The sequence below is a fragment of the Cognatishimia sp. MH4019 genome, assembly GCF_020177595.1.
In the GTDB taxonomy this organism is placed as follows: Bacteria; Pseudomonadota; Alphaproteobacteria; order Rhodobacterales; family Rhodobacteraceae; genus JAHTBL01.
The window spans coordinates 111,543-221,450 of the sequence record NZ_JAHTBL010000003.1 but is presented as its reverse complement, the minus strand read 5'-3'; the positions used below and the strand labels follow the sequence as shown (position 1 = coordinate 221,450).

Here is a 109,908-nt window from a genome sequence, read left to right as displayed (position 1 = left end):
ACGATATCTTTGTCGTCTATGCGGATTGCGGGACGGGTGGACAGTTGCAGGCCGTCTGTGACCGGCTGGGGGTCAGCATGATTGAAGGGCCGCATTGCTATTCCTTCTTCGAAGGAAATAATGCGTTCGCAGACCGTGCAGAGCACGAATTCACCGCCTTCTACCTGACAGATTTTCTGGTCCGGCAATTCGATGCGTTTGTGTGGAAACCTTTGGGTCTGGACCGCCACCCCGAATTGCGGGATACGTATTTCGGCCATTATGAAACGCTGGTCTATCAGGCCCAGACCGATGATCCGGCCCTGACCCAAAAGGCGCAAGACTGCGCCGCCCGGCTTGGTCTGGCCTTTGAGCGACGCTTCACCGGCTACGGTGATCTGGAGACGGCACTGGCCGCGAAATCCTAGCTGGCGGCAGCCTCGGCCGCGACTGTGCGAATACGTTCGACCATGGCACGCACCCCGTTGGAGCGTTGCGCGGACAGATGATCGTTCAGCCCCAGACGGCCCAGTTCGGCCACGGCATCCACTTTGCCAACCTCGCCCACGCGCACACCGCTATAAAGCGCATGCAGCACGGCAATCAGACCGCGCACGATCATCGCGTCGCTTTCGCCTTTGAAGTCAAAACGCGCGTCAGGCCCCTGCCCGTCAATCTGCGGCATGATCCAGACCTGCGACGCGCAGCCATCGACCTTGGTTGCAGGCACCTGAAGGGCTTCGTCCAGACCGTCCATCGCGCGGCCCATGTCGATCACATGGCGGTAGCGATCTTCCCAATCGTCCAGAAATTCAAATGTCTCTGCCAGCTCTTCAAAGCTCTCGGTTGCCATTATGTGCTCCTTGATTTGACCTTGAGGTAAGTTGCCTGCCCCGAAAGGTCCAGTCTTGCTTGTCGGGGCGCGCGGATTGGGCTACCGATCATGCAAAGGGAGCTTAAGTTATGTCCTCACGCCTGATCGCAACTGTTTTGATCGCTACGCTTTTGGCCGGATGCGGCACCGTGCGCGAGTCGCGCCTGAACCCGTTCAACTGGTTTGGCGGTTCACAAGAAGAGGTTGGCTTTGCCCCCGGTGATATCGTCGAGCGGTTGGACAACCGCCCGCTGATTGACCAAGTCACATCGCTGCGGATCGAGCGTGTTCAAGGCGGTGCAGTTGTTCATGCGGTGGGTCTGCCCCCGACCCAAGGCCATTGGGAGGCCGATCTCGTTCTCGAGAACCGCGGTCGCGTGGATGAAAACGGCGCGCTGGTGTTGCAGTTCAAGGCGTTTCCGTCACCGATCCGGACACGTCAAGGCACTCAGGCCTCGCGCGAGGTTGTGGCGGGCACGTTCCTGTCGGATCAGACCTTGGCCCCTGCCCGCCAGATCACCGTGCGCGGACAGCGCAACGCACTTACGAGCCGTCGCTAAGCCTTAAAGCTCAATGATTTTAATGTGATGGCCTTTGGCTGTCAGGGCAATCTCGCCCTCGCAAAGGCGCAATGCATCTGCGCCAAAGACCTCGTGCCGCCAACCGTTTAGCGCCAGCAAATCGCGCATCCCTGCAGAGATCGCGTCGAGATCGGCGGCAGAGGCCACCAGCTTTTGCGCAACGCCCGCCGTCTCTGCCTTGGCTTTGAGCAGGACGCGCAGCAAGTCTGCCAAAGCCGGGTTCACTTGCAGCTTTTCGCGGGATGTGTCGGGCTTCGGGCACTCCTCAGGCGGGCAGTTAAGCCCCACCTCGATCGCCTTCAGAATACCTTCGGCAATCTCACCCTTGCGGGCATCGCGCAGCAGCAAACGCGACCGGCCCAGATCCTTGAGGGATTTGGGTTTGTTGGAGGCCAGTTCCATCAGCGCGTCGTCTTTATAGACCCGGCTGCGCGGCACATTATTGCGCTGCGCATAAGATTCGCGAAACCGCGCCAACTCGCGTGCGATTGCAAGGAATCGACCCGAATTCGTCCGGGTTTTCAGGCGCTTCCACGCATCTTCAGGCTTCACGACATAGGTGCCGGGCGCGGTCAGAACCTGCATTTCTTCCTGCACCCATTGGATGCGCTTATTCTGGGCCAGCTTGGCAGCCAAAAACTCGTAGATACCGCGCAAATGGGTCACATCGGCCAGCGCATAGGTTTTCTGCGCGTCCGACAACGGACGGCGCGACCAGTCGGTAAAACGCGACGACTTATCAAGCGGCTGTTTGACGATCTTGCGCACCAGCGTTTCATAGCCCACCTGCTCCCCGAACCCGCAGACCATGGCGGCCACTTGGGTGTCAAAAAGCGGTGTCGGGATGATCCCGCCATCTGTGTAGAAAATCTCCAGATCCTGCCGCGCGGCGTGAAAGACTTTCACGACGCTTTCGTCTTTGAAAAGCGTGTAAAGCGGATCAAGTGACAGGCCATCGGATAGCGGATCGACCAGCACCGCGTCGTCTTCCCCCTCGCCGGGAACGGCGAGTTGGACCAGACAAAGCTGGGAGTAATACGTACGTTCGCGCAGGAATTCAGTGTCGACCGTGACATAGTCAAATTGCGCGGCATGGGCGCAAAACGCGGCCAGTTCGGAAGTTTTCGTCAGTGTTTTCATTGGGTCTTATCGTTGTTCAAAAGGCGACCCCCGCTCAGGGAGGATGACCGATTTGACGCTATCTGGGAAGAAAATTCGTCTCTTTTTTCTGACAGTTGGCCGTTAATCGACGTTGACATTACGTAAACTTAGCAGGGTTTTCTCGCCCGCGACAAAGCGTTCAAGAACACGCGGATAGAGCGTGTGTTCCAGCGGCAAAACCCGTGCCGCAAGGGTTTCAGGTGTATCGTCAGGGGCCACATCAAGCATGGCCTGCCCTAAGATGGGACCGTCATCCAGTTCCGGCGTGACCTCGTGCACAGTGCATCCATGCTGCAAATCGCCTGCTTCAAGTGCCCGCAAGTGAGTATGTAAGCCTTTGTATTTGGGCAATAAAGACGGATGGATATTCAACATCCGGCCTTCCCACTTGGTTACGAAATCCGCGGTGAGAACACGCATGAAGCCTGCAAGGCAAAGGATATCGGGCTTGGCGGTGGCAAGTGTATCGCCTAGCGCTTTCTCAAACGCGCCGCGGTCGCCCTTGAAGGCCCTGTGATCAACAACAGCGGTCTGAACACCCATTGCGCGCGCTTTCTGCAGGCCGCCCGCGTCAGGGTCATTGGCGAGAACCAGCACCGGCTCGGCCCATCCGCCTGATTGCATCGCGCGCACCAGCGCCACCATGTTCGAGCCGCCGCCCGAAATCAGCACCGCGATTCGTGTCACGAAAGCGTCCCGGAATAGCGCACGCCGTCGCCCGCCGTGACGGTGCCAAGACGGGTCACCGCCTCTCCTTCGGCGACAAGTGCGCTTTGCACCGCGTCGATCTGTGCAGCGTCCACGACCAGCACCATCCCGATACCCGCATTGAAGGTCTTGAGCATCTCAGGCGTCTCGATGCCGCCGACTTCGCCCAGCCAACCAAAGACCGGGGGCAGCGCCCATGCGCTGAGGTCGATATCCGCACCCAAGCCCTCGGGCATGACGCGCGGCAGGTTCTCTGTCAGGCCACCGCCAGTGATATGGGCCAGCCCATGCACGCCACCTGCCCGGATCGCGGCCAAAGCCGCGGTCACATACAGTCTTGTCGGTGCGAGAAGTGCATTGCCAAGCGTGCTGTCGGCAAAAGGCGATGCGTCATCCCAGCCAAGACCTGAAAGCTCAACGATCTTGCGCACCAGCGAGTAGCCGTTCGAATGCACACCATCAGAGGCGAGGCCCAGCAGAACGTCGCCCTCGCGCACGCCCGCAGGCAAGGCCGTACCGCGCTGCATGGCGCCCACAGCGAAGCCCGCCAGATCAAAATCACCTGCGTCATACATGCCCGGCATTTCCGCCGTCTCACCACCGATCAGCGCGCAGCCAGAGCGCGCGCAGCCCTCGGCGATGCCCTCGATGATCCGGGCAGCCTGATCCAGTTCCAACTTACCGGTGGCGAAATAATCCAGGAAAAACAAAGGCTCCGCGCCTTGGCAGACCAAGTCATTGACGCACATCGCAACCAGATCAATACCGATTGTGTCGACATTGCCGGTATCAATCGCGATGCGTAGCTTGGTGCCGACACCATCTGTGGCTGCCACCAGAACCGGGTCGTCATACCCTGCCGCTTTCAGATCAAAGAGCCCACCAAAGCCGCCCAGACCGGCCATCACGCCGCTGCGGTTCGTGCGTTTGGCCGCAGGCTTGATCCGGTCGATCAGCGCGTTCCCTGCGTCGATATCCACACCCGCATCCGCGTAGGTCAGGCCGTTCTTTTTCGTGCTCATGGTTGTCCTCGCATCTGTTGGCGGCCCACTAGCACCCAAGCGCGCGCGAGTCCACGCGGCTTGACGCCAAACCACCTTGACGGTCTGCATCCTTCTGCTACTCAGCTTTGCACGATTGGGGGCCTGTAGCTCAATTGGTTAGAGCAGAGCGCTCATAACGCTTTGGTTGCGGGTTCAAGTCCTGCCGGGCCTACCATTTCCCTACCGTGCCAGCACCAGATCCGCCTGCAGCCCGCCCATCTGCTTGCTTTCGCCAAGGCGCAACAGGCCCCCGTGGGCGCGCGCGACATCTGCCGCAATCGACAGGCCAAGCCCCACGCCGGTGCCCTTGTTCTGATTGCGTGCAGGCTCCAATCGGCTGAAGGGTTTGAGTGCCTCTTCCCGACGCTCTTGCGGGATACCCGGCCCATCATCCTCTACATGAAGCACAATGCTGCGCGGGGTAATCGTGACGCCCACACGCGCGGTCTTGCCGTAACGCACCGCGTTGCCGATCAGATTGTCCACCGCACGGCGCACAGCGATGGGACGCAAAAGCTGCTGCCCCTCGCCTTCGATCTTGCCCAGGCTGACAGAATGCCCGATGCGCTGCGCATCTTCCACCGCTTGGGTCGCAAGCGCGACAGGATCGGTGAGGGCCAGTTCTTCGGCCGCATCTCCGCGGGCGAACGCGAGAAACTCGTTCAACATCCGCTCCATATCCTCGACATCGCGGCGCAGCGGCGCGGCCTCTGCATCATCCATCAGCGACAGGCCCAGTTTGAGCCGGGTCAGCGGGGTGCGCAGGTCATGACTGACCCCGGACAACATCATCGTGCGTTGCTCGATCTGCCTCTCGATCCGGTTGCGCATATCCAGAAACGCACTGCCGGCCGAGCGCACTTCGCTTGCGCCCGAAGGCCGGTAGGGCACCATGCGGCCCTTTCCAAAAGCCTCTGCTGCGCGCGCGAGCCGCTTGATGGGCCGTAGCTGATTGCGCAGAAAAACAAAGGCGATAATCGTCATCAGCCCCCCGGTGAAGACCATCAGAACCAACAGCTGATGCGGATTGGACGCCGAGACGCGACGCCGGTCGAACATGATCTCAAGCGGCCCGTGGGCCGTCATCATCTGCACGCGCACATCCCGGTCATCGCTGGCCAGATCAATCGCCGTAATTCCCTCCAGCCGCTCATTCAGCACCCGCATCACCACGCGGCCCGTGAAGTCGTAAAAGACGCGAGAATCAAAACGGCGCTCTGCCACGGGGAAGACCGCCTCGAAGAAAAGCGGCTGGACGAGTTGATCCAGTGCCGCCTGTGCGCCCCGCGCGTTAGGGGCGTTGTTCACCTGATCGAGCAGGTATTCCAGCTCAAGCGCCACGTTGCGCGTCATCTGCTCGGTCACGTCCTCGAAATGGCGTTGGATGAAGACCACCGACACCACAAGCTGGAGCGTCAGGATCGGCACCAGCAGGATCAGCGCCGCCCGCCCGTAAAGCGAGCGCGGCATGTAGCGTTTGAGCCATGAGAACAACATAGGCTATGTCTATCGGGGCAGATACGGGCGCGAAAGGGCGAAGATGGAACAGCTGGAACCAGGGGTGCGTCTTGTGCGGGCCAACAACCCCTCGCCCATGACATATACCGGGACGAATACGTATCTTCTGGGCCGTCACCATATCGCGGTGATCGACCCCGGCCCCAATGATACCGCGCATCTTGAGGCGATTCTCGCAGCAGTGCCGGAGGGCGCGAAAATCACCCATATTCTGGTGACCCACGCGCATCTGGACCATTCCCCCTTGGCGCGGGTTTTGGCGAAGCAGACCGGCGCACCGGTCTACGCGATGGGCGACAGCCGCACCGGCCGCAGCGCGATCATGGAGCAATTGGCGGCAAGTGGCCTGATGGGTGGCGGTGAAGGTGTCGATCCGGGTTTTATTCCTGACGAGGTGCTCCAAGATGGGACCATTCTAGAGAGCCCGGATTGGCAGATCGAAGCGATCCACACGCCCGGCCATTTCGGAAATCACATGAGCTTTGCCTTGCAGGGCATTGTTTTTACGGGTGATCACGTGATGGGTTGGGCCAGCTCTCTGGTATCGCCCCCCGATGGCGACCTTACACAGTTCATGGCCTCTTGCGCAGTCCTGAAAGCCCGTCCCGCCCGCGTGTTCTACGCCGGTCACGGCGATCCGATTACCGATCCGCAAGCAAGACTGGACTGGCTGATCGCCCATCGCAAAACCCGTGAAGCGCAGATCATTGAGGCTTTGCGGCCCACCCCTGCCACGACGGCGATCCTGACCAAAGCGATCTATACAGATGTCGACCCACGCCTTCTGCCAGCGGCTGAGCGCAACGTGCTTGCACATCTCATTGACCTGACACAGCGCGGTATCGCCGCCCCTCAGGGCGCGTTATCCGCTGACGTCCCATTCGCGCTGCAAAAACCGTGACGTTTTGCACGAAACCCTCTGGACGCGCGGAATCGTCATTGCTATAGGGGCGCTCAGTTCCGGCGTAGCTCAGCGGTAGAGCAGTTGACTGTTAATCAATTGGTCGTAGGTTCGATCCCTACCGCCGGAGCCAATTTCCTCACATCGACGCAAATGCCACAATTGCGCCACATTTGTGCCTTTTTCAGGCCCGGTTTGCGTTGCAGCCTTTCCGAGTACCTCCGAAAAACCCAATAAAAACGGGGGACAGTGAAGGCAGATCGTAACGCAAGCAATGGGACACAGGCAGATGTCACACCCCCAATCACAGCAGCCGCAACCGGCCCCCGCTCCGACGAAAGAAGCGCAAGCGCCGCAACCGGTTTATACCGACTACGCAAGCATCTAGGCATCGCGTCCGGCCCTTTTGATTTGGTGCGGATCGGACGTGTCAGAGGCCCCCTTGACCTCCCCTGGGGATGTGCCTCGTTTTTCAGCGCGGTGCGTGACGGTATCTCCTCCCTGACCCGTTACGACCGCGTTTTCTTTTTCTGAAATCAGGATAAGCTGTCGGCCATGAGCCCTGTCAGCAGCATCCGAAACCTTGGCCCCGCGATGGAAGCCGCTTTTGCAGAGGTCGGTGTGACATCGGCAGAGCAATTGCATGAAATCGGGGCAGATGCGGCCTACGCGATGCTGCTGGAAAACGGCAGCCGCCCCCACTTCATCGCCTATTACGTCTTGGTCATGGGGCTGCAGGGACGTCCCTGGAACGACTGTAAGGGCAAGGAAAAAGCCGCCCTGCGTGTCAAATTCGACGCGTTGAAAGCGTCCAAGCATGACAAGGGCCGCTCCGAATTGGAAGCGGCCCTTGATGCGTTGGGTGTGATTGAGCGGAAGCCTTAGCCGACCAGTTCCAGACCCGAGAAGAAATATGCGATCTCTTCGGCGGCGGTCTCAGGCGCGTCAGAGCCGTGCACAGAATTCTCACCAACCGATTCCGCAAATTCAGCGCGGATCGTGCCGGGTGCGGCATCGGCAGGGTTCGTGGCGCCCATGACTTCGCGATTCTTGGCAATCGCGCCCTCGCCTTCCAGCACCTGCACGACGACCGGCTCAGAAGCCATAAACTCGCACAATTCGCCGTAAAACGGGCGCTCTGCGTGAACAGCATAGAACTTGCCGGCTTGCGCCATGGTCAGGTGGATGCGCTTTTGTGCGACGATGCGCAGGCCAGCGTCTTCGAACTTGGCATTGATCTTGCCGGTCAGGTTGCGCTTGGTGGCATCGGGTTTGATGATGGACAGGGTGCGTTCGACAGCCATTTTGAGCCTCATATAAGTCAGGGCGGACAGCCCGCCGTTTCAAATCGCCGCCCGCCTAACATGCCGCGCACCCCTTGAAAAGCTGCGATTGACGGCGCGCGTCGCATGCGGCAGGAGGTGCGGCATGCTCAAACTGCACGACATCAGCTATTCCATCGAAGGCCGCCCCTTGTTTGAGGGCGCTTCGGCCACGATCCCGACCGGCCACAAGGTGGGTCTGGTGGGGCCAAACGGGGCTGGCAAAACGACGCTGTTCAAGCTGATCCGTGGCGATCTGGTGCTTGAAGGCGGCTCGATAGAGCTGCCGTCGCGCGCACGGATCGGGGGCGTCAGTCAGGAGGTTCCGGCCTCTGGCACTTCGCTGCTGGACACGGTGCTCGAGGCCGATACAGAGCGCGCGACCCTGTTGGCCGAAGCTGAAACCGCGACCGATCCGACGCGCATTGCAGACATCCAGACCCGGCTTGCCGATATTGACGCCTGGTCCGCCGAAGGGCGCGCCGCGTCGATCCTGAAAGGGCTTGGCTTTGACGATGCCGAACAGCAGATGCCCTGCTCCGATTTCTCGGGCGGTTGGCGGATGCGCGTGGCCTTGGCTGCCGTGCTCTTTTCGCAGCCCGATTTGCTGCTACTGGACGAGCCGACCAATTATCTGGATCTCGAAGGGGCCGTCTGGCTGGAGACATATCTCGCCCGCTATCCCCATACGGTCATCATTATCTCGCACGATCGCGGCCTGCTGAACCGGGCCGTCGGCGCGATCCTGCATCTGGACAATCGCAAGCTGACCCTGTGGCAAGGCCCCTACGATCAATTCGCGCGCCAACGAGCCGAACAACGGGCCGTGCAGGCCGCCGCCGCCAAGAAACAAGCCGCCCACCGCGAGCATCTGGAAGCGTTTGTCGCGCGCTTCAAAGCCAAAGCCTCAAAGGCCAAGCAGGCGCAAAGCCGCGTCAAAATGCTCGAGAAGATGGAGACGATCACCGCCCCCGAAGACATTGCCAAGCGCGTCTTCACCTTCCCCTCGCCCGAGGAAATGTCGCCGCCGATTATCAATGTCGAGAACGGCGTCGCCGGCTACGGCGACACGACCGTGCTGAAAAAGCTCGACCTGCGCATTGACCAAGACGACCGGATCGCGCTGCTGGGCAAAAACGGGCAAGGCAAATCAACGCTGGCCAAGCTGCTGTCGGATCGGCTTGATCCACTGGCGGGCCGCGTTGTGAAATCGTCCAAGCTGCGGATCGGCTATTTCGCCCAGCATCAGGTCGATGAGCTGCATATTGACGAAACCCCGTTGCAACATCTGGCCCGTGAGTTGCCCGATGTGATGCCGCCAAAACTGCGCGCGAAACTAGCCGGATTCGGCCTTGGTGCAGATCAGGCGGAAACAGTTGTCGGGCGGCTCTCGGGCGGGCAAAAAGCACGCCTTTCATTGCTGCTGGCGACGCTGGATGCCCCCCATCTGCTGATCCTCGACGAGCCGACGAACCATCTGGATATGGAGAGCCGCGAAGCCCTGGTCGAGGCGCTGACCGCCTATACCGGCGCGGTCATTCTAGTGAGCCACGATATGCATTTGCTCAGCCTTGTGGCCGACCGGCTATGGCTGGTGAAAGACGGCGCGGTCGTACCCTATAACGACGATCTTGAGGCGTACCGCAAGCTGCTGCTGCAAAGCGACAAGCCCGCGAAACCAGTCGAGAAACCCAAGCCCAAACGCGCCTCGCGGGATGAGGTTCTGGCGCTGCGATCTGAGGTGCGCAAGAATGAAGAGCGTGTCGAAAAGCTCAACGAAAGGCGCGACAAGCTGGCCAAGAAACTTGCCGATCCGGCCCTCTACGAGCCCGGAAAAGGCGGCGAGGTTGAGGTCTGGCAGAAGAAATATGCCGAGGTGATGAACGGTCTGGACCGGGCAGAAACGCTCTGGATAGGATCGCTTGAAAAGCTTGAGAAAGCAACATCCTAGGGATGGAAGCTCAACTCATCATCACGGCCTTCGCGACCCTCTTCGTAATCATCGACCCGATCGGCCTGACACCGCTTTTCGTCGCCTTGACCCAAGGCATGTCCGATCAGGCCCGGCGCGCGATTGCCTTGCGGGCTTGCGTGATATCGGTGGTGATCCTTCTTCTCTTCGCCGTCTTCGGAGAGGCCGTCTTGGGCTTTGTCGGAATTTCGCTGCCAGCATTTCGGATTGCGGGCGGCATCCTGCTGTTTCTCACAGCACTTGAGATGCTCTTCGAGAAGCGGTCCAAGCGGCGCGAAGATCAGGCCGAGGATGACCGCCCCGACCCGTCTGTCTTTCCGCTGGCGATCCCCTTGATCGCCGGACCCGGTGCAATTGCCTCGATGATTCTGCTGACCGGTGACGGTGATGTGATCCAGCTTGCGACCGTCTCTGGCGTGATGTTGAGCGTGATCATGGTGGTTTTTGTCCTGTTTCTGCTGGCCGGAAAAATTGAACGCCTGTTGGGTAAAACGGGCATCAACGTGGTCTCCCGCTTGCTGGGCATGATGCTGGCAGCCCTCTCGGTGCAGTTTGTCCTCGACGGTTTGCGCGACTTTGGCCTCGCCGGGGGCTGAAATGCGCGCGGGCGCGCCCTATCTCTAGGGGCGAAACCGAAGAGGGTGTCATGAGTTCTGATCAAATCGCACAAATGATCTATCTGGGCCTGCTGGTCACCGTGATCGCTGGCTATTTCTTGATGCAAAACCGGCTGAGACTGGGCAAAACCCTTCAAATGGCGGGTATCTGGGTGCTCATCTTCATCGGGGCCATCGCCGGAATTGGCCTGTGGGACGACATTCGCGGAACCGTCCTGCCGCAACAATCGGCCTATCTGGAAAATGGTGAGGTCGTCGTCCCCCGCGCGCGTGACGGCCATTACTATCTCAACATTAACATCAATGGGGAAACTGTTGATTTTGTTGTAGATACCGGAGCAACCGATATTGTCCTGACTCGCGAAGACGCGACGCGCGTCGGGCTTGATCCAGAGGATTTGAACTTTCTCGGACGTGCGATGACCGCGAATGGTGTCGTCGAAACGGCAATGGTTCGGCTTGATGAAGTGGCGCTTGGCCCATTCACGGACCGTGCCGTGCGCGCATCTGTCAACGGGGGGGAAATGTCACAATCGCTACTCGGGATGAGTTATCTGCAACGGTTCGATAGTATCCAGATCGCGGATAATCAGCTGATCCTGACCCGCTAACGCTCGGCTTTCTTTTCCCAGCGACCACTCTCTTGTGACCAGTATTGCGCCGTGCATCCATCATCAGTCAGCGCCTTCCACTGAACACGCGCTGCTTGCAGCGCCGCCTCATCATTGCCATCGAAAAGGATGCAGACCCGGTCAAGGGCGGTGACCTCGTCCTTTGATATCTGGGCACCGTCGATACACATCACGCAGGCAGGACCGTTTGGTGCTTCGACCTGATCGGTCAGCAAGATCGGCTGATCCGCGTCATGTGGGCCGCCTGCCCGACCATGGGGCAAGAAAGAGCCATCACCCGCCAGCCACAACTTCGCATCCAGCCAATCCAGCCGCGCCGCGTCCGTGCCGCGCACCGCAACGCGCCAGCCCGCGCCACGGCATTTTTCCAGCAGCGTGGGTAAGGTTTGCTCCAACGGGGTCTGGGTCAGATGATAGAAATAGGCGGCGCCCATCAGTTCTCCAACGTGTCACGCACCAAGCGGTCCAGCGCGCGCACGCCCCATCCCGTGGAGCCTTTCGGCGCAAAAGAAGTCTCGGATTTGACCGAGGCCACGCCCGCGATATCAAGATGAATCCAAGGCGTATCATCCAGAACGAAGCGCTGCAGAAACTGTGCTGCGGTGATCGAGCCCGCAGGCCGCCCGCCAACATTTTTCATATCGGCGATCTGCGATTTGAGCTGTTTGTCATAAGCAGGATCAAGCGGCAGACGCCACGCCCCCTCTTCCTCGGCTTTGGCCGCAGACAGAAACTGGCCAGCCAGATCGTCATTATTCGAGAAAACACCCGCCATCTCATGGCCCAGACCGATGATGACTGCGCCCGTCAGGGTTGCCAGATCAATCACGCCGCGCGGCTCGAACTTTTCTTGCGCATACCAAAGCACGTCCGCCAGAACGAGGCGGCCCTCGGCGTCGGTGTTGATGATTTCAACTGTATCGCCTTTCATCGAGGTCACGACATCGCCGGGGCGGGTTGCATTGCCCGACGGCATATTCTCGACCAGTCCCACAAGGCCCACGACATTGGCTTTGGCCTTGCGCATCGCCAAAGTGCGCATGACGCCGGCAACAACACCTGCACCGCCCATGTCCATGGTCATGTCTTCCATGCCGCCGGCCGGTTTCAGGCTGATCCCGCCGGTATCGAACACAACGCCTTTGCCGACCAACGCCAAAGGCGCGTCGCCGACGGTGCCGCCATTCCATTCCATCACAACGACTTTTGAAGGGCTGTCAGACCCTTGTCCAACCGACAACAAGGTGCGCATGCCCAGTGTCTCAAGCTGGTCTTCGTCAAGAACGGTGACTTTCAGCCCCAGATCAGACATCGCCTCAAGCCGATTGGCAAATTCAGTCGTCGTCAGCACATTAGCAGGCTCAGATGTCAGATCGCGTGTCATGAAGACACCTTCTGCGACTGCGGTAATCGCTTGAGCTTCGCCTTCCAGGGCTTTGTAATCATTGACGTAGACGGTCACGCCTTCGGGCGCGTCACGCTCGGCAGTCTTGTGATCGTCGAAACTATAGGCCCGCAGCAGAGCGCCCAGAGCCACATCACCCACTTGCTTGAGATTGCCCGCAAGCACATGGAGTTCCTTCGTGCCTTTGGCTTTGCCGAGGTTTGCACCGGCTTTACGGGCCTCGCTGACCTTGGGTTTGCGGTCCAGCTTCACAACGCTCAACCATTCAGCCATCATTCCTGTCGGATAGGCCAGCTCTTTGCTGTCACCGACCGCCATATCATTGAAAGACGCACTATCGGTAAAGCGTTCAAGCGCACCCTTGGTCAGGCGATTTACCCGGCGTGCGGTCTGATCCAGTTTGCCACTTTCAGAGACAAAAACGGCGACGCGGCCAGTCAGATTGCCAATCTTGTCCAGATCGACATCAGTGAAACGCAACGCGGCGGGGGTAGTCATAGGGCAGCCTCCAACTGGGCGAAAAAGATCGAATTCTCCTACACCTAATGCGCCCTTTGCGGCTTGACCAGAGTGCGGCGCAGATTGCAGTTTCACGGCTCTCGCGATTGGGTTAGGTTGGCAAAAATGCAGGCGGCCCAAGGGGGGCATTGATGTTCGCGAGATTCGACAGATATCTGCTGTCGCAGCTCATGGTTCTATTCGGGTTTTTCTCGCTGATTCTGGTGCTGGTCTACTGGTTGAACCGGGCCGTGATCCTGTTTGATCAGTTGATCTCTGACGGCCAATCCGCCGCAGTCGTGTTGGAATTTACCGCTCTCACCCTCCCCAATGTCATTCGTCTGGTCCTGCCGGTCTCGGCCTTCGCCGCGACGATCTACGTCACTAACCGGCTGAGTTCGGAAAGCGAGCTGGTGGTGATGCAGTCAACCGGCTTCAGCGCTTTCCGAATGGCGCGTCCGGTCCTTGTTTTTGGGGTGATCGTGGCGCTGCTGGTGTCAATCCTGACGCATTTTCTTGTGCCGTTGTCGGAAAAGCGGCTGGCCGAACGGGAGGCCGAGATCTCTCAAAACCTGATCTCAAGCCTGCTGAACGAAGGGGCGTTTGTGCATCCTTCCGAGAATGTGACGTTCTATTCGCGTATGATCGACGCAGAGGGCGTTCTGCATGATGTCTTCATGTCGGATGCGCGCAATGTCGGGCAGCGCACAACGTATGTCGCCCAACGGGCCTTGCTTGTGCGTAGCGAGACCGGACCGCGGATCGTCATGTTCGACGGCAGCACGCAGACATTTGACGCGGCAACACAGCGCCTCTCAAAAACTGATTTTGAAGAATCGACCTATGACATCGGGGGCTTGTTGGAGCCGCCCAGCATCGGGCGCCCGTCCCCGTCAATCATGCCAACCTCCATGTTGCTCTTCCCATCACCAGAAGTGCGCGAGGCCGTGAACCGCAGTACGGCGCGCCTGGCGCAGGAAGGTCACCACCGGTTTGCCCAAGCGTTCCTGTGTATCGCGGCAGCCTTGATCGGGTTCAGCACCTTGCTGCTGGGCGGGTACAGCCGCTTCGGCGTCTGGAAACAAATCATCGGAGCGATTGGCGTGCTGATCCTGCTAAAGCTCGTGGAAGGTTCCGTTACCGAGATTGTAAAGAACGAGGTCTCTGCTTGGCCATTGGCTTATCTGCCCGCGGCTCTTGGCATCGCAATCGCGCTTGTCATGCTGACACTCGCGAGCAGACCTGCCCTTTTTGCACGGCGGAGGGCGCTGGCATGATTCTGCACGGCTATTTCGCCCGTCGCTTCCTGCGCTCGTTCTTTTCAGTGCTGGCTGTGTTCTCGGTGATGTTGCTGCTGCTTGATCTGATCGAACAGGTCCGCCGCTTTGACGCGGATGAAGCCACATTCAGCCAGGTCGTCGAGCTGTCGCTGCTGAACTTGCCACAAGGTGTTTATCGCATCCTCCCGCTGATCACGATCCTCGCGACCATTGCGCTATTTTTGAACCTCGCCCGCACAAGCGAACTTGTCGTGACGCGCGCCAGTGGACGGTCTGCCCTGCGCAGTCTGATCGCGCCCTTGGCAATGACGTTTCTGCTGGGAATGCTTGCCTTGGCCGCGTTGAATCCAATCGTTGCGGCCACGATCACTCAGTATGAAGCCAAGTCAGAGCGGTATTCGCATGGCTCTGAAAGCGTGTTGTCATTGTCAGAGGACGGCTTGTGGCTGCGCCAAGGCAACGCAGAGGGTCAAACCGTGATCCACGCGTTGCGCGCCAATGAGACGGCCACGCAATTGCGCGGCGTCAGCTTTTTCACGTTCGCGCCCGATGGCACCCCCACCCAGCGGCTCGAGGCCAACAGCGCGACACTGACCGATGGCGAATGGCGCTTGGGTGGTGTCAAAAAATGGGAGCTCTCGGATCCGAACCCGGAACGCACTGCCGAGACACATTTGACCTACGCGCTGCCCACCGATTTAACGGTCGAGCAGATCCGCGACGGTTTCGCCGCCCCGATCTCGATCCCGATCTGGGAGCTGTCGGCCTTTATCGAAGATCTGGATACGGCCGGATTTTCCTCCCGCGCCCACCGCGTCTGGCTGCAGACCGAACTTGCGATGCCGCTTTTGATGGTGGCCATGGTGCTCTTGGGTGCGGGTTTCACAATGCGCCACACCCGGCTGGGCAAGACCGGCATCATGGTCCTGGCCGCCGTTCTTGTCGGTTTTGGCTTTTATTTTGTGCGTAATTTTGCGCAAGTGCTGGGGGAAAGCGGGCAATTGCCGGTCAGCCTTGCGGCATGGGCGCCCCCTTTCGCTGCCGTATGCCTTGCCCTGGGCTTATTACTACACTTGGAGGACGGCTGATGCGGTTTCTCATCATCCTTCTTCTGGCCCTACTTCCGGGCCTTGCCAGCGCTCAAGGGATCGCCACCCTGATTGCCGATGACGTGCAGGTCTTTCCTGACAATACGCTGGTCGCAGAGGGCAATGTCGAAGCGCTCTATGAGGGCCAACGCCTGCGGGCCAGCCGGATCACCTATAGTCAGGCTGATGATCTTCTGACCATCGAAGGCCCCATTACCTTCCAACAGGATGAAGACTTGCTGGTGCTGGCCGATCAAGGCGAGATGGACCCGCGCTTTGAAAACGGCATCCTGCGCGGCGCGCGGATGGTGTTGGACCAACAGCTGCAAATTTCCTCTAACCAGATCAACCGGGCGGAAGGGCGCTATACGCAAAGCTATCAAACGACAGTGTCCTCGTGTCAGGTCTGCGCGCACCGCCCTGTTCCGCTTTGGAGCATCCGGTCCACGCGAGTGACCCATGACGAGTTGGAAAAACAGATCTATTTCGATAATGCGAGGCTGCGCGTCATGGACGTGCCGATCTTCTACCTGCCACGTTTGCGGGTCCCCGACCCCACTTTGGAGCGCGCACGCGGCTTCCTGACACCGTCAATCCGCTCCACCTCGAAAGTCGGCACAGGTTTGCGGCTGCCGTACTTTATTCCGCTCGGTGACAGCGCTGACATCACATTGACACCCTTTATTACCGAAAAGAGCCGGACCGCGGAATTCAGGTATCGTCAGGCTTTCCGCAAGGGAAGCATCTCTGCCGTGGGTGCGATCAGCTCGGATAGTCTCAAATCCGATGCAGATGGGCTGCGAGGCTATTTTTTTGGGCGCGGGTCTTTTGTGATGCCAGCAAACTTCCGGCTGACCTTCGATATCGAAGCGGTGAGCGATGATAATTACCTGCGGGATTACTCCTATACGGGCAAAGACCGGCTCGACAGCCATATTGGCTTGTCTCGCTATCGCAGGGACGATCTGGCCACTGCGCGGATCACCAACTTCGAAACGCTGCGCAATGATGAGCGCAATGAAACCCAGCCAACCGTTCTGACCGAGATTGACTACGAGCGGCGCCTGTTTCCGGCGGTGATCGGCGGCGAGTTGACCCTGCGCTTCGACGCGATGGGCTTCTACCGCGAGTCCGAGCAGATCAGCGTCGGACGGGACGTGAACCGCCTCAGCGGGCGGCTGGAATATGAGCGCGACTGGATCAGCCGTTTTGGATTGCTGACCGAGGCCGCAGTCGCGCTAAATTACGACGTCTACCGCATCGAAGGCGAGGATGACGCGAATTTCGACGATCAGGTAACGCAGCTGACACCCTATGCCGGTCTCGAGTTCCGCCTGCCCATGGCGCGCAGCGGTGCCTCCGGCGCACGCCATGTGATCGAACCTATCGCTCAATTTGTCTGGAGCGATAATGACAGCGAACCTGTCCCGAACGAAGACAGCACCCGGTCCGAATTGGATGAGGGAAATCTACTGTCGTTCAACCGCTTTTCAGGCACCGATCAGTATGAGCGTGGGGCCCGAGCCACCCTTGCCATGGGCTATACCCGCTTTGATCCGGACGGATGGTCTCTGGGACTGACAGTGGGGCGCAGCTTTCGGGAAGAGGACCTTGGCCAATTTACCGAAACAAGCGGCCTTAACGGACTGCAATCGGATTGGCTCACCTCGATCCGTTATGACAGCGGCGACCGATTGAGCCTGATCGCGCGTGGTTTGATGGACGATGATTTCGACTTCAATCGCGCAGAGTTCCGCGCCGACTGGGATGGACCACGCTTCAACCTTGGCACCTCCTATATCTGGCAGGCCAAAGATGCCGAAGAGGACCGCGACGAAGCCGTTTCGGAATGGACCGTGGATACGCGCTATAGACTTGCGCGGCACTGGATCACCGATGTGGATTGGCGCTACGATTTTGCCGCCGATCAGGCCTCGCGCGCGCGGATCGGTCTGACCTATCGCAACGAATGCGTGACACTTGGAGTTGCGGCCTCGCGCCGTTTTGCTTACTCGGATAGTGGTAACGACGAGACGACCTATGATTTCTCTGTGGCGCTGAACGGCTTTGGCACCAGCAGAGGCCAGCGCAGCTACGCAAGAAGCTGCATAAAATAAAAAGAGGAAAGAGCTGAGACATGACCCTGTCGCGCCTGTTCATCTGCCTGTGCCTGACCTTTGGTCTGGCCTTGTCTGCCGCAGCCCAAAGCGCTTTTGCGCCGATCATCAAGGTCAATGACCGCGCCATCACGCAATACGAGCTGGATCAGCGGATCCTGTTTCTGACGCTGCTGCGTTCGCCCGGGAACCTTGAAGAACTGGCCGAAGAGCAACTGATTGACGACCGTCTGCGCCTGGACGCGATGGCGGCAGCAGGCATCCAGTTGACGGATGAACAGATCGAAGGCGGGATGGCCGAGTTTGCAGGCCGCGCCAATCTGGAACTGGAGCAGTTCGTTCAAGCAATTGCGCAAGGCGGCATTGACCGCTCAACCTTCCGGGATTTCGTGCGCGCCGGTCTGGGGTGGCGCGAGTTGTCGCGCGCGCGCTTTGCACCGCGCGCCCAAGTCACCGATGCCGAGATTGATCGTGCGATCAAAGCGGCTTCTTCGGATGGCGGCATTCGCGTTCTGCTCAATGAAATTATCTTGCCCAACACACCGCAAACCGCAGCCCAAACGCAACGTCGGACAGAAGAGATCCAGCGCATCGAAGGAATCCCTGCGTTTCAATCTGCTGCACGCCGCTATTCAGTCTCCGGCTCTCGCAGCCGGTCGGGCCAGCTTGATTGGTTGCCATTGGGCAACCTGCCCCCGCAAATCCGTCAGATTGTTCTGGGTCTGCGACCCGGCGAGGTCAGCGCGCCGATCCCGATCCCCAACGCCGTGATTTTCTTCCAGCTGCGCGATATCGAAGAAACCGAAGCCGCACCCGTTGAATACGCCGCAATTGAATATGCCGCCTATTACATCGCCGGTGGCCGCTCCGCTGCGGGTCTCGCCGCTGCTGACCGCGTGCGCGCCGAGGTCGACACCTGCGATGACCTTTACGGCGTAGCCCAAGGCCAGCCTGAAGAGGTGCTTGAGCGCGGCGCCCTGCCCCCTGCTGAAATTCCGCAAGATATCGCTATGGAATTGGCCAAGCTCGATGAAGGCGAGGTCTCGACCGCGCTAACCCGTGCCGGTGGCGAGACGCTGGTCTTTCTGATGATGTGCGGGCGCACCCCGACGCTGGGGGAAGAAGTGGATCGCGAAAGCATTCGCTCTGCGCTTTTCAATCGTCGGGTCGAAAGCTTTGCCAACAACTATCTGGCCGAACTGCGCGCAGATGCGGTGATCGAATACCAATGAGCCCCGCCTTGCCCATCGCGCTCAGCTGCGGTGAGCCTGCGGGCATCGGTCCCGAAATTGCGATGAAAGCCTGGGCCGCGCTGAAGGACAGTGTCCCGTTCTTCTACATCGGCGATCCGGCGCATCTGGACGGCCCGGTCAGCGTGATCTCGGACCCGTCCGAGGCGATATCGGTCGCCGCCGGGTCTTTGTCGGTGCTGCCCTTGCCGTTTGAAGGCACACGCAGCCCTGGCCTGCCTCAGCCAGCCCAGGCGCAAAGCGTGATCGACGCCATCGCGCGCGGCGTCGAATTGGTGCAAGCAGGCCAAGCCTCTGCACTCACCACCTGCCCCATCCACAAAAAGGCCCTGCAGGACGGGGCGGGCTTTGCCTATCCGGGCCATACGGAATACCTCGCCTCGCTGGGCGGCGTAGGCAGCGTCGTCATGATGCTCGCCTGTGACGAGTTACGCGTGGTTCCAGCCACGATCCACATCCCGCTGAAAGACGTGCCCGCGCATCTGAGTGCGGCCAACCTCACCGACACGATCCTGATCACCCATGCCGCCTTGCGTCGGGACTTCTGTATTGATGCCCCCAAGATCGCCGTGGCGGGCCTGAACCCCCATGCCGGTGAAGGCGGGGCGATGGGGCTGGAAGAGATCGAGTTGATCGCGCCTACACTGGACGCGCTGCGCGCAGAAGGGCTCGATCTGATCGGTCCGCTCTCCGCCGATACGATGTTTCACGCGCGTGCACGCGCAGGCTATGACGCGGCCATTGCGATGTATCACGATCAAGCGCTGATCCCGATCAAGACGATTGATTTTGATCGTGGCGTGAACGTCACTCTGGGCTTGCCGTTCATCCGCACCTCGCCCGATCACGGCACCGCCTTTGATATCGCAGGCAAAGACGTCGCGGACCCGACCTCGCTGATCGAGGCACTCAAGATGGCGCAGCGCATGGCCGAGGCCCGCGCGTGAGCGCCATCGACAGCCTCCCGCCCCTGCGCGAGGTGATCGCAACACATGACCTGCGGGCCAAGAAATCGCTGGGTCAGAACTTCCTTCTGGATTTAAACCTCACCGCCAAAATCGCGCGCCAGGCAGGCGACCTAAGCGCCTGCGACGTGCTTGAGATCGGCCCCGGCCCCGGCGGGCTGACCCGTGGCTTGCTGGCCGAAGGCGCGCGCCGCGTTCTGGCGGTCGAAAAAGACGCGCGCTGCCTACCTGCACTGGCCGAAATCGCAGACGCCTATCCCGGACGCCTTGAGGTGATCAATGGCGACGCGCTTGAGATCGACCCACTGGCCCACCTCACCCCGCCGATCCGAGTGGCTGCGAACCTGCCTTACAACGTGGGCACCGAATTGCTGGTGCGCTGGCTGACGCCCAAGCAGTGGCCGCCCTTCTGGCAATCGCTGACACTGATGTTCCAAAAGGAAGTGGCGCAGCGGATCGTGGCCCAGCCGGGCAGCAAAGCCTACGGACGCCTCGCAATCCTCGCACAATGGCGTGCCGAAACGCGCATCGTCATGGACCTGCCCCCACAAGCCTTCACCCCTGCCCCAAAAGTGCATTCCGCCGTGGTGCATCTCACAGCGCTCGACCAGCCGAAATACAACGCCGATGCAGCGGTGCTGTCTCGGGTTGTGGCCGCAGCCTTCAACCAGCGCCGCAAGATGCTGCGCGCTTCGCTAAAGGGCATGGCCCCGGATATCGAGGACCGCCTGGTCGCCGCTGGCATCACGCCCACACAACGCGCCGAAGAAATCCCTCTGGAAGGCTTCTGCGCGCTGGCCCGCGAAGTGGCGCGCTGATGGCCACGCCCTTTGATCCAGAACGGGTCTTGGGCCTGCCTTTAATGGCCAACCTCGCCACAATTGACACGGATGGCCCGCGCAACGCTCCTGTCTGGTTTTTATGGGAAGGCGGCATGCTGTCGATGCTGGGATCGCGTGACAGCAGCTCTGTCCAGAGGATCGAGGCAGATCCGCGCTGTGCGGTCGAGATTGTCGACTATGACAATGCCGAGGGGCGGTTGCTGCATCTGGGTCTGCGGGGGCAGGCAACGATCACTGATATGGACGCCGAGCTCTTCAAGCGGCTCCTCCGCAAATATCTCGATGCGGATGAGGCGAACTGGAATCCGTGGTTCATCGAAACTGTCGCGCGGATTGACGATCCCGATGGGCGGCTGATCCGTCTGCGTCCAGACAGCATTTTCACCAACAACGTCTCGTATTTCCGCACCGGGCCAAAGCTCGCCACATAAAAAAAGCGCGCGGCGATTGCCTGCGCGCTTTCTGGTCTGTTCGGGGGCGAAAACTCTTCAAAAAGAGTTTTCCAAAAAGTTCTGAAAACTTTTACTCCGCCGCCTCAGGCGCATCGCTTTCAGGCGCTTTTGGCTTGCGGGGCTTGCGCGGACGCTTGGGCTTTTCGGCCTGCGGTTCGGCAGCGATGATCTGCGCCTCTGGCGTTTCGACCAGACCACCATTGCTGTCACCCAGATCAGGCTGCGGCGCAGAGCCAGGATCGGCCTTGTTTGCCTCTTCCTGCTGACGCTGTTTGCGCTGTTCTTCACGTTCGCGGTCGCGTTCACGCTGTTGTTGCTGACGCTCTGCCTGTTCGCGTTCCTGCTGTTCGCGGCGGGCTTCCTGCTCGCGCAGGGCCTCACCCAGCATGCGGGTGTAATGTTCGGCGTGTTGCTGAAAGTTCTCAGCCGCGACACGGTCATTGCTCAGCGTCGCGTCGCGGGCCAGCTGGTTATATTTGTCGATGATCTGCTGGGGCGTGCCGCGCACTTTGCCTTCAGGGCCAGAACTGTCGAACACGCGATTGACGACGTTGCCAACCTGCCGATTGTTGTTGCGGTTCCCTTTGGACCGCGACCGGGACTTCGATGATCTCATTTGATAGACGTCCAACCTTTTGTTGGCTTTCGCTCTGCCTCTGCCAAAAGGGCAGTGTGCGGTGCGATATTTTGGCAATTAATCGGGGGGAGCGATAACGGCTCCGCCTCTGCGATACACAAGTTAAAACCATGTGGGGGCAGACGGGGCAAGTAAAAAGCATCAACACGTGGCATAAATTCGCCAAATGCCGTCGTTTTGGGGCCTTTGTTAAGGTCTTGTTAGGCCTTGCGCGCGCTGACCACACGGTCACGGCCATCCAGATCGGGATGCACCGTGATCTTTTCAAGACCCGCCCCGCGCATCAGCTCGCTGACCGCTTGCGCCTGGGTCGGCCCAATCTCGACCATCAGACGCCCGTTTATCGCCAGATGCCCCCCGGCTTGCGCGGTGAGCATGCGATACGCATCCAACCCATCGCCGCCCGGTGTCAGGGCAATTTCGGGATCATGTAGCCGCACGTCCGGGGCCAGCCCGGCCATTTCGTCTGCCGCGATATAGGGCGGGTTGGAGACGATCAGATCGAATTGCCCCGCTACATCGGAAAACCAATCGGACCGGATCAGATCGACCCGATCCGCAACCCCCAAACGCTCTGCATTCTGGGCGGCCACCGACAAAGCCGCCGCGCTGATATCGACGCCAAGCCCATGCGCTGCGGGGCGTTCGGCAAGCAATGACAACAGGATGCAGCCCGATCCCGTACCCAGATCAAGCAGCCGGGAAAACGGCTCTGCCAACGCGTGTTCAACCAGAATCTCGGTCTCGGGCCGCGGGTCCAAGACATCATCCGTGACAAGGAATCGGTGCGCCCAGAACGCGCGCGCGCCGATGATTTTCGAGACTGGCCGTCCCCCAGCGCGCGCGGTGATAGCCTCGTGAAATTTCGCACCCCAATCCGACTGCCCCGTCACCGCCGCGACAAGCTGCGGATGACTGTAAGGCGGATAGACCATGTCCGACGCGATGCCCGCGCTATGAGCCAACAGCACCCGCGCATCCCGCTCGGCCCCCGCAATCCCGGCCGCACGCAACTGTGCCGCACCTTCATCAATCAGCGCGGCGATGGCGGCACTCGGGTCGCTCACGATATCTCTGCCAGCTGGCTCGCCTGATCCTCTGTCGTCAGCGCGTCGATAATCTCGTCCAGATCGCCCTGCATCACCTGATCCAGCTTATAAAGCGTCAGGTTGATGCGGTGGTCGGTCATGCGCCCTTGGGGGAAATTATACGTGCGGATGCGTTCTGATCTGTCGCCACTACCGACCTGGCTTTTGCGATCTTCCGAGCGCTCGCTGTCCACACGCTGGCGCTCCAGATCATAGAGCCGGGTTTTCAGCACCTGCATCGCGATCTCGCGGTTTCGGTGCTGGGATTTCTCAGACGAGGTCACAACGATGCCCGACGGCATATGGGTGATCCGCACGGCAGAATCGGTCGTGTTGACGTGCTGGCCACCCGAGCCACTGGCGCGCATCGTGTCGATGCGGATATCGCCGGGATCTACCTGAATATCCACGTCTTCTGCCTCTGGCAAAACGGCGACCGTTGCGGCAGAGGTATGGATGCGCCCGCCGCTTTCGGTGGTCGGCACACGCTGCACCCGGTGCACGCCGCTTTCGTATTTCAGCCGGGCAAAGACGTTCTCGCCGGTGATGTTGGCAACCACTTCCTTGATGCCGCCCAACTCGGTCTCGCTCAGCTCCATCACGGTAAACTTCCAGCCCCGCGCTTCGGCATAGCGCTGATACATGCGCAGCAAATCACCGGCAAAAAGCGAGGCCTCATCGCCCCCCGTCCCCGGCCGGATTTCGATCATCGCGGGCTTGGCGTCGGCGGCATCCTTGGGCAACAGCGTCAAGCGGATCGAATGCTCTGCCTCTGGCAAACGCGCCTTCAGCCCCGGCAATTCCTCTTCCGCTAACTCCTTCATCTCGGGATCGGCCAGCATCGCCTCGGCCTCTTCGATATCCGAGACAAGCTGCATATACGCCTCGACCTCTTCGACCACGGGTTTGAGGTCGGAATATTCCTTGGCCAGCGCCGCGATATCCTCGCCTGCAGCCCCATCGGCCATTTTGGCCTCCAGAAACTGGAAGCGCTGGCGGATTTGCTCAAGTTTTTCAAAAGGAACCATGGGCTTGCTTCCCTTATGCAATCAACTTGGTCAAGAGTGCAGATCGTGCTAATTTCACTGTCATGAAATATTTTGCACCACTCCTGATCCTATTGACCACCCCCGCTCTGGCCGATGTTACGAGCGGCGGCAAAACAGTCGACTGTTATTGCACCGACCAAGGCGGCGAGCGCATCGAACTGGGCGAAATGATTTGTCTGAATGTCGGTGGCCGCATGTTCACGGCGCAATGTCAGATGTCGCTTAATTCGCCCATGTGGCGCGAAGTTCAGAATGGCTGTCTCAGCTCATCCCTGAACCAAAGCGTCCAGCCACCGGGTGACACGGGCAGCGTTGACTCCTAGGTCAGACCGCCCAAAGCGCAATCTTGCATGGATCACCAACGCTGTGCCGCCCTCGACGGGGGTGGCCTGAACGGTTGTGTAATCAGGAAATCCGATGACCCGCGAGCGTGTAATGTAGGTGATGCGCCCCTCCTCGGGGCTGCCTGCAAGGCGCGATGTGCGCGGCTCGGCCAGCGCGACCGCATCGAAGCGCGTCAGCAGGTCTACAGGGCTTTCATTGTAGACAGGGCTTGCCAAATCCCCGCCATCCGGTCGCACAACAAAATGACCGACCTGAGGTTGTTCCTGCATTGCATCGGTATGCCAGGCGTCGCGATTGCTGGGGGCCAGGCGGATATAGGCCAGACCGATAATGATCGACAGCAGCACCAAAGACAAGATGAGCTTCATCCTCTAACCCTCTGATCTTGATTGTTTGTTATAGCAATAAAGGCACATCAGCTCTGTCGCGACATGTGACCCCGCCACGGCCGTTGCGCCCGTTGTATCAAAGGGCGGTGACACCTCCACGACATCTGCACCCACCATGTTGATGCCCTTGAGGCCTTGCAGCATGGCAACCGCTTGTGCACTGGTCAGCCCGCCCCAGACAGGCGTGCCTGTGCCCGGCGCAAATGCCGGGTCGAGCGCATCAATATCGAAGCTCAGATAGGTCGCGTGATCGCCAAGGATCGCTTTGATCTTGGCAACCGTCGCCTCCGGCCCGATCCGGTGCACCTCGGCCGCGTCGATGATATTGACGCCCAGCGTGTCTTCGTTCGTTGTGCGGATCCCCACCTGGACGGAGCGTTCGGGCACGATCAGCCCTTCCTTGACGGCCTTGTAGAACATTGTGCCATGGTCGATGCGGGTCATGTCATCGTCGGGCCATGTGTCGGAATGCGCATCGAATTGCAGCAAGCTCAACGGTCCGAACTTCTCGGCATAAGCGCGCAGGATCGGAAAGCTGATATAGTGATCGCCCCCCAGAACCAGCGAGCCTGCGCCCGCTTGCAAAATACCGCGAATATGGCTGGTCAACGCTTCGGGAAACTTCGAGATATGGCCATAATCAAACGCCACATCGCCGTAATCGGCCACGTTGAACTCGGTTAAAGGGTTGATATCCCAGCCATAAGGCGGATCGCAGGGCTGCAGCGCAGAGGCCTCCCGGATCGCCCTTGGCCCAAACCGCGTACCGGGGCGGTGCGTGGTGGCCTGATCAAACGGCACGCCCGTGACGGCCAGATCAACGCCCGTCAGATCCTTCGTATAGGTGCGTCGCATGAATGAGGTCACACCGCCAAACGCATTCTCGAAAGAAAGCCCGCGATAGCCGTCGCGCGTCAGCGCATTGTCCACATCAGTGGCACTGTCTTTCAACGCCATCGGTTATTGCTCCAAAGGTTGCGCACGCTCGACAAGCTGCGCAAAGAACGACGCACCGACAGGCGCGATCTCATCGTTGAAATCATAGGACGGGTGGTGCAGCCCCGCGCTGTCCCCCTGCCCGATGAACAGATACGCGCCGGGGCGTTTTTCCAGCATATAGGCGAAATCCTCTGCCCCCATTTCGCGCCCGGCCTCTGGGATGACATTGCCCTCGCCCACGACCTCTTTGGCCACATCCGCCGCAAAAGCCGCCTTGGTCGCGTCGTTCACGGTCGCGGGATAGCCGACCTGATAATCAAGCTCAGCCGAGACGCCGTAAGCCGCCGCTTGCCCGTCCACGATTGCGGCCATCCGGTCCATGACCATGTCTTGCACCGCCTTGTCAAAGGTCCGCACGGTGCCGCAGATATAGGCGGCCTCCGGAATGATGTTATCCGCGCTCCCGGTGTGGATTTGCGTGACCGAGACGACCAGATCATCCAGCGCATAGTGATTACGGCTCACGATGGTCTGGATCGCCTGCACCATGCCGACAGCCGCCACAATCGGATCGCGCGTCTCATGCGGCATGGCGCCGTGACCACCCTCGCCCTTGATGTGAATCTCGAACGTATCGACCGCCGCCATGATCGGCCCCGGCGTGGTATAAAACGCGCCTTCCTTGAAGCCCGGCGCGTTATGCAGCGCATAGACCTGCGCGATGTCGAACTGGTCCATGATGCCTTCTTCGACCATCACGCCAGCACCGCCGCCGCCTTCCTCCGCCGGTTGGAAAATCAGCGCAACGCGGCCTGCAAACTTCCGCGTCTCCGCCAGATACCGCGCAGCCCCCAGCAGCATCGTCGTATGCCCGTCATGCCCGCAGGCATGCATCTTGCCTTGCACCGTGCTGGCCCAGTCGGCGCCCGAGGTTTCCTCCATCGGCAGCGCGTCCATATCGGCCCGGAGCCCGATTGTCGGCCCCTCGCCCTGCCCGTTGATAATCGCCACCAGCCCGCTTTGCGCGATGCCCTCATGTAGTTCATCCACGCCGAACTCGCGCAACCGCTCGGCCACGAACGCCGCTGTCTCGTGGCAGTCAAATTGCAACTCGGGGTGCTGATGCAGATGCCGCCGCCAAGCCGTCATATCCTCGGCATAGTCGGCAATGCGGTTGGTGACGGGCATGGGTGGACTCCGGGCTGTGATGCGATACCGTCGCAGCAAATCACGCACCGGACCTGCCCGCAATGCCCAATGACCTGATCCACAACCCCGACGGCGGGATGCCCCGCCTTCTTGAGATTATGCGCCGCCTGCGTGACCCGCAGACCGGTTGCCCTTGGGATATCGAGCAGGATTTCGCCTCCATCGCGCCTTACACGATTGAGGAAGCCTATGAGGTTGCCGATGCGATTGAACGCGGCGACTGGGCGGAGTTGGAGGGCGAATTGGGCGATCTTCTATTGCAGACTGTTTACCATACGCAGATGGGCGCTGAGGCCGGGCATTTCAGTTTTGAGAGCGTCGCGCGCGCGATCTCCGACAAGATGGTCGCGCGGCACCCCCATGTGTTTGGCGATGAAAGCCGCGATAAATCCGCCGATCAGCAGACCGCCGATTGGGAAAAGATCAAAGCCGCCGAACGCGCAGGCAAAGCGCAGCGCGGCACGCTGGACGGGGTCGCCATAGGTTTGCCTGCCCTGCTGCGCGCTGTGAAGCTGCAAAAACGCGCCGCGCGGGTCGGGTTTGATTGGCCTGAGACCAGCCAAGTGCTTGATAAAATGCAGGAAGAAGCGCGAGAATTGGTCGAGGCACAAGACAGCCTCTCGCAAGCGGAGATAGAGGAAGAGTTTGGTGATCTGCTGTTCGTCATGGCCAATCTGGGGCGTCACATGAAGGTTGACCCCGAAGCCGCGCTCCGTGCCGCAAATGCCAAGTTTACCCGTCGGTTCGAGGCCATCGAGGCCGCGCTGGCGGCAATGGGCAAGACGCCCTCAGACAGCACTCTGGAAGAAATGGACACCCTTTGGGACGCCGCGAAAGCGCAGGAAAAGCAATGACCAAACGCCCGATCATCATCGACACCGACCCCGGACAGGACGACGCCGTGGCGATCCTGCTGGCCCTTGCGTCCCCTGAGCTAGAGGTGCTGGGCATCACCGCTGTCGCAGGCAATGTGCCGTTGCCATTGACCCAGAAAAATACGCGGATCGTGTGTGAGTTGGCGGGGCGCTCTGACATCAAGGTCTTCGCAGGCTGCGACGCCCCGCTGCACCGCAAACTGATCACCGCCGAACATGTCCACGGTCAAACCGGCCTCGACGGCCCCGAAATGCCAGACCCCACCATGCCGCTTCAAGACGACCATGCGGTGGACTTCATCATCGACACGGCGCGCGCGACGGATGGCGTCACGCTTTGTCCCCTCGGCCCGCTGACCAACATCGCGACCGCGCTGCAAAAAGCCCCCGATATTGCCTCGCGCATCCGCGAAATTGTCTTGATGGGCGGCGCTTATTTCGAGGTGGGCAACATCACACCCACCGCCGAGTTCAACATTTACGTCGACCCGGAAGCCGCTGATATCGTTTTCAAATCCGGCATCCCAATCACGGTCATGCCGCTGGACGTCACCCACAAAGCCCTCACCACGCAGCCGCGCGTCGATGCGTTTCGCAACATGGGCACGCCCATAGGCGAAGCCGTCGCGGCCTGGACCGATTTCTTCAACCGCTTCGATATGGAAAAATACGCCTCTCCCGGTGCGCCGCTGCATGATCCCTGCGTCATCGCCTACCTGATCAAGCCTGAGCTGTTCAACGGTCGTCACGTAAATGTCTGTGTCGAGACGTCCTCCGAGCTGACCCTCGGCATGACCGTCGCGGATTGGTGGGGCGTCACCGACCGCACGCCCAACGCGATGTTCATGGGCGATATCGACGCCGACGGGTTTTTCGATCTGCTCACCACCCGGATCGCGAGCCTATGACCGCGCTGCATCTTGCCGGACCCGACGATGCCGCGCGCATTCTGCTGCTGATGGCGCAGTTTCATGCCCATCACGGGTTGGACTATTCAGACGACCATCGTGCAGCGGCGCTTGATCCCCTGCTCAACGGCTCCCCGCTTGGCGTGGCCTACCTGATTGGGCCACAAAAAGCGCCCATCGGCTATGTGATCCTGTCTTTCGGCTGGTCCATCGCCATGGGCGGCATGGACGGGTTCATTGACGAGATCTATATCAGAGAAAGCGTGCGGGGCCGTGGCATCGGCTCGGAAGTGCTGATCGAGTTGCCCAAAGCACTCGCTGGCGTGGGGCTGAAAGCGCTGCATCTGGAGGTGCAGAAAGACAACACGCGCGCACAGGATTTATATCGCCGCTTGGGGTTTGAACCCCGCGACGGCTATCACCTCATGACGCGGACGCTCTGATGGATTTTCCTTTCGAGAATACCTACGCAAACCTGCCCGAACGCTTGTATACCAAGCTGCCACCGACCCCGGTCAAAACACCAAGACTGGTCGCCTACAACGAAGCTCTGGCTGCGGAATTGAACATTAAGGGCGCGCCGGAAGCCTCTGTTTTTGCGGGAAATACCGTTCCCGAGAAGGCCGACCCGCTTGCTCAAGTCTATGCTGGTCACCAGTTCGGTCATTGGAACCCCCAGCTGGGCGATGGTCGCGCGATCTTGCTGGGCGAAGTGGGCGGCCAAGACATCCAGCTCAAAGGCTCCGGCCCGACGCCCTATAGCCGCATGGGCGACGGGCGCGCATGGCTCGGGCCCGTGTTGCGCGAATATGTGGTGAGCGAGTTCATGCATGCCGCCGGTGTTCCGACCACCCGCGCTTTGGCAGCCGTCACCACAGGTGAAATCGTCCTCCGCGAGGCCCCGCTCCCCGGTGCGATCCTGACCCGAGTGGCGGCCAGCCATATCCGCGTCGGCACGTTTCAATACTTCGCCTCACGCACAGATGCGCCCGCGCTGCAGGCCCTGGTCGATCACTGCATCGCGCGGCATTACCCTGATGCAGACGGCCCCCAGGGCCTGTTGGATGCGGTGGTCAACGCGCAAGCAAACCTGATCGCGAAATGGATGTCACTGGGCTTCATCCACGGCGTGATGAACACCGACAATTGCGCCATCTCGGGCGAGACCATCGACTACGGCCCCTGCGCGTTCATGGACGCCTATCACCCGGAAACCAAGTTCAGCTCCATCGACCAGTTCGGACGCTATGCCTATAACAACCAGCCCGATATCGCTGCGTGGAATCTCGCGCAACTTGCGACCAGCTTGTTGCAACTGATGCCAGATCGCGACGCCGCGATAGAGGCTTTCACCGAAAGCGTAAATGGCTTTATTCCGGCGTTTCAAAAAGCTTACAGCGCAGTCTTCATGTCAAAAATCGGTATCAGCAATACGCAAGACGGTGACATGACCCTCGTCTCAGACCTGCTGGACCGGATGGCCGCCAACCAAGCCGATTTCACAAATACCTTCCGCGGCCTGTCAGACGGCAATGCGCGCGATCAGTTTGTTGACCCGACCGCATTTGATACCTGGGCAGAGGGCTGGCAGGCGCGCATCGCAGCGGAGCCTGACCCGAAAGCCCTTATGCGCAAAACCAACCCCGCCGTGATCCCCCGCAATCACCGTGTGGAAGAGATGATCCAGGCCGCCGTCAAAGGTGACTTCGGGCCGTTTGAACGGCTCAATATGGTACTCGCGACCCCTTATATGCTTGCAGAGACCGACACAGACTTGGCCGCCCCACCAACCGAGCAGGAAATCGTGCATCAAACGTTTTGCGGCACCTGACGTGGGCGGCGGTTGATCAGGATCAGACCGGCCGCCACCAGAACGAGCGCTGTCAGCACCAGCGGCCCCACTTCTTCGCCCAGCAACAACCAGCCCAGCAACACGCCGAAGACCGGTGACAGGAAGCTGAATGACGCGACGGATGAGGCGGGGTAAAGGCTCAAAAGCCAGAGCCAGAAAATAAATCCGCCGCTGACCACAAAGATGATTTGGAACCCAAGACCCCAAAGATGGTTGGAGGCCAACTCTCGGATCAAAGGGCCAAAAAACGGCGCAGCGATCAGCAAAAGCGGGGCCGAGACCAGAACCTGCCAGAAAAGCTGCATTTCGGGGCTGTCCTCTTTGAGGCGCGTGGCGCGGACGCCCAAAGCGCTGGCCGCCCAGCCCAAAGCCGCGCCCAAGGCGCAAAGATCCCCGATCAGGCTGCCATCGCCCTCATCCGGGCGCGCAAAGATCGCCACGGCAACGCCTGTAAAGGCCAGCGACAGGCCGACGGCCTTGATGCGCGTGATCCGCTCTCCCAACAAGAAATGCGCCCCAATCGCCATCCAGACCGGCATCGAATAGAAGATGACCGAACTGCGCGACACGCTGGTCAGATCAAGCGCCAGAAAAAGGCATACGAACTCGGCGGCGAAAATCGTGCCGACCAAAAGGCCCGGCCCCCACGCACCGAAATTCAGCCTGATCCCCCGAAATCGCATCCACGCATAAATACACAAGATCGCCCCAAGCGAGCGGAGGCCTGCGAAAAACACCGGCTGCAAGCCGCCATTGGTAACCTTGATAACCACCTGATTAAACGCCAGAAAAAGAGCAAACCCAATCAGGGAGACCGCTCCGAAAGCATCCATATGATCTTTGCGTTCCATCGCGGCCACAAAGGCAGTGTGCCGCAGCGCCGTCAAGCGATCATCCGTGCTAGGGCTGCGCAAAACACCAAACGGACAGTGACATGAATTTCCTCCAGATCACCTCGCTGCTGATCGTGCTTGCGGGCGCGTTCGGAGCGATCAACTACCTGTATCTCAAGCTCCCCTCGGCCATCGGCATCCTTGTGGTGGCCTTCGCGGCCTCGCTGGGTGTCATGGCGGTGGACCTGCTTGTGCCGTCATTGGGCATGGCCGACACGGTGCGCATGACGGTCACCGGCATCGACTTCTCCGAGGCGGTTCTGGAAGGCATGCTAGGCCTCTTGCTGTTTGCCGGAGCTTTGCATGTGAAGCTGCGCGACCTGCGGGTCGAATGGCTGCTGATCTTTCTGATGGCAACCATTGGCGTGGGGCTTTCGACGGCCATCATCGGCACCGCATTTTCGTGGATCACCGGCATGCCGATCATGATCGCGCTGGTCTTCGGGGCGATCATCTCTCCCACCGATCCGGTTGCCGTCCTCGGCGTTCTGCGCGAAGCAAATCTGAAAAAGTCGCTCGAAACCAAGATCGCGGGCGAGAGCCTCTTTAACGACGGCGTCGCCTATGTCGTCTTTCTGGTGCTTGTCGGGCTGGCCTTTCCGAGCGATGACCACCACGGATCGGGGCTGGCGGATGCCGCGCTGCTTTTTGTGCAGGAAGCTGTGGGCGGCGCGCTGCTTGGCATCGTGCTGGGCTGGCTGACCTTCCGCGTCATGCGTCGGATTGATGATTATTCGCTCGAGGTGCTGATCACGCTGGGTCTGGCCTTTGGCGGCTACGAGCTGGCGATCTGGCTGCATGTCTCCGCCCCGATCATGGCGGTCTGTGCGGGGCTTTTGATCGGCGATATCGGCGCGAAACACGGGATGAGCGCCGAAACCCGCGACTATGTCGACGCGTTCTGGAAGTTGATCGACGAGATCCTGAACGCCGTTCTCTTCCTGCTGATCGGGTTCGAGGTCTTCGCGATTGTCTTCGACACCTCTTTCCTTACCGCAGGCGTCATGGCCATCGGTCTGGCCTTGGTCGCGCGTCTGGCGGCCGTCGCTGTACCCGTCCTGATGCTGAAACCCTTCCGTGAGTTTTCCCAAGGGGTTGTGCCAATCATGACATGGGGCGGGCTGAAAGGCGGTATTTCGGTCGCACTGGCCCTGTCCCTGCCCGAGGGCGAGTGGAAACCGCTGATCCTGACGGCAACCTATATTGTCGTGCTCTTTTCGATCGTCGTCCAGGGCCTCACGGTCGCGCCGCTGGCCCGCCGCGTCGGGCGGGAACCTGATCTGATGTAGCGACTGCGCGGTTTTTCCCCCTGCGCAGAATGCGTTACCTGTGCGAAGGTGGCTCATCTGGAACCTAAAACAGGGGGATGACCCATGGGATTGATGGGCACATTGGCGAAAGTTGCAATCGGCTTTGCAGCGGCCAAAGGCATTGAAAAGATGAACCAGAGCGGCGGGCTGCAAGGCATGATGGACCAGATGTCCAGCGGCGCTCAGGGCGGTGCCGGTAATCTGCAGGACATGATGGGTCAGATGATGGGCGGCGCACAAGGCGGCGCGCAGAACCTTCAGGACATGATGGCCAAAATGATGGGCGGCGCAGGTGCAGGTGCCGGCAATCTTCAGGATATGATGGGCCAGATGATGGGCGGCGGCGCGGCTCCCGCCGAGAGCAGCGACAAGGGCGGTCTTTTGGCCAATCTCGGTGGTGCCGGTGGCGCTGGCCTTGCAGGCATCCTTGCCATGGCCGGAGGGGCTGCAGCCATGGGCGGCGACGGCATGAAGGATATGCTGGGCGCTGTCGGGCAGGAAAAAGCCTCGGACGAGATGGAGCAGAACGCAGGCATCATGCTGCGCGCGATCATTCAGGCCGCCAAGGCCGACGGCGATATAGACGCCGATGAGCAAGCCCGCATCATGGACACGCTGGGCGAGGATGCCGATGGCGAGGATATCGCCTTTGTCAAAGCGCAGCTGGCCGCCCCGGTGAATGTCGAAGGGCTGGCCGCAGACACCCCCAACGGCATGGAAGCGCAGGTCTATGCGATGTCGCTGATGTCCATCCGCGTCGATACGCAAGCCGAGGTGGCCTATCTGACCGATCTGGCGGGCGCGTTACGTCTGCCCAAGACCACGCTGGACATGGTGCATGCGCAAATGGGCGTGCCTGCCCTGCCCGCCTGACCCAAAGCCAGCCTACCGCAAACCAGAGGGAACCGCTTTCGTGGTTCCCTCTGCCCGTTTCGCACGTTACACCTTGGCTCCAAGATCACGTCGGGGGGGGCAAAATGACCGATACCATTCTGTCGCGTTGCGAGGCCAAGGGCCTGCGCATGACCGATCAGCGCCGCACCATCGCGCGGGTGCTGCAAGAGGCCGATGACCACCCCGATGTTGAAGAACTTTATGCCCGCGCCTCAGCAGCCGACGCTGCGATCTCCATTGCGACGGTCTACCGGACGGTGAAGCTCTTCGAGGAAGCCGGGATCCTCGACAAGCATGATTTCGGCGACGGGCGCGCGCGCTATGAAACCACCGACCGCGAACATCACGACCACCTGATTGATCTCAACTCCGGTGAAGTGATCGAGTTCGTCGATCCCGAGATCGAAGCGCTCCAGGACAGGATCGCCGAGAAGCTGGGGTATCGGCTGAAAGGCCATAAACTTGAGCTTTATGGCGTGCCGATCAAGAAGTGAGGCTTTGGTCCTCGGGTGACGCTCACCCTTCCTCCGAGATGGCTAGAAACTGGGCCAGTAGGTCGAACTCATCGTCGTGCCTGATACCGTCCGAGCCGCTTCGCCACGCGATGGACAGGGCGCATTTCACGGCGGCCCATTGCATCAGGCGGCGGGGTGGGACGGCAAAAGGTCCGCTCCATGCGTCGCGCAAGGCGCGGATGCGGTCAGGATCGCGCAGCAGCGCAGGCGCGCCTTTGGGGTTGCGGAAGGCGTTTGCAAGCTCGTAGGCCCGCTCTCCCAGAACGCCTTTGGCATCGAACGCGCAATAGCCCCGTGCGCCCAGCCGGATGTTGTCGTGATGCAGATCACCATGCAGAGGACGCGGGTCTTGAGGCGTGGCCAGCAGGTCGCCCGCCAAGGCGCGGCAGCGTTCAAGATTTTGGCGCGCCGTCGCCGGGCACCCTGAAGCGATATGCAGCTTTAGCAAGGCCCCGAACCAATCGGCCAGTTTCGGCAGCGTGCCTGCGGGTGTCACAGGCTGCGCGTGGAGCGTTTGGGCCACGGTCAGCAAAGTGTGAGTGGCGGTGTCATCCTCGCCCCGGCGGCTCAGATCGCCCAAAGACGGGCCGGGCAGCCATTCTGTCACCGCAAAGCGGGCACCGTGGGCAAAGACCCGTGCCGCGCCCGCGCCGTTCAAAGCCTCCAGATATACAAAGCCGGCGCCTTCATTGCCCATCGTCTCCCCATGATAGAGCTTGAGGGCAGCGGCCTCCCCCGTCTGGCGGGTCACCTTCCAGATCGTGGCAATCCCCGTGCGCTCGACAAAAACGGGCGCAGAGAGAGCATGCTCTGACAGAATGGCGGCGGGGGGCAACGGGTGTGGAGACATAACCCCACCCTAATACAAGGCACGGCGGGCCGCACCAGCCTTGGCAAGACTTCACGACTTAGCCGCTTGTCATCTCATCGGCGCAAATCGAGCCTCGAAAGACTGCGAACGCGCTGCGCGTGATGGGGCTGACAAAGACCCTGTCGATGTCATCGCAGCATGTCTGCCGAACGTCTCAGGCCAAGAAAAGGCGCGTGATTTGTTTTTCTCCGACGACGAGTCCAACGCAATATTGACCCACAAAGCCCTGAAAAGGTCGTTCGCGGACCTTAAAGCGACGATTGATCTTGCCCAAAACGCAATCTGGGCTGACACTATCGGGCAATAATAAAATAATCACAGGGAGAATAGTGATGTCCATTAAGCCACCCTTCACGGATGTGGAGGTGAAAACATCCGATAAGGGATTTTACGAGGGCCACAGCCTCGAAATTGCCCTTCTATCGAAAGCCATCATGGTCGGCCTTGTCCTTTGGGCGCTGATCTGGCCCGCCAACGCCAATGGTGTGCTGGGAAGCCTGAACGGCCAATTGCTCGAAGTCTTCAACAGCTTCTACATCATCATTGTTGGCCTGTTTTTCTTCTTTCTCTTCATCGTGGCAATCATCCCAAGCACCGGACGGCGCGTCATGGGCACGCCTGGTGAAAAGCCCGAATTCACGAACTTCTCGTGGTTCTCGATGATGTTCGGTGCCGGTCTGGGTGTTGGCCTGATGGTCTTCGCCACCGCCGAGCCGCTGGGCCTATGGGGCTCGAACCCTGTGGTTCTGTCCGGCGCAGTCGAGGGCAACTCCGAAGCGGCGCTCGAACCTGCCTACCGCTACACGTTCCTGCATTACGGCTTTCACGCCTGGGCGATCTACGTGGTGACGGGCCTGTCGCTGGCTTACTACGCCTATACGCGGGACATGCCGCTGACGATCCGCACAGCTCTGACGCCGCTTTTCGGCAAGCTGATGAACGGCTTTCTGGGCCACATCGTGGATGTTCTGGGCGTCGTTGCCACGATCCTCGGCGTGTCGGTCACCATCGGCTACGGCGTGTCGCAATTCATCGACGGTCTCTATGCGATCACCGGGATGGAGTGGATCATGGACATGTCCGGTGAAGCCCCTGCCCCCGGAACCGTCGGCCTGATCGCCGGTCTGATCGTGATCATGGGGCTGTCGATCATCTCGGCTGTCTCGGGCGTTGGACGCGGGGTGAAGTATCTGTCGAACCTCAACCTGGTTCTGTCGCTGATCCTTCTCTTCACCTTCGTGATCTTCGGCTCGTTCCTGTTCGCGATGTCCACCTATGTCAGCGCCTTCGTGGATTATATCCTGCACTTCCTCCAGCTCAGCTTTGCGGCCTTCAACCCGCAATCAGCAGGGGCCTTTGACGCAGCCCTGCCTGCGGATGCAGCGCCCTTCGCAGACGCGCTGCGTGCCGGGGCCACCAGCCCTTGGGGGTCTTATGATGGCTTCGTGTCGGGTCTGGAAGGCGAGGCAGCCGCCCTGCCCGCAGACGTTCTGCAAGCCGCTTATGCGGCCGGTGAGCCGGGCCGTCAGTTCGGCTGGCAGGCCGGTTGGACCACGTTCTACTGGGCTTGGTGGATTGCGTTCTCGCCCTTCGTGGGTCTGTTCCTGGCGCGTATCTCCAAAGGGCGCTCTGTGCGGGAGTTCATTATCGGTTGCGTCTTCGCACCCGCATTGGTGTGCTTTGCATGGATGACGATCCTCGGCGGCACAGCCATTGATCTTGAGCTTACGGGCGGTGCCGATGGCGCCATCATCGGCGCGTCGAACACGGCCAAGCTCTTTGTCACGCTGGGCCAGATGATCGAAGGCGGGCTGCTGTCCGCACTGACCATCATGTGCGTTGTGCTGATCATGACCTTCCTCGTCACCTCTGCCGACTCAGGCATCCTCGTGATGAACACGATCATGTCGGGCGGTGACCAAGAGGTCGGCAACAAGCACAAGATCATCTGGGGCGTCATCCTGACCGCTGTGATCGGTGCGCTGATCATCGCGGCGGGTGAGAACAACCCGATGGATGCCTTGCGCAACGCCATGATCATCGGCGCGCTGCCCTTCACCATGGTGATGGGCCTGATGTGTGTCGCCTTGGCCAAAGCGCTTTATCGCGACGGCCAGCGCGAAAAGATCGGCACAGCTGCGGCTGAACCGGCTGAGTAAAGCAAACGTCAAGCGGGGCGGCCTGCCCCGCTTGACACCTCCTTTCGGGTTCCACATGCGAAGGTCTGGTTTTAGCGCTTGACCTTCCCCGCGAGGAAACCCTTAGCGATACGATCATGTCGCTTTTTCTTCGTCACAAACGCCTCCTGTTTTTGTTCGCCACAGCCTATGTGCTGATGCTGATCGCCTCTCATGCCGCCTTGCCCAGTGCGCATGTCTGGTGGATCGCCGCCGTCTTCTCTATCCTCATGAATGTGCCTTACGTTCTGGAGGCCCGCGCGACCGGCACCCACCAGCGCGTCGAGATGACCCTCGCCACATGGCTGGTCGCCTTGTCGCTGGCTGGCCCGCTGATCGCGCCGCCTTTTGTCATCATTGCAGTCCTTGCCCATGGGCTTTGGGATATCGCTAAACACATGGGCGCAGGCGTGCCGTTCGTGTCGTGGTATCTGTTGGGCTGCGCGACGGTCGATGTGCTTTATGCTGGCGCGTTGCTCGCCTATTGGCTTTCGCTGTGACAGGATAGGTCAAGGCCGCCACAGGAGGCACACCCGATGAGCCACTCCCCCTTCGACGAGATCACCGACGCCGTCAAAGAGATCGTTCTGCAAATCGACGCCGATACGCAAATCCTGCCCAAATACGGAGGCGAGGTCTTCGCCCCCGACCCGGACACGCCCAAAGCCATCGTCGGCGGAGTCTTTGCCTACAAAGATCACGTCTCGGTCGAGTTCTCCGAAGGGGCCAGTTTTGACGACCCGCACGGCCATCTCGAAGGCGGCGGCAAAGCCCGGCGACACGTCAAACTGCGCAGCCTCGAAGATGTCGAGGCAAAAACCGTCCGCGCGTTTCTGGAACAGGCTTTTGAGCGCTAGGCATCCGGGGCCGTCGGCACCCACGGTCCCTCCAGAAACGATGCTTCCTCGTCCCCCGGCCAGGGTGGCATCGTGATGCAGATGAACTTGAGCGGCACGTCGCCATCGCAGCGATACTGAAATGCGACGCCCACCGGGATATCAATCGAGACGCCAGCGTGCAGGTCCACCACACGCTCAGCCTCGCCCTCCCGCCGCCAGATGCGCCCTGCGCCTTCCAGCACATGCCAAAACTCGCTGACCGTTTCATGGATCGTCGCCCGGTTCACCTGCCCGGGCGGCACCGTGCTATGGATCATGTTGCCGGTCCTGCCATCCATGATGAACCGGATTTCCGCCCCTGCGGGTGAGCGTGCGTCCGGCTCGGCGGTCAGTGTTGTCTCTTTCATAATCGCCCCTTTCTGAGCCTTTCAAAGAAACCCATTCCGCTTGCCCTGCAAACCCCCTAAAGCAGCGATATGGAAAACGTCCGCGCCATACTCCTGATGATCGCCGCCATGGCGGGATTTGCCCTTGAGGACATGTTCATCAAGTCCGTGGCAGAACGTCTGCCCGCCGGGCAAATCCTGATCATCCTAGGCGTCGGAGGCGGCGCGATCTTCGCGCTATGGGCGCGTGCGCAAGGTCACTCGGTCTTCAACCGCACCATTCTTGCCCCCACCGTCTTACTGCGTAACGCAGGCGAAGCGATCGGCACGATGGGCTTTGTGCTGGCCATCACGCTCACCCCGCTCGCCGAAGCCTCTGCGATCTTGCAAGCCACACCGCTCGCCGTAACCCTAGGGGCCGCGCTCTTTCTGGGTGAGGCCGTGGGCTGGCGACGCTGGGGCGCAATCCTGGTGGGCTTTTGCGGTGTGTTGCTGATTATCCGCCCCGGTCTGGATGGCTTCCAGCCAGCCTCCCTCTTCGCCGTCCAAGGCGTTATCGGTCTGGCCATCCGCGATATCGCAACCCGCATCGTGCCCAAGGACATCCCGACGACGCAGCTTTCCTCCTACGGCTTCGTCATGGTGGTTCCCGTAGGCTTTGTGATGCTCGCTTTCCAACAGCCGCCCGCCATGCCTAATGCCTGGGAGGCCAGTCAACTTGGCCTTGGCCTCGTCATCGGCGTCGTCGCCTATTACGCCATCACCGCCGCCATGCGCATCGGGGATGTCGCCGTCGTCACCCCCTTCCGCTACACGCGGCTGATCTTTGCGCTGATCATCGGCTATTTCGTTTTCTCGGAAACGCCCGACCAAACCACCCTGATCGGCGCCGCGATCATCATCGCCTCAGGCCTCTTCACGCTCTACCGCGAACGCAAAGCGGCTGTTGCCCGCAGACGCGCCCTTTCAACCATGGGACCTGCGGTGTAAGAGAAGGCAAAACGACCACTGTTAGCGCTAAAGGACTTTTCCATGAGCACCATCATCGACATTCACGCCCGCGAAATTCTCGACAGCCGGGGCAACCCGACGGTCGAGGTCGATGTGATCCTCGAGGACGGCACGATGGGCCGCGCAGCCGTGCCCTCTGGCGCCTCGACAGGCGCCTATGAGGCGGTCGAGAAACGCGACGGCGACAAAGCGCGCTATATGGGCAAAGGCGTGCTGGACGCCTGCGCGGCTGTGAACGGCGAGATTGCCGAAGCGCTGGTTGGCGTGGACGCGACCGAACAGGTCTCCATCGACGAGGCGATGATCGAACTGGACGGCACCGACAATAAAGGCCGCCTTGGCGCGAACGCGATCCTCGGTGTCTCCATGGCCGTCGCGAAAGCTGCTGCCGATTTCACCACCCAGCCGCTTTATCGCTATATCGGTGGCACATCCGCGCGCATCCTGCCCGTCCCGATGATGAACATCATCAACGGCGGCGAGCATGCCGATAACCCCATCGACATTCAGGAATTCATGATCATGCCCGTTGCCGCGAACAACATCCGCGACGCGGTGCGCATGGGCTCGGAAGTGTTCCACACGCTCAAGAAAGAGCTCTCCGCCGCTGGCCTCTCGACGGGCATCGGCGACGAAGGCGGCTTTGCGCCCAATATCGGCTCCACCCGCGAGGCACTGGATTTCATCCTGAAATCCGTCGAAAAGGCAGGCTACAAACCGGGCGAGGATATCTATCTGGCGCTTGATTGCGCCGCGACAGAATACTTCAAAGACGGCAAATATGTCCTTGCAGGCGAAGACAAATCCCTCACCCCGGACGAAAACGTCGCCTACCTGCAAGCGCTGGTCAACGACTACCCGATCATCTCCATCGAAGACGGTTGCGACGAGGATGACTGGGACGGCTGGAAAGCCCTCACCGACGCCATCGGCGACAAGGTCCAGCTTGTGGGCGACGACCTGTTCGTCACCAACCCCGCCCGCCTTGCCATGGGGATCGAGCGCGGCTCGGCCAACGCGATGCTGGTTAAGGTCAACCAGATCGGCACCCTGACCGAGACCCTGCGCGCCGTCGACATGGCCCACCGCGCGGGCATGAACAACGTCATGTCCCACCGCTCGGGCGAGACCGAGGACGCGACGATTGCCGACCTCGCCGTCGCGACAAATTGCGGTCAGATCAAAACCGGGAGCCTCGCACGTTCCGACCGGTTGGCGAAATACAACCAGCTGATCCGGATCGAGGAAATGCTGGGCGAGACGGCCGAATATGCAGGCCGCTCGATCCTGAAGTGAGCGACGTCACCATACGAGAACCCCGGACGGCAGAAGACTTTGCTGCCGTCCGACAGCTTTGCTGGGACAGCCGCGATTTCCTGCTCACCCTCCCACAACGCACACGCGACACAGTTGAAATCTTCTACCCCGAAGACAGCTATGCAGCCTTGCTGGACAGCCTCCCGACACGTCACGCGCGCCCGAACGGAATAATCCTGCTGGCCATACAGGACGATCAGGCTTTGGGATGCGGGATGAGCCAAGCGATTTCCGGAACAGCCTCTGAAATCAAGCGCCTGTTTGTCGTTCCAAAGGCACGGGGGTTAGGCGTCGGACGTGCTTTGTGTGAAGCACTCGTCAACCAAGCGCGTGCCGACGGCTTCAAGCAGGTGTTCCTTGATACCAGCAAAGACCAGCATGCAGCGGCCGCTCTATATGCCCAGATGGGTTTTCAAGAACGTGGTCCCTATCAGGATGTGCCTGAAGCCGGCAAAGACATACTCTATTACTTCGAGATGTCCCTATGACCCCTGATCAAATCATCTCCCATCTGGGCCTCGCCCCGCATCCCGAAGGCGGCCATTTCCGCCAGACATGGATCGCTGAAAACGAAGGCCGCCCCACCGGCACCTGCATCTACTTTCTGCTCAAATCAGGCGAAGCCAGCCATTGGCACAAGGTCGATGCCACGGAAATCTGGCTCTATCATTCCGGTGCGCCGCTGATCCTGTCACTCAGCGCGACCGAGAATGGCCCCGCCACCGATCACACCCTTGGCCCCGCCCTGCCCGACCAGCAGCCGCAAATCATCGTGCCGGAACACCACTGGCAAGCCGCCCGCACCACGGGCGCCTACACGCTGGTAAGCTGCACCGTTTCACCAGGCTTCCAGTTCGACGGTTTCACCCTAGCGCCGCCGGGGTTTGATATCCCCCGCTAGGGCTTTCATCTTTGCAAAAATACTCAAAGAAAAAGGGCGCCCCATTCGAGCGCCCTTTTCCAATTTCAGTGCCAAACAGCCTCGCTATCCGCCATAGGCTTTCGCAGGTAACCATGTGGTCAGCGCCGGGAACTCGAACACGATGAAGAGGCCCAGAAGCTGCAACAGCACAAACGGGATCACGCCACGATAGATATGGCCCAGCGACACGCCCGGCGGGCATACCCCCTTGAGGTAGAACAGTGCAAAGCCCACGGGTGGCGTCAGGAACGATGTTTGCAACGTCACCGCAACAAGGATCGCGAACCAGACCACCTGCGGGTCGCGCACCTGATCAAAGCCCGGCACCGCCAGTTCCAGCCCCTGCACAATGGGCAGCATCAGCGGCATGATGATGATCGTGATCTCGATCCAGTCCAGCAGGAAGCCCAGCAGGAACACGATGAAGAGGATGAACAGAACAATCGCGTAGGGGTTGTCGAACGAATTGCCGACCATGTGCTGCACGATCTCGTCGCCGCCATAGCGGCGCAGGATGAAGGCAAAGAAATTCGCGGCCAAGAAGATACCGACGATGTAACCGGCGGTGTTCAGCGTCGACCGGCTGACCTCTTTGAGAACCTTGAAGCTGAGCTTGCCGTTCATCGCTGCCAGGATCGTGGCCCCCAGCGCGCCCAGACCAGACGCTTCCGTCGGCGTTGCGATACCGGCAAAGATGGATCCCAGAACCAGCAAGATCAGGAACATCGGCGGCACAACCGCTTTCAGCACATCAATGACCACATCCCAGCCGACCTCTTCGGTCTTTTCGGGTGCGGGCATCGAGTTGGGGCTGATGACGCCGTAAAGCACGATGAACACGATATAGAGACCGCCCAGGATCAGACCCGGAAAGAGCGCCCCCATGAACAAATCCCCCAGCGAGATCGCCAACTGATCCGACATGATCACCAGCATGATCGAGGGCGGGATCAGAATGCCCAGCGTCCCGGCCGAGGCAATCGTGCCTGTGGCAATCGGCTTGGAGTAGTTCTGCTTCATCATCGCTGGCAGGGCCATCACGCCCAGCAGCGTGACCGATGCACCAATGACGCCTGTGGAGGCCGCCAAGATAATGCCGATCAGAAGAACCGTCAGCGACAGCCCGCCTTTCAGCCCCCCGAACAGCTTCTGCATCGAATGCATCATCCGCTGCGCCACGCCGGATTGATCCAGCATGAGCCCCATGAAGATGAACATCGGCAGCGCCACCAGAACCGGGTTCTTGACGATATTGCCAAACAGGCGCCCCGACAGCGCCGATAGACGCTGATAGTCGATGCCGGTGCGATCAAACTCGATGATGTCCCGGAAGAGCGACCGATACGGGTCAAGCAGGGTTTCCGCCACGATAATGTAGATCAGCGACACACCGACCAGCGCCATGGCAACCGGGATGCCGCGGAACAGCATGTAGATGAACGTGAAGAAGATCGCGAGAACGGCGAGCTCGTTCAGGGTCAGAAACTGACCAATGAATTCCAAAAGAAACATCGCTTAAGCCTCGCGCTTGCGGCCAAAGAGCCACGCCACAAAGATGACCAGGAACGTGGCCACAAAGGTCATCAGGATCGTCGGCTCTATCTCGTAAGGCCCGATCTCAAGCTCATCGAAAATCGGCATCCGCCCGATCTGACGGTTCACCACATCGGATGGCGTCGTCAGCCGCAGGAACCACCAGATCCCGTAGAAGATCATCAGGTTCAGAACCATGAACGTGGTCGGCAGCGCCCAAAGCAACTGACGCCACAATGTCGGCTGGACCAGACGCGACAGCACCCGGTAATAGGCGGCATAGGTCGCCACTCCGATGAAGATGAACGCAAGGTTCATGATGACCTTGAGGATCCACAGATTGTGCAAGCCGTTCGGGCTGTCGGAGCCCTCATCCGCGATCACCGACGCAATGGCGTAATGGATCGTGAAATCCCAGCACATGATGATGAACGGCAGAAAAAACCAAGCCAAAGCCGCGATATCCGTGCGGTCTTTCTTGGCCTGGGGGAAATTGTCATAGCGGATATCCACCCGCACATGGCTGTTGGTCGTGACTGCATAGCCGATGCCGACGAGGCAGGCCGTCCCGTAAAGCCACCACTGAAAATCATCAAGCCAGGCTTGGTTATTGCCCAACTGGCGCACGACAACTTGCGTGCAGATCGCAATCATCAGGATCGGAAAAAGCCATGCGGCGACGTTTGAGATGGCGACAACCAGACGGTCACCTCTGTTATGCTCTTCGCGTCCGATCTCACCGGGATCGTAAAGCGCGACGGACTGCTCGGTGTCATCCATGACGACTGCCCCCAAATATTCCTGAGTGTGGGAAAGACCGGCGCGAAGGGCTCCCCTCGCGCCGGTCAGAAGGTATTCCCGAGGCGGAAGCCTCGGCGATCCTTAGTTGCGCGGACGCGGCAGGTAGATCGAGTTGCCCCAGGTCTTGTAGCCTTCACGATACTCCGACAGGTCGGCCCACACTTCTGCGAAGAACGCGTCTTCGGCAGCCAGTTCTTCGGCCACTTCACCCCAGGTGCTCTCGAACGTGTCGAGCATTTCCTGCGGCCACTGCTTGATGGTCACGCCGTTGTTCTCGACATTGTCGACCATGGCAGCAAAGTTGGTCGCTTCACCTTCGGCAAGGTTGGTTGTGACGTTGGCAAGGCAAGCCACTTCGATCTGCTTCTGGCTGCGCTCGTCCAGATCGTTCCAGCGATCCTTGTTGACCAGCAGCTCAAACATCGTGGCGGGCTGGTGCCAGCCGGGGAAGTAGTTGAACTTCGCGATGTTGTGGAAACCCAGACGTGCGTCGATGCGGGGCATCGAGAACTCGGTCGCATCAATCGCACCACGCTCAAGCGCGGGGAAGATGTCGCCCGCGGCAAGTAACGAGGTGGACACACCAAGGCGCTGCATCACTTCGGCACCCAGACCGAAGAAGCGCATGTTCAGACCTTCAAGGTCCGCCATGGAGTTGATCTCGTTCTTGAACCAACCGGATGTTTCCGGCGCGATGATACCGCAGGGCAGGACGTGGACGTTATAGCCCGCTTCGTCATACATCCGCTGATAGAGCTCAAGGCCGTCATCATAAAGCATCCAGCCCAGGAACTCGCCAGCCTCGGGGCCGAACGGCACAGCTGCAAACAGCGACGCGGCAGTAATTTTACCCTGCCAGTAACCAGCCGTTGCGTAGGATGCGTCAACCGAACCGTTGGAGACCGCGTCAAGCGCTTCCAGCGTCGGGACCAGCTCACCGGGATCGAAATGTTCAAACTCGACGCCCTCAGAGATGCCATTGATCTTTTCCACAAAGTCGATGGCCGCGGTGCCGAGGATCGGCAAGTTCTTCCCGAAGGAAGAGGTCATCTCGATGGTTTCCTGTGCAGATGCTGCACCGGCAAACGCCATGGATACGCCGGCGACAGCGCCAAGCAGTTTCTTAGTCATGTGGGTCCTCCCTTAGATCTCGCGTTTGGTAAAGAAAACTAACCAAACCACGCCACATCTCTCATATTAACGGCTCGATTGTAAATAACCAGAACTGGGTAGGCCGCGCGCGACATTATTTTTCGTCAACAGCGACGCCCGTGAAAGACTGTTGCGCGTCCGATGGGTTCGACAGGGTTCCGCCCCCCACCGGCGCACGCACTCCGGTCGTCCCCGGCGCACTTGTCGGCAGGCCGCGCAGCACGCGCACCGCCAGATAGGCAAAAGCCTGCGCCTCAAGCATATCGCCGTTCAGACCCAACGCTTCGACGGGCTCCACCGGGCAGTCCAACCCCGCGCGCAGCATCGCCATCAATGTGGGGTTTCGCCGCCCGCCCCCGGTCACAAAAAGGCGCGTGGGCGGGCTGGGGCAGTAGACCATACCTTGCGCAACACTGGCCGCCGCGCAGGCTGTCAGTGTGGCAGCGGCATCAGCGTCTCCTAGATCAGACACCTCAGCGGGAAGATCGGAAAAATCATCCCGATCCAGAGACTTAGGGGGTATCTTGTGAAAATAGCCGTGGCTCAGAAAACGCTCCAGCACGGGCATATTGACCTGCCCCGCCGCCGCCAGCGCGCCTTCTGAATCATAGGCTTGCCCCCGCCGGGTCTGCATCAGATCATTGATCGGCGCGTTGGCAGGTCCGGTATCGAACGCCAAAAGCGCGCCGTCTTCATCCGGCGTCTCAAGGCGCGGATCAACCCATGTCAGGTTGCCAACCCCCCCGAGGTTCAGAAATCCGACCGGCTGCTCCAACCCGGCCCAGCGCGCGCAAGCGTGATGAAAGAACGGCGCCAGCGGAGCGCCCTGCCCGCCCAGTTCCACGTCGTTGCTGCGGAAATCCCAAACAACTGGAAGCTGAAGCACTTCGGCAAGCACACGCCCATCCCCGATCTGATGCGTGCGCCGATTTGCCGGATCATGGGCCAGCGTCTGGCCGTGAAAACCGACCAGATCGACAGAATCGAATCTGCTGAGTACATGGGCATGGGCCATCTCGACCAATTCCTGTACAGAATCCAGCGCCTCTGACGGCCACTGGCCCAAGGCCCTGCGCAGCTGGGCTTGCTCGATCTCTGTGTAAGCTCGGAACTCATGCGCGCCGAACGCTTCGATTGTCTGGCCGTCCGTAACGACAACGGCTGCGTCGACCCCATCCAGCGATGTGCCGGACATCGCGCCCAAGGCGCGTATTGGACCTGCGCCCAAGGCGCGTAACGGCCCCGCCCCAAACGCGCGCATGCTCCCCTTTTTCAACATGGCCTTCCCTCGCGCCAATCCGATGACTATAGAGTGCCGCGTGAGATGCAAAGGAACAACCCGGCAATGACCTACCACCCCAAATCAGAGTTCGTATCCGTGATGATCGAGCGCGGCTTTCTGGCCGATTGCACCGATTATCAAGGCCTCGATGACGCACTGATGGCAGGCGTGGTGCCGGGCTATATCGGCTTTGATGCGACGGCGAAATCGCTCCATGTGGGCTCGCTCATCCAGATCATGATGCTGCGCTGGCTGCAAAAGACGGGACACAAGCCCATCGTCCTGATGGGCGGCGGCACCACGAAAGTGGGCGATCCGTCTTTCCGCGCGGACGAGCGCCCGTTGCTGACGCCTGCGCAGATCGACGACAATATCGCGGGCATCAAGGCGGTGTTCAGCAACTACGTCAGTTTTGGCGACGGCGCGAGCGATGCGCTGATGCTCAACAACGCCGAATGGCTCGACGGTCTCAACTACCTCGATTTTCTACGCGATATCGGGCGGCATTTCTCGGTCAACCGGATGCTGGCATTCGAGAGCGTCAAGTCGCGCCTCGACCGCGAACAATCCCTGTCGTTCCTCGAATTCAACTACATGATCCTGCAAGCCTATGATTTCCTAGAGCTGAACCGCCGCTACGGCTGCCTGCTGCAAATGGGCGGCTCGGATCAATGGGGCAACATTGTAAACGGCATCGACCTCACCCGCCGCGTGCTGGATCATGAAATCTACGGCCTCACGTCGCCCCTGCTGACCACCAGCGACGGCAAAAAGATGGGCAAAAGCCAGGACGGCGCGGTCTGGCTGAACCCTGAGATGCGCTCCCCCTATGAGTTCTGGCAGTTCTGGCGCAACACCACCGACGCCGATGTGGGCCGCTTCCTCAAACTCTATACAGAGCTGCCAATCGACGAATGCGACCGCCTCGGCGCGCTGAAAGGCTCAGAGATCAACGAAGCCAAGATCCGCCTCGCCAATGAGATCACGACGCTTGCCCATGGCGCTGACGCTGCCGCCGCGGCCGAAGCCACCGCCCGCGAGGTCTTCGAGAAAGGCGGCGTTGGAGACGACCTGCCCACGCTCGCCCTCACCAAAGACGACATCGCGGACGGCATCTCCATCGTGCAACTGATCGTCCGATCCGGCCTCGCCAAGTCCGGCAAAGACGCCAAGCGCCTGATTGCCGAGAATGGCGCGAAGATCGACGATGCGCCCCTCACAGATGCCGGCATGATGATCGACGCCGATAAGCTCGCCACGCCCATCAAACTCAGCGCCGGCAAAAAGCGCCACGCTTTGGTGACGCTCACCTAGGCTTCTTTTGTGCCTAAATACCTCCGGGGGTCTGGGGGCGGAGCCCCCAGCGTGGCGACGCGCGCCAAAGGCGTGCGGCGCAATCTATTTATCCCAAAGCAGCCCTTACGGTGATTTCCTGCGGAATTCACCTATCGGGCAACGCGCTTGGCCTTTAGCCAAGCGCTAGATCTATCCTTGCCCCCGCAATGGCCCAACCGCCATCGGCGTTCAAAATCGTCCCGCTGACATAGCGCGCGGCATCTGACCCCAGATACATGCAGGCCAAAGCCACATCCTCCGGATCGCCCATCCGCCCCATCGGCACGGTCTTGACCACTGCTTTGCGCATGGCTTCCGTTGGTGCCAGCCGGTCCATCCCTTCGGTGCCGTCAATCGGCCCCGGAATGACCGAGTTCACCCGCAGCCCCAACGGCCCCCACTCAATCGCAAGGCATTTGGTAATCATGTCGACACCGGCCTTGGCCGCACAGACATGCACCTGAAACGGCATCGCTTGCACCGCCTGCGGGGCGGAGATGTTGATCAGGCTCCCACCGGGCTGCACCATATGCCCCATCGCGGCTTTCATCACATGAAACGTCCCCAGCAAGTCGATGTCGATCACCGCCTTGAACCCGTTTGAGCTGATATCCTTCGCCAAAGCCGGAAAGTTCCCCGCAGCACCTGACACCACCACGTCGATCTTGCCGGCTTTCTCCTCGAAATCCGCGAAAGCCGCTGCGATGTCGTCAAAGTTGCGCACGTCAAAGCTGTAGCCCAACGCGCCCTCGCCCAGCTCCGCCACCGCCGCATCGACCTTGTCCTGCTTGCGGCTGGCCACGCCCATACGCGCACCTGCGGCGGCAAAAGCCTTGGCGATGCCAAGATTGATGCCGCTGGTCCCGCCAACCACGAACACGTTTTTACCGCTGAAATCAAAGGATGCTGTCATGTCTCTCTCCCAAAGTTGGGCTCAAACTGACCGCACACCGTCGCTGGCGCAACCGCGCCCTCACGTCATTTCGCGATCATCCACTCCCCATCCGGCCAGAACGCGTGAAACGCGAAGGCGAACATCACGTCATGGGGCAGATCATTGCCCGCCGCGTCGCGTACCCGCACGGTGCCCACATCCTTGCCCTGCCCGATCCTTTCACTGTCCAGGGCCGAGGCTTGACCCGCGCTCCACGAGATCGACACCCCCGCCTCATCAACACTGCCTTCCTGCAAACGCGTCAGCGGCCAGGCGCGGTCGCCCACCCGCACAACCCGCGCCAGTGCCGGAATGCCATGGGGCGGCATCTCGCCGGAATAAAGAAACGGGCGGTGAGAGCTGTCATAACGCACATAAGGATTGCGACCGTAATCGCGGCGGTAATTCGGCTGGGCCATCACCAGACCGTCCGGGTTGCGCGCGACGAACTCGGCATAGCTCTCCATCCAGCTGGGCAGGCTGACCAGCTCAGCCCCGGTCAGATCGCCCACAATCGCCTCGCCAATCGCCTGCTGCCACCAGCTTTCCGTCTCGCGATCATACATCACCATGTCCGAGAACCGCAGTTTGCCACTGACCCCAAAGCTCAGCACCTGACCGCCCACGCGCCGATCAAAGGTAATCCCTGAATTGCACAGCGGACAGAAGGTGACCGCAACGGGGATACCGCCGACCGTGTCATTCACGATCTCATGCCATGTCAGATAGCGGATCGGATAGGCCCGCGGCTGTGCGCCCTCGATCTCGACAGTAATCACGGGCTCGCGCGGTTCGATCCCGGTCTTGTCGCCCGCCTTCACGAAAGACGGATCAAACAGCGCGGGGATCCCGTCCTTGGGCGGGCCGCCCGACATGATCTCGACCCAGTTCTCAACACTGGTCTTCTCGAAATCCGTGTTCGGCCATTCATTGCGCCAGAACTCCGGGCTGGCCACAGCCATTCCGGCAGACAGCGCGAACGCCAGACATAAGCTGAAAAAACGCATCGGGGGCCTCTCCTCTTTGACAGCACGCTGCCACAGGAAAGACCCCCGACATAGTCGCCTCGCGGCAAAGTTACTCCGTAACGGTCACGCTTTTCATGACATCCGGCGCGCCGATGACAGCCCCATTGGGCCCCTCGCCGCGCTTGATCGCATTAACCACATCCATCCCGTCAGTCACGCGACCGACAACGGTATATTGACCATTCAGATGCGGCGCGGGCGCGAACATGATGAAGAACTGGCTATTGGCCGAATTCGGATTTTGCGATCGCGCCATGCCGACCACACCGGTGTCAAAATTCTCGTCCGAGAACTCGGCGTCCAGATCAGAGCGGTCCGATCCACCGGTTCCGGCCAGACGCATATCCGCACCAACCTTGCCATTCTCGACATCGCCGGTCTGCGCCATGAAGCCTTCGATCACACGGTGAAAGACGACATCGTCATAGGCGCCCTCTTCGGCCAATGCCGTGATCTGTGCCACATGGTTGGGCGCGACGTCTTCCAGCAGATCAATCGTGATCGTGCCATTGGCTTCCCCTGCGACTTCGATCTCAAGCCCCGTCGCCAAAGCGGGCGAGGCCATCAGAGACAACATAATTGCAAGCTTACGCATCCGCTGCGACCTTCATCGAGATCATGCGATCCGGGTTCATCGGCGGCTCACCGCGTTGAATTGCGTCCACATGCTCCATCCCTTCGATCACGCGGCCATAGACCGTGTATTGACCATTCAGAAAGTCATTGTCCTTGAAGTTGATGAAGAACTGGCTGTTCGCGCTGTCGGGGTTGGCAGAGCGTGCCGCACCAATTGTGCCGCGCGAATGGGGCAGTTTCGAAAACTCGGCAGGCACATTCGGGTGCTCGGACCCGCCTGTACCAGCGGCACGGATGTTGAAGTCTTTCTCCATATTGCCGTTGGCCACGTCACCTGTCTGCGCCATGAAACCGTCGATGACGCGGTGAAAACACACATTGTCATAAGCACCCGCGCGGGCCAGCTCTTTCATCCGCTCGCAATGCTTGGGCGCCACATCAGGAAGCAGTTCGATGGTGACGGGGCCATCTTTCAGCTCAATGATGATTGTGTTCTCGGGGTCTTTGATTTCGGCCATCGGGCTCTCCTTTATCTCGTTGCCGTGATACCTAAGCCGCCCCGCCACGATTGCCAAGGCGCGGTTGACGCCAAGAGCGGTTCGCGGCAGGAGACATACAGCGGATAGGGAGCACATCATGGCTTGGAAAACACTCGACGACATGGATCTGGCAGGCAAACGCGTCTTGACCCGCGTGGATATCAACGTGCCGGTCGAGGACGGCAAGGTCACCGATGACACCCGCATCCAGCGCATCTCGCCCACGGTGCAGAATATTCTGGCCAGCGGCGGACGGCCTGTTCTGCTGGCGCATTTCGGGCGCCCCAAAGGCCAGGTCGTGCCAGAGATGTCACTCAAACCGCTGGTGCCTGCGCTCGAAGCTGCGTTCGGCGCAAAGGTCCGCTTTGCCGCCGATTGCATCGGAGCCGAAGCGCAAGCCGCCGTCGGCGCGCTGGTGGAGGGTGAAGTGCTGCTGCTCGAGAACACCCGCTTTCATGCCGCCGAGACTGAAAACGACCCGGACTTCGCCGCTGAGATTGCCAAGCTGGGCGATATCTACTGCAACGATGCGTTCTCTGCCGCGCACCGCGCCCATGCCACGACCGAAGGGATCGCGCGGCTCTTGCCCTCTTGCGCGGGCCGTCTGATGCAGGCCGAACTCAGCGCGTTGGAGGCCGCTTTGTCCAAGCCCGAACGCCCGGTCATGGCTGTGGTTGGCGGGGCCAAGGTTTCCACCAAGCTGGACCTGCTGGGCAATCTGGTCAGCAAGGTCGACACGCTGGTCATTGGCGGCGGCATGGCCAACACGTTTCTGGCCGCTCAAGGGATCGACGTGGGCAAATCCCTCGCCGAGCATGAGATGACAGGCACAGCGTCTGATATCCTCGCAAAGGCAAAAGAGGCCGGCTGCACAATCCTGCTTCCGGCAGACGTCGTCGTCGCCCGCGAGTTTGCGGCAGGCGCGCCCAATGAAACCGTCGCGGCAGATGCTTGCCCTGCCGATGCGATGATCCTCGATGCTGGCCCCGACAGCGTGGCCGCGATCACGCAGGCTATCGCTGATAGCAAAACGCTGATCTGGAACGGCCCATTGGGCGCCTTCGAGATTGAGCCATTCGACAAAGCCACCAACGCCGCCGCAAAAGCCGCCGCCGAGGCCTCGAAAGCCGGAACGCTTGTGTCGGTCGCGGGCGGTGGCGACACGGTCGCCGCGCTGAACAAAGCGGATGCGGCCAAGGATTTCACCTATATCTCCACCGCGGGCGGCGCGTTTCTGGAATGGATGGAAGGCAAAGAATTGCCGGGGGTCGCCGCGCTGAGCGCTTAATCGGCCAGTGTTAGCGCAACCCGAATTGCGCCGCTGCCCGGCCTTGGATAAGCCCAAGGCAACCTAAGCAATGCACCGGAGCCTTACTCATGTCCACTGACACCCAACGCGCCAAAATCGTCGCTGGCCAAGGCTTCATCGCCGCACTCGATCAGTCGGGCGGCTCCACCCCCAAAGCGCTCAAGCTCTACGGGGTCGAGGAAAGCGAATACGGCTCGGATGCCGAGATGTTCGAAAAGATCCACGACATGCGCACCCGCATCGTCAACGCTCCCGCCTTCAGCGGCGACAAGGTGATCGGCGCGATCCTCTTCGAGAACACGATGGACCGCGAGATCGGCGGCAAGCCGTCCTCTCTGGCTCTGTGGGAGGACAATGGCGTCGTGCCGTTCCTGAAAGTCGACAAGGGCCTGCAAGACAGTGCCAATGGCGTAAAGCTCATGAAACCCATTGAAGGGCTTGATCCGCTGCTGGAGCGCGCCAAAGGCCTTGGCGTTTTTGGCACCAAGATGCGGTCGGTTATCGACGCAGCCGATAAAGAGGGCATCAGCAAAATTGTCGCCCAGCAGTTTGAGGTGGGTCGTCAAATCTTGTCACACGGCCTCATGCCGATCCTTGAGCCAGAGGTGACAATCACCATCGACGACAAGGCCGAAGCGGAAGCCATGCTGCTTGACGCGATTGCCAACCAGCTTGCGGGCCTGCCCGATGATGAACAGATCATGCTCAAGCTGAGCCTGCCGACGCAGGCAAACTTCTACAAAACCCTCGTCGAGGATCCAAAAGTGCTGAAGGTCGTGGCCTTGTCAGGCGGCTATTCCCGTGCCGAGGCCAATGACATGCTTGCCCAAAACGCGGGCATGATCGCCAGCTTCTCGCGCGCGCTGACCGAAGGGCTGAGCGCACAGCAATCGGATGCGGAGTTTAACTCCATGATTGCAGACACGATCGACAGCATTCACCGCGCATCTGTCGCAGGTTAGAACGTAAAAGGGCCGCGCAACCGCGTGGCCCCTTTTCTTTACTACGGCCCTTTTTCTACAACGAGATACGGAAGCGCGCGAAGCCGTCAGGACCTTCGCCCGCCTCTTCCATCGTCAGCCCCACCTGATCCACATAGGCTTTCGCTGCAGGCCCTGTGTCAAACAGAACTGTGGTCCCATCCATCTCGGCGAAGGACCAGTTATTATCCGCACGCGGGCTGATCGTCCCCTTCTCGACAATGTAGCGCACGATAATATCGCGGTTGGTGTCGGGCCCTTCAAACACAGTCGTTTCCGGGGTCGCGCCGGGGAAATTGCCACCACCACCCGCACGGTAATTATTGGTTGCGATGATGAACTCTGCGGCAAGATCAAGCGGCGCGCCATCATAGGCAAGGTTCACAATGCGGCTCGCCTCCGCGTCCAGCAGCTCGCCTTTCGGGTCGTATTTGGACGGCTGCGACAAGTCGATCTGATAGGTGACCCCGTCGATCACATCGAAATTGTAGCTTGGGAAATCAGGGTTCAGAAGGACCACATCCTGCGCGCCCGGCTCCACCTGATTGAACATCCCGGCAGAGCGTTCCAGCCAGTCTTTCACCTGCTGGCCCGTCACACGAACCGCCCGCGCGGTGTTGGGGTAGAGATAGAGATCAGCGACATTCTTGATCGCCACATCCCCCTCCGGCACGTCCGTGTAGTACTCCGGCCCCCCACGACCCCCCGCCTTGAAAGGCGCGGCAGCTGACAGGATCGGCAGACCTTCATGCTCGGTCCCTTTGAGCATCTGCTCAATATACCAAAGCTGTGCAATCGAGACGATCTGAACCGACGGATCATCGGCCACCAGCGCAAAATAGCTGTGCAGCGGCGCGTCGGTCTTGCCAACTGCGCGGCGCACATAAGCAAGGGTTTCATCATGCTCGGCCTGAACCGAGGCCAGAACCTCGTCGTCGCTTTCGACCAGCGCTTCAACCGACCGATCCTCATTGCGTCTGGAGATCGGGCGGGCCTCCGACGTCGCCGAGACAACGCGCCATTCATTGCCGTCTTTCTCGACCAGCAGATCAATCAGACCCATATGGCTGCCCCAGAACCCGCCCATCGTGGCAGGCGTGCCCATCAGCGTTCCGGCATCGACATCCGCCCCCGCAAAATCGGCATAGTTCGGGGACGGGAAAACCAGATGGCTGTGACCTGTCAGGATCGCATCCACCCCGTCAAGCGCGGCCAGCGGAACTGCGGCGTTCTCCATCCCGTCCGTGGCATCTGCTGATCCGATCCCGGAATGCGACAGCACAACAATGATGTCGGCGCCCTGCTCTTTCATCTGAGGGATATAGGCTTTGGCGGTCTCGACGATGTCACGTGCCTGCACCTTGCCCTCCAGATGACGACGGTCCCAAGTCATGATTTGTGGCGGCACAAATCCGATCAGACCCACCTTGATCGCATGATCTGCGCCATCCCCATCCGTCACCGTGTGATCCAGAATGACATAAGGCGGGATCAGGGTCTTGTCCTTGGTGGGATCGCTGCCCCGCTCCAGCGCGACATTGGCGCTGACAACGGGGAAATCTGCCCCGGCCAGCGACTTCATCAGGAAGTCGAGACCATAGTTGAATTCGTGATTGCCCAGCGTGGACGCGTCAAAGCCAAGCGTGTTCATGGCTTGAATAACCGGGTGGGTGTCGCCCTCTTTCATGCCGCGCTCATAGGCTATGTAATCGCCCATCGGATTGCCTTGCAGAAAATCGCCATTGTCGATCAAAAGCGCATTCGTGGCCTCGTCGCGGATCTCTTTGATCAGCGACGCGGTGCGCGCCAGACCGACCGTATCAACGGGCCGGTCCCCGTAGTAATCATAGGGGAAGACATGCACATGCAGGTCGGTCGTCTCCATGATCCGCAAATGCGCCTGATTGCTGGCCGCATTGGCCGAAAATGGGTGAAGCGCTATGAAACCCGCGCTGGTGGCCAGAAAGCCACGACGGCTGAGTGAGAATGACATCTGAGGGATCCCCTGTTGGTGCTGTGTGGGAGGTAATCCACCGAGTGTAACTGCGATATGTCACCGGGCAAAGCACCTTCTCGGCCCGGTTTTTGATCGGCGGCGGATTGCCAACAGTTGCGATCCACATACAGCGTGCTGGGAGCCCGACACGAAAGTGTATGTTTTTTGGCTAAGGGGATTCCCTTTTGCGGGGGGATGTGATTCTATCGTTTCAGTTGCCCATCAGAGGCGACATTGAGGCAGACCATGACGCAATCACGCTCCCGCCCCGGTTTGGGCATCGCTTTGTATTTCGGCGCAATGTTCGCAGCCGGGCTCTATTTCACCTTCGCCGCCGTGCAGGGGGATTATGGCCTGTTCCGCGAGGCCGAAATCCGCGCCGAGGCCGATGTACTGCGCAGCGAGTTGGCCGAGTTGAACCACGAGGTGGCGATCATGGACAACAAGACCCGGCGCCTGTCGGACACGTTTCTTGATCTGGACCTGCTGGACGAACAGGCCCGCGACGTGCTGGGCCTGATCCGTCATGATGAGATTGTCGTTCGCTAGCCACTCTGCGCCAACAGGCTTTTGTCGGCCGCGACAAACTCCACCGTGTTGCCCTCCGGGTCCTCAATGAAGACGCCCCGCCAGCCGATCCAGTCGAAGACCTGTGTTCTGTAGGGGACGCCCTGCCCTTCAAGCCACGCCATCAGTTCGTCTTGCGCGCCGAAATCCACCGTCAACGCGATATGGTGCAGCGACGAGCGCGCCCCGGTCTCTGGCGTGTCCTCGGATTGGGCATGCAAGTCTGGTCGCCCCGCGCCCGGCCCGAACAGGGCCAGGACACTTGTGTGGCCCCCATAGCCGTCGGCGATCTTGAAGAAGACGATGCCGGTATCGGAAAAGTCTTGGAGCACCTCCAACCCCACCACGTGCCGATAGAAACCGGTCATCTTGGCAAGGTCTGCACAACGGATCGCAATTTCGCCAAGTGCTTTGACGGTGACAGGGGGATGTGCGCTCATGATCGGTGCCTCTGAAAACCTGTACATACGCGTGCCATACGCAAGCCATACCCGAACCATACCAAAACCATACAGCCTGTCCCGGCCCCTTTTGATTGCGGCGTTTTTTCCTGTGACGTTGCGAAACTTTCCATGTTAGGTGATAGTTTAACGCTAAACTACTTGCCGACCCGGAGGAGAACCACCTTATGGCGACGAAGAAAAAGCCAGCGAAACCAAATGTTTCCGCTGAGGAACTGCTGGGGCACTATAAAGAGATGTTGCTGATCCGGCGATTCGAGGAAAAGGCGGGTCAGCTCTACGGCATGGGTCTCATCGGCGGTTTCTGTCACCTCTATATCGGTCAGGAAGCCGTTGTCGTCGGCCTCGAAGCCGCCGCCTCCGAAGGCGACAAGCGGGTAACATCCTACCGCGATCATGGGCATATGCTGGCTTGCGGGATGGATCCCAAAGGCGTGATGGCCGAGCTGACAGGCCGCGAGGGCGGCTATTCGCGCGGCAAGGGCGGCTCGATGCATATGTTCAGCAAAGAGAAGCATTTCTACGGCGGCCATGGCATTGTGGGTGCGCAAGTGCCCATCGGCGCAGGCCTCGCCTTTGCGGACAAGTATCTTGAGAATGGCGGCGTCACATTCGCTTATTTCGGTGATGGGGCTGCCAATCAGGGTCAGGTCTATGAGACCTACAATATGGCGATGATCTGGGACCTGCCCGTCATTTTTGTCATTGAAAACAACCAATACGCCATGGGAACGAGCGTTCAACGCTCAACCAAGTCGCCCTCGCTTTGGGAACGTGGCGCGGCCTATGGTATCCCCGGTGAAGAAGTCGACGGGATGGACGTTCTGGCCGTCAAGGAGGCCGGTGAGAAAGCCGTTGCGCACTGCCGCGCGGGCAAAGGTCCCTATATCCTTGAGATCAAGACATACCGTTATCGCGGCCACTCCATGTCGGACCCGGCGAAATACCGGACCCGCGAGGAAGTGCAGAAGATGCGCGATGAGCGGGACCCGATTGAACAGGTCCGCGATCTGCTGCTGACCGGCAAACACGCGACCGAAGATGACCTCAAAGCCATCGACAAAGAGATCAAAGCCGTCGTGAACGGGGCCGCCGAGTTCTCCAAAGAGAGCCCGGAGCCCGCGCTCGAAGAGCTTTGGACAGATATCTACGCAACTGAAGTTCCCCAGGAGGCTTGAAGACATGGCAACCGAAATTCTGATGCCCGCCCTGTCTCCGACAATGGAAGAAGGCACGCTGGCCAAATGGCTGGTGAAAGAAGGCGACGAGATCACATCCGGCATGATTATTGCCGAGATCGAAACCGACAAAGCCACGATGGAATTCGAGGCGGTCGACGAAGGCACCATGGGCAAGATCATGGTGGACGAAGGCACGGAAGGCGTGAAAGTGAACACGCCCATCGCAGTGCTGCTGGAAGAAGGCGAAGACGCCGACGCTGTGGCCGAAGCCGCAACACCGGCTGCCGCAGCCCCCGAGGAAAAGGCCGAGGCCCCCGCCCCGGTGGCTGCCGAAGTGGCCACGCCCGTGCAGCAAGCCGACACCAGCCCAGACTGGCCCGAAGGCACCGAGATGAAATCGACCACCGTGCGCGAAGCCTTGCGTGACGCCATGGCCGAGGAAATGCGCCGGGACGAGACGGTCTATTTGATGGGCGAGGAAGTCGCTGAATATCAGGGCGCTTACAAAGTGTCTCAGGGCCTGCTGGACGAATTCAGTGCCAAGCGCGTGATCGACACGCCGATCACCGAGCATGGCTTCACCGGCATCGCCGTGGGTGCCGCATTCGGGGGCTTGCGCCCGATTGTCGAGTTCATGACCTTCAACTTCGCACTGCAAGCGATTGACCACATCATCAACTCTGCCGCCAAGACGCTCTATATGTCCGGCGGTCAGATGGGAGCACCGATGGTGTTCCGCGGGGCCAACGGCGCTGCAGCCCGTGTGGGTGCGCAGCATAGCCATGACTTTGCCGCTTGGTATAGTCAGGTTCCGGGTCTGAAAGTGGTGATGCCGTACTCGGCTGCTGATGCGAAAGGCTTGCTGAAAACAGCGATCCGCGACCCCAACCCGGTGGTCTTCCTAGAAAACGAGATCCTCTATGGCCGCTCCTTCGACGTGCCGGTGATGGATGATTTCACGATCCCCTTCGGCAAGGCAAAGGTTGCCCGCGAAGGCACGGACCTGACCATCGTCAGCTTCGGGATCGGGATGCAGTATGCTTTGGAAGCGGCAGAGAAACTGTCCGCAGATGGCATCAGCGCCGAGGTCATCGACCTGCGCACCTTGCGCCCGATGGACACGGCGACGGTCATCAATTCGGTCATGAAAACCAACCGCTGCATCACGGTCGAGGAAGGCTTCCCCGTCTGTTCCATCGGCAACCACATCTCTGCCGTGCTGATGCAGGAGGCGTTCGATTACCTTGATGCGCCGGTCATCAACTGCACGGGCAAAGACGTGCCGATGCCCTATGCGGCCAACCTCGAAAAGCTGGCGCTTGTGACGACCGATGAGGTCGTCGAAGCCGCCCGCAAAGTCACCTACCGCTAAGGAGAGCGAGCCCATGCCTACTGAAGTATTGATGCCCGCGCTCTCTCCGACGATGGAGGAAGGCACGCTGGCCAAATGGTTGGTCAAGGAAGGCGATACCGTCAATTCCGGTGACCTTCTGGCCGAGATCGAGACCGACAAGGCCACCATGGAATTTGAAGCCGTAGATGAAGGCGTCATCGGGAAAATCCTCGTCGCCGAAGGCACAGAAGCGGTGAAGGTGAACACACCGATTGCCGTGCTGTTGGAAGATGGGGAAAGCGCCGATGACATTGGCGAAGCCTCCGCCCCTGCGGCCCCTGCAGCGACTGAAGAGAAAGCCCCGGTCTCGGAAGAGTCCGCGCCCTCTGCTGCGGCGACCCCTGCCCCCGCAGCGCCCGCGTCCAGCGACGGCACGCGTATCTTCGCATCCCCGCTGGCCCGCCGGATCGCAGCGGATAAAGGTCTGGATCTGAGCCAGATCAAAGGCTCTGGCCCCAAAGGCCGCATCGTCAAAGCCGATGTCAAAAACGCAAACGCACAGCCCGCAAAGTCCGACGCAGCCCCTGCAAAGGCGGAGGCCGCTCCGGCTCCGGCGACTGCCGCGGAAGGCATGTCTGCCAGCGCTGTCGAGAAGATGTATGAAGGGCGCGAGTATGAGGCCGTGCCGCTTGACGGAATGCGCAAAACGATTGCCGCGCGTCTGACGGAAGCCAAGCAGACCATCCCGCATTTCTACCTGCGCCGGGATATCCAGCTCGACAATCTGATGAAGTTCCGCAGCCAGCTCAACAAGCAGCTTGAGCCGCGCGGCGTGAAGCTGTCGGTCAACGACTTCGTCATCAAGGCCTGTGCTTTGGCGCTGCAACAAGTGCCCGACGCAAACGCGGTCTGGGCCGGTGACAAAGTGCTGAAACTGACGCCTTCGGACGTCGCAGTGGCCGTGGCCATCGAAGGCGGGTTGTTCACACCGGTGCTGAAAGACGCCGAGATGAAGTCGCTGTCGGCACTGTCAGCCGAGATGAAAGACCTCGCCGCCCGCGCGCGCGACCGCAAGCTGGCACCCCATGAGTATCAGGGCGGCACGTTTGCCATCTCGAACCTTGGGATGTTCGGCATCGACAATTTTGACGCGGTCATCAACCCGCCCCACGGCGCGATCCTTGCAGTCGGCGCGGGAGTAAAGAAACCCGTTGTTGGTGCAGATGGCGAATTGGCCGTAGCGATCGTCATGTCCGTCACATTGTCGGTCGACCACCGTGTGATTGATGGTGCAATGGGCGCGGAACTGCTGACCGCGATCAAGGATAATCTTGAGAACCCAATGACCATGCTGGCGTAACGCGGCGGCCTCAGAAACGACAAAGGGCGGCTCGCTTGGGCCGCCCTTTTTGTTTTACGTCAAAGCCTTAAAGATGGCTTTTCAACAGCTGATCCATGGTGATCGACGGCTGCGAACAACCGGCTTCCCCGACGATCTTCGCAGGCACACCGGCCACGGTTTTCATCGGTGGGATGTCCTCAAGCACGACGGACCCTGCGGCGATCCGGCTGCAATGGCCGACGTGAATGTTGCCAAGCACCTTTGCGCCCGCTCCAATCAGCACGCCATTGGCGATCTTGGGATGACGATCATCATCTTCCTTGCCCGTGCCGCCCAGTGTCACCGAATGCAGCATGGATACGTTATCCCCAACGACCGCCGTCTCACCGATCACAATCGAATGGGCGTGGTCAATCATCAAACCTTTGCCAATCTTTGCCGCCGGATGAATGTCGATCCCGAAGACCTCAGACACGCGCATCTGGAAGAAGTATGCCAAATCCTTGCGCCCTTCGCTCCACAGCCAGTGGCCGATGCGATAAGCCTGAACCGCTTGGAAGCCTTTGAAATACAGGATTGGCTGGATCAGGCGATGGCAGGCCGGGTCCCGCTCGTAGATGGCGGCCAGATCAGCACGCGCCGCTTCGGCTAGACGAGAATCCGCCGCATAGGCCTCATCCATGATCTCCCGCAGCAACTGCTCTGACATCTCGCCCGAAGCCAGCTTTAGCGCCAGCCGGTAGGCCAACGCACTTTCCACGCTATCGTGGTGCAGCAGGCTGGAATGGATTAACCCGCCCAGCAAAGGTTCGGCGCGAACGGCCTCCTGTGCTTCTTCACGGATGCGGTCCCAAAGGGGATCAACACTGCGCAAACTGTTCGTCAAAGTCGCCATGGTCTGGACCTCATTGCCGCAAAATGCGGCGTCGCCTCTTCCTCAAATAAGCGAGCCCATGGAACAAGGCAATGAAAAGGCGTCAGAATGACGCCAAAGACACGGCTACTTGCGTCTATCAAAGCGCCTGAAAAGGAGGATGCGAGGACGATTCAGAGCAGCAAATGGTCACTTCGGATAAGACATCGGTTGAATGCCCCAGCCACATGAACGGGATGCCTCTCTCGCGCGATTATCTCTCTGACAAATAGTCAAAAATATCGCGCAAGCAACGACAATACTCCCGATCCTGCAACCATGGCTCAGGCACTTGCGGATAACGGGAACTGGCTGCCATAACGCTCCCGTTACCCAAATCGGGATGCGTCCGACGCGCCTTTTTCACAAAGACGGCTGCTTCGCTCGCATCTGCAAACACCTGAGAAATCAGAGACGCACGTTCCGCGTCTGGCGCAGCCCGCAAGGCCCGCGCCAAAGCGATCACATCCCCCATCAGGACGGGTTTCATCACGAGGCACTCGGCAAACCCAATTCCATGTAATGGATCGCAACGCGCACGGATCCACCGGCAAAGTCCCCACCATTTGCCGTGAATTTAGGCCGGAATCCGCTGTAATAGGCCTGTGGTTGCCCCGTCAATCCGCGCAGCCAAGATCCTGAACCCAGACCCAATCCAGAGCCATACCGATCCGCGCTTGAACCATGCCCCAGTTGCCAGTCGCTCAAACTACCGCTTAATGCGGTCAGAACCCGCCCGGTAATCCCAAAAACAAGCACCGTGCCTGGTACTTCCTCAGCACCATCAACAACGGACCCGCTGGCGAGTGTTTGATCGTATTCCCAAATCTTGATTTGCGTGGCGGCCCCTGACGCAGATCGCGCTATCAGTCCCGACACGAATTCTCCCGCAACCCAATCCAGCGCTTGGCCCTCATCGGCCACCCAGATGCGCCAACCCTCAACCATGGGCACAAAAACCCATCCGTTGTTCGACCGGATCGCGATCTCACCGACATGGCTGTTCCAGGCCGCGCTCGCCCCGGTTGGAACCAGATAGCACACGCCCTCAGCCGCATCGGCAGGCGGTACCGTCACACTGCGCGAGAGCACGCTCACTTGCGTCAGGCTATCCAGCCGTGTGAATGCCTCGTTCACTGTGACATGCTTTTGTGCCTGCGAGGGCTGCACCAAGGGAAGTCCAAGTTTTGCGGTCTCAGTCATTGATCTCAATCCTTGTATAAAGCCCCGGCCCAAACCGTTCGGACACTTGAGCAACCTCAATTTTAAATGCACCGGACACACCGTCAGCCGCCTGCATGCCCGCTGGATAAAGCCATTCAGGGCTGTTCAGCTGCACCTCACGCCGCAAGCTGCCGCCATCAATGACCCGCAAAATGTAAAGCTCCGAGGCTTCACCAAGAGGCACATCAAATCCGCTCCAGCTGTCTCCTTCCATGCGAGTTCGCCGCACCCAGCTCACAGCAAGATCGCCATCATCCAGACGCTGCCCCCTCAGATGCACCGGGCTTAGCGGACGCAAGCCAATTCCTTGAAAAGCCTCGTATTTCCCGGTATAGGCATCATCATCATAGGACCGGCTGGATGGTCCAATCCGGTAATACCGCGCCGTATCCCGGTTTCCCGCCGGCAGCACAATTTGGTCCAGCATCCCATTCATCAGAACGATGTAAGAACCCGCAGGCCAAGTCTGGGGTATGACCGCGTCACTACCCAGTTGGCCCCGCAACCGCATCGACAACTCGTAGACGTCTTGCTCAACCAGATCGGCCTGCGCAAACTGAAAAAGCTCCCACTGATCCGAAGTGCCATCGCCAATCGCACACAGATTTGCACCTGCCCGCAACGCGGCGTCCTCCACCGAGGACAGATGAGCGTTCGACACACGCACCCTCAACGGCGCGCCTCGGTCAAATAAACCCGCCTGCGCGGCGGCCAAAGGCGTCTCCGTCACCCCGATCACGGAAGCGCCTGCAATCGAGACATTGCGCTGGTATCCGTTTCCAGTGACCGAACTGACGACCTCAACCGATCCCGGCCAAGGGTCCGCCGCCACCGCGATATGAGGCGCGTGCTCGACCTCGTCCCCCGTCATAAGAGGCAAGTCCAGAAATAGCGAAAACACTGGCGCGACAGGCGTAAACGGCTTCATCACCGCGACCTCTTCAAGCGGATGCGAGGCGACATAAACCCCCTCGCTCACCCGCGTGGCCGAGCACAGTTTGACCCCCGCCTCTTCCACATGGTCGATGCGAAAGTCGAAATCTCCCTCCGGCAGCCCGACGCGTACAACGTCTCCAGCCCCCAGATCGGCCTGCGAAGGCGGTAGGGCAAATTTTGCACTATCACGCGCCACGCGCGCCTCCGTCAGCCATCGCTCGGCCATCATGCGGCCTTCACCACGCGTCAGCGATAACTCAAGCTCTGACGTGGACACAGACGGCGTATCATCATCCGGAAACACCGCCTCGGCAGAACGCGCCTCATACTCGCCATCTGCCTCGACAAAATTGACCCGCATGCGCCCGGCGACATCCGCGCTCGGTGCGCGGGAAAGCTCCAGGTCGCTCTCTTGCTCGTCGTTCAGCGCAAGCTCGGCCACGTCCAACTCAGCCGTCGCCCGCCCATCGCGGGTGACAAAATGCAGGCGCCCCCCGCGTTCAATCGCATCAAAGCCATAGGCCAGCATCAACGGTTGCAACGCCGCCCGACCGCTATCGACGTCATTCACCGAATAGCCCCGCACAAAGCCGTGAAGGCGCGACACGTCATAGTGAACAACACCAGACCGGTCACATATCTCGGCCACGATAGACGCCAAGGACCGCGCCGTTGCACGTCCGTTCAACCAGTGCCCGCGCGCGTAGTTGGACCCATCGGACCACAAAGCCAGATTGTTTGGAAAATGTGGAAAAGGACGCCCATCCCATGCCCAGACATGTGAACGGGACATATCAATCATCGAACCATTATAAAGCTCTGATACCGGATTTACGCGCTCATCCTTCCAATATTCCAATATCGCACGCAAATATTGCATTTGCATCAGCTCGTCACGCCGACCCGTCGAATACCGCGGCAGAGTGCTCTCGGAGGATTTCGGATCAACGAATTTATTGGGTTCATTGGCCCCTTTATCAATTGCAGCACACCCAAACTCAGTGAACCAGATCGGCTTGGACTGCGGCACCCAATCGGTTGGCTGTGCCTGCCGCACGCCACCAATGCGCTCATGGTGTGTATTCTCCCAAAACCCACGAACGTCCTTGTAGCGCCAGATCCACGGCTCGCCGTGATCATCCGTGATCGGAGTGCGTATTTGCGCCTCCCGCGCGTCTGACCCGCTGTAATACCAATCGTAGCCTTCGCCGCCTTCGACATTGGATTTCAGATATTCCAGATCATAGATCGTCTGCGCCTTATCCGCGTCAAGATGATCAAACCCGTCCCGCCAATCCGAGAGCGGCATGTAATTGTCGATACCGATGAAATCGATATTCACATCCGCCCAGAGCGGATCGAGATGAAACAGCCGGTCGCCCGACCCATCCTGTGGCATGTAACCAAAGTACTCTGACCAATCCGCCGCGTAACCAATCTTGGTGTCAGGGCCAAGGATCGCCCGCACATCAGCTGCCAAAGCCCGCAAAGCTGCAACCGCCGGAAACGACCCTGCCGCGCCGCGAATTTGCGTCAGGCCACGCATCTCTGACCCAATACAAAACGCGCCAACACCACCCGCCATCTCGCAGAGCTTGGCATAATGCAGCACAAAGCGCCGATATCCCCAATCATTTGGACCAGTGTAGACAACACGCCCGTTTTGCACGCTGAAATCGCTGGCAGCAGCCTGCCCAAAGAAAGCCTCCACCTCTGTTTCGGCACCTAATGTCTGATCGGTCGAACCAGGCTGCCCGGGGGCTTTTGCCAGAGTGATCCGTCCTCGCCACGGCAAGGCTGGTTGCGTTGCTGCGTTACTCCAAGGGTCCGGCTTGCTGTTTCCGTCCACTTGATCCATCAAAATAAATGGATAAAAAACAACATCTTGCCCTTTGGTTTTAAGGTGTTTTATCGCCTGAACGACAGATACATCCGCAGGTGTTCCACCATAGATCGGACGTCCGTCCAACTTAGGAATGGTGCCCGCGTTCGACCGGACGCGCCCTGCGACTCGCCAAGGCATGCGCGGCGCATCCTCAATCGTTTGCTCTACGCGCGGTCGCACGCTGCAGTTCCCGCAACGCAGGTCGTTTCCAAACCACGACACGATCAACGAGGTCGAGCCGCAGTTTGGCACCTCTTCGGTCAGCGCCTCGACCGAGGTCACAAAATCCGTGCGTCCGGACGGCGTGTTCAAGTTCACCGCATGGTTCCGCCCCGGCCCGCGTTCATAGTAAACCGGCGACGTTGCCAGCACATATTCGCCCGAGCCTGGCATCATCGCCACAGCCTGCACCGCCGACGAGATATCGCGCGCGCGCGCGCCCTCCTTAACCGCTTCAGGCCGCATCACTTCAAATGAAAACTGAGGGACACGATTGCCAAACGCCTCAAGCGGCAAGTCTTCCAGCACAACATAGGCAATTCCGCGATAAGACGGCGCATTCTCTGCCCCTTCGACTGCGGCAATCTTTGGATCAGGCAGTTGATCCTCGCTGCCCGTATAGACCCGCATGGTCAGATCCCGCAAAGGCACTTCCTGCCCGTCCGCCCAGACCCGTGCGACACGCGAAATCTCTCCTTCGCAAAGCGCCAAAGCCAGCGAGACCGAGTAATGATACGTTTTCGTCGTGACAGTGCTTCTGGAGGTTGTCGTCCGGCTCGACCCACCGCCGCCTCCGCCACCGAATCCTTTGCCACCACCGCCACCGCCAGAGCTTGTGGTTCGTGTTGTGCCACCCCTCATCTCGGTAGAGGTCATGACGGTTTCCTTAAACCGCGTCGCCCAGATCACCTGTCCCCCCAGACGTGCACGCCCGTAAAGCTGCGCAATCGGCCCACCTTCGCTCGCGCCCATCAGGCGGAACCGGTCAATCCGCCCCGTCTCCACCACGCGAGAGCCGCCGCCCATCACAGCCTGCTCGCTGCGCCCCTGCCCGCCTCCGGCCCACCGCTGGTCGATCATACGCCCGGCAGCCGCACCAACGGCGCGCCCAACAACCGCCATCGGCATGCCCAGGACCGACCCGCCAATCGCGCCGCCCAGCGCACCACCTGCTGCAGATAAGACAATCGTCGCCATCAGAGGCTCCTTTCCGGAAACGCGAACCAGCCAACCACACGACGCCGCCAAGGCGCACTGAGCGCGCTTTCGACCACCGCGTGACCGCTATAAGCATGGATAAATTTCGGCGCCGCCCCGCTTTCCGAGAGAATACCCAGATGCTTGGCCAACCCAGCCTCCTTCATGCGAAACAAAATCACTGTGCCGACATCCCAACAGGGTTCCTCGTAGCGCTGCAAATGCGCGCTGGAGGCCGCCATCAGCGCCTCTTCGCCTTGCGGTTCGGCCCAATCTGCCGTGTAGGCCGGCACATCAACAGGCTCCGCCCCGCATACCTCACGCCAGACACCCCGGATCAACCCAAGACAATCCGCACCCGCTCCACGCGTCGAGGCCTGATGCCGATAAGGCGTTCCGATCCAGCCCCGCGCTGCTGTCACAACGCGGCTCATTGATTCAGACTCCCGCCATTGTTGGCGCTGCCACCGGTTGGGGAAGCCATCAGCCAATCCTCCCCGGGGATATGTGGAAAACCGCGAAAATTCAGAAGATTGTCAAACTTCGCCTGACAAGTCTCCATCCGCCTGTCGCAGCCTGCTTGAAGCAAAATTTCATCGCCAACGGCAACAGCCGCGCGAAGTGGCTCCCAAAGCTCAATCTGCCGCTGAGACCCAATCAACCGATCCGTCTTCGCAAGCCCGATCAACCCCTTAGCCGCGCCGCTCATCACCTCAATACGCCCGCGGTCAAACCAGCCTTCGGCAAAGCCGCTCAGATCATCGAAGGCCAGCATCCGGCGATCCTCGACAGCGTCGACAAAGCCGCGCCAATGATAGCCCGGCGCGTTTACATCGAAGCCGCAAGCCGCATCGCCCAGCAATGCCGCACAGCTTTTTTGATAAATCCGCCCCTGCGCCTGGTTCAGCCGTTCTGTCAGCCCTGACAGCTCCGCCTTGAACACCCCGCCCGAGCGGCGAATTTCCCCTAACGTCCCACGAAACCGCAGCACACGTTGGCTTACATCCGACCAGTTGACGGTCCAGGCCAAGACCTCAGCACCGTCAAAGCGTCCGGCCTCGATATCGGCCTCCGACACTGACACATGGCTCAGCACGCCCATCGCTTCGGTATTATCCACCGACAAGCCCGTCGTCTGCTCCAACGCGACCGACGTCAGTCCCGTATCTGCGTGAAACACCAGATCATCGAATGTCAGATCAAGATCATGATCCGTAAAGCCCAACCGCACACCGTCCCGCCGTTTCAGCTCCCAGGCACGACACATCTGTGTCGCCCCGCTTTGCAAATGCGCCTTCAGCGCCTCCGGAACACTCATACCCGCACCTCGATAATCGGCACCGACGGCACATCACCTGCGTTAAAGCTTGCGACCGAAGTCTGTATGATGCCTGTGTCAAACCGCACCGGCACATCGAACTCGAAGCCTGCGGTCACTTCGGTATCCGGATCCGGTGCATCAAGAAACGTGATAATCCCGCGCGCCGTATCCACCTGATAATGCGTGTCTTCCTGCAGCGGGTCTCCATTGACCCCCGCACGAACCGAGCCGTCTACCGGCTTCAATATAGGCCGCTTATAGCTCTGCTCACCGGACAGATATCGCTTGCTCAAAGCAAACTCGGTTGTTTCGCCATCGCCCGTGCCAAGGATCTGATCCAGATAAGAAACATCTTCTGAATTGGTGCAGCTTTTGAAATCCGCCCAATCCTTCCAGCGAAACCCGTAAAGCTGCCCGCGCCGTGCCTCAAAGAATGAAATCAGCGTCTCGATATCATCCAAAGATCGCAGCCCCAGACCCGCATCATAGCGCCTGCGCGAATGCGCCCAAGGCGTGTTGCGTTCTTCAAACCCGTTGGCCAGCGTCACCACATCCGTGCGCCGCTCTGGTCCACCGACCGAGCCAAAACTCAGGTTCGCGGGAAACCGTATCTCGTGAAAGCCCATACCGCTGCTCCTCCTGATTGTCCGTTAACGGTTACGCTGCCCGCGCCCCAAAGCGCGGTTCATCTGCGCTGCGATCTGGCTTTGCGACCGCTGGAAGCCCTGCACATCCGGGGTCGAGATATTCATGACGACCGACACACCACTGCCGCCCCCAGCGCGCACGCCCAGCTTGCCATCCGGCCCGCGGCTCAACGGCATGATCGCCTCCGGCCCCGCCTCGCCCATCAGCCCCGTGCCACCGCGCATCGGAAAGGTCATCGGGCCACTGACAACGCCACCCTTGGCGAACGGCATGACGCGCCCTTGGGAAAACGTGCCACCATCGGCGAAGGGCAAAATCCCCTGCATAATACTGCCGACACCTTGGCTCAGCATCCCACCCAGATGGTTCGTGACGGGCTTCATCGCCGCCGAATAGGTGGCGTCCACCATCGACTTCGCAACGCCTTGCATAGCGTCCGACAGCTTCATGCCATCAAACAAAAGCCCATCAAACGCACGCCGCAAACCGCCCGAAAGTGACGAGGTCAGACCCATCACGTCCTTGCCCGCCATACTCAAGTTGTCGCGCATCAGCCCAAGATGATCGTTGAAGCTCGACGCAACATCCGCGCCGCGGCCCATCGTACCTTCCAGCATCGCCATCTGATCTTCCAGCTCGTCGAGCCCGTCTAGATCCTGCATGTCACTCTCCTTGCCCCGCATCGGGATAGGCCGCCGCCAACTCGTCGAGCCGCGCCCGGTTCAGCGGAGCCGATCCGCCCGTTTTCCCCATCAAAAACAACAGCTCAGCCGGGCTCAGCCGCCAGAAAGCGTCTGGCTCCAACCGCAACCCGATCAACGCCACGCGCATCAGCCCCGCCCAATCCATCTCAGCCCTCTGGCAGGGCAAACGCCCGCGACAGCAACGTCGCAGCCACTTTCGCCGCCTCCACCATGCCGCCTTCGATCTCTGCCGAAATCAGGTCGCGCGCCTGGCCATCCCAGCCGCCGCCGCGCAATCCGGCCACGATCAGCGCCAGCACATCCCGCGTGGAAAACGCACCACCCTCGAACCTCTCAACCAGCTCGATCAGCGTGCCTGTCTCCAGCGTCGCTTCCAGCTCGGCCAAGGCGCCCAAAGTCAGCTTGGCCACATGGCGCTGCCCGTCGATAACCAGCGCCACCTCGCTTGCGTAAGGATTACCCATCACAGCGCGTTGAAACTGATTGCGCCCGCCGAGGATAAAGCGATCTCATAGGTCGCCTCTCCGTCAAACGTGCCGGAATACTCGATCGAGGTGACCTGGAACTTGCCTTCGATCACACCGAAATCCGGCACAATCACCTGGCAATCCGGTGTATCCCCATCAAAGAAGACCTGCCGCGCGCGCTCATCGGTATCGGCATCCTTAAAGACGCCAGACCCCGACACTGCCGCCGTCTTTACGCCCGCCCCGGCCAGCAGCTCGCGCCACCCGCCCGTGCTCTCCAAAGATGTGACATCAATCGTCTCTGCATTGAACGAAATCCGCGTCGCCCGCAGGCCCGCCACTGTCTGGAACTGACCGTCCCCGGTCATGTCCATCTTGATCAAAAGATCCTTGCCGTTCTGGGCACCCATGGTCCCGCCTCCATTCTTGAGAAAAATCAGGTTTCATCCACGCGGGCGCGGAAGGTCATATCAATGCGGCGGGTCTGGCCATTGCCGACCATTGCCGCCTTCGCCCGAACAAAGCGCAGCGACACTAGCCGCCCGCGCGTCAGGCTTAGGCTCGGATCATCCAGCGCGTCACACACAGCAGACGCCGCTTCTTTTGCACTCGCGAACCCCGAAGCCGCGGACACCACTGAAAGCTTGAGCAGATGCACCGCCCCGCCGCCCGTGTACTCATCGCGCGCCTTGACGTCTTCGCCGCCGAGGCTCACGTAAAGCGAGGGCAAATTACCCGCCGGAAGCGCGTCATAGATAGCGCTGCCCACAATCGCGACCAGCGCGGGGTCGCCCACAAGCCGCTGGTAAATCGCCGACTGAAGTGGTGCTGCACTGCCATAGCTCATGCCGCCACCTCTTCATTTGCAAAGCACATCAGATAGTGACCGCGCGGATCGCTCTCGCTGACCGCCAGGATGCGAAACAGCCGCGTGCCTTCGCGAAACCGCTGATCCGGGCGCGGACGTTGCTCGGACCCGACCGGCGCACCGCGCACGGTAATCCGAAACGCCATGCTCGAGACGGTTGTGAACGCGCCTGCCTTCTCGCGGCCGGACCCGGCCCTAACTTCGGCCCAGACCGTACCCAGCGGCTGCCAACTTTCTACAAAGCCACCCGCCCCATCCGGCACCGAGGCCGGCGTCTCCAGCACCAGCTTGCGGTTCAAAACAGGCGTGCTCATTCGCTCGCCCCTTTGAACAAACGCACCTCACGGTAGCGCTGCAACAAGGCCGAGACGCCAAACGGCATGCAGCCTTCGCCCAGCCCAGTGACATTCCGGTTTTCGTAGTAATGCGCAGCCAACAGAAAAACGGCATGGCTCAGATCGGCAGGCAGATCGCCCCAATCATCGGCATAACCCGCACGGAACCGAACCTCGACCCAGCCACCGCTCGGGATGCGCGGCAAGCGCCCACCTGCACCGATCAGAAGCGGGCGAAACCCGTCTTCTTGCAGGAAGTACTCCTGCGAGTCGATCAGAGCGCGCGCATCGTTGCGCGCCACGGTCGCAACCTCCAGAACCGTACTGACCGGAGCCAGCGGGAACGTCTCGGTCACACTGTCTTTCCAGCGCGTCAGCGACCAGTTGAAGCTCTCCTTCAGCAGCACCTTTCCGGTGCGCGCCTCTACTGCGGCGATTGCAGCCCGCAAGAAGCTCTCCAGGATCTCGTCCTGAACGGAATCATCTGAAAACCCGGTGCCAAGGCGCAGATGCTTTTTGAAAGCCGCAACTGGGATTGCCTCGCTCTGAACCGTATTTTCTTGAACTAACATCATGGAATTACTCCGAAATTCGGGCCCCTGCAAAAGTTGGACGCGCGCCTCCGCATTGCTCGGACGGAGGGGAGCAGCTAGACAACACGGGGGGTGTTGCGGCGCGCGCCCGGGTCAGACGACCCCGAAGGGCCGCCCTGTCTCGGTCCTTAAGAGACCGAGAATTTCAGCAGTTTGATTGCTGCAAAGTCGCTCACATCACCGCCCACCCGCTTGGTTGCGTAGAACAGAACGTGCGGCTTGGCCGAGAACGGATCGCGCAGCACGCGCAGATCAGGGCGCTCAGCAATCGTGTAGCCCGATGCGAAGTCACCAAAGGCGATGGCCGTGCTGTCAGACGCAATGTCTGGCATGTCTTCTGCAATCACGACCGGGTAGCCAAGCAGACGCGCTGGCTCGCCAGCCGCCAGGCCATCCGACCACAGGAAGCGACCGTCGCCATCTTTCAGCTTGCGCACGGCGCCTGCGGTCTTCGAGTTCATCACGAAGCTTGCATTGGCGCGGTACTCCGCCCCCAGCGCGTAAACCAGATCGATAACTGCATCGGCGCTGTCAAAATCACCATCCGCACCAGATGCAACTGCGCCCAGAGCCCCCCAGTCCCAGCTCGCATCATCCACAACAGGATGGCTCAGAAAGCCCGTGGGCTTATCGACGCCGTCACCATTCACAAACGCCGCCGCCTCTGCACGAGCGAACTTGTCCGCGATACGGCCCGCCAGCCAACCCTCAATGTCGAATGCGCTATCGTCCAGCAGACGCTGAGACGCTTTGGGAAGGGCCGACAGCTCGTGCAGCGGAATGGTGATCCGGTCGATCTGCGGTGTCTCGCTCTCGGCAATCGCGCCCGCTTCCGTCGCCCAGCCCGAACCCATCTGGCCATGATCCACCAGTACGTCAAAAGACGTCGCCTCGACATTAACCACATTCGCAATCGAGCGGACAGAGGCCGTCGATTTCAGCACCGACTGAATGGTCTCCGACGTCGCCGGATCCACCAGATAGCCACCGTCGCCCGCTACAGCCGTCGACATGCCCTTGCCGTCTAGTTCCAACCCGCGCAGGCCATCATCATCGCCCGAGCGCAGATAAGCGTTGAACGCTTTTTCATGGGGCGCAGTTTCTTCCGCAGCGGTTGCCAAAGGCGCACGCGAGGCAGTCATCGTTTTCCGATCCAGCATGGTCAGTCGCTCTTCCTGTTTGTTGAATTTCGCATCAATGTCGTTCTGAAAGTCTTTGAAGTCGCTCACAAATCCCGCCAGCGCGGTCTTCATGTCCCGAACCGGAGACACATCTTCCCCAGCCCGAGAACGCATCTCGGTTTTGCTCATCATCTTGTCCTGTGCTCAGGGGTGAACCGCTGGCTAGGCTCCTGCCAGCATGCGGCGCGCGTCCTCGAACGCATCCGCCAACTCACGCAAGTCATGGTCCTCGGGCACCTCACCCTTGGCAGCGACACGCGCCTCAGGAAGCATCGGGAAGGTCACCAAAGACACCTCCCAAAGCTCCAATTCGGTCAGAAGCCTGCGCCCCTGTTCATCCTTGCGGGCCTTCACCGTTCGGTAGCCAATCGACAGCCCATCAATGGCCCCCGCTTCGATCAGCGCAATCGCCTCGCGCCCCCGCGTTGTCGCCTCCAACAAACGGCCTTTCACGTAAAGCCCCGTGCCGTCCTCGCGTACCTCGTCCCATACGCCAATCGGTTCTGCCGGGTCATGCTGCCACAACATTTTCACACTGCGCTTCGCTGCCAACAGCCCGCTCAGTGAGACCGCATAAGCGCCCTTGGTGACCACATCCCCGCCCTGATCACAGGCCCCAAACAGCGACGCATAGCCTTCGATCCGATGCCCTTCGATCAGGTTCAGCCCGATCTCCACTTGGCAGAACTTGCGTTCCAAACCACTGTCTTTTGTCTCGATCATCCCGCAGCTCCTCGCTCTACCCACGCTCATTCGTCCGCCACCGCAGGCAGGCCAAGCAAATGCCGTTTCTCCGCATCCGTCAGAAACACCGCCTCAGACACCCGCTTCCACTGCGCATCTCGCTCTGCCGAAAGTGCGGGCACCTGATCCAGATCCGGTTTTAGCTCCAACGCCTCACCTACCATCACGCTCAGCCAGTCCGACACAGCCGCCGCGACGCGCGTCGCCAAGGGCAGTACTGTCAGCCGGTAAAACGCCCGGTTCGCCTCCTGATAATTCGCGTAGGTCGCATCGCCTGTGATCCCCAGCAGCATGGGCGGCACCCCGAACGCCACCGCGATCTCGCGCGCAGCCGCTTCCTTGGTTTTCTGGAACTCCATATCTGAGGGTGAAAAGCCCATCGGCTTCCAATCAAGCCCCCCTTCCAGCAACATCGGACGTCCTGCGTTCCGCGCGCCTTGATGATGCACCTCCATCTCGCTGACCAGGCGGTCATATTGCTGCGGCGTCATCCCGGCCGCATCCGCCCCGTTATATATAATCGCCCCCGAAGGCCGCGCTGCATTGTCCAGCAGCGCCTTGGACCAAGCCGAGGCCGCATTATGCACATCAATCGCACTCGCCGCCGCCTGCAACGCGCTCAGACCATAGTGATCGTCCTGTGGATTAAAGCTCTTGATATGGCAGATCGGCTTGTGATCCGCGGTCATCGCAAACCGGTGCTTGCGACCGCCCACAGCATATTCATAAGCCACCGGCCAACCATCCGCGCCCGGCACAACGCTCATCCGGTCCGAGCGCAGCACATGCAGTTCAACCGGCACGCTTTCGCCACCTACTGCCTCCACATAGGCATCGCCCGACAGCAGCAACTGCCCGAAAAGCGCCTCGAACAATTCCGCCCGCCCCTGCGCCGCATTGGGCCGTGTAACCAGCGCTAAAACCGGGTGCTGATCATAACGCCGCTCTGCATCCTGCAGAACCAAAGGCAGCGCCGCTGCGGCTTCGGCAATAAGCTTGACCGCCCGAAATCCCACCGGGTTGCCCGAAAAGCCGGTGCGCGTCAGCGACACCGTATCGCGCGGGCTCCACGCCACACGACCCGAGCCGTGATAGGCAATTACTGGCCCCGTCGCGCTGGCCTTTTGTTCCGTTGCAGCATTACTGCGCCCAAAGAGGGGAAACTTCATCAGACACTCCTTTGGTCTGGCCTCTGATCTGCTTGAAAACAAATCTACCGCTAAGGAGTGCAATCGCCGTAAACCGACCGACCGCCCTTGTTAACAGGCGGTTAAAGCGCCCGCATGCGAGGCCGCGACCACGCCGCGGCAGGCTCCAGCATCAAATCCGTCAGCGCCCAGACCAGCGCATCGACCCGGTCCGGAGAGCCTTTACCCTCAAACCCCATCGACGTCATCTGGCACATCTGATCTTCCAGAGCGCTCAGGCCCCGCACATGACCCACCCGGCCCTGCTCATACAAGGCCGCCACAGGCTCTGCCCGTGCAGCCTTGCCCACATGCGCCCGCACCGCCCTGTAAGACACCAGCGGGTCCACCTGCCGCACCACAGTTTCCACCATCGCGCCACCTTGATTGACCTCAGCCACCAGCCGCGCAGCGCCCCAGCGCTGTGCCGCCTCAACAGCCGCTGTCGCCCATTCCGTCGGTGTGCAGCCCTGCACTGACGCATCCTCCAACACGTAAGCGACCCAGTCTAAAGGCGTGGCCCCACGCTTCACCCCTGCCACGATAATCCCGCATTCATCCGAAGACGCGCTGTCTCCCGCGGCCGGATCGACTGCGACAACGATCCTGTCCAACTCCGGCACATCATCACAAACTGCGCGCTCCAACCCGGATAGCGTCCACAAGGCGCCCTCAACATCCGTCAGCAGAACTCCGTCCAACTCCTGCCGCCCCAGCCGCGTTCCTGCATAGCGCGCTTCAACTTCGCGCAGGAAACTGTCCGCCAGCCAAGCTCGGTTGGCCTGCGTCGAGGCGTGGGTCGTCACTGTCGATTCCCGCGCCATCAGGTCCTTAAGCACATCCACATTGCGCGGCGTCGTGGTCACGCATTGGCGCGGATCATCCCCCAGCCGCAGCGCGAACTGCAACATGTCCCAGGCCTCTTCAGCCTTCTTCCATTTCGCCAACTCATCCACCCAGGCCGCATCAAACTGCGGGCCGCGCAAATTCTCCGGCTCGCGCGCCGAGAACGCTTGCGCCACAGCCCCATTCGGCCAAACCAATCGCTTCCGCGTCGCTTGCCAGACAGGTCGCCGGTCCGGGGGCGAACACGCCAGTATGCCGCTCTCCCCAAACACCATCACATCGCGCACCTGATCCTGCGTCTCGCCCACCAGCGCCACATACGATGCGCGCCCCTTATCCGTTGGCAACGCGCCTTCAACCTGCGCTCGCACCCATTCCGCCCCCGCCCGCGTTTTGCCAGCACCGCGACCACCCATCACGACCCATGTGCGCCAATCACCTTTGGGCGGCAGTTGATGCTCCATCGCCCAGAACTCGAAGAGGAAAGGGAGAGCCATAAGCTCTCCCTCGCAGAGATTATCCAGAAATTCCGTCTGCCGCTCCGGCGGCCCGCAAGCGATCCAGTTTGCCGGCGATACTGATCCGTTCTGTCTCAAGGTCGATGACGTCATGTTGGATACTCTCTTGCTCTTTATGAAAGGCCTCCAGATTTCGGTCGCGCTCATGCAGAAGCATTTGCCGCGTTCGATAGATTTCCCGAAGGCCTTCGCTGACTTGCTTATTCGCGGCAGCCGGATCGTCTTCCAGCTGCTGCAGCGCTTTCGTGACGTAGGACATCCACATCATCAGTTGCGCATTCAGGGTGACCATCGCCTCATGCGAACAGGCCACGATTTGCTCGTAGTCTTGGGACGTAGCTTCCATTGAGATTAGCCTCTCATGTGCCCCGTCCGTGAAGATAAACACCGTGCCGTCACACGCCGCATACCTTTCCAGCAAGCCACAACCTATACGCGAAAAAGCACACAAAGTCAAGGTCAGAGGGCAGTTTCATACCCTCTAACCGTCCGGTCTCATTAAGAAAATCCTAATGCAGGGGCGCCTACTGGTTCGCGCGCTCTGCCTCGATCTCGCGCCACCGCGCAACGTTGCGGTTATGCTCGTCCAGCGTCACCGCAAACGCATGGCCGCCCGTGCCATCGGCCACAAAGAAGATGTAGGGCGTCTCATCAGGGTTCAGTGCGGCCTCAATCGAAGCCCGCCCCGGATTGGCAATCGGTGTCGGCGGCAGCGCCGGGATCACATACGTGTTCCATGGTGTCTCGCGCTGCAACTCGCTGCGGCGCAAGCCACGCCCCAAAGCGCCCTGCCCGCGCGTGATCCCGTAAATCACTGTCGGGTCCGTCTGCAAACGCATCCCTTGGTTCAGCCGGTTGACAAAAACCGAAGCCACCTGCCGCCGCTCCTCTGGAACGCTCGTTTCCTTCTCGACAATCGAGGCCAGGATCAACGCTTCTTCAGGGCTCTCCAACGGCACCGACGGGTCGCGCTCCGCCCATGCATCTGCAAGGAACTGCTCTTGCGCCGCTTGCATCTGCGCAATCAAATCAGCCCGCCGCGCCCCGCGTGTGACCTCATAGCTGTCAGGGGCCAGCACGCCCTCGGGCGGCACCTCGCCGGGGTCACCTTCCAGAATGTCGATCTGCTTGAGACTTTCCACGATCTGCCAGCTGGTCGCGCCTTCTGCCAGAGAAATCCGAAACCGCACATCGGACTCGGCTTTTACCTCAGTGTAGTCCTGCGGCACCTCATCCTCAGCCGGATTGAAGACCACGCGCTCCACATAGTTGTTGGTCGCGGGGTCCAACTCGCGCACCTGCACCGTGGTGCGCAGCACGCCGATGCGGTAGACGACCTCGGTGCCGCAGGTGCTTGCGCCGCCGCGTGTGACCGTATCCACAATCTCTTCCATCGACGCGCCGGGCGTCACCAGAAAGCTGCCCGCTTTCAACTGGCTGGTCTTCTCGGTGTAGTCCGCACCTAGCCGAAAGATCGTCCCGCTCGAAATTGCGCCCTGCTCTTCCAGATCGCGCGACACCCGGCTCATGTTCGAGCCACTTTCAACCCGCAGGCAAATCGCATCAGACAATGGCCCTTCAGCGGAATACTGATTGGCCCCCCACGCAATGACGCCCGCTGCCAAGAACAGGACAACGACAAATAAAGTCAAAACGTTAGAGGCTATGTGCCGCCACATTTAGCTGACCTTTCCAAGCACCAGGGATGCGTTCGTGCCGCCAAACCCGAACGAGTTCGACAGCGCCACATTGATCTCGCGCTCGCGCTTTGCATTGGGCGCAAGATCCAGCTTCGGCTCCACATCCGGGTTGTCCAGATTGATTGTCGGCGGCGCCACCTGATCGCGGATCGCAAGGATCGAGAAGATCGCCTCCACCGCACCCGCCGCGCCCAGCAAATGCCCGATTGCGGACTTTGTTGATGACATCGTCGCCTTCGACGCAGCCTCTCCCATCATCCGCTCTACCGCGCCCAGCTCAATCGTATCGGCCATCGTCGAGGTGCCATGCGCGTTGATATAATCCACCGCCGACGGCTCCAGCCCAGCACGCTTCAACGCAGCCCGCATCGACCGCTCACCACCCTCGCCATCCTCAGAGGGTGCGGTGATGTGATAAGCATCGCCCGACAGGCCATAGCCCAGAACTTCCGCGTAAATCTTGGCACCCCGCGCCTTGGCGTGCTCGTATTCCTCCAGCACGACCACGCCCGCACCCTCGCCCATCACGAACCCATCACGATCCGCGTCATAAGGACGGCTGGCCGATTTCGGATCATCGCCCCGCTTTGTGGACAACGCCTTACATGCGTTGAACCCAGCAATCCCGATCTCGGAGATTGGGCTTTCCGCCCCACCCGCAATCATCACATCCGCATCATCAAATGCGATCAACCGTGCCGCATCACCGATCGCGTGCGCACCTGTGGAACACGCGGTCACCACCGCATGATTGGGCCCTTTGAACCCATAGCGGATCGACACCTGACCGCTCACCAGATTGATCAGCGCTGACGGGATAAAGAACGGCGACACCCGGCGCGGTCCCTTTTCCTTCAGCAACACGGCCGTGTCCGCAATCGCCGACAAACCACCAATGCCCGACCCGATCATGACGCCCGTGCGCAACCGGTCTTCTTCGCCGTCCGGGGTCCAACCTGCATCGCGCACGGCCTGCTCGGCCGCGGCCATGCCGTAGAGGATAAAGTCATCGACCTTGCGCTGCTCTTTCGGGGCCATCCAGTCATCCGGATTGAATGTCCCGTCCGATCCATCTCCACGTGGAATTTCACACGCATAGGTCGTCGCCAGATGGTCCGCATCAAAGCGCGTGATGGGTCCAGCCCCCGATTGCCCGTCCAGCAACCGCGTCCACGTCTCCTCGACCCCGCAGGCCAAAGGCGTGACCATTCCCAATCCTGTAACTACCACTCGACGCATATCGACCCCATCTTTTCTTTCGCAGGTTGTGACTTCAATTACCCCGCAACGCCGCCTCTCGGCAAGCCCGCATCAGCACGGTTTCGCCCATCTGCATCTTTGCCTAAATACGCGCGCCGCAGTCAGACGCCGCAGACAGACGCCACAGACAGACCAAGCCCGCCAAAAGCAAAACGGCGCCCCAAAGGACGCCGTCTTCCAAACTGTCAGATGCGCTTACTGCGCTTCTTTGATGAACTTCACCGCATCGCCAAAGGTCTGGATGGTTTCGGCGGCGTCATCGGGGATCTCGATGCCAAACTCTTCTTCGAAAGCCATAACAAGCTCAACAGTGTCGAGGCTGTCAGCGCCAAGGTCATCGATGAACGAAGCGCTTTCGGTCACCTTGTCCTCTTCAACACCCAAATGCTCAACAACAATCTTTTTCACACGATCTGCGACGTCGCTCATGTCTCAGTCCTCATTCTCAATAAGGCCAGCGGCCTGTTTATGGCTGCCCAAGGGGCGGTTTAGCACCCCACCGTCGGGGCAAAGTCGATAGGGAAAAAGACCTCCCCCCCATCAAATCTGCGCCGCCTATATCATAGCTTTCCGCCAAGGCAAACGCTTTCACCTGTCCTTTAAGACAGGCCTAGAACATGGCCATGCCACCATTCACATGCAAGGTCGTCCCTGTTACGTAACCTGCCTCCGGGCTCGCCAGATAGAGCACAGCCGCCCCGATTTCATCGGCATCTCCCATGCGCCCGGCAGGCACATTGGTCAAAATGGCAGACTTCTGCTCATCGGTCAGTTTGTCGGTCATCGCCGTCGTGATAAAGCCCGGAGCGACGCAGTTCACCGTGATCCCCCGGCTGGCCACCTCATAGGCAAGGCTTTTCGACATCCCCACGACACCAGCCTTGGAGGCCGCGTAATTCGCCTGCCCCGGATTGCCCGTGGCACCGACGACCGAACTGATATTCACGATCCGGCCCCACCGTGCTTTCATCATGCCGCGCATCACACCTTTGCAAAGCTTCATCGTCGCGGTCAGGTTCACCGCCAACACGCTGGCCCATTCCTCGTCCGACATGCGCATAAACAGATTGTCCCGCGTGATGCCAGCGTTATTGACCAGCACATCGACCGATCCCATCGCCTCTGCCGCCTGCTTGGGCAGCGCGTCCACCGCCTCCATGTCGCTCAGATTGCACGGCAGCACATGCGCCCGCTCGCCAAGCTCAGCGGCCAGCGCCTCCAACGGCTCAACCCGTGTGCCAGAAAGCCCAACGGTCGCCCCCGCCTGATGCAGCGCCTTGGCAATCTCGCCACCGATCCCGCCAGATGCGCCCGTAATCAGCGCGTTTTTCCCTGCTAAATCAAACATATCTGCCCCTATTCCATGCTTTCCACAGCCGCCGCGATATCCTCGGGCGTGCTCAGCGCGCGCGTCGCGATCCCGCGATCAATCCGGCGCACCATTCCGATCAGAGCCTTCCCGGCCCCGATCTCCCAAATCTCGGTCACGCCCTGCGTGCCCATCCATGCCACGCTTTCGCGCCACCGGACCGACGCCGTGATCTGCTCCACCAGCAGCGCGCGAATCTGCTCCGGATCGCTGACGGCCTCTGCCACGACATTGGCGACCACCGGCACATTCGGCGCATGAATCGTCACATCGCCCAAAGCGCCTGCCATGGCGTCTGCGGCGGGCTGCATCAAAGAGCAATGGAACGGCGCACTCACCGGCAACAAGACCGCCCGCTTTGCGCCCTTGCCTTTCGCAATCTCGACAGCCCGTTCAACAGCCGCCTTATGCCCTGACACAACCACCTGTCCCGGGTCGTTGTCGTTGGCTGCCTCGCAGACCTCATCTTGTGCCGCCTCGGCCGCCACCTCTTGCACCGCTGCAAAATCCAGCCCCAACAGCGCCGCCATGGCACCGACACCCACCGGCACCGCCGCCTGCATCGCCTGCCCGCGCGCGCGCAACAAAACAGCCGCATCGCCCACACTCAAAGCACCGGATGCCGCCAAGGCCGAATACTCCCCCAAAGAATGCCCCGCCACATAAGACGCGGCCTCAACCGACACCCCTTCCGCTTCCAGCGCCCGCATCACTGCAATCGACATGGCCATCAACGCTGGCTGCGCATTCTGGGTCAGGGTCAGCGTGTCCTGCTCGCCCTCCCAGATCAGCCCGGACAAATCCTCGCCCAGCGCCGCATCGACCTCGTCAAACACGGCCTTCGAGGCCGGATAGGCCTCCGCCAGCGCCTTGCCCATTCCGATGGTCTGCGCCCCTTGCCCGGGGAAAACGAATGCTCGGCTCATGGATACCCTCCTCAACAGCTTTTGCCGCAAATACCGCGCGTGGCTTCGGCGCGCAATCACCGATGCACACGCGCTGTGCGAGATCGGGCCTTTGCGCAGGCACAACACTGCCCTACCTTCCCAGCAACAACCGCCCGGAGAGCCTGATGCCCCTCGCCAACACTGCTCAACACTATGGAAGCCTGACCAAGACCTTCCACTGGCTGACAGCCGCCCTGATCATCACGCTGATCCCGCTGGGCATCATCGCCAACCAGCTGCCCTATGACACGTCCGAGCAACTGGCCCGCAAGGCCTTCCTCTTCTCGCTGCATAAGACCCTTGGCGTGACGGTCTTTTTCGTGGCCCTCGCCCGCATCGCCTGGGCGATCAGCCAACCCAAACCCGCCGAGCTGCACCCGGACCGCAAGCTCGAAACGCTCGCCGCGCAAACGGTCCACTGGCTGCTCTATGGCTCGCTCCTGCTGGTCCCGCTCTCCGGCTGGATTCACCACGCCGCCACGACAGGCTTTGCTCCAATCTGGTGGCCCTTTGGCCAGAACCTGCCCTTCGTGCCAAAAGACGACGCCCTCGCTCATACTTTCGCCAGTCTGCACATCATCTTCGAACGCGTCCTGGCCGCCTCTCTGATCCTGCATATCGCAGGCGCTCTCAAGCATCACTTCGTCGACAAAGACCAAACCCTGCGCCGCATGATCGGCACACCGCAATTACCCGACCTGCCGCCACACCAAAGCAAAGCCGCAGCCCCCGCGCTTGCTTTGGGCGCATGGGCCGCCGCTCTCGTCATCGGAGCCGGACTTGGCCTCTTTGCGGCAAAAGACACCGTCGCCGCCGTGCCGCAACTAGAAGAAACCTCCTCCGGGTGGGAAATCGTCGCCGAAAGCAGCCGCATCGCCATCGCGATCACGCAATTCGGTGCGACTGTCGAAGGGGAGTTTGCCGAGTGGACAACCCAGATCGACTATGATCGCAACGCCCCCGCTGATGCGAAAGGCACTGTGCGCACGACCATCGCCATCCCCTCGCTCACACTCGGCTCTGTCACTGACCAGGCAATGGGACCGGACTATTTTAACACGCCCGAATTCCCCACCGCCGTCTTTGAAGCCGATATCAGCGAAGGCGGGGCCAGCCATATCGCGACCGGCACTCTGACGATCAAAGACAACAGCGTCCCCCTCACCATGCCCTTCGATCTGGGCTTTGAAGGCGACACCGCCTTCATGAGCACGACCCTGACGCTCGACCGCCGCGACTTCGGCATCGGCGACAACATGACCGACGAGACCAGCCTCGCCTATCCGGTCACGGTCACGATCAATATCGAGGCCAACCCCACAGCCCCCTGACCCGCGACACCAGCCCACGAAAAAAGCGCCCCGGTTCCCCGAAGCGCTTTCTTCAAGACATTCAGACGGATCAGCTGTCCGCGATAGCCGCTTCAAGCGAAATACGCACATCAACCTCATCCGACACGGCCGGAGCAAAAGCCCCCACACCGAAGTCAGAGCGCTTAAGCGTTGTCGTCGCATCAAAGCCGGCCCATTCCTTCTGCGCCATCGGGTGCGTGCCCGTGCCGTTCAGCTTGGCATCCAGAACAACGCTCTGGGTGATGTCGTTCATCGTCAGATCGCCGGTGATAAGCGCTGTGTCCTCGCCAGTCACTTCAATCTCGGTCGAGGTGAACGTGATCATGTCCTCTTCAGTTGCTCCAAAGAAATCATCGGACATGAAATGCGCCTCGCGCTGCTCCCATCCCGTGAACATCGACATCAAAGGCATAGAAACATTCACGCTCGAATTGGCGGGGTTCTCCTGATCAAACATGATCTCGCCTTCAAAGCCCGAGAACATGCCAAACGTGGTCGAATAGCCCAGATGGTCATAGCTGAACAAAACCTGAGAATGGCTGGAATCGAGCATGTATTTCACAGGCTCGGCAGCAACAGCTGTGGCTGTGGCTGTGGCGGCGGCAAGGGTGGTGGCAAGCAGAATGGATTTCATCGCAGGGTCGCTCCGTGGTTTGCAAGTATACAAACTTACAATGTCGGCTTCCCTTTGTTTTTGACAACACCACAAAGCTCAACACTCTGTGTTCATTGACAAACAAAAGCCCGACCAAAGAGCCGGGCTTTTCAGGTTTTTTTTCGAACTGATGGTGACCGTCAGGCGGCCACGTGCTTTCGACTGCGTGCCGACCCCGGCACGGCCTGCAACGCCTGCAAAGACTTGCGCGGCGCGGCGATTGATGGGTTCAGCATATCCATGCCGATCCGGTCGCGCAAAACGCTCAAGGCGTCCTCGCGACCATGAGCGACATCCAGAAGATGCGGGCTGCAGCCCAGACGCAGAACCAGCTTGGCCTGTTCGGTGCCATGCTGGCTAGGGCTCACAAAGACACTGCCAACGTCCTCAAAGGTCAAACGATCCAGCAACGTCACGGCTCCCTTGCCATTGCGCGCCACGGACCGGATCTCGTTGCGGACCAGATCAAATTGCACCTCCGTGCGCATGCCACGAGAGGCCAGCCAGAAGCATAAACCCGCAAAGGCCATAAAGATCGCCGTCAAACCCAGCTTGATAATCAATGTCTCGCCATCAAACATCGCGCCGGGCATTGCCCAAAGGCCGACAATCGCCACCATCAGCGATGTGCCCATAAACCAGCTTATGGCCTGGCGCAGAAGGATGGGCGCATCAGCCTCCTCCATGGATTTTACGATATATCCCCAATGTGTTTCATCAACCTGAAACGCGCGCTTGGGTGTCTCACTCTCTACCGGAACACCTGAAAACTCTGTTACTGCATTCATGGCTCTTATCCCTTTTTCCCCCTGCAACCGACGATTGCGTCCAATCAGGGCAGGACTAGGGCAAGGAAAAGGAAAACCGCGGGCGCAATTCGGGGAACGCAGCCACAATTGCGCCACTTGCACTTTGCCCCCGCGCAGGTATAAGGCGGCTTCCTTTGCGAGAACGCTTGAACCGCGCATCCTCTCGTGACCGGGCCGCAAAGGTCTCATCCCCGGTCTTTGAAGTGCGCTTGAAAATTAGATTGGAGTGCGCATGCCCCTTTATGAGCATGTCTTCATTTCGCGTCAGGACTTGTCCAACGCGCAGGCCGAAAGCCTCATCGAACATTTCGGAACAGTTCTCTCGGACAACGGCGGTACGCTGGTGGACAACGAGTACTGGGGCGTCAAAACGATGGCCTACAAGATCAACAAGAACCGCAAGGGCCACTACGCCTATCTGCGCACCGATGCCCCCGCACCGGCCGTGCAGGAGATGGAACGCCTGATGCGCCTGCATGACGACGTGATGCGCGTCCTGACCATCAAGGTCGACGAGCACGCCGAAGGACCCTCGGTCCAGATGCAGAAACGCGACGAGCGCGACCGCGGTGACCGCGGCGACCGCCGCCGCTGATTGATCTGAGAAAAGGAGCCTAACCCATGGCAGCCAAACCGTTTTTCCGCCGTCGCAAAGTGTGCCCCTTCTCTGGTGAGAACGCACCCGCGATTGACTACAAAGACACACGTCTTCTGCAGCGCTACATCTCTGAGCGTGGCAAGATCGTTCCGTCCCGCATCACCGCCGTCTCGGCCAAGAAGCAGCGTGAGCTGGCCCGCGCCATCAAACGCGCCCGCTTCCTCGCCCTGCTGCCCTACGCCGTCAAGTAAGGAGAAAGCACATGCAAGTTATCCTTCTGGAACGTGTGGCCAAGCTCGGCCAGATGGGCGAAGTCGTGGACGTCAAGCCCGGCTATGCCCGCAACTACCTTCTGCCCCAAGGCAAGGCGCTGACGGCTTCCAAAGCCAATGTCGCCAACTTCGAAGAGCAGAAAGCGCAGCTCGAAGCTCAGAACCTTGAGACCAAGAAAGAAGCCGACGCGATGGCGGACAAGCTGAATGGTCAGCAGTTCATCGTGATTCGTCAGGCCTCTGACGCCGGGTCGCTCTATGGCTCCGTCACCACCCGTGACGCCGCCGATGCCGCAACCGCAGATGGCTTCACCATCGAGCGTCGTCAGGTCGAGCTGTCCAGCCCGATCAAAGAGCTGGGCATCCACGAGGTCTTCATCCGCCTGCACCCCGAAGTTGAAGCGACAATCGAATTAAACGTCGCCCGCTCGACCGAGGAAGCCGAACTGCAAGCCTCCGGCAAATCCATTCAGGAACTCGCCGCAGAAGCCGAAGCGGAAGCCGAGTTCGAGATTGCCGAGCTCTTCGACGATATCGGCGGCGCCGCTCTCGACGATCTGGCCGAAGACGCTCCTGCCTCCGCAGAAGCTGTCGAAGCTGCAGAAAGCAACGACGAGGAAGAGCAGAAAGACTAAGGTCTCTCGCTCACCGCAAATTAAAGAAAGCCGCGCCCTCGGGTGCGGCTTTTTCTTTCGTATGGGTTTGCAATCCCTCAGCCCCTCAAAGCTCATCGGACCGGCAATCTCCGGCCTCTCTTTTGATGGCCGCGTCGCAGCCGCTGCCCATTAACCACCCCTTAACAAAACCGTCGCTTTGACACGGTGTTCACCCTACACCCCTCCCAAAGGCGGGGGCCTTAACGAAGAGTGAACGACGATGCGCTACCTTGCCCTGATCCCCCTCCTGCTGACCCTTGCCCTGCCCGTCCAGGCCGCCGAAACCGCGCTTGTCTTCGGCGCCTCTCAAGGCTGGGACAAGCACGAGTTTGATGGCAAGAACACCGCCCGCACCGTCTCTTCGCTCCACCATTCCCAGCACGCGCAGACCAACGCGCTGAGCCTGCGTGTTGCTCGCAAAACCAAGCGTCTGACCGTCGAAGCCGAAGGCCACATCGCGGCCCCCGTCACCCTTGATGGCAAGACCGCGCCCACAGCATGGGGCCGCCGTCTTGGCTATAAAGCCAAACTGCGCACGCAGCGCCTTGGCGCCAATGTCTGGCTGCCCGTCGCCACCACCGGCAGAGCTGTCTACGCCATCGGTGCTGGCGCAGGTCTTCGCCACACGGCGGGTGACATCACCGGTCCCGGTCTTGACCGCAGCATCGACGACACTGCGCCCTATGCCCTGCTCGGCGCGCGCATCACCCGGCCCCTCACCGCCCGTAAATCCGCCCTGATCGAAGCGCGCTATGTCACCTCCCCTCCGATCCACACTGGGGCGGATGGCAGCGGCTCCAATATCGATCACGAGGTCGCAGGCTTCGAACTGATCCTCGGGCTTGCACTGACCCTCGACTAAGCCTGCTGGCGCGCCTACCCTGCCCCAAATAGGAGCGCGCCATGACATCCAATGTCCACCAGTTGATCGACACCCTGCCCAAAGCAGAACTGCACTTGCATATCGAAGGCACGCTTGAGCCTGAAATGATGCTGGCACTGGCCAAGCGCAACAAGATCACCCTGCCGTATGATACCGTCGAAGACGTGCGCGCCGCCTACCAATTCGACAATCTGCAGGACTTTCTGGATGTCTATTACCTTGGCATGTCCGTCCTGATCGAGGAACGCGATTTTCATGATCTGACATGGGCCTATCTGACCAAGGTCCACGCCGACGGCCTTACCCATGCCGAGATATTCTTCGACCCCCAAGCCCATATGGAGCGCGGCATCGCCTTTGAAACCGTGCTCGCCGGGATCACCAGCGCGCTGGAACAAGCCCACCGCGAGCTCGGCATCTCCTCCAAGCTCATCATGTGCTTCTTGCGCCACCTCTCGGAAGAAGAGGCGTTCGACACCCTCGCTTGCGCCTGCAAACACAAAGATCACATCTTCGCCGTCGGCCTCGACAGCTCCGAACAGGGCCACCCGCCCGAGAAATTCGAACGCGTCTTTGCCGAAGCCCGCAAGGAAGGCTTTGTCGCCGTCGCCCATGCTGGCGAAGAAGGCCCTCCGGAAAACGTTGCCAATTCTCTCGACCTGCTTGGCGTCTCACGCGTGGATCACGGCAATTCGGCGCTCAAGGACGCCGCCCTCACCCAGCGCCTCGCCCAACAGCAAACGCCACTGACGATGTGCCCGATCTCAAACCTGCGCCTGAAAGGCATCCCCGACCTCAGCGCAGCGCCCGTCAAAAAAGCCCTCGAGGCAAACCTGCTGGTCACTGTGAACTCCGACGATCCCAGCTATTTCGGAGGCTACCTGAACGACAATTACCGTGCTGTGGCCGATGCGTTGACCCTGACAGAGCCTCAGATCGTCACCCTTGCCCGCAACAGCTTCAAAGCATCGTTCCTGGAGGATAGCGAAAAGCAAACCCAACTTGACCGGATCGACGCTCAGGTCGCCCGTCTCCGCCCTGCGTAAAGGCACAAGAGTTTCCGCCCCTCACAACAATCCGTCCGGCATCGCTTGTTCCGCCGCCGTATTCACGCGCCGGAAATAGAACGTGACGAGCGTCGATACGATCACGATGAACAGCGAATACAGCACCGGCACCGCCATGATCGCCTGCGCCTCGGTCCCCGCAAAGGTAAACGCAATGATGGCAATGGCCAGCGGCCCATTCTGGATACCCGTTTCCAGCGCCACAGTCCGCGCATTGCGCGGATGCAGCTTCAACGCTTTCGCAAAGTTATAGCCAATCGTGATCCCCACCAACCCCAGCGCGATAGAGGCGAAGTAAGTCCCCCATGTCGTCTCCATCAGGAAGCCCCAGTTACGCGGGATCCAGGACACGATCAGGAACAGAATGAAGAACACCGCCAGCATCGACCCCATGAACTCGGTGACAGCCCCCACATTGGCGTTCCACTTGCGCAGCACCATCCCGATGCCCACTGGCACCAGCAGCAAAACCAGGGTCGCAATGATGTTTTCGCGCGGAATCTCCAGATCCAAAGCGCCCGCATAGAGCACCAGCACAATCGGGATCAGGATCACCCCAAACACCGTGGACGTGACCGTCATCAATACCGACAACGCGAGGTTCCCCTTCGAGAAGTAGGTAAAGATATTAGATGTCGTCCCGCCCGGCATGCAGGCCATGATCAGAATGCCCAACTGGATCGGCTCGGATACCGGCAAGGTAAAGGCCAAGACGAAGCCCAAAAGCGGCATGAACCCATATTGCGAGATCACGCCAATCGCCAATCCATACGGGCGCTTCAACGCCAAAACGAAGTCCCGCGGCGTCAGCGACGCTCCCATTCCCAGCATGATCACAAAGATCATAAGCGCCAGGATTGCTTGTTCCAAAGGTCCGACCATGCGCCGTTCTCCCTACATTAAGAGACGGCTTCAAGCCGCTGAATTCGTTTCAACTTCTTCTGCGCGCAAGTCTTTGCGCAGGATTTTTCCGACATTCGACTTCGGCAGATCTTCACGCGCCTCCACCAGCTTGGGCACTTTATAGGCCGTCAGATGCTCCTTGCAGTAGGCGCGGATATCCTCGCCCGAAAGCCCGTCATCATGCAGCACGACAAAGGCTTTGATCTTCTCGCCCGCCGCATTGTCGGGCACACCGATCACCGCCGCCTCCGAGATGCCGGGATGCTGTGTCAGGCAATCCTCGATCTCGTTGGGGTAGACGTTGAAGCCCGATACGAGGATCATGTCCTTCTTGCGGTCCACAATGCGGAAATACCCGTCCGGGTCCATCACGCCGATATCGCCCGTCAGCAACCAGCCTTCGCGCATGGTCTTGTCGGTCTCGTCCGGGCGGTTCCAATAACCTTTCATGATCTGCGGCCCCAATGCCGCGATCTCCCCCGCCTCGCCTTGCGGCACCGGTGTGCCGTCCTCATCCACGCAGGCGAGATAGGTCGACGGCAGCGGGATCCCGATCGACCCCGCCCGCGTCTTGCCCAGCGGGTTGAACGTCAAAACCGGAGAGCTTTCGGTCAGCCCGTAGCCTTCCAAGACGGGTTTTCCCGTGACGTCCTCCCAGCGCTTGGCGACAGAGCTTTGCAGCGCCATTCCACCTGCCGAGGCAAATTTTAGATCCTTCGGCGGCGTGTCCAGAAACCAGACCTCATTGCTCAGCCCGTTAAAGAGCGTGTTCACACCGCTCATCCACGTCACATTGTAGTTCTCGAACGCCCGCTTGAGATTGCTCAAAGGCCGTGGATTGGGGATCAGGATGTTCCGCGCGCCGAGCCAATAAAACCCAAGCAGGTTCACCGTGAAGGCAAAGATGTGATACATCGGCAAAGCCGTCAGCGCGACCTCCTTGCCTTTCTCAACCCCCGTAATCAGCTCCATCACCTGTTCCATATTGGTGATGAGGTTGGCATGGGTCAGCATCGCCCCTTTCGACACACCCGTGGTGCCGCCGGTATATTGCAGGCACGCCACATCGTCTGGGGAAACCTCGTTGCGATACTCCTCCACCGCGATGCTTTTGCCCGCACGCATGGCGCGCCCCGCGGCAATGGCCTCGGGCAGACGAATGTGAGGCAAATCAATGGGATGCAGCGTCTTGTCCCAGTATTTCTGCACCAGCCGCACAATCCCGCGCGGGGCCGCAGGCAGGAACTCAGCCACCTGCGTGACAATGATATTGGGGATCGGATGTCCCTTGATCGCCCCCGGCAACTTGTCGGCAAACATATCGACGACAATCAAAGCGTTCGGCGTGGCATCAGCAAACTGATGCGCCATTTCTTCAGCCGTATAAAGCGGGTTCACATTCACCAGAATGCAGCCCGCTTTCATCACCGCAAAAGCGGCAACGGGAAAGGACAGCCCGTTGGGAACCTGCAGCGCGACCCGGTCCCCCTTGGCCAACCCCGCCGTCTCGCGCAGATAAATCGCCAGCGCGTCCGACATCTCATCGACTTGCGCAAAACTAAGCGTGCCGTTCATGCCGTTGGGCAAACAGGCCGTGAATGCAGGAGCTTTCCCATAAAGATGCGCCGTCGCGCTCACCAGATCGCCGACCGTCCGGTAATGAGTGTCGGTGATGTCCTTGCGCACAGACGGGCCGTAAAAGGCCGTCCATGGACGGTCTTGATCTGTCATATTGTACCTCCCCTACGCGCCTGTGCGCACACCTTCTGGCGTTTGGAGCATCAAAAAGCGGCCAGCTCCATTTGGCAATCCCCTTGGTTCGCGGATTCCGTAACGTCCTGACCCCAAAATACGATCAAGCACCGCGCCAACCCTCAGCCGGACGCCATACCGGTTGAGCCATACTCCAACCATGCACGTTCCTCCGGCTTCAGATGCGCGTCCATCATCGCATCATACGCGGCCAGTTCCGCATCCGTAAGGATCTCGCGCCACTTGCCACTACTCCCACTATGAAAAAACTCGGTATCCGACTTCATAAAGCCCGTCCCACCGCCAGGCGCATAACGCGCCGCATTAGCCTTCATATTCTCGAAACGCGCCGTCTCGATCAGTTGCTCTAGGAGGTCAGCGGAATGCGAGACGTCCAAAAGCGCAGCTACGCGCTCAAAACTGCCAGCCAAATCGCGGGTCATATCCGCATAGTGAAACAGCGCCACATTGGGCCTCTCCGCAACAGCCTGCGCGGCCTGATAATGCCGTAAGATATGCGCCAGCGGCATCGCATCCCCGTCAAACCCCTCCGGCCCGCCATCCAGAAAACGGCGGAAGGTAATGCCATCAGTATCATTGTCGGGATACCACATATCAAACGACGATATCGGGATGTTGCGCAGGTGCCTGCGATACGAGAAATGCGCATCCAGCGGATGACGAAACACGCAGATATACTGCGCCTGATCGTGCAGCGGCACCCCGTCAATCGGTGTGTGGCTTTTTATGCAACGCCGATGCGTCATGTCCTCAAGCCGGGCGGCAACCTCTGACATCTCGCGAAAGCGAATATCGACCCATGGCATTTTGACGGCCAGTTCTGTCTCTACCTCAGGGTCACCGGACAAAAGCAGCGCCACGATGGTTTGCATCCATGTCGTGCCAGATTTCGGTGGGGTTACGACGATCACATCATCCGCGCGGAGTTTGACCATATCCCAACGCCGATTGTCGGTCAGCGGACCAAGGTAGAGCTTCCGGTCAGTCATGTCTGAGGCCCTTTGCATGCGGATATCCCCAGAAAAGGTGGATTACCGAGCAAACGCAACGAAAAAGGCCGCACCCTTCGGCGCGGCCCTTTCCAAATCCAAATCAGTCAGACTTACTCGTCTTCCAGCGCCTCAACGGCTTTCTGCAGATCGTCCTTGGAGACCTCTTTCTCTTTCACCGTCGCCCCTTCGGCGATGTGATCGACAACCTTGTCCTCAAAGATCGGCGCGCGCATTTGCTGCTGCATCTGCTGGTTCTGCTGCACGAACTCAAAGAACTGGCGTTCCTGACCGGGATACTGACGCGCCTGGTTCATGATGGCTTGCGTCATCTCGGCATCGGTCACCTCAATCTCGGCCTTGCGGCCCACTTCGGCCAGCAACAGACCAAGCCGCACGCGGCGCTCAGCCAGCGACTTGTGCTCGTCGGTCGGCTCGATCTCGGGGTGATCGTGGCCCTCAACCTCGGGGTTTTCCTCGTGCCACAGCTGATGGGCAATCTGATTGGCTTCGGCATCGACCAGCGACGGGGGCAGCTCGAACTTGACCTGCTCGTCCAACTGGTCCAGCAGACCACGCTTCATGACAGCGCGCGCCGCACCGGCATATTCGGCTTCCAGACGCTCGGAAATCTGGCCTTTCAGACCTGCTAAGTCCTCGGCCCCAAACTTCGTTGCCAATTCGTCATTGATCTCGGCGGCAACCGGCTCTTTGACATTCTTGATGGTGCAGTCAAAGACGGCTTCCTTACCGGCCAGATGCTCTGCGCCGTAATCATCGGGGAAATTGACCGTCACGGCCTTCTCTTCACCGGCCTTCACGCCGATCAGTTGCTCTTCAAAGCCGGGGATGAAGCTATTGGAGCCCAGAACCAGCGGATAATCCTCGGCCGAGCCACCCTCGAACAGCTCACCATCAACCTTACCGGCGAAATCCATGACAACCTGATCGCCGTCCTTGGCTTTCGAGCCCTTCTTGCGGTCTTTGAAATCCTGCGCGGTTTCAGCCAGATTGGCCAGCGCCTCGTCCACGGACACATCATCGGCCTTCACAACCAGCTTTTCCAGCTTCAGCTTATCCAGCGCAATCTCGGGAATTTCAGGCAGCGCCTCGTAAGACATCGACACTTCCACGTCGTCGCCTTCTTTCCAGTCCTCGTTGGTCATCTTGACCTCGGGCTGCATTGCAGGACGATCACCACTGTCCTCGAAGTGCTTGTTCATTGCACCGTCGATGGTTTCCTGCATCGCCTCGCCCAGCACACGCTGACCGAACTGCTTTTTCAAAAGCGCCATCGGCACCTTGCCCTTGCGGAAGCCCTTCATCTCGACGTCAGGCTGCGCCTCGGCAAGCTTTTCATTCACTTTCTCGTCCAGCTCAGCGGCTGTGACAGTGATCGCGTAGCCGCGCTTGAGGCCTTCGTTCAGGGTCTCAGTGACCTGCATTTGCTTTCCTTTTCCTACCTTTGGTGCGGGTGAAGGGACTTGAACCCCCACGCCTTGCGGCGCCAGAACCTAAATCTGGTGCGTCTACCAATTCCGCCACACCCGCAAAACCTGAATCGAGGCCACCGACAGGCGACCCCGAATTTCAGCGCGTCCTAGCAAAGCCTTTGACGGGATGCGAGCAGAAAATCATGCAAAAAACGGCGTTCTGCAGGGCGCCGCCGGGTGTCTGGATTGAGGCAAAAAGGACTCATTTCAACTCAATGCCCCGAATTGGTGCGAAAAAAGGCACGACAGTAACTCTTTGTTGCCATATTCTGACGCACAACTGAGGCAGTTATCATAGCAAGAGCGGAAATACGCCATGCACCTGGGATCTATCAAACCGGCCACCGCCGGTGATGCGGCAACGCATCTGCAAACCGGCCTGATTGCCGGAACTTCCATTCTGACGCTCGACGGTGCTTTGCCCATCGAACATCTCGCCCCCGGCGACCGGATCATCACCCGCGACAGCGGCGTGGCGGTGCTCAAATCCATCCGCGTACGCAAGACAACCGCCCGCATGGTGCGCATCAAAGCTGGCACGCTTGGCACGACCCGCCCCGAAGGCGATGTCGTTCTGCCCGAAGATCAAGGCATCCTGATCCGCGATTGGCGCGCAAAGGCGATTTATGGGGAGGAACGCGCGATTCTTCCCGCCGCACAATTGATCGACGGCGAATTCATCGCAGAACACTCCCCTGCCGCACAGGTCACCCTGTTCGAACTTGAATTCGACGCGCCCCATATCGTCTATGCCGACGGGCTTGAGTTGTCGGTCAGCGAAAGCGTCCTCGCCTAAGTCTGCTCTGCCGCCAAAACGCGCGGCAGAACCTCTGGCAAATCCTCGGCGATCAGCCCCGGTCCGAACATGCGGCCACATTCCTGATGCAGCCAAGCAGCGCGCGATGCCGCCGCTGAGGGCGCATATCCTTGCGCCATCAACCCCGTGATAAAACCCGCCAAAACATCGCCCGACCCCGCCGTCGCCAACATTGGTGCCGCCCGGCCATAGACTGCCGCCACGATGCGCGTTTGACCGTCCGGGACCGCCACAACCGTATCGGCACCTTTCAAAAGCACCGTACAGCCAGCCCGATTTGCCGCCTCCCGCACAGCGGTCACTTTCGAACCGGGCTCGCCAATCACACTTCTATCGCGCCACGCCTCCGCCAAATCCGGAAAGAGCCGCGCAAACTCACCGGCATGAGGCGTCAGCACACAGCCATGATGCAGCCTTGCAAAAAGCGTCTCTGGGTCATGCTGGAACGCCGCCAGAGCATCCGCATCCAAAACCGTCGCTCGCTTGGCGTCCAACGCCGCAAGCACCAATGTCCGCGTGGCATCGGAGACACCCAATCCGGGGCCCAGACAGAGCGCATTAAACCGCTTATCGTCCAACAAGCCCGTCAGCGCTTCTGCATCCGGCACCCGCGCCAGCATGATCGACATTACCTGACAAGCCACCTCCATCTGCGCGCTTGGCGGCACGCCCAGCGTCACCAGACCTGCGCCGACCCGCAACGCCCCACGCGCAGCCAGCCGCGCGGCCCCGGTCTTTCCGGGTCCACCGCTCAAAACCAACGCGTGCCCACGATCATACTTGTGGCGATCCGTGCGACCCTCTTCAGACCGCTTTGGTGACTGGCCGCTCTGCAAACCGACGACGTTGTTCAGACCAGTCGATAGGACGTCCACAACCTCAGGGATCGCCCGTCGACCAGCCCCGCGGTTCAGAATATCCAAAGGAACCACCTCCAACGCGCCACAGACTATCGGCCCATCCGCCAGATAATGTCCCCATTTCGGTGCCTCAAACGTCACCGTCAGATCAGCCAACCCGGTCAAGGGCACATCGCGTCCCACCAGCTTGCCGCTATCGGCACACAGCCCCGATGGCACATCCACCGCAACCCATTTCGCGGGGCGCCATTTACTCAACAGCTTGCTCAAAGGCTCAGACAGAGGACGGCTGATCCCAATCCCGAACACCGCATCCACGACCAGATCAATACCCTCAAAGATCGCTGGGTCCTGATCTTCCAAGGGATGAACAGTCCCGATCCCATCCCAGCGATCATGGTTTACGCGCGCATCCGGCGGCAGCTTGCCTGCATCGCCCAAAAGATAGCACGACACGTCCCACCCCTGCCCAGCCAGCAATCGCGCGATGACAAACCCGTCGCCACCGTTATTGCCCGGCCCGCACAAGACCACGGCGCAGTGCGGCGTCGCTGCGAATTCAGGCCATGCCCGCATCACCGCATCCACCACACCCGCTCCCGCACGCTCCATCAACTCAAGCCCGCTGACGGCGCCCGAGGCCATCGCCGCCGCCTCAATGGCGCGCATTTGTGCAGTTGAGAGAAGGTTCGTCATGGATTGCACCTCATTTGTTCACAAACTGCCCATTACGGTTGCTATGTGCTTAAATTTTAGGCACACATCTGGGAATCCAAGCGACCACACCCTTGGGGACAGCCTAGTCAATTGTCCCCTCCAATGAGAAGTGGTCTCAGCAACGCAACGCAAGTCTAAGGGAGTCGCGGTCATGAAGAAGCTCGAAGCCATCATCAAGCCATTCAAACTTGATGAGGTAAAGGAGGCTCTGCAGGACGTTGGCGTTCAGGGCCTCTCTGTCATCGAGGTCAAAGGCTTCGGGCGCCAGAAGGGCCATACCGAGCTTTACCGCGGCGCGGAATATGTTGTTGATTTCCTGCCCAAGGTGAAGATCGAGGTCGTGCTGGCCGATGATCAACTTGACGGCGCACTAGATGCGATCGTGGAAGCCGCGAAAACCGACAAGATCGGTGACGGCAAGATATTCGTCTCCAGCATTGAGCAAGCCGTGCGCATCCGCACTGGCGAGACCGGCGACGAAGCCCTGTAACCCCCCATATTTTCAGCAAAACTCGAAAAAAGGAAAGACTGTCACATGAGCACCGCTGACTTTCTCAAGACCATCAAGGATGAAGACGTCGAATATGTCGACATCCGTTTCACCGACCCGCGTGGTAAACTGCAGCACGTGACCGTCATGGCCGATCAGGTCGACGAAGATTTCCTTGAGGAAGGCTTCATGTTCGACGGCTCCTCGATTGCCGGCTGGAAGTCGATTGACCAGTCCGACATGAAACTGATGCCCGACACGGACAGCGCCTATATGGACCCGTTCTACGCCGAGAAAACACTCTGCGTGCATTGTTCGATCTGCGAGCCCGACACCGGCGAAGCCTATGATCGCGACCCACGCGGCACCGCCGAAAAGGCAGAAGCCTACCTGAAATCCTCCGGCATCGGCGACACGTCGTTCTTCGGCCCCGAAGCCGAGTTTTTCCTGTTCGACGACGTCCGTTTCTCGGTCGAGATGAACAAAGTGTCCTACGAAGTCGACGCGCTTGACGCCTCATGGAACACCGACACCGAATACGAGATGGGCAACATGGGCCATCGTCCCGGCGTCAAGGGCGGCTACTTCCCCGTGAACCCGATCGATGACGCACAGGACATCCGTTCTGAAATGCTGTCGACGATGAAGCGCATGGGCATGAAGGTCGACAAGCACCACCACGAAGTGGCGTCGTGCCAGCACGAGCTGGGCCTGATTTTTGGGTCGCTGACCGAGCAAGCCGATCACCTGCAGAAATACAAATATGTCATCCACAATGTGGCCCAAGCCTACGGCAAGTCCGCCACGTTTATGCCCAAGCCCATCGCAGGCGACAACGGCACCGGCATGCACGTGAACATGTCGATCTGGAAAGACGGCAAGCCGCTCTTTGCTGGCGACAAGTATGCTGACCTGAGCCAGGAAGCGCTGTATTTCATCGGCGGCATCCTGAAGCACGCCAAAGCGCTGAACGCGTTCACCAATCCGTCGACGAACTCTTACAAGCGTCTGATCCCGGGCTTTGAAGCCCCTGTGCTGCGCGCCTATTCGGCTCGTAACCGGTCGGGCTGCGTGCGGATCCCGTGGGCTGAATCGCCCAAAGCCAAGCGCGTGGAAGCCCGCTTCCCCGATCCCGCTGCGAACCCCTATCTGTGCTTTGCAGCCCTGCTGATGGCCGGCCTTGACGGTATCAAGAACAAGATCGACCCGGGTCCCTCGTCGGACAAAGACCTTTACGATCTGCCGCCTGAAGAGCTGGCCGAAATCCCGACCGTTTGCGCAAGCCTGCGCGAAGCTCTGGAAGCACTGGAAGAAGACAGCGAGTTTCTGCTGGCCGGTGACGTGTTCACCAAAGACCAGCTGGAAGGCTATGCCGAGCTGAAATGGGAAGAGGTTTACGCCTACGAGCACACGCCTCACCCCATGGAATTCAAGCTCTACTACAGCTGCTAATCTGCGAAAAATGCGTGAAAGGGCGTCCCTCGGGGCGCCCTTTTTCGTGGCAAGACGCCGAGCGTGCTAAGCTGCATGTCATTGATTAATGAAATTTGGACCATCGGCCCATGCGGTTTCTTAAAAATTATCCGAATTTTTCGGACAGTCTTTGGCGCGAGGCGCGATCCCGGCTTGCGCGCTCTGACACGCGAATTGCGCAGATCGATTCCGGGCTGTTCGCCCATCCGGCTTTGGGATTTCAGGGCAATAAGCCACCCCAAAATATCCTGTTTGGTCTGGGGCGGAATTTCTATGATCCCGGCCCACCTTATGGCAATGCGCCGCAAACCGATCTGCGCATCGGGGCGGATTGGGTCTCCCGCCAGACGGAGTATCCCGATCACGGGGTGAAGACGCTGTCGGTTCTGATCGGGTCAACCGCGAAGTTCACAGGCGTCGCCCCCGGCGCCAAGATCGTGCCCTACCGCGTGTCGAACGGCCCGCTTTTTCGCCAAACCCGGCGCGAGCAACACTTGGGCGCGGACCCGACAGCCCGCATCGGCATGGCGATCGAACATGCGCTGAGCCTCAACCCACGCCCGCGGGTTATCACGATCTCTATGGGCAATCCCGATCTCACGCCGTTCTTTTTGATCCTTTACGGGCTGAATGGCTGGACCGGTATTTCGCGCCGCACCAAGAACGCGATCGACCGGTGCTACCACTTGGGCATCCCGGTCGTGTGTGCCGCCGGACAGGTCGTCCGCGCCGTCGTGCTGCCTGCCCTGATGCAGCGCACCATTGCCGTGGGCGGCTTTGGGCTGCGCAATGATCTGAGCACAAAGCTGCACTACCCGCGCGGCGGCTACACCAACCCGCCTTTTGTCGACACCTGGGCCCTGGCCGAAAACATCAACCGCGCCGCAGGCACGCGCATGCCCGATGGGCGTATCAAAGCCACCCATGCCGAGAACGAGGTGAATAATGAGCCAAGCGGCACCTCTTACGCGGCCCCTTTCGTGGCGGGGGCCTATGCGCTTTGGTTCGAAGCCTTCCGCGACACGCTCACAAGCAATGCCTTTTCAGGCGACAACGCATGGAAGCGGATCGAAGCGTTCCGCCAGATCCTGCGCCAGCGCATGCCGGTCGAGCGGATCGCCAGCGGGCATAGGGAGCCGTCCCACGTCGAGACGCGCCCGTTGGACATTCCGCACCTGCTGACCTGCGCGCCCCAGGCGCAAGGCCTGCAGCCCGAACCGGCCTATCCCGATTAGGCGCTGCCCTGTAATTTCCCCATCGCTCCCATGATTTCGACGCAATTTCGGTCAAACGTCTCCCAAACCCATGGGAGAAGCCCAATGACCGCACATGATCCGTCCGCGTTTTTGAAAATCGACACGCCGTCCAATGCCTGCACCGTGACCGACCGCGCCTTGCGCGAAGCGTTCCGCGCCTCCATGGACGCGCCGCAGGAAAAGGCCGGGTTACTGGATCAGCTCAATGCGCGGATCGCAGCGCTGAAATCTGCGCCTAAAGCCGCGCCTCCTGCCGAGGCAGAGCCAGCCACGGCCGATATGCCCGACCCAGTCGAAACCCCGGTTCAGGCCGAGGCCCCGCAAGATGAGGAAGGCTCACTCTTTGCGCATCTTAATGAAATCATGGAAGAAAAGCCTGCACCGGCTGCAGAGCTTAAGGAGTTGGAGGCGCCAACCCGTTCAAAATCTGTGATTATGCGGGCGGTTCTCTCCATATTGCCAAAGAAAAAGGCCAAAGCCGCCCCCGCCCCGAAAGCCGAGGCCAAGCCAAAAGCCCAGTCAGGCTCCATCATTCTGCGCGCGCTTTCTGCGCTGAAGCCGAAGGCAAAAGCCCAGCCCACGCCTGAGCCAGCACCCACTCCTGAGCCTCAGATCGAGGACGCGCCCAAAGCCAAGTCCGGCTCTGTCATCTTGCGCGCACTTTCTGCGCTCAAGCCCAAGCCGAAAGCCCCTGCAGAGCCGAAAGCGGCACCCGCCGCCAAGGTGCAATCCGGCTCCGTCGTGCTGAAGCTGCTCAAGGCGATCTCACCGATCAAACGCACCAGCTGACGCGCGCCAGCCATCGCGCTGCGCCTCCGTCAAGTTCGCCCATGCCACCACATAGGTATGGATGCTGAAGACGACCGCATTGGTTTTGGGCAGTCGCAAGATCACCTGCCGTTCCGACCGCATATACACTGGATCACCGGGTTGCGCAGGCTTGGCCTGCCCATAGGGTCTGGGCTGAAACAGCTCCGGCTCCACATATATCAACGCATTGGCGCGCATCAGGGGCTGACCCGGTCGCGCCGCATCGAAAAGGCGCTGCACCCGGCGCGCCATGTCCCCGCTATAAATGTCCACGGGATCGTGGATCGTTGACAGCGGGCGGCCCAGCTTTTCAGACAAAGACCAACTGGCTGGAAAGCAGATAAGTGCGCCGCGCAGCACATGCTCACCTCCCTCTTTCAGCAGGATCGCGAAATCCTCTTGAACCAAAGCAGCCAATACTTCCAAAGGGCTGTCGCGATGAAGGGGGATGGATTGCCCATCTGGGCGGATCACGTGATCTGTCTTAACTTTGAAACCCGGGCGCGCCTGCAACTGCGCGAGAACCAGCGCCAGAAGCTCTTGCGCAGCAGGCTCTGCGGACTTTGACAGCGCCAGGACCTCTGGCGCGCGCGCCTCGAGCAACCGCGCCTTCTCGGCCAGTTGCGCGCTGTAGGTTTCATCGACCTGCAACCAGTCGGACATCGTAACCGGCTGCACACCTGGCATCCGCGCGGATGCTGCCTGCATCCAAGGCGCGAACGGCAAATGATCTTGCAGAATGGCGGTCATAGGCTCCGTTTCCGACATATCTCGTCGCAAACCAACCGGAGATTTGCGACATCTCAACAGGTCGCGATCTGACCTGACAGGCCCCGCGCTGTCCAGCACGATCCCCGCAGGATGGAGGCCAGAATGAACACCCACTATCGCGATCAGCGCAAAATCGACCCCGCGCAGGGCGCAACCCTTGGCGACGGCACCCCCAACGATGCCGACCGGATCGAGATCGGGCCAACCAAACTTGCCTTTGACGAGTGGAAAGCGGCGGGTCTGACCCTGCCCAACCTCGCGGCGATGCGCGAGTATCGCTGGAAACGCCTGACCCAACACATCGTAGAGCGCGACTATGGCGGGTTGCTGATGTTTGATCCGCTCAACATTCGCTACGCCACTGACAGCACCAATATGCAGCTGTGGAACACGCATAATCCGTTCCGCGCCGTGCTGGTCTGCGCCGATGGCTATATGGTGATCTGGGACTACAAGAACGCGCCGTTTCTGAGCACATTCAACCCGCTGGTGCGCGAGCAACGCGCGGGCGCAGATCTGTTTTACTTTGACCGTGGGGACAAGGTGGATATCGCCGCCGATGCGTTCTCCAACGAAGTACGTGTTCTGATCGAAGAGCATGGCGGCGGCAACATGCGCCTTGCCGTCGATAAGGTCATGCTCCACGGGCTGCGCGCGCTAGAGGCTCAGGGCTTCGAGATCATGGAAGGGGAAGAGGTGACCGAGAAATCCCGATCCATCAAAGGGCCTGACGAAATCCTTGCCATGCGTTGCGCGTCGCATGCCTGCGAGGTGGCTGTCGCAGAGATGGAGGCCGCCTGCCAGCCCGGCCTGTCCGAGGATGAGATTTGGGCGGTCCTGCATGCCGAAAACATCAAGCGCGGCGGCGAATGGATCGAAACGCGGCTGCTGGCCTCCGGCCCGCGCACCAACCCCTGGTTTCAGGAATGCGGCCCACGCGTCGTGCAAAATAACGAAATCGTGGCCTTCGATACCGATCTTGTGGGCAGCTATGGCATTTGCGTCGATATCAGCCGCACCTGGTGGGTTGGCGACCGCGCGCCGCGCCCCGACATGATCGAGGCGATGCGCCACGGGGTCGAGCATATCCAGACCAACATGGCGTTGCTCAAGCCCGGTGTCCCGTTCCGCGAGCTGACCTTTGGCGGCCACAAGCTGGACCCGAAATATGACGCGCTCAAATATGGCTGCCGGATGCATGGCGTGGGCTTATGTGACGAGTGGCCTCTGATCGCCTATCCCGACAAGTTCGTGGAAGGCGCGTTTGAGTATCATCTGGAACCGGGCATGGTTCTCTGTGTCGAGGCATTGGTGGGCGAAGAAGGCGGCGATTTCATGATCAAGCTCGAAGATCAGGTGCTCGTGACCGAAGACGGGTTCGAGAATCTGACGAAATACCCGTTTGATCAGAGACTTATGGGCGAAAGTTAAGGCGTCGGCACGCGCACTCATCTGTCACCATCCCGTGACGCGGCTGACATATCGTGCCGCCCTCCTTGTCGTGTGGACCGGCAGCCCCCTAGTGTGCAGCACTGACCTCACGAAAGACTGCCCCCATGCCTACAGACCGCGTCACTTTCCCCAGCCATACCGGCGATACGCTTGCCGCGCGCCTTGATTTGCCCGATGGGCCGCATCTGGCCACAGCGCTTTTTGCGCATTGCTTTTCCTGCTCCAAAGACATCCCCGCTGCGCGCCGGATTGCCAGCCGTCTGGCCGCTATGGGCATCGCTGTGCTGCGCTTTGATTTCACCGGGCTGGGCCATTCTCAAGGGGAGTTTCAAAACACGACGTTCACCTCCAATGTCGATGATCTGCACGCAGCCAGCGCTTATCTGGCCGACCGCGGCATGGCGCCATCCCTCTTGATCGGCCATTCCCTGGGCGGGGCCGCTGTGCTGAAAGCCGCTGCCGAGATGGCACATATCAAAGCGGTCGTCACGCTTGGCGCACCTTTCGATCCGGGTCACGTGACCCATAATTTCGCAGATGCCTTGGAGGAAATTCGCGAGAAAGGCGTGGCGCCTGTCAACCTTGGGGGGCGCCCGTTCCATATCGGCAAAGAGTTTGTTGAGGACGTCGAGGCCGCACAGCTTGCCCCCGCCATCGCCAATCTCAAAGCAGCCCTTCTGGTGATGCACGCCCCGCGCGACGCCGTCGTGGGTGTGGAGAACGCCACACAGATCTTCATCGCCGCAAAGCATCCCAAAAGCTTTGTGACGCTGGACAATGCCGATCACCTGATCACAGCAGCAGAGGACGCGGAATACGCCGCCGAGGTGATCGCCGCGTGGTCCGGTCGCTACCTGTCGCTCAGCCCGCCTGCCCCGCCCATTGGCGCGCCCGAAGGCATCGTGCGCGCGTCAGAGGCGGACGCAAAAGGGTTCCTGCAAGACATCCAGTCAGGCCCGGATCATCACACAATCGCGGACGAGCCCGAAGCCTATGGCGGCACCAATCGCGGCATGTCGCCTTACGGGTTCTTGTCTGCGGGTCTGGCCGCCTGCACCTCGATGACGATCCGCATGTATGCACGGCGCAAGGGTTGGCCCCTGACCCATGTGTTTGTCGATGTCACCCATGACAAAGTGCACGCGCAGGACGCTGGGACCAATACGACAATGAAGGTAGATGGCTTTCACCGCGCTATCCATCTGGAAGGCCCGCTGGATGATGACCAACGCGCGCGCTTGCTTGAGATTGCCGATAAATGCCCGGTGCACAAAACGCTTGAGGCCAGCTCGCACATCACCACGGACCTTGCCCCGCGTTAGGGTTCACCTTTGCTAAAATACTCAAAGAAAAAAGGCGCGGCCCACCGGACGCGCCTTTCTCTATTCGGTGATGTCGGACTTAGCCGCGGGCTTTACCCACCAACTTCCAAACCGCCGGCAGCAACAGAGCGGCCAGCACCAGCTTGATCGCGTCGCCCAGAATGAACGGCGTCAGGCCCCATTCAAGGATCGGCTTGTCCCAGCCGTAAAGAACGCCCAGCCACAGCAGGCCGGGGACATAAAGCACCACGTTACCGGCAAAGAGTGCGACCGACATTTTTGCGACCGACCGGTCCCAGCCAAGGCGCGCTGCATAGCCCAGAAGCAAGATGGCAAAGACATAGCCCAGCAGGTAGCCGCCCGTGCTGCCTGTCATATAGGCCAGACCGTTCAGCTCGGCAGTGGAGCTTTGAAACACATCAAAGCCCAGCGCCCCGATCAGCATATAGCCAAGGATCGTGGCCAGACCCAGACGCGGACCGTAAGCCGCACCAATCGTCAGCACGGCGAAAGTCCCCATATTCATCAGAACCGGCGAGCCCGGCACGGGCACCTTGATATTGGCGCAGATGGCAAGCGCAGCGATGCCCAGCACCACCAATACCGCTTGTTTGATCCGCAGGGCGGTGCCTTCGGACGCGCCAAACGCCTCTGTCAGAACTTTGTTTTGCAGGGCAATGCTCATGTCCCGGTCTCCATCTATGGGGTCATTTGTGCCATGTTTTGCCCCAAGCCATCTGCGCGCGCAAGCGTTATGCAGTCGCAGAAACGTATCGTGAGGTCATGACATAGTCTTTGCGGGGGCCTGTGACCGCCCAGCGCGCGCTCCAGTCCGGCCACTGCGCAAAATCATATTTCACCGCGTAATGGTCAGGGTCACACCAATGGGTGGCTTCCGGCTGCGCGGCCAGATCAAAGCGGTGAAACGGGCGGCCATCGTCGAAAAAGACCGCGACCCCCGCCGGATCGGCTCGCCACAGATAGGTGCGCGTGGCGGTGAAGCCCGGCTGCCCCTCAAGCTGCAGCGTGCCGGTTTCGGTATAGCGGAGCCCATGGGCGTCCGGCTCAAAGAGCGCCTCTCCCTCAAAGCGCCCTTGCCCGCCGGTCTTGGCGTCTTCGATGGTACGGTCCAGCCGCCATCGGCCTTCAAAATCGCGCAGCTTACGTGTCATGGCCGTGCTCCGTGATCTTGGCAGTCGCCGCAATTCGTCCCATGTCCGGCCTCCCGCCTTGTCGCCCCTTTGACCTAGCGATATGAGCGGTGCCAATCCAGTCACCAATGCGAAAGTCTGCCCTATGATCCCCCGCTATTCCCGCCCCGAGATGGTCTCTATCTGGTCGCCCGCCACCAAGTTCCGCATCTGGTACGAGATCGAGGCCCACGCCTGTGACGCGATGGCCGATCTGGGCGTGATCCCGCGCGAGAATGCCGAGGCCGTCTGGAAGGCCAAGGACGTGGAATTCGACGTGGCCCGCATTGACGAGATCGAGGCCGTCACCAAGCATGACGTGATCGCCTTTCTGACCCATCTGGCCGAACATGTGGGCTCTGAGGAAGCCCGCTTTGTGCATCAAGGCATGACCAGTTCGGACGTGCTTGATACGTGCTTTAATGTGCAACTGACCCGCGCCGCCGACATCTTGATTGCGGATATCGAAGGGCTGCTAGCCGCCCTCAAACGTCGCGCGATGGAGCATAAAGACACCCCGCGCGTCGGGCGCTCTCACGGGATTCACGCGGAGCCCACCACCATGGGCCTGACCTTCGCGCGCTTTTTCGCCGAGATGGACCGCAACCTTGCCCGGATGCGCGATGCGCGCGATGAAATCGCCACCGGTGCGATTTCCGGTGCTGTGGGCACATTCGCCAACATCGACCCCGCCGTTGAAGAGCATGTCTGCGAAAAGCTGGGCCTTGTGCCGGAACCCATCAGCACCCAAGTGATCCCGCGCGACCGTCACGCCGCGTTCTTCGCGACGCTTGGGGTCATCGCCTCCTCTATCGAAAACATCGCCACCGAAGTGCGCCACATGCAGCGCACCGAAGTGCTGGAAGGGGCCGAGTTCTTCTCGATGGGCCAAAAAGGCTCCTCCGCGATGCCGCATAAGAAGAACCCTGTGCTGACCGAGAACCTGACCGGTCTGGCGCGCATGGTCCGCTCTGCCGTGATCCCAGCGATGGAGAACGTGGCCCTGTGGCACGAACGCGATATCTCGCACTCCTCGGTCGAGCGGATGATCGGGCCGGACGCCACGATCACCCTTGATTTCGCACTGGCCCGCCTGACCAGCGTGATCGACAAGATGCTGATCTTCCCGCAGAACATGCTCGACAACATGAACAAATTCCCCGGCCTCGTGATGAGCCAGCGCGTGCTTCTCGCCCTGACCCAAGCCGGTGTCAGCCGCGAAGACGCCTATGCCATGGTGCAGCGCAACGCGCTGAAGGTTTGGGAAGAGCGCACTGATTTCAAAGAGGAATTGCTGGCCGACAAGGATGTTGTTGCCGCCCTCGGCATAGACGGGATCGAGGCGAAGTTCGACATGGGCTATCACACCAAACATGTCGACACGATCTTCAAGCGTGTCTTCAAGGACTAGAGCAAGCCACGGTATCTGATGCATGCGCTCGATCATCTGACACTCATTGCGCCGACGCTGGAAGATGGCGTCGCCCATGTGCGCGAGTGCCTTGATCTGGACGTGCCTTTTGGGACGCGCCACGCCTATATGGGCACGCATAACCACCGGCTCCAGCTTGGTGGGCGGGTTTACTTGGAAATCGTCGCGATTGATCCGAAGGGGACGTCGCCGGGTCGGCCAAGATGGTTCGGCCTGGACGATCAAGACACCGTCCACAAGGATTGGGAGGCAGGCCGACGCCTGCGGGGATGGGTCGCGAGAACAGATGATATGGACGCCACGCTCGCGCCCCATGACGGCCTTTTTGGCGCGCATGTCAGCCTTCCGCCAGAGGCCCCCGAATTCGGGTTCTCCATCCCCGACGGTGGCGGCTTGCCACTTGATGGGGCCGCACCTTCGTGGATTGATCACCGGTCAGAGCCAACCTCTATGGCGGACATTCCGGACCTTGGTGCGCGGCTTGTGTCTTTTACCATGACCTACCCCGATCTTTCTGCGATCACGGGGCTTTACCAAAGCCTTGCGATAGAAGGTGCACCGGATTTGGTAGCAGGATCGCAGCTAACGTATCGCGCTGAAATCAACACACCTTCCGGGCTGCGCGCGTTGACCTAGTGTCCCCCGTCCCGGGCCTGACCCGGGACCTCAGCATCAAGGGCCCCGGATCACGTCCGGGGCGGGGTCATATGGCCCGAATGCGGCGTCCATGAATTCTCTATTTTGACCTTACGGAAACCCATGCTACCTTTCTATGACGCCAACAGAAGGAGAGACTGAATGAAGACGACCCTTGCCGTTCTGGCCCTGATCCTTGCCCCGTCTTTTGCCGCCGCGATGGGCTGCAACAGCGCCGATCACACCAAACAGGTGATGAGCTGCGAAATGGGCGCGACCTGGGATGAAACCACCCAGACCTGCGTGCCGACCACCAGCTAAGTACGCGCAACTGACGACAGAAGGGGCGGTCTTTCTAGGGCCGCCTTTTCTTTTTGGCTAGTAACGCAAGCGGGCCTAAATCATGCGCAGACGCCCCTATCAGAGATTTGCCCGATGCGACTGACCCTTTTTGCAGCTCTACTGGCTCCTACCTTTGCGCTTGCAGTGGGAGGAGACGAGGCCACGCCGCCTGCCACGAACCCGTCTGTGAACTGCACAGGCGGCATGGTTTGGGACGTCAAGACTGAGACCTGTGTCACTGCCCGCGAAAGCTCTTTGAGCGATGACCAACGCTACGAGGCCGTGCGCGCGCTGGCCTATGCCGGGCGGTACGCCGATGCGCAAATCGTGCTGGCGACCATGTCGGATCAAAACGACGACCGCGTGCTGACCTATCTGGGCTTCACGCACCGCAAAATGGGCAATATCGCCCGCGGCATGGCCTATTATGATCAAGCGATTGCGCAGAACCCCGACAACCTGCTGGCGCGATCCTATATGGGGCAAGCTCATGTGGAGGCCGGGGCCATGCAGCTCGCCCGCGCCCAACTGACCGAGATCCGCACACGCGGCGGGCGCGGCACTTGGGCCGAGCTGTCGCTGCGCATGGCGATCGACAGCGGCACAGGCTATTCCTATTAACCTGCTCTTCAGGGTTGCGCGTCTAAGGTGAGCCTGAACGGAATAAGGCTCCCCTAAAGGCATGACATGACGCGCGCCCTGCCCCAAGGCCTGACGAAAAAGCAAAAAGCGGCTGTGATCGTGCAGCTTTTGTTGTCTGAAGGCACTGACCTGACGCTCGAGGCGTTGCCGGATGGCGTGCAAGCGGATCTGGCGCGGCAACTGGCGGGCATGCGCGGGGTGGATCGCGGCACGCTCGCCTCTGTCGCGCTGGAATTTGCGACAGAACTGGACCAGCTTGGCATGGTCGCGGCGGGCGGGGTCGATGGGGCGCTGGCGCTACTGGACGGCAAGATCAATGATACAGCGATCAAATCCGTGCGCTCTGACGGGGTTGCCCCTGTCAGCGACGATCCGTGGGACCGGATCAAGGCTGCTGAGAATACGGTGCTTTTGCCGATGCTTGAGGCAGAAAGCGTCGAAGTCGCCGCCGTCACCCTTTCCAAATTGCCGGTCGCCAAAGCCGCCGACCTGTTGGGCGCAATGCCCGGCGACCGCGCGCGACGGGTGTCTTATGCGATCTCGTTGACCGAGGCCGTCACCAGCCATGCGGTGGAACAGATTGGCGCAGCATTGGTTCTGCAACTGGATGACCAGCCCATCCGCGTCTTTGCAGACGCGCCTTTCAAACGCGTGGGCGCGATCCTTAATTTTTCGCCTGCAGCGACGCGTGATGATGTGCTCGAAGGCCTGGTCGCCGAAGATGCGGCCTTTGCCGCAGATGTGCGCAAAGCGATCTTCACCTTTCCTGACATTCCCGACCGGCTTGCCCCGCTTGATGTGCCGAAAATCACCCGCGACGTGGACGCCGAACAACTGGTCAAAGCGCTGGCCTATGCCACCACGACGGGGGCAGAAACCGCAGTGGAGTTTATCCTCTCCAACATGTCCAAACGCATGGCCGACAGCTTGCGCGAGGAGATGGAAGAGATCGGCGCGATCAAGACCAAAGACGGCGAGGCCGCGATGACCGCCGTCACAGGCGTCATCCGCACGTTGGAAGAGGACGGTCAGATCACGCTTCTTACCCCACAAGAAGAAGATGAGGACGCCTGAGGCCACACAGAAATCAGGCCGCGCACTGCATTGGGCTTGAAGCGGCCCCCCGTGCCAGGCTAGCCTGCCCTTATGACAGAGTTTGACGGAAAACGCTGGCACGACATGGGCGGCGCAGGTGCTGGCCCGGTTGTTCCCGCCGAGCATGACTTTGCGCTTTGGGAAAAGCGGGTCGATGCGCTGATGGTCCTGTGCTCGACCAAGGGGCTGTTCACCGTGGACGGGTTGCGCCGCGCCATCGAAGACATGGGACCGGATGTGTTTGAGAACACGACCTATTACGACCGCTGGATTGCTGCCGTGAACCAGAACCTGATCGAAGCGGGCACATATACGCTGGGCGAGCTTGGCGCGAAGATGGACGAGGTCGCCAAACGCGGCGAGACATACGGGCAAGCCGCCCGTGGTTGAGCCGCAACGCGTGCGCGTCAAGACGATGATGCCCCCCGGCCATATCCGCACGCCCGCTTATCTGCGCGGCAAAACCGGCTGGATCGAGCGGCAGCTGGGCCCGTTCGGCAACCCGGAACAACAGGCCTACGGCCTGCTCGGTGACAAGCTCACGCTCTACCGCGTGCGCTTTACCATGGCTGAGGTCTGGGGCGATCAGGCCGAACGCCCCGAAGACACGCTGGACGCCGAGATTTACGAACATTGGCTGGAGCCTGCCTGATGCCGCATGATCATCACGACCACCTGTCGCCGTCGGGTCATCCTTACCGTGCCGACAACGATGAACCGCTCAGCTATTGGCAGACGATGGAAATCGCCGTGCGCGAGTTGTTGATCGAAAAGGGCGTGTCCAACGCCGCCGAGATCAACGCCCAGATCGACGCGATGGACGCACGCTCCCCCGCGGATGGGGCGCAAGTCGTGGCCCGCGCCTGGACCGATCCGGCGTTTCGCGAGCGGTTGTTGGCCAACGGCTCTGACGCCTGCCGCGAGATGGGGTTCGACATTGGAGCATTGCAATTGATCGCGGTGGAGAACACACGCGATGTGCATAACGTCATCGTCTGCACGCTTTGCTCGTGTTACCCGCGCAATCTGCTGGGGCTGGCCCCCGATTGGTACAAGTCGCGCGAATACCGCTCGCGTACCGTCAAAGAGCCGCGCAAAGTTCTGTCAGAGTTTGGCGTGAGCGTGCCCGACGGGGTTCAGATCCGTGTCCATGACAGCACCGCCGACATGCGCTACGTCGTGATCCCTGCGCGCCCCGAAGGGACAGAGGGCTGGTCGGCAGAGGCCTTGGCCGATCTCGTCACCCGCGACAGCATGATCGGCACGGGGCTGGCGAAAACACCCTAGCTTGCACGCGGCCCCCGGCGCGCTTATCTGACATCCAACCAAAAGACGCGGACTTTTCAGGGCAGCATGGCGTTTACCATTTCCAAAGGACCGGTCGCATGGCTGACCAACGCCGCCCTGCAAGGCATGATCGGCGCGACCAAGCTGCTGCCCCATAGCGCGCGGGTGCGTACCGTGGGCGCAATCATGGCCGCCCTTTCGGGGCCTGCTGGTTATCTGACCCGCGCGGTGGATAACCTTGCCATGGTCTGGCCCGATATGCCCGCCCCGAAGCGCAAGGCGCTGGCCAAAGAGGTGGCCCGCAATGCAGGCCGCACTTTGATCGAGAATTACTCGCACAGCAGTTTCGGCGCTTTGGCGCGCAAAAGCCCCCTGTCCGGTCCCGGTCTTGCAGCGATGCACGAGGCGATCCAAACCGGGCGTCCGGTGATCTTTCTCACTGGGCATTTCGGCAATTACGAAGCGCTTCGCTGGGCGCTTCTGGATCAGGGGATCGAGGTGGGCGGGCTCTATCGCGCCATGGCCAATGTCTATTTCAACGCCCATTACGTGCGCACGATGGAAGACATGTCCGGCCCCGTATTCGAACAAGGACGGCGCGGCACGGCTGGTTTCGTTAAGCACCTGAAGTCAGGCGGCCTCGCGGTACTGCTATTTGATATCTACGAAAAACACGGGGTGAAGCTGCCCTTTATGGGCCATGATGCCCCCACCGCCACGTCAGCTGCAGAGCTGGCTTTGAAATATGATGCCCTGCTGATCCCGTTCTTTGCGATCCGTCAAGCCGATGGTCTGACCTTCAGCGTCGAGCTGGACGCACCGCTGGCCCATACCAATCCCGAACAGATGATGCTGGAAGCCACCCAAGCGCTGGAAGCGCGCATCACGCGCCACCCCGATCAGTGGTTTTGGATACATCGGCGGTGGAAATCCCACCGCAATCGCGGGCGGGCGCCGGAACTGCTGGATTAGCGCAGCTGCGCAGCCCCCAACACGTCACGATAGCCTTTGCGTTGCACGATCACAACCACGGGTGCAGTGCC

Annotated in this window: 119 protein-coding genes and 3 tRNA genes (2 of these 122 running past the window's edge); 59 read left to right on the top strand and 63 right to left on the bottom strand. The window is 60.1% G+C overall.

Going from position 1 to position 109,908, the window contains the following annotated elements; all coding sequences use genetic code 11:
* Positions 1–407 carry the 3' portion of a DUF1638 domain-containing protein gene (locus KUW67_RS07185; protein WP_224824618.1) on the top strand. 232 nt of this gene lie to the left of the window's left edge, so only the last 407 of its 639 coding nucleotides appear in the window; its start codon lies beyond the left edge, outside the window; the stop codon is at positions 405–407.
* Here KUW67_RS07185 and KUW67_RS07180 read toward each other — a convergent pair.
* Positions 404–832, bottom strand: a complete 429-nt coding sequence (locus KUW67_RS07180) for a SufE family protein (protein ID WP_224824617.1) — start codon at positions 830–832, stop codon at positions 404–406. The two genes, KUW67_RS07185 and KUW67_RS07180, sit on opposite strands and share 4 nt — an antisense overlap.
* Positions 833–942: 110 nt before the next feature.
* Here KUW67_RS07180 and KUW67_RS07175 point away from each other — a divergent pair, with 110 nt between their 5' ends.
* Positions 943–1,413 carry a hypothetical protein gene (locus KUW67_RS07175; RefSeq protein ID WP_224824616.1) on the top strand — a complete coding sequence of 157 codons (471 nt, stop codon included), beginning with the start codon at positions 943–945 and terminating at the stop codon, positions 1,411–1,413.
* A 3-nt stretch (positions 1,414–1,416) separates the two neighbouring features.
* Here KUW67_RS07175 and rnd read toward each other — a convergent pair whose 3' ends face one another.
* From rnd to purM, 3 genes are all read right to left on the bottom strand, one after another.
* The gene (rnd, locus tag KUW67_RS07170) at positions 1,417–2,574 is read right to left on the bottom strand and encodes a ribonuclease D (protein WP_224824615.1); all 1,158 of its coding nucleotides are present in this window, start codon (positions 2,572–2,574) and stop codon (positions 1,417–1,419) included.
* 102 nt (positions 2,575–2,676) lie between these two features.
* A complete protein-coding gene (gene purN, locus KUW67_RS07165; RefSeq protein WP_224824614.1) occupies positions 2,677–3,282 on the bottom strand; it encodes a phosphoribosylglycinamide formyltransferase in 606 nt (201 codons plus the stop codon).
* Complete coding sequence (purM, locus tag KUW67_RS07160; protein WP_224824613.1) at positions 3,279–4,325, bottom strand: phosphoribosylformylglycinamidine cyclo-ligase; 1,047 nt, start codon at positions 4,323–4,325, stop codon at positions 3,279–3,281. Before purM ends, purN begins: the two co-directional genes overlap by 4 nt.
* Before the next feature lie 119 nt (positions 4,326–4,444).
* Between purM and KUW67_RS07155 the strand changes: the two genes are divergently transcribed.
* Positions 4,445–4,521: transfer RNA gene (locus KUW67_RS07155), tRNA-Ile, on the top strand.
* A 5-nt stretch (positions 4,522–4,526) separates the two neighbouring features.
* Here KUW67_RS07155 and KUW67_RS07150 read toward each other — a convergent pair.
* Complete coding sequence (locus KUW67_RS07150) at positions 4,527–5,843, bottom strand: ATP-binding protein (protein WP_224824612.1); 1,317 nt, start codon at positions 5,841–5,843, stop codon at positions 4,527–4,529.
* Between the two features lie 43 nt (positions 5,844–5,886).
* On the opposite strand from KUW67_RS07150, the gene KUW67_RS07145 reads away from it, so the two are divergent.
* The 3 genes from KUW67_RS07145 to KUW67_RS07135 all read left to right on the top strand — a co-directional run bounded on the left by KUW67_RS07145 (position 5,887) and on the right by KUW67_RS07135 (position 7,650).
* A complete protein-coding gene (locus KUW67_RS07145) occupies positions 5,887–6,765 on the top strand; it encodes an MBL fold metallo-hydrolase (protein WP_224824611.1) in 879 nt (292 codons plus the stop codon).
* 58 nt (positions 6,766–6,823) lie between these two features.
* A tRNA-Asn gene (locus KUW67_RS07140) sits at positions 6,824–6,898 on the top strand.
* Between the two features lie 422 nt (positions 6,899–7,320).
* A complete protein-coding gene (locus KUW67_RS07135; RefSeq protein WP_224824610.1) occupies positions 7,321–7,650 on the top strand; it encodes a TfoX/Sxy family DNA transformation protein in 330 nt (109 codons plus the stop codon).
* On the opposite strand, the gene ndk is transcribed toward KUW67_RS07135, so the two are convergent.
* Positions 7,647–8,069, bottom strand: a complete 423-nt coding sequence (ndk, locus tag KUW67_RS07130) for a nucleoside-diphosphate kinase (protein ID WP_224824609.1) — start codon at positions 8,067–8,069, stop codon at positions 7,647–7,649. The genes KUW67_RS07135 and ndk overlap by 4 nt on opposite strands.
* A gap of 124 nt (positions 8,070–8,193) precedes the next feature.
* On the opposite strand from ndk, the gene KUW67_RS07125 reads away from it, so the two are divergent.
* The 3 genes from KUW67_RS07125 to KUW67_RS07115 are packed head-to-tail and all read left to right on the top strand — an operon-like array spanning position 8,194 to position 11,287.
* Positions 8,194–10,038, top strand: coding sequence for an ABC-F family ATP-binding cassette domain-containing protein (locus KUW67_RS07125; RefSeq protein WP_224824608.1), 1,845 nt, complete (start codon positions 8,194–8,196; stop codon positions 10,036–10,038).
* A gap of 2 nt (positions 10,039–10,040) precedes the next feature.
* Complete coding sequence (locus KUW67_RS07120; protein WP_224824607.1) at positions 10,041–10,655, top strand: MarC family protein; 615 nt, start codon at positions 10,041–10,043, stop codon at positions 10,653–10,655.
* A 50-nt stretch (positions 10,656–10,705) separates the two neighbouring features.
* A complete protein-coding gene (locus KUW67_RS07115; RefSeq protein WP_224824606.1) occupies positions 10,706–11,287 on the top strand; it encodes a TIGR02281 family clan AA aspartic protease in 582 nt (193 codons plus the stop codon).
* Here the strand turns inward: KUW67_RS07115 and KUW67_RS07110 are convergent.
* The gene (locus tag KUW67_RS07110; protein ID WP_224824605.1) at positions 11,284–11,742 is read right to left on the bottom strand and encodes a DNA polymerase III subunit chi; all 459 of its coding nucleotides are present in this window, start codon (positions 11,740–11,742) and stop codon (positions 11,284–11,286) included. The two genes, KUW67_RS07115 and KUW67_RS07110, sit on opposite strands and share 4 nt — an antisense overlap.
* Positions 11,742–13,211, bottom strand: coding sequence for a leucyl aminopeptidase (locus KUW67_RS07105; RefSeq protein ID WP_224824604.1), 1,470 nt, complete (start codon positions 13,209–13,211; stop codon positions 11,742–11,744). The genes KUW67_RS07110 and KUW67_RS07105 overlap by 1 nt, the downstream gene beginning before the upstream one ends.
* Before the next feature lie 152 nt (positions 13,212–13,363).
* Between KUW67_RS07105 and lptF the strand changes: the two genes are divergently transcribed.
* From lptF to KUW67_RS07070, 7 genes are read left to right on the top strand one after another with little or no spacing between them, the layout of a single operon-like run.
* Positions 13,364–14,488, top strand: coding sequence for an LPS export ABC transporter permease LptF (lptF, locus tag KUW67_RS07100; RefSeq protein WP_224824603.1), 1,125 nt, complete (start codon positions 13,364–13,366; stop codon positions 14,486–14,488).
* Positions 14,485–15,579: an LPS export ABC transporter permease LptG gene (gene lptG, locus KUW67_RS07095; protein ID WP_224824602.1), complete on the top strand. Its 1,095-nt coding sequence runs from the start codon at positions 14,485–14,487 to the stop codon at positions 15,577–15,579. The genes lptF and lptG overlap by 4 nt, the downstream gene beginning before the upstream one ends.
* The gene (locus tag KUW67_RS07090) at positions 15,579–17,696 is read left to right on the top strand and encodes an LPS-assembly protein LptD (protein ID WP_224824601.1); all 2,118 of its coding nucleotides are present in this window, start codon (positions 15,579–15,581) and stop codon (positions 17,694–17,696) included. The genes lptG and KUW67_RS07090 overlap by 1 nt, the downstream gene beginning before the upstream one ends.
* Positions 17,697–17,716: 20 nt before the next feature.
* Positions 17,717–18,928, top strand: a complete 1,212-nt coding sequence (locus KUW67_RS07085) for a peptidylprolyl isomerase (RefSeq protein ID WP_224824600.1) — start codon at positions 17,717–17,719, stop codon at positions 18,926–18,928.
* A complete protein-coding gene (gene pdxA / locus KUW67_RS07080; protein WP_224824599.1) occupies positions 18,925–19,893 on the top strand; it encodes a 4-hydroxythreonine-4-phosphate dehydrogenase PdxA in 969 nt (322 codons plus the stop codon). Before KUW67_RS07085 ends, pdxA begins: the two co-directional genes overlap by 4 nt.
* Positions 19,890–20,729, top strand: a complete 840-nt coding sequence (rsmA, locus tag KUW67_RS07075; protein ID WP_224824598.1) for a 16S rRNA (adenine(1518)-N(6)/adenine(1519)-N(6))-dimethyltransferase RsmA — start codon at positions 19,890–19,892, stop codon at positions 20,727–20,729. The genes pdxA and rsmA overlap by 4 nt, the downstream gene beginning before the upstream one ends.
* On the top strand, positions 20,729–21,184 hold the full coding sequence (locus KUW67_RS07070) for a pyridoxamine 5'-phosphate oxidase family protein (protein ID WP_224824597.1): 456 nt from the start codon (positions 20,729–20,731) through the stop codon (positions 21,182–21,184). Before rsmA ends, KUW67_RS07070 begins: the two co-directional genes overlap by 1 nt.
* A gap of 91 nt (positions 21,185–21,275) precedes the next feature.
* Here KUW67_RS07070 and KUW67_RS07065 read toward each other — a convergent pair whose 3' ends face one another.
* From KUW67_RS07065 to KUW67_RS07035, 6 genes are all read right to left on the bottom strand, one after another.
* Entirely contained in the window at positions 21,276–21,821 is a 546-nt protein-coding gene (locus tag KUW67_RS07065; RefSeq protein ID WP_224824596.1) for a DUF4167 domain-containing protein, read from the bottom strand.
* Positions 21,822–22,042: 221 nt separating this feature from the next.
* Positions 22,043–22,909, bottom strand: coding sequence for a peptide chain release factor N(5)-glutamine methyltransferase (gene prmC, locus KUW67_RS07060; protein ID WP_224824595.1), 867 nt, complete (start codon positions 22,907–22,909; stop codon positions 22,043–22,045).
* Complete coding sequence (gene prfA / locus KUW67_RS07055; protein WP_224824594.1) at positions 22,906–23,958, bottom strand: peptide chain release factor 1; 1,053 nt, start codon at positions 23,956–23,958, stop codon at positions 22,906–22,908. Before prfA ends, prmC begins: the two co-directional genes overlap by 4 nt.
* Before the next feature lie 287 nt (positions 23,959–24,245).
* A complete protein-coding gene (locus KUW67_RS07045) occupies positions 24,246–24,692 on the bottom strand; it encodes a DUF1499 domain-containing protein (protein WP_224824592.1) in 447 nt (148 codons plus the stop codon).
* 3 nt (positions 24,693–24,695) lie between these two features.
* The gene (gene speB / locus KUW67_RS07040; protein ID WP_224824591.1) at positions 24,696–25,670 is read right to left on the bottom strand and encodes an agmatinase; all 975 of its coding nucleotides are present in this window, start codon (positions 25,668–25,670) and stop codon (positions 24,696–24,698) included.
* Positions 25,671–25,673: 3 nt separating this feature from the next.
* On the bottom strand, positions 25,674–26,840 hold the full coding sequence (locus tag KUW67_RS07035) for a M20 aminoacylase family protein (RefSeq protein WP_224824590.1): 1,167 nt from the start codon (positions 26,838–26,840) through the stop codon (positions 25,674–25,676).
* Positions 26,841–26,902: 62 nt separating this feature from the next.
* Here KUW67_RS07035 and mazG point away from each other — a divergent pair, with 62 nt between their 5' ends.
* Genes mazG through KUW67_RS07015 form a run of 4 tightly spaced genes read left to right on the top strand, consistent with a single transcriptional unit; the run spans position 26,903 to position 30,475 of the window.
* Positions 26,903–27,715 (top strand): nucleoside triphosphate pyrophosphohydrolase, encoded by an 813-nt coding sequence (mazG, locus tag KUW67_RS07030; protein WP_224824589.1) that lies wholly within the window; start codon positions 26,903–26,905, stop codon positions 27,713–27,715.
* Entirely contained in the window at positions 27,712–28,644 is a 933-nt protein-coding gene (locus KUW67_RS07025) for a nucleoside hydrolase (protein ID WP_224824588.1), read from the top strand. The genes mazG and KUW67_RS07025 overlap by 4 nt, the downstream gene beginning before the upstream one ends.
* Positions 28,641–29,087, top strand: a complete 447-nt coding sequence (locus tag KUW67_RS07020; protein WP_224824587.1) for an N-acetyltransferase — start codon at positions 28,641–28,643, stop codon at positions 29,085–29,087. Before KUW67_RS07025 ends, KUW67_RS07020 begins: the two co-directional genes overlap by 4 nt.
* The gene (locus KUW67_RS07015; protein WP_224824586.1) at positions 29,087–30,475 is read left to right on the top strand and encodes a YdiU family protein; all 1,389 of its coding nucleotides are present in this window, start codon (positions 29,087–29,089) and stop codon (positions 30,473–30,475) included. Before KUW67_RS07020 ends, KUW67_RS07015 begins: the two co-directional genes overlap by 1 nt.
* Here the strand turns inward: KUW67_RS07015 and KUW67_RS07010 are convergent.
* Positions 30,454–31,347: a DMT family transporter gene (locus KUW67_RS07010; protein ID WP_224824780.1), complete on the bottom strand. Its 894-nt coding sequence runs from the start codon at positions 31,345–31,347 to the stop codon at positions 30,454–30,456. The two genes, KUW67_RS07015 and KUW67_RS07010, sit on opposite strands and share 22 nt — an antisense overlap.
* Positions 31,348–31,430: 83 nt before the next feature.
* On the opposite strand from KUW67_RS07010, the gene KUW67_RS07005 reads away from it, so the two are divergent.
* From KUW67_RS07005 to KUW67_RS06995, 3 genes are all read left to right on the top strand, one after another.
* Positions 31,431–32,678 carry a sodium:proton antiporter gene (locus KUW67_RS07005; RefSeq protein WP_224824585.1) on the top strand — a complete coding sequence of 416 codons (1,248 nt, stop codon included), beginning with the start codon at positions 31,431–31,433 and terminating at the stop codon, positions 32,676–32,678.
* 84 nt (positions 32,679–32,762) lie between these two features.
* Positions 32,763–33,572, top strand: coding sequence for a DUF533 domain-containing protein (locus KUW67_RS07000; protein ID WP_224824584.1), 810 nt, complete (start codon positions 32,763–32,765; stop codon positions 33,570–33,572).
* A 104-nt stretch (positions 33,573–33,676) separates the two neighbouring features.
* A complete protein-coding gene (locus KUW67_RS06995) occupies positions 33,677–34,087 on the top strand; it encodes a Fur family transcriptional regulator (RefSeq protein WP_224824583.1) in 411 nt (136 codons plus the stop codon).
* 22 nt (positions 34,088–34,109) lie between these two features.
* Here KUW67_RS06995 and KUW67_RS06990 read toward each other — a convergent pair whose 3' ends face one another.
* Together KUW67_RS06990 and KUW67_RS06985 are read right to left on the bottom strand one after the other, a co-directional pair.
* Complete coding sequence (locus KUW67_RS06990; RefSeq protein ID WP_224824582.1) at positions 34,110–34,958, bottom strand: aminoglycoside phosphotransferase family protein; 849 nt, start codon at positions 34,956–34,958, stop codon at positions 34,110–34,112.
* A 175-nt stretch (positions 34,959–35,133) separates the two neighbouring features.
* Positions 35,134–35,319, bottom strand: a complete 186-nt coding sequence (locus KUW67_RS06985) for a hypothetical protein (protein ID WP_224824581.1) — start codon at positions 35,317–35,319, stop codon at positions 35,134–35,136.
* On the opposite strand from KUW67_RS06985, the gene KUW67_RS06980 reads away from it, so the two are divergent.
* The 3 genes from KUW67_RS06980 (at position 35,312) to KUW67_RS06970 (ending at position 38,013) form a co-directional block, all read left to right on the top strand.
* Positions 35,312–37,138, top strand: a complete 1,827-nt coding sequence (locus KUW67_RS06980) for a BCCT family transporter (RefSeq protein ID WP_224824580.1) — start codon at positions 35,312–35,314, stop codon at positions 37,136–37,138. The genes KUW67_RS06985 and KUW67_RS06980 overlap by 8 nt on opposite strands.
* A 116-nt stretch (positions 37,139–37,254) precedes the next feature.
* The gene (locus KUW67_RS06975) at positions 37,255–37,656 is read left to right on the top strand and encodes a hypothetical protein (protein WP_224824579.1); all 402 of its coding nucleotides are present in this window, start codon (positions 37,255–37,257) and stop codon (positions 37,654–37,656) included.
* 36 nt (positions 37,657–37,692) lie between these two features.
* Entirely contained in the window at positions 37,693–38,013 is a 321-nt protein-coding gene (locus KUW67_RS06970) for a DUF1801 domain-containing protein (RefSeq protein ID WP_224824578.1), read from the top strand.
* Here KUW67_RS06970 and KUW67_RS06965 read toward each other — a convergent pair.
* Positions 38,010–38,402 (bottom strand): cupin domain-containing protein, encoded by a 393-nt coding sequence (locus KUW67_RS06965; protein WP_224824577.1) that lies wholly within the window; start codon positions 38,400–38,402, stop codon positions 38,010–38,012. The two genes, KUW67_RS06970 and KUW67_RS06965, sit on opposite strands and share 4 nt — an antisense overlap.
* A gap of 69 nt (positions 38,403–38,471) precedes the next feature.
* Between KUW67_RS06965 and KUW67_RS06960 the strand changes: the two genes are divergently transcribed.
* The 4 genes from KUW67_RS06960 to KUW67_RS06945 are packed head-to-tail and all read left to right on the top strand — an operon-like array spanning position 38,472 to position 41,610.
* Complete coding sequence (locus tag KUW67_RS06960; protein WP_224824576.1) at positions 38,472–39,371, top strand: DMT family transporter; 900 nt, start codon at positions 38,472–38,474, stop codon at positions 39,369–39,371.
* Between the two features lie 42 nt (positions 39,372–39,413).
* Complete coding sequence (gene eno / locus KUW67_RS06955; RefSeq protein ID WP_224824575.1) at positions 39,414–40,688, top strand: phosphopyruvate hydratase; 1,275 nt, start codon at positions 39,414–39,416, stop codon at positions 40,686–40,688.
* Complete coding sequence (locus KUW67_RS06950) at positions 40,685–41,197, top strand: GNAT family N-acetyltransferase (protein ID WP_224824574.1); 513 nt, start codon at positions 40,685–40,687, stop codon at positions 41,195–41,197. The genes eno and KUW67_RS06950 overlap by 4 nt, the downstream gene beginning before the upstream one ends.
* Positions 41,194–41,610: a cupin domain-containing protein gene (locus tag KUW67_RS06945; RefSeq protein ID WP_224824573.1), complete on the top strand. Its 417-nt coding sequence runs from the start codon at positions 41,194–41,196 to the stop codon at positions 41,608–41,610. The genes KUW67_RS06950 and KUW67_RS06945 overlap by 4 nt, the downstream gene beginning before the upstream one ends.
* A gap of 84 nt (positions 41,611–41,694) precedes the next feature.
* Here KUW67_RS06945 and KUW67_RS06940 read toward each other — a convergent pair whose 3' ends face one another.
* The 4 genes from KUW67_RS06940 to KUW67_RS06925 form a co-directional block, all read right to left on the bottom strand.
* Positions 41,695–43,143, bottom strand: coding sequence for a TRAP transporter large permease subunit (locus tag KUW67_RS06940; protein WP_224824572.1), 1,449 nt, complete (start codon positions 43,141–43,143; stop codon positions 41,695–41,697).
* 3 nt (positions 43,144–43,146) lie between these two features.
* Positions 43,147–43,944 carry a TRAP transporter small permease subunit gene (locus tag KUW67_RS06935; protein WP_224824571.1) on the bottom strand — a complete coding sequence of 266 codons (798 nt, stop codon included), beginning with the start codon at positions 43,942–43,944 and terminating at the stop codon, positions 43,147–43,149.
* Positions 43,945–44,046: 102 nt separating this feature from the next.
* Positions 44,047–45,096, bottom strand: a complete 1,050-nt coding sequence (locus KUW67_RS06930; protein WP_224824570.1) for a TRAP transporter substrate-binding protein — start codon at positions 45,094–45,096, stop codon at positions 44,047–44,049.
* Between the two features lie 115 nt (positions 45,097–45,211).
* On the bottom strand, positions 45,212–46,378 hold the full coding sequence (locus KUW67_RS06925) for an anhydro-N-acetylmuramic acid kinase (RefSeq protein ID WP_224824569.1): 1,167 nt from the start codon (positions 46,376–46,378) through the stop codon (positions 45,212–45,214).
* Between the two features lie 84 nt (positions 46,379–46,462).
* On the opposite strand from KUW67_RS06925, the gene tyrS reads away from it, so the two are divergent.
* Positions 46,463–47,713, top strand: a complete 1,251-nt coding sequence (tyrS, locus tag KUW67_RS06920; RefSeq protein WP_224824568.1) for a tyrosine--tRNA ligase — start codon at positions 46,463–46,465, stop codon at positions 47,711–47,713.
* Between the two features lie 154 nt (positions 47,714–47,867).
* Here the strand turns inward: tyrS and KUW67_RS06915 are convergent, their stop codons facing one another.
* The 4 genes from KUW67_RS06915 to KUW67_RS06900 all read right to left on the bottom strand — a co-directional run bounded on the left by KUW67_RS06915 (position 47,868) and on the right by KUW67_RS06900 (position 50,790).
* Positions 47,868–48,647, bottom strand: a complete 780-nt coding sequence (locus KUW67_RS06915; protein ID WP_224824567.1) for an SDR family oxidoreductase — start codon at positions 48,645–48,647, stop codon at positions 47,868–47,870.
* A gap of 65 nt (positions 48,648–48,712) precedes the next feature.
* Entirely contained in the window at positions 48,713–49,675 is a 963-nt protein-coding gene (locus KUW67_RS06910) for a DUF3179 domain-containing protein (protein ID WP_224824566.1), read from the bottom strand.
* A gap of 70 nt (positions 49,676–49,745) precedes the next feature.
* Positions 49,746–50,291 (bottom strand): peptidylprolyl isomerase, encoded by a 546-nt coding sequence (locus tag KUW67_RS06905; RefSeq protein ID WP_224824565.1) that lies wholly within the window; start codon positions 50,289–50,291, stop codon positions 49,746–49,748.
* Entirely contained in the window at positions 50,284–50,790 is a 507-nt protein-coding gene (locus KUW67_RS06900; RefSeq protein ID WP_224824564.1) for a peptidylprolyl isomerase, read from the bottom strand. Before KUW67_RS06900 ends, KUW67_RS06905 begins: the two co-directional genes overlap by 8 nt.
* Positions 50,791–50,908: 118 nt before the next feature.
* Between KUW67_RS06900 and pgk the strand changes: the two genes are divergently transcribed.
* Both pgk and KUW67_RS06890 read left to right on the top strand, forming a co-directional pair.
* Entirely contained in the window at positions 50,909–52,099 is a 1,191-nt protein-coding gene (gene pgk / locus KUW67_RS06895; RefSeq protein ID WP_224824563.1) for a phosphoglycerate kinase, read from the top strand.
* Between the two features lie 89 nt (positions 52,100–52,188).
* A complete protein-coding gene (locus KUW67_RS06890; RefSeq protein WP_224824562.1) occupies positions 52,189–53,082 on the top strand; it encodes a fructose bisphosphate aldolase in 894 nt (297 codons plus the stop codon).
* Positions 53,083–53,137: 55 nt separating this feature from the next.
* Here the strand turns inward: KUW67_RS06890 and KUW67_RS06885 are convergent, their stop codons facing one another.
* Positions 53,138–55,093 carry a bifunctional 2',3'-cyclic-nucleotide 2'-phosphodiesterase/3'-nucleotidase gene (locus KUW67_RS06885; RefSeq protein ID WP_224824561.1) on the bottom strand — a complete coding sequence of 652 codons (1,956 nt, stop codon included), beginning with the start codon at positions 55,091–55,093 and terminating at the stop codon, positions 53,138–53,140.
* Between the two features lie 249 nt (positions 55,094–55,342).
* On the opposite strand from KUW67_RS06885, the gene KUW67_RS06880 reads away from it, so the two are divergent.
* Positions 55,343–55,645: a septum formation initiator family protein gene (locus KUW67_RS06880; protein ID WP_224824560.1), complete on the top strand. Its 303-nt coding sequence runs from the start codon at positions 55,343–55,345 to the stop codon at positions 55,643–55,645.
* On the opposite strand, the gene KUW67_RS06875 is transcribed toward KUW67_RS06880, so the two are convergent.
* The gene (locus tag KUW67_RS06875) at positions 55,642–56,103 is read right to left on the bottom strand and encodes a VOC family protein (protein ID WP_224824559.1); all 462 of its coding nucleotides are present in this window, start codon (positions 56,101–56,103) and stop codon (positions 55,642–55,644) included. The two genes, KUW67_RS06880 and KUW67_RS06875, sit on opposite strands and share 4 nt — an antisense overlap.
* Before the next feature lie 188 nt (positions 56,104–56,291).
* Between KUW67_RS06875 and pdhA the strand changes: the two genes are divergently transcribed.
* From pdhA to KUW67_RS06860, 3 genes are read left to right on the top strand one after another with little or no spacing between them, the layout of a single operon-like run.
* Complete coding sequence (pdhA, locus tag KUW67_RS06870) at positions 56,292–57,302, top strand: pyruvate dehydrogenase (acetyl-transferring) E1 component subunit alpha (RefSeq protein WP_224824558.1); 1,011 nt, start codon at positions 56,292–56,294, stop codon at positions 57,300–57,302.
* A gap of 4 nt (positions 57,303–57,306) precedes the next feature.
* Complete coding sequence (locus tag KUW67_RS06865; protein ID WP_224824557.1) at positions 57,307–58,677, top strand: pyruvate dehydrogenase complex E1 component subunit beta; 1,371 nt, start codon at positions 57,307–57,309, stop codon at positions 58,675–58,677.
* Between the two features lie 13 nt (positions 58,678–58,690).
* Positions 58,691–59,998: a pyruvate dehydrogenase complex dihydrolipoamide acetyltransferase gene (locus KUW67_RS06860; RefSeq protein ID WP_224824556.1), complete on the top strand. Its 1,308-nt coding sequence runs from the start codon at positions 58,691–58,693 to the stop codon at positions 59,996–59,998.
* A gap of 67 nt (positions 59,999–60,065) precedes the next feature.
* Here the strand turns inward: KUW67_RS06860 and cysE are convergent, their stop codons facing one another.
* The 23 genes from cysE to fabD all read right to left on the bottom strand — a co-directional run bounded on the left by cysE (position 60,066) and on the right by fabD (position 80,802).
* On the bottom strand, positions 60,066–60,875 hold the full coding sequence (gene cysE, locus KUW67_RS06855; RefSeq protein WP_224824555.1) for a serine O-acetyltransferase: 810 nt from the start codon (positions 60,873–60,875) through the stop codon (positions 60,066–60,068).
* Between the two features lie 507 nt (positions 60,876–61,382).
* Positions 61,383–62,096 carry a DUF2793 domain-containing protein gene (locus tag KUW67_RS06850; protein ID WP_224824554.1) on the bottom strand — a complete coding sequence of 238 codons (714 nt, stop codon included), beginning with the start codon at positions 62,094–62,096 and terminating at the stop codon, positions 61,383–61,385.
* Positions 62,089–66,135 carry a glycoside hydrolase/phage tail family protein gene (locus tag KUW67_RS06845; RefSeq protein ID WP_224824553.1) on the bottom strand — a complete coding sequence of 1,349 codons (4,047 nt, stop codon included), beginning with the start codon at positions 66,133–66,135 and terminating at the stop codon, positions 62,089–62,091. Before KUW67_RS06845 ends, KUW67_RS06850 begins: the two co-directional genes overlap by 8 nt.
* Complete coding sequence (locus KUW67_RS06840; RefSeq protein ID WP_224824552.1) at positions 66,135–66,569, bottom strand: NlpC/P60 family protein; 435 nt, start codon at positions 66,567–66,569, stop codon at positions 66,135–66,137. Before KUW67_RS06840 ends, KUW67_RS06845 begins: the two co-directional genes overlap by 1 nt.
* Positions 66,566–67,453, bottom strand: coding sequence for a DUF2163 domain-containing protein (locus KUW67_RS06835; RefSeq protein WP_224824551.1), 888 nt, complete (start codon positions 67,451–67,453; stop codon positions 66,566–66,568). Before KUW67_RS06835 ends, KUW67_RS06840 begins: the two co-directional genes overlap by 4 nt.
* Positions 67,450–68,082: a DUF2460 domain-containing protein gene (locus KUW67_RS06830; protein ID WP_224824550.1), complete on the bottom strand. Its 633-nt coding sequence runs from the start codon at positions 68,080–68,082 to the stop codon at positions 67,450–67,452. The genes KUW67_RS06835 and KUW67_RS06830 overlap by 4 nt, the downstream gene beginning before the upstream one ends.
* A 24-nt stretch (positions 68,083–68,106) precedes the next feature.
* Positions 68,107–68,766: a phage tail tape measure protein gene (locus KUW67_RS06825; protein WP_224824549.1), complete on the bottom strand. Its 660-nt coding sequence runs from the start codon at positions 68,764–68,766 to the stop codon at positions 68,107–68,109.
* A 1-nt stretch (position 68,767) separates the two neighbouring features.
* Positions 68,768–68,953 (bottom strand): rcc01693 family protein, encoded by a 186-nt coding sequence (locus KUW67_RS06820; RefSeq protein WP_224824548.1) that lies wholly within the window; start codon positions 68,951–68,953, stop codon positions 68,768–68,770.
* A 1-nt stretch (position 68,954) separates the two neighbouring features.
* Positions 68,955–69,272, bottom strand: a complete 318-nt coding sequence (locus tag KUW67_RS06815; protein ID WP_224824547.1) for a gene transfer agent family protein — start codon at positions 69,270–69,272, stop codon at positions 68,955–68,957.
* Complete coding sequence (locus KUW67_RS06810; protein ID WP_224824546.1) at positions 69,272–69,685, bottom strand: phage major tail protein, TP901-1 family; 414 nt, start codon at positions 69,683–69,685, stop codon at positions 69,272–69,274. The genes KUW67_RS06815 and KUW67_RS06810 overlap by 1 nt, the downstream gene beginning before the upstream one ends.
* Before the next feature lie 26 nt (positions 69,686–69,711).
* The gene (locus KUW67_RS06805; protein WP_224824545.1) at positions 69,712–70,122 is read right to left on the bottom strand and encodes a DUF3168 domain-containing protein; all 411 of its coding nucleotides are present in this window, start codon (positions 70,120–70,122) and stop codon (positions 69,712–69,714) included.
* Entirely contained in the window at positions 70,119–70,457 is a 339-nt protein-coding gene (locus KUW67_RS06800; protein ID WP_224824544.1) for a head-tail adaptor protein, read from the bottom strand. The genes KUW67_RS06805 and KUW67_RS06800 overlap by 4 nt, the downstream gene beginning before the upstream one ends.
* On the bottom strand, positions 70,454–71,053 hold the full coding sequence (locus tag KUW67_RS06795) for a head-tail connector protein (protein ID WP_224824543.1): 600 nt from the start codon (positions 71,051–71,053) through the stop codon (positions 70,454–70,456). Before KUW67_RS06795 ends, KUW67_RS06800 begins: the two co-directional genes overlap by 4 nt.
* Positions 71,054–71,199: 146 nt before the next feature.
* Positions 71,200–72,381 (bottom strand): phage major capsid protein, encoded by a 1,182-nt coding sequence (locus tag KUW67_RS06790; protein ID WP_224824542.1) that lies wholly within the window; start codon positions 72,379–72,381, stop codon positions 71,200–71,202.
* Positions 72,382–72,414: 33 nt separating this feature from the next.
* Positions 72,415–72,975: an HK97 family phage prohead protease gene (locus KUW67_RS06785; protein ID WP_224824541.1), complete on the bottom strand. Its 561-nt coding sequence runs from the start codon at positions 72,973–72,975 to the stop codon at positions 72,415–72,417.
* Between the two features lie 26 nt (positions 72,976–73,001).
* Complete coding sequence (locus KUW67_RS06780; RefSeq protein ID WP_224824540.1) at positions 73,002–74,165, bottom strand: phage portal protein; 1,164 nt, start codon at positions 74,163–74,165, stop codon at positions 73,002–73,004.
* Positions 74,166–74,266: 101 nt separating this feature from the next.
* Positions 74,267–75,640: a DNA-packaging protein gene (locus tag KUW67_RS06775; protein WP_224824539.1), complete on the bottom strand. Its 1,374-nt coding sequence runs from the start codon at positions 75,638–75,640 to the stop codon at positions 74,267–74,269.
* Positions 75,546–75,893, bottom strand: coding sequence for a hypothetical protein (locus KUW67_RS06770; RefSeq protein WP_224824538.1), 348 nt, complete (start codon positions 75,891–75,893; stop codon positions 75,546–75,548). Before KUW67_RS06770 ends, KUW67_RS06775 begins: the two co-directional genes overlap by 95 nt.
* A gap of 178 nt (positions 75,894–76,071) precedes the next feature.
* On the bottom strand, positions 76,072–77,226 hold the full coding sequence (mltG, locus tag KUW67_RS06765; protein ID WP_224824537.1) for an endolytic transglycosylase MltG: 1,155 nt from the start codon (positions 77,224–77,226) through the stop codon (positions 76,072–76,074).
* Entirely contained in the window at positions 77,227–78,486 is a 1,260-nt protein-coding gene (gene fabF / locus KUW67_RS06760; RefSeq protein WP_224824536.1) for a beta-ketoacyl-ACP synthase II, read from the bottom strand. It abuts the gene before it with no gap.
* Positions 78,487–78,702: 216 nt separating this feature from the next.
* Entirely contained in the window at positions 78,703–78,936 is a 234-nt protein-coding gene (locus KUW67_RS06755; protein ID WP_224824535.1) for an acyl carrier protein, read from the bottom strand.
* A gap of 181 nt (positions 78,937–79,117) precedes the next feature.
* Positions 79,118–79,855, bottom strand: a complete 738-nt coding sequence (fabG, locus tag KUW67_RS06750) for a 3-oxoacyl-[acyl-carrier-protein] reductase (RefSeq protein ID WP_224824534.1) — start codon at positions 79,853–79,855, stop codon at positions 79,118–79,120.
* Positions 79,856–79,863: 8 nt separating this feature from the next.
* Positions 79,864–80,802, bottom strand: a complete 939-nt coding sequence (gene fabD / locus KUW67_RS06745; RefSeq protein WP_224824533.1) for an ACP S-malonyltransferase — start codon at positions 80,800–80,802, stop codon at positions 79,864–79,866.
* A 146-nt stretch (positions 80,803–80,948) separates the two neighbouring features.
* On the opposite strand from fabD, the gene KUW67_RS06740 reads away from it, so the two are divergent.
* Positions 80,949–82,154 (top strand): cytochrome b/b6 domain-containing protein, encoded by a 1,206-nt coding sequence (locus KUW67_RS06740; protein WP_224824532.1) that lies wholly within the window; start codon positions 80,949–80,951, stop codon positions 82,152–82,154.
* A gap of 70 nt (positions 82,155–82,224) precedes the next feature.
* Here the strand turns inward: KUW67_RS06740 and KUW67_RS06735 are convergent, their stop codons facing one another.
* Positions 82,225–82,809, bottom strand: coding sequence for a YceI family protein (locus tag KUW67_RS06735; RefSeq protein ID WP_224824531.1), 585 nt, complete (start codon positions 82,807–82,809; stop codon positions 82,225–82,227).
* Positions 82,810–82,970: 161 nt separating this feature from the next.
* The gene (locus KUW67_RS06730; protein WP_224824530.1) at positions 82,971–83,618 is read right to left on the bottom strand and encodes a hypothetical protein; all 648 of its coding nucleotides are present in this window, start codon (positions 83,616–83,618) and stop codon (positions 82,971–82,973) included.
* A 253-nt stretch (positions 83,619–83,871) separates the two neighbouring features.
* On the opposite strand from KUW67_RS06730, the gene rpsF reads away from it, so the two are divergent.
* The 5 genes from rpsF (at position 83,872) to KUW67_RS06705 (ending at position 87,094) form a co-directional block, all read left to right on the top strand.
* Entirely contained in the window at positions 83,872–84,234 is a 363-nt protein-coding gene (rpsF, locus tag KUW67_RS06725) for a 30S ribosomal protein S6 (protein ID WP_224824529.1), read from the top strand.
* Positions 84,235–84,260: 26 nt separating this feature from the next.
* The gene (rpsR, locus tag KUW67_RS06720) at positions 84,261–84,488 is read left to right on the top strand and encodes a 30S ribosomal protein S18 (RefSeq protein ID WP_028957713.1); all 228 of its coding nucleotides are present in this window, start codon (positions 84,261–84,263) and stop codon (positions 84,486–84,488) included.
* Positions 84,489–84,499: 11 nt separating this feature from the next.
* Positions 84,500–85,144, top strand: coding sequence for a 50S ribosomal protein L9 (rplI, locus tag KUW67_RS06715; RefSeq protein ID WP_224824528.1), 645 nt, complete (start codon positions 84,500–84,502; stop codon positions 85,142–85,144).
* A 241-nt stretch (positions 85,145–85,385) separates the two neighbouring features.
* A complete protein-coding gene (locus KUW67_RS06710; protein WP_224824527.1) occupies positions 85,386–86,027 on the top strand; it encodes a hypothetical protein in 642 nt (213 codons plus the stop codon).
* Between the two features lie 41 nt (positions 86,028–86,068).
* Complete coding sequence (locus KUW67_RS06705; RefSeq protein WP_224824526.1) at positions 86,069–87,094, top strand: adenosine deaminase; 1,026 nt, start codon at positions 86,069–86,071, stop codon at positions 87,092–87,094.
* Positions 87,095–87,115: 21 nt separating this feature from the next.
* Here the strand turns inward: KUW67_RS06705 and KUW67_RS06700 are convergent, their stop codons facing one another.
* The 5 genes from KUW67_RS06700 to KUW67_RS06680 all read right to left on the bottom strand — a co-directional run bounded on the left by KUW67_RS06700 (position 87,116) and on the right by KUW67_RS06680 (position 92,331).
* Positions 87,116–87,997, bottom strand: a complete 882-nt coding sequence (locus KUW67_RS06700) for a bile acid:sodium symporter family protein (protein ID WP_224824525.1) — start codon at positions 87,995–87,997, stop codon at positions 87,116–87,118.
* A gap of 30 nt (positions 87,998–88,027) precedes the next feature.
* On the bottom strand, positions 88,028–89,749 hold the full coding sequence (locus KUW67_RS06695; protein ID WP_224824524.1) for an AMP-binding protein: 1,722 nt from the start codon (positions 89,747–89,749) through the stop codon (positions 88,028–88,030).
* 143 nt (positions 89,750–89,892) lie between these two features.
* Positions 89,893–90,780, bottom strand: a complete 888-nt coding sequence (locus KUW67_RS06690) for a sulfotransferase domain-containing protein (protein ID WP_224824523.1) — start codon at positions 90,778–90,780, stop codon at positions 89,893–89,895.
* Positions 90,781–90,893: 113 nt separating this feature from the next.
* Positions 90,894–92,225 carry a trigger factor gene (gene tig / locus KUW67_RS06685; protein WP_224824522.1) on the bottom strand — a complete coding sequence of 444 codons (1,332 nt, stop codon included), beginning with the start codon at positions 92,223–92,225 and terminating at the stop codon, positions 90,894–90,896.
* A gap of 21 nt (positions 92,226–92,246) precedes the next feature.
* Positions 92,247–92,331, bottom strand: a tRNA-Leu gene (locus KUW67_RS06680).
* Positions 92,332–92,589: 258 nt separating this feature from the next.
* On the opposite strand from KUW67_RS06680, the gene KUW67_RS06675 reads away from it, so the two are divergent.
* The gene (locus KUW67_RS06675; RefSeq protein ID WP_224824521.1) at positions 92,590–93,069 is read left to right on the top strand and encodes a Hint domain-containing protein; all 480 of its coding nucleotides are present in this window, start codon (positions 92,590–92,592) and stop codon (positions 93,067–93,069) included.
* On the opposite strand, the gene KUW67_RS06670 is transcribed toward KUW67_RS06675, so the two are convergent.
* On the bottom strand, positions 93,066–94,646 hold the full coding sequence (locus KUW67_RS06670) for an NAD(P)H-hydrate dehydratase (protein WP_224824520.1): 1,581 nt from the start codon (positions 94,644–94,646) through the stop codon (positions 93,066–93,068). The two genes, KUW67_RS06675 and KUW67_RS06670, sit on opposite strands and share 4 nt — an antisense overlap.
* A gap of 172 nt (positions 94,647–94,818) precedes the next feature.
* Here KUW67_RS06670 and KUW67_RS06665 point away from each other — a divergent pair, with 172 nt between their 5' ends.
* The 4 genes from KUW67_RS06665 to KUW67_RS06650 all read left to right on the top strand — a co-directional run bounded on the left by KUW67_RS06665 (position 94,819) and on the right by KUW67_RS06650 (position 98,675).
* On the top strand, positions 94,819–95,157 hold the full coding sequence (locus KUW67_RS06665) for a P-II family nitrogen regulator (protein ID WP_224824519.1): 339 nt from the start codon (positions 94,819–94,821) through the stop codon (positions 95,155–95,157).
* 45 nt (positions 95,158–95,202) lie between these two features.
* A complete protein-coding gene (gene glnA, locus KUW67_RS06660) occupies positions 95,203–96,609 on the top strand; it encodes a type I glutamate--ammonia ligase (protein ID WP_224824518.1) in 1,407 nt (468 codons plus the stop codon).
* A 110-nt stretch (positions 96,610–96,719) separates the two neighbouring features.
* Complete coding sequence (locus KUW67_RS06655) at positions 96,720–97,865, top strand: S8/S53 family peptidase (protein WP_224824517.1); 1,146 nt, start codon at positions 96,720–96,722, stop codon at positions 97,863–97,865.
* A gap of 84 nt (positions 97,866–97,949) precedes the next feature.
* Complete coding sequence (locus KUW67_RS06650; RefSeq protein WP_224824516.1) at positions 97,950–98,675, top strand: hypothetical protein; 726 nt, start codon at positions 97,950–97,952, stop codon at positions 98,673–98,675.
* On the opposite strand, the gene KUW67_RS06645 is transcribed toward KUW67_RS06650, so the two are convergent.
* The gene (locus tag KUW67_RS06645; protein ID WP_224824515.1) at positions 98,652–99,446 is read right to left on the bottom strand and encodes a DUF3445 domain-containing protein; all 795 of its coding nucleotides are present in this window, start codon (positions 99,444–99,446) and stop codon (positions 98,652–98,654) included. The two genes, KUW67_RS06650 and KUW67_RS06645, sit on opposite strands and share 24 nt — an antisense overlap.
* A 123-nt stretch (positions 99,447–99,569) precedes the next feature.
* Here KUW67_RS06645 and dddP point away from each other — a divergent pair, with 123 nt between their 5' ends.
* Both dddP and KUW67_RS06635 read left to right on the top strand, forming a co-directional pair.
* On the top strand, positions 99,570–100,898 hold the full coding sequence (gene dddP, locus KUW67_RS06640) for a dimethylsulfonioproprionate lyase DddP (RefSeq protein WP_224824514.1): 1,329 nt from the start codon (positions 99,570–99,572) through the stop codon (positions 100,896–100,898).
* Positions 100,899–101,023: 125 nt separating this feature from the next.
* Positions 101,024–102,241, top strand: a complete 1,218-nt coding sequence (locus KUW67_RS06635; protein WP_224824513.1) for an alpha/beta fold hydrolase — start codon at positions 101,024–101,026, stop codon at positions 102,239–102,241.
* Positions 102,242–102,320: 79 nt separating this feature from the next.
* Here KUW67_RS06635 and KUW67_RS06630 read toward each other — a convergent pair whose 3' ends face one another.
* A complete protein-coding gene (locus KUW67_RS06630) occupies positions 102,321–102,926 on the bottom strand; it encodes a biotin transporter BioY (protein WP_224824512.1) in 606 nt (201 codons plus the stop codon).
* Positions 102,927–102,993: 67 nt separating this feature from the next.
* Entirely contained in the window at positions 102,994–103,413 is a 420-nt protein-coding gene (locus KUW67_RS06625) for a DUF6314 family protein (RefSeq protein ID WP_224824511.1), read from the bottom strand.
* Between the two features lie 124 nt (positions 103,414–103,537).
* Here KUW67_RS06625 and purB point away from each other — a divergent pair, with 124 nt between their 5' ends.
* From purB to KUW67_RS06580, 9 genes are all read left to right on the top strand, one after another.
* Positions 103,538–104,842: an adenylosuccinate lyase gene (gene purB / locus KUW67_RS06620; protein ID WP_224824510.1), complete on the top strand. Its 1,305-nt coding sequence runs from the start codon at positions 103,538–103,540 to the stop codon at positions 104,840–104,842.
* 18 nt (positions 104,843–104,860) lie between these two features.
* Positions 104,861–105,499 carry a VOC family protein gene (locus KUW67_RS06615; RefSeq protein ID WP_224824509.1) on the top strand — a complete coding sequence of 213 codons (639 nt, stop codon included), beginning with the start codon at positions 104,861–104,863 and terminating at the stop codon, positions 105,497–105,499.
* A 162-nt stretch (positions 105,500–105,661) separates the two neighbouring features.
* Entirely contained in the window at positions 105,662–105,820 is a 159-nt protein-coding gene (locus KUW67_RS06610; protein WP_224824508.1) for a hypothetical protein, read from the top strand.
* A 114-nt stretch (positions 105,821–105,934) separates the two neighbouring features.
* Positions 105,935–106,462 carry a c-type cytochrome biogenesis protein gene (locus tag KUW67_RS06605; RefSeq protein WP_224824507.1) on the top strand — a complete coding sequence of 176 codons (528 nt, stop codon included), beginning with the start codon at positions 105,935–105,937 and terminating at the stop codon, positions 106,460–106,462.
* A 66-nt stretch (positions 106,463–106,528) separates the two neighbouring features.
* Entirely contained in the window at positions 106,529–107,557 is a 1,029-nt protein-coding gene (locus KUW67_RS06600; RefSeq protein WP_224824506.1) for a flagellar motor switch protein FliG, read from the top strand.
* Positions 107,558–107,629: 72 nt separating this feature from the next.
* Positions 107,630–107,968, top strand: a complete 339-nt coding sequence (locus tag KUW67_RS06595) for an SH3-like domain-containing protein (protein ID WP_255596747.1) — start codon at positions 107,630–107,632, stop codon at positions 107,966–107,968.
* Positions 107,961–108,230: an SH3-like domain-containing protein gene (locus KUW67_RS06590; protein WP_224824505.1), complete on the top strand. Its 270-nt coding sequence runs from the start codon at positions 107,961–107,963 to the stop codon at positions 108,228–108,230. The genes KUW67_RS06595 and KUW67_RS06590 overlap by 8 nt, the downstream gene beginning before the upstream one ends.
* Positions 108,230–108,865, top strand: coding sequence for a nitrile hydratase subunit alpha (nthA, locus tag KUW67_RS06585; RefSeq protein WP_224824504.1), 636 nt, complete (start codon positions 108,230–108,232; stop codon positions 108,863–108,865). Before KUW67_RS06590 ends, nthA begins: the two co-directional genes overlap by 1 nt.
* Positions 108,866–108,931: 66 nt before the next feature.
* The gene (locus KUW67_RS06580; protein WP_224824503.1) at positions 108,932–109,837 is read left to right on the top strand and encodes a lysophospholipid acyltransferase family protein; all 906 of its coding nucleotides are present in this window, start codon (positions 108,932–108,934) and stop codon (positions 109,835–109,837) included.
* Here the strand turns inward: KUW67_RS06580 and KUW67_RS06575 are convergent.
* Positions 109,834–109,908 carry the 3' end of a thioredoxin family protein gene (locus KUW67_RS06575; protein ID WP_224824502.1) on the bottom strand. It continues 618 nt past the right edge of the window, so only the last 75 of its 693 coding nucleotides appear in the window; the start codon falls outside the window, past its right edge — the gene reads right to left on this strand; its stop codon occupies positions 109,834–109,836. The two genes, KUW67_RS06580 and KUW67_RS06575, sit on opposite strands and share 4 nt — an antisense overlap.

Bases quoted from the DNA above. Each gene is read 5' to 3' on its own strand.
- KUW67_RS07180 (WP_224824617.1), bottom strand. From the start codon at position 832: ATGGCAACCGAGAGCTTTGAAGAGCTGGCAGAGACATTTGAATTTCTG.
- KUW67_RS07175 (WP_224824616.1), top strand. From the start codon at position 943: ATGTCCTCACGCCTGATCGCAACTGTTTTGATCGCTACGCTTTTGGCC.
- rnd (WP_224824615.1), bottom strand. From the start codon at position 2,574: ATGAAAACACTGACGAAAACTTCCGAACTGGCCGCGTTTTGCGCCCAT.
- purM (WP_224824613.1), bottom strand. From the start codon at position 4,325: ATGAGCACGAAAAAGAACGGCCTGACCTACGCGGATGCGGGTGTGGAT.
- KUW67_RS07150 (WP_224824612.1), bottom strand. From the start codon at position 5,843: ATGTTGTTCTCATGGCTCAAACGCTACATGCCGCGCTCGCTTTACGGG.
- KUW67_RS07145 (WP_224824611.1), top strand. From the start codon at position 5,887: ATGGAACAGCTGGAACCAGGGGTGCGTCTTGTGCGGGCCAACAACCCC.
- KUW67_RS07135 (WP_224824610.1), top strand. From the start codon at position 7,321: ATGAGCCCTGTCAGCAGCATCCGAAACCTTGGCCCCGCGATGGAAGCC.
- ndk (WP_224824609.1), bottom strand. From the start codon at position 8,069: ATGGCTGTCGAACGCACCCTGTCCATCATCAAACCCGATGCCACCAAG.
- KUW67_RS07125 (WP_224824608.1), top strand. From the start codon at position 8,194: ATGCTCAAACTGCACGACATCAGCTATTCCATCGAAGGCCGCCCCTTG.
- KUW67_RS07120 (WP_224824607.1), top strand. From the start codon at position 10,041: ATGGAAGCTCAACTCATCATCACGGCCTTCGCGACCCTCTTCGTAATC.
- KUW67_RS07115 (WP_224824606.1), top strand. From the start codon at position 10,706: ATGAGTTCTGATCAAATCGCACAAATGATCTATCTGGGCCTGCTGGTC.
- KUW67_RS07110 (WP_224824605.1), bottom strand. From the start codon at position 11,742: ATGGGCGCCGCCTATTTCTATCATCTGACCCAGACCCCGTTGGAGCAA.
- KUW67_RS07105 (WP_224824604.1), bottom strand. From the start codon at position 13,211: ATGACTACCCCCGCCGCGTTGCGTTTCACTGATGTCGATCTGGACAAG.
- lptF (WP_224824603.1), top strand. From the start codon at position 13,364: ATGTTCGCGAGATTCGACAGATATCTGCTGTCGCAGCTCATGGTTCTA.
- lptG (WP_224824602.1), top strand. From the start codon at position 14,485: ATGATTCTGCACGGCTATTTCGCCCGTCGCTTCCTGCGCTCGTTCTTT.
- KUW67_RS07090 (WP_224824601.1), top strand. From the start codon at position 15,579: ATGCGGTTTCTCATCATCCTTCTTCTGGCCCTACTTCCGGGCCTTGCC.
- KUW67_RS07085 (WP_224824600.1), top strand. From the start codon at position 17,717: ATGACCCTGTCGCGCCTGTTCATCTGCCTGTGCCTGACCTTTGGTCTG.
- pdxA (WP_224824599.1), top strand. From the start codon at position 18,925: ATGAGCCCCGCCTTGCCCATCGCGCTCAGCTGCGGTGAGCCTGCGGGC.
- KUW67_RS07070 (WP_224824597.1), top strand. From the start codon at position 20,729: ATGGCCACGCCCTTTGATCCAGAACGGGTCTTGGGCCTGCCTTTAATG.
- KUW67_RS07065 (WP_224824596.1), bottom strand. From the start codon at position 21,821: ATGAGATCATCGAAGTCCCGGTCGCGGTCCAAAGGGAACCGCAACAAC.
- prfA (WP_224824594.1), bottom strand. From the start codon at position 23,958: ATGGTTCCTTTTGAAAAACTTGAGCAAATCCGCCAGCGCTTCCAGTTT.
- KUW67_RS07045 (WP_224824592.1), bottom strand. From the start codon at position 24,692: ATGAAGCTCATCTTGTCTTTGGTGCTGCTGTCGATCATTATCGGTCTG.
- speB (WP_224824591.1), bottom strand. From the start codon at position 25,670: ATGGCGTTGAAAGACAGTGCCACTGATGTGGACAATGCGCTGACGCGC.
- KUW67_RS07035 (WP_224824590.1), bottom strand. From the start codon at position 26,840: ATGCCCGTCACCAACCGCATTGCCGACTATGCCGAGGATATGACGGCT.
- mazG (WP_224824589.1), top strand. From the start codon at position 26,903: ATGCCCAATGACCTGATCCACAACCCCGACGGCGGGATGCCCCGCCTT.
- KUW67_RS07025 (WP_224824588.1), top strand. From the start codon at position 27,712: ATGACCAAACGCCCGATCATCATCGACACCGACCCCGGACAGGACGAC.
- KUW67_RS07020 (WP_224824587.1), top strand. From the start codon at position 28,641: ATGACCGCGCTGCATCTTGCCGGACCCGACGATGCCGCGCGCATTCTG.
- KUW67_RS07015 (WP_224824586.1), top strand. From the start codon at position 29,087: ATGGATTTTCCTTTCGAGAATACCTACGCAAACCTGCCCGAACGCTTG.
- KUW67_RS07010 (WP_224824780.1), bottom strand. From the start codon at position 31,347: ATGGAACGCAAAGATCATATGGATGCTTTCGGAGCGGTCTCCCTGATT.
- KUW67_RS07005 (WP_224824585.1), top strand. From the start codon at position 31,431: ATGAATTTCCTCCAGATCACCTCGCTGCTGATCGTGCTTGCGGGCGCG.
- KUW67_RS07000 (WP_224824584.1), top strand. From the start codon at position 32,763: ATGGGATTGATGGGCACATTGGCGAAAGTTGCAATCGGCTTTGCAGCG.
- KUW67_RS06995 (WP_224824583.1), top strand. From the start codon at position 33,677: ATGACCGATACCATTCTGTCGCGTTGCGAGGCCAAGGGCCTGCGCATG.
- KUW67_RS06990 (WP_224824582.1), bottom strand. From the start codon at position 34,958: ATGTCTCCACACCCGTTGCCCCCCGCCGCCATTCTGTCAGAGCATGCT.
- KUW67_RS06980 (WP_224824580.1), top strand. From the start codon at position 35,312: ATGTCCATTAAGCCACCCTTCACGGATGTGGAGGTGAAAACATCCGAT.
- KUW67_RS06985 (WP_224824581.1), bottom strand. From the start codon at position 35,319: ATGGACATCACTATTCTCCCTGTGATTATTTTATTATTGCCCGATAGT.
- KUW67_RS06975 (WP_224824579.1), top strand. From the start codon at position 37,255: ATGTCGCTTTTTCTTCGTCACAAACGCCTCCTGTTTTTGTTCGCCACA.
- KUW67_RS06970 (WP_224824578.1), top strand. From the start codon at position 37,693: ATGAGCCACTCCCCCTTCGACGAGATCACCGACGCCGTCAAAGAGATC.
- KUW67_RS06965 (WP_224824577.1), bottom strand. From the start codon at position 38,402: ATGAAAGAGACAACACTGACCGCCGAGCCGGACGCACGCTCACCCGCA.
- KUW67_RS06960 (WP_224824576.1), top strand. From the start codon at position 38,472: ATGGAAAACGTCCGCGCCATACTCCTGATGATCGCCGCCATGGCGGGA.
- eno (WP_224824575.1), top strand. From the start codon at position 39,414: ATGAGCACCATCATCGACATTCACGCCCGCGAAATTCTCGACAGCCGG.
- KUW67_RS06945 (WP_224824573.1), top strand. From the start codon at position 41,194: ATGACCCCTGATCAAATCATCTCCCATCTGGGCCTCGCCCCGCATCCC.
- KUW67_RS06940 (WP_224824572.1), bottom strand. From the start codon at position 43,143: ATGTTTCTTTTGGAATTCATTGGTCAGTTTCTGACCCTGAACGAGCTC.
- KUW67_RS06935 (WP_224824571.1), bottom strand. From the start codon at position 43,944: ATGGATGACACCGAGCAGTCCGTCGCGCTTTACGATCCCGGTGAGATC.
- KUW67_RS06930 (WP_224824570.1), bottom strand. From the start codon at position 45,096: ATGACTAAGAAACTGCTTGGCGCTGTCGCCGGCGTATCCATGGCGTTT.
- KUW67_RS06925 (WP_224824569.1), bottom strand. From the start codon at position 46,378: ATGCGCGCGTTTGGGGCGGGGCCGTTACGCGCCTTGGGCGCAGGTCCA.
- tyrS (WP_224824568.1), top strand. From the start codon at position 46,463: ATGACCTACCACCCCAAATCAGAGTTCGTATCCGTGATGATCGAGCGC.
- KUW67_RS06915 (WP_224824567.1), bottom strand. From the start codon at position 48,647: ATGACAGCATCCTTTGATTTCAGCGGTAAAAACGTGTTCGTGGTTGGC.
- KUW67_RS06910 (WP_224824566.1), bottom strand. From the start codon at position 49,675: ATGCGTTTTTTCAGCTTATGTCTGGCGTTCGCGCTGTCTGCCGGAATG.
- KUW67_RS06905 (WP_224824565.1), bottom strand. From the start codon at position 50,291: ATGCGTAAGCTTGCAATTATGTTGTCTCTGATGGCCTCGCCCGCTTTG.
- KUW67_RS06900 (WP_224824564.1), bottom strand. From the start codon at position 50,790: ATGGCCGAAATCAAAGACCCCGAGAACACAATCATCATTGAGCTGAAA.
- pgk (WP_224824563.1), top strand. From the start codon at position 50,909: ATGGCTTGGAAAACACTCGACGACATGGATCTGGCAGGCAAACGCGTC.
- KUW67_RS06890 (WP_224824562.1), top strand. From the start codon at position 52,189: ATGTCCACTGACACCCAACGCGCCAAAATCGTCGCTGGCCAAGGCTTC.
- KUW67_RS06885 (WP_224824561.1), bottom strand. From the start codon at position 55,093: ATGTCATTCTCACTCAGCCGTCGTGGCTTTCTGGCCACCAGCGCGGGT.
- KUW67_RS06880 (WP_224824560.1), top strand. From the start codon at position 55,343: ATGACGCAATCACGCTCCCGCCCCGGTTTGGGCATCGCTTTGTATTTC.
- KUW67_RS06875 (WP_224824559.1), bottom strand. From the start codon at position 56,103: ATGAGCGCACATCCCCCTGTCACCGTCAAAGCACTTGGCGAAATTGCG.
- pdhA (WP_224824558.1), top strand. From the start codon at position 56,292: ATGGCGACGAAGAAAAAGCCAGCGAAACCAAATGTTTCCGCTGAGGAA.
- KUW67_RS06865 (WP_224824557.1), top strand. From the start codon at position 57,307: ATGGCAACCGAAATTCTGATGCCCGCCCTGTCTCCGACAATGGAAGAA.
- KUW67_RS06860 (WP_224824556.1), top strand. From the start codon at position 58,691: ATGCCTACTGAAGTATTGATGCCCGCGCTCTCTCCGACGATGGAGGAA.
- cysE (WP_224824555.1), bottom strand. From the start codon at position 60,875: ATGGCGACTTTGACGAACAGTTTGCGCAGTGTTGATCCCCTTTGGGAC.
- KUW67_RS06850 (WP_224824554.1), bottom strand. From the start codon at position 62,096: ATGACTGAGACCGCAAAACTTGGACTTCCCTTGGTGCAGCCCTCGCAG.
- KUW67_RS06845 (WP_224824553.1), bottom strand. From the start codon at position 66,135: ATGGCGACGATTGTCTTATCTGCAGCAGGTGGTGCGCTGGGCGGCGCG.
- KUW67_RS06840 (WP_224824552.1), bottom strand. From the start codon at position 66,569: ATGAGCCGCGTTGTGACAGCAGCGCGGGGCTGGATCGGAACGCCTTAT.
- KUW67_RS06835 (WP_224824551.1), bottom strand. From the start codon at position 67,453: ATGAGTGTTCCGGAGGCGCTGAAGGCGCATTTGCAAAGCGGGGCGACA.
- KUW67_RS06830 (WP_224824550.1), bottom strand. From the start codon at position 68,082: ATGGGCTTTCACGAGATACGGTTTCCCGCGAACCTGAGTTTTGGCTCG.
- KUW67_RS06825 (WP_224824549.1), bottom strand. From the start codon at position 68,766: ATGCAGGATCTAGACGGGCTCGACGAGCTGGAAGATCAGATGGCGATG.
- KUW67_RS06820 (WP_224824548.1), bottom strand. From the start codon at position 68,953: ATGGATTGGGCGGGGCTGATGCGCGTGGCGTTGATCGGGTTGCGGTTG.
- KUW67_RS06815 (WP_224824547.1), bottom strand. From the start codon at position 69,272: ATGGGTAATCCTTACGCAAGCGAGGTGGCGCTGGTTATCGACGGGCAG.
- KUW67_RS06810 (WP_224824546.1), bottom strand. From the start codon at position 69,685: ATGGGTGCCCAGAACGGCAAGGATCTTTTGATCAAGATGGACATGACC.
- KUW67_RS06805 (WP_224824545.1), bottom strand. From the start codon at position 70,122: ATGAGCTATGGCAGTGCAGCACCACTTCAGTCGGCGATTTACCAGCGG.
- KUW67_RS06800 (WP_224824544.1), bottom strand. From the start codon at position 70,457: ATGAGCACGCCTGTTTTGAACCGCAAGCTGGTGCTGGAGACGCCGGCC.
- KUW67_RS06795 (WP_224824543.1), bottom strand. From the start codon at position 71,053: ATGATGTTAGTTCAAGAAAATACGGTTCAGAGCGAGGCAATCCCAGTT.
- KUW67_RS06790 (WP_224824542.1), bottom strand. From the start codon at position 72,381: ATGAGCAAAACCGAGATGCGTTCTCGGGCTGGGGAAGATGTGTCTCCG.
- KUW67_RS06785 (WP_224824541.1), bottom strand. From the start codon at position 72,975: ATGATCGAGACAAAAGACAGTGGTTTGGAACGCAAGTTCTGCCAAGTG.
- KUW67_RS06780 (WP_224824540.1), bottom strand. From the start codon at position 74,165: ATGAAGTTTCCCCTCTTTGGGCGCAGTAATGCTGCAACGGAACAAAAG.
- KUW67_RS06775 (WP_224824539.1), bottom strand. From the start codon at position 75,640: ATGACGTCATCGACCTTGAGACAGAACGGATCAGTATCGCCGGCAAAC.
- KUW67_RS06770 (WP_224824538.1), bottom strand. From the start codon at position 75,893: ATGGAAGCTACGTCCCAAGACTACGAGCAAATCGTGGCCTGTTCGCAT.
- mltG (WP_224824537.1), bottom strand. From the start codon at position 77,226: ATGTGGCGGCACATAGCCTCTAACGTTTTGACTTTATTTGTCGTTGTC.
- fabF (WP_224824536.1), bottom strand. From the start codon at position 78,486: ATGCGTCGAGTGGTAGTTACAGGATTGGGAATGGTCACGCCTTTGGCC.
- KUW67_RS06755 (WP_224824535.1), bottom strand. From the start codon at position 78,936: ATGAGCGACGTCGCAGATCGTGTGAAAAAGATTGTTGTTGAGCATTTG.
- fabG (WP_224824534.1), bottom strand. From the start codon at position 79,855: ATGTTTGATTTAGCAGGGAAAAACGCGCTGATTACGGGCGCATCTGGC.
- fabD (WP_224824533.1), bottom strand. From the start codon at position 80,802: ATGAGCCGAGCATTCGTTTTCCCCGGGCAAGGGGCGCAGACCATCGGA.
- KUW67_RS06740 (WP_224824532.1), top strand. From the start codon at position 80,949: ATGCCCCTCGCCAACACTGCTCAACACTATGGAAGCCTGACCAAGACC.
- KUW67_RS06735 (WP_224824531.1), bottom strand. From the start codon at position 82,809: ATGAAATCCATTCTGCTTGCCACCACCCTTGCCGCCGCCACAGCCACA.
- KUW67_RS06730 (WP_224824530.1), bottom strand. From the start codon at position 83,618: ATGAATGCAGTAACAGAGTTTTCAGGTGTTCCGGTAGAGAGTGAGACA.
- rpsF (WP_224824529.1), top strand. From the start codon at position 83,872: ATGCCCCTTTATGAGCATGTCTTCATTTCGCGTCAGGACTTGTCCAAC.
- rpsR (WP_028957713.1), top strand. From the start codon at position 84,261: ATGGCAGCCAAACCGTTTTTCCGCCGTCGCAAAGTGTGCCCCTTCTCT.
- rplI (WP_224824528.1), top strand. From the start codon at position 84,500: ATGCAAGTTATCCTTCTGGAACGTGTGGCCAAGCTCGGCCAGATGGGC.
- KUW67_RS06710 (WP_224824527.1), top strand. From the start codon at position 85,386: ATGCGCTACCTTGCCCTGATCCCCCTCCTGCTGACCCTTGCCCTGCCC.
- KUW67_RS06705 (WP_224824526.1), top strand. From the start codon at position 86,069: ATGACATCCAATGTCCACCAGTTGATCGACACCCTGCCCAAAGCAGAA.
- KUW67_RS06700 (WP_224824525.1), bottom strand. From the start codon at position 87,997: ATGGTCGGACCTTTGGAACAAGCAATCCTGGCGCTTATGATCTTTGTG.
- KUW67_RS06695 (WP_224824524.1), bottom strand. From the start codon at position 89,749: ATGACAGATCAAGACCGTCCATGGACGGCCTTTTACGGCCCGTCTGTG.
- KUW67_RS06690 (WP_224824523.1), bottom strand. From the start codon at position 90,780: ATGACTGACCGGAAGCTCTACCTTGGTCCGCTGACCGACAATCGGCGT.
- tig (WP_224824522.1), bottom strand. From the start codon at position 92,225: ATGCAGGTCACTGAGACCCTGAACGAAGGCCTCAAGCGCGGCTACGCG.
- KUW67_RS06675 (WP_224824521.1), top strand. From the start codon at position 92,590: ATGCACCTGGGATCTATCAAACCGGCCACCGCCGGTGATGCGGCAACG.
- KUW67_RS06670 (WP_224824520.1), bottom strand. From the start codon at position 94,646: ATGACGAACCTTCTCTCAACTGCACAAATGCGCGCCATTGAGGCGGCG.
- KUW67_RS06665 (WP_224824519.1), top strand. From the start codon at position 94,819: ATGAAGAAGCTCGAAGCCATCATCAAGCCATTCAAACTTGATGAGGTA.
- glnA (WP_224824518.1), top strand. From the start codon at position 95,203: ATGAGCACCGCTGACTTTCTCAAGACCATCAAGGATGAAGACGTCGAA.
- KUW67_RS06655 (WP_224824517.1), top strand. From the start codon at position 96,720: ATGCGGTTTCTTAAAAATTATCCGAATTTTTCGGACAGTCTTTGGCGC.
- KUW67_RS06650 (WP_224824516.1), top strand. From the start codon at position 97,950: ATGACCGCACATGATCCGTCCGCGTTTTTGAAAATCGACACGCCGTCC.
- KUW67_RS06645 (WP_224824515.1), bottom strand. From the start codon at position 99,446: ATGACCGCCATTCTGCAAGATCATTTGCCGTTCGCGCCTTGGATGCAG.
- dddP (WP_224824514.1), top strand. From the start codon at position 99,570: ATGAACACCCACTATCGCGATCAGCGCAAAATCGACCCCGCGCAGGGC.
- KUW67_RS06635 (WP_224824513.1), top strand. From the start codon at position 101,024: ATGCCTACAGACCGCGTCACTTTCCCCAGCCATACCGGCGATACGCTT.
- KUW67_RS06630 (WP_224824512.1), bottom strand. From the start codon at position 102,926: ATGAGCATTGCCCTGCAAAACAAAGTTCTGACAGAGGCGTTTGGCGCG.
- KUW67_RS06625 (WP_224824511.1), bottom strand. From the start codon at position 103,413: ATGACACGTAAGCTGCGCGATTTTGAAGGCCGATGGCGGCTGGACCGT.
- purB (WP_224824510.1), top strand. From the start codon at position 103,538: ATGATCCCCCGCTATTCCCGCCCCGAGATGGTCTCTATCTGGTCGCCC.
- KUW67_RS06615 (WP_224824509.1), top strand. From the start codon at position 104,861: ATGCATGCGCTCGATCATCTGACACTCATTGCGCCGACGCTGGAAGAT.
- KUW67_RS06610 (WP_224824508.1), top strand. From the start codon at position 105,662: ATGAAGACGACCCTTGCCGTTCTGGCCCTGATCCTTGCCCCGTCTTTT.
- KUW67_RS06605 (WP_224824507.1), top strand. From the start codon at position 105,935: ATGCGACTGACCCTTTTTGCAGCTCTACTGGCTCCTACCTTTGCGCTT.
- KUW67_RS06600 (WP_224824506.1), top strand. From the start codon at position 106,529: ATGACGCGCGCCCTGCCCCAAGGCCTGACGAAAAAGCAAAAAGCGGCT.
- KUW67_RS06595 (WP_255596747.1), top strand. From the start codon at position 107,630: ATGACAGAGTTTGACGGAAAACGCTGGCACGACATGGGCGGCGCAGGT.
- nthA (WP_224824504.1), top strand. From the start codon at position 108,230: ATGCCGCATGATCATCACGACCACCTGTCGCCGTCGGGTCATCCTTAC.
- KUW67_RS06580 (WP_224824503.1), top strand. From the start codon at position 108,932: ATGGCGTTTACCATTTCCAAAGGACCGGTCGCATGGCTGACCAACGCC.